The sequence below is a fragment of the Yersinia hibernica genome, from assembly GCF_004124235.1.
GTDB classification, from domain to species: domain Bacteria; phylum Pseudomonadota; class Gammaproteobacteria; order Enterobacterales; family Enterobacteriaceae; genus Yersinia; species Yersinia hibernica.
Genome location: NZ_CP032487.1, coordinates 1,668,857 through 1,784,199 on the forward strand (window position 1 = coordinate 1,668,857; position 115,343 = coordinate 1,784,199).

The window sequence follows — 115,343 nt, forward strand, 5'->3', positions numbered from 1 at the left end:
AACGCACAGGTAATAACCAAACTGCATGAAGATAAACGAAAGTAATGCGGCATAAGCAGCTCTCCATATATTGTTTAATATAATCAATGGATTGCTAGCTTCCTTGGGACTAAATATCAGGTGGCTGGCGGGGTGAATATTGTTGACGGCAACAGCAATGACTAAAAGTTATTTTGTCAGTATGAGTTTCCCGGCTTTGGTTTGGCGCAAATAATAAATCTGGCCTCGGTGATTGATGGCCACCACATCCTGTAACCCCAGCAATTGTTGGCTGTTAATGCATGAAAGTGGCACCGAGGAAAGCGCCGGGTCAGCGGAGTCTTGGGGGCGATATGTGGCTTTGTGCATAAGGTGCTTCTTGCGAGTTCAGATTATTGTAGATTGATAATGATTGTCATCTGCATCTGTGGCTGGTTTCAATCCTAATGTCTATTAGTTGTCATTCCAAAACCTTGTTTTTCATTATTTATTGATATTGTGGATGAACTGGCAGGATGAGAGATAGAAGACGGGAATGGTGGAGATAAATGCATTTGGGTGGGTGATGGAATGGCCGCAAGGAAAAGGCCATGCCATCACAGTATGACGTCACGTTAATCGCAGTTAAAAGCGACTGCTGACCGCATCCGCCAATAAACTTAATAGCTGCTCAGTATCGGCCCAATTCAGACAAGGGTCAGTAATGGATTGCCCGTAAGTCAGAGTTTGGCCCGCCACAATTTTCTGGGTGCCCTCAATCAGGAAGCTTTCCGCCATCACACCGACGATAGCGGTGGAGCCCGCACGGATCTGCTGACCAATATCGGCGGCCACTTCCAGTTGGCGGCGATGCATTTTTTGGCAATTACCGTGGCTGAAATCCACGACCAAATGTTCAGGTAAATCAAATTCACGTAAGCTATCACAAGCCGCGGCGATATCTGAGGCACCATAATTAGGGGTCTTGCCGCCCCGCATAATGATGTGCCCATGTGGATTGCCGCTGGTTTGATAAATGGTCATTTGGCCGGTTTTGTCCGGTGACAAGAACATATGACTGGCTTGGGCGGCCCGGATAGCATCAATGGCAATGCGGGTATTGCCATCAGTGCCATTTTTGAAACCAACCGGGCAGGAGAGGGCCGAGGCCATTTCGCGGTGGATCTGACTTTCGGTGGTTCGTGCGCCAATCGCGCCCCAGCTAATCAAATCGGCAATATATTGGCCCGTCACCATATCAAGGAATTCGGTTGCGGTCGGCAAACCCAACTCATTGACGGCCAACAGCAGCCGACGCGCCATTTCTATCCCTAAATTGACCTGACATGAGCCATCGAGGGCCGGGTCTGAAATCAGCCCTTTCCAGCCGACCACGGTGCGCGGTTTTTCGAAATAAGTGCGCATGACAATTTCGAGACGGTCTTGGTAGCGCACCCGTAATACATTCAGCCGTGTTGCATAATCAATTGCGGCATCCAGGTCGTGAATTGAACAGGGGCCAACCACCACCAGCAGACGGGCATCTTCCCCGGTCAATATTTTTTCAATGCGCTTACGTGACGCGGTCACGTTATCGGCAACAGCTTCAGAAATCGGTAACTTTTCCGCCAATTGTTGTGGCGTGACTAAGCTATCGATGCGCGCTGTCCGCAGTTCATCAGTTTTATGCATGAAAATTCTCTAAATCTGTTCTTCTCTGCGGCAGGAATACCGGGAAGTGATGGCGATCACAATAAACCAAAAACAAATGAATTCAACCGCCAGCATCATGATTCATGGAAATTTTGCTGAAATAAACTGTAAACATATCGCCAGTGAATTATCCAAATCAGAACATCCGGCGGCTGAGACCTAAAATATCCAGAATTTTGGTTGAGATTTCCTCGACCGAATAGTTGGTGGAATTCAGATAGCGAATCTGATTTTTGCGAAACAGCGCCTCGACCTCGCCGACTTCCATCCGGCACTGGCGCAGGGAGGCGTAGCGGCTGTTTTCCCGCCGCTCTTCACGAATGGCGGCCAGGCGCTCGGGGTTTATGGTTAAGCCGAACAATTTATGTTGAAAAGGTTTCAATGCCGCAGGAAGTTGCAAGTTGTCCATATCGTCGGCGATAAAAGGGTAGTTTGCGGCGCGAATACCAAATTGCATGGCCAAATACAGGCTAGTGGGGGTTTTACCGCAGCGGGAAACACCTAATAAAATCACTTGAGCTTGGTCGAGATTGCGCAGAGAAATGCCGTCATCATGCGCCAGTGCATAGTCGATGGCGGCGATGCGCGCGTCATATTTGCTCAGATTACTTTCTGTTAACCCATGGGTGCGGTTGAGGATGGGTTGTGGTGATACCCCCAATTCGCCCTGCAGTGGGGCAACCAGTGCTTGCACGATATCTTGGCAAAATCCTTCACTGTGCTGAATGAGTTCACGAACTTCAGGGCTGATTATCGAATAGAAAACCAGCGGCCTGACCCCGGTTTGGCGATATATTTCATTGATTTTCTCACACACCTCTTGGGCGCGCGCCGCACTTTCAACAAAGGGCAGTGTAAAAGTGGTGGCCTTAACCGGAAACTGCGACAAGACAGCATGGCCGAGAACTTCCGCCGTGATGGCCGTCCCATCTGAAATATAAAATACACTTCTTTCCACACGGACTCCTGAATGATTTGCTAGCTAACTTTGTTGTTGATTATCTGTATCAGTGTGCCTTATTCAGCTTATCGGTAAAGAGTTTGCGGTCAGAATAGCCTGAAAATAACTTTTCTTGTTGGGTTGATCGATTCACCTGTCCATGGGCTATGGATGATTGTGCTAGTCTGAAATCATCCCTTGCGCCATTGGGCTGTGCTGGGCGGCTGTGCTCGATTCTCTGTGAGTCAGTTCATCCCGCAGGCTGGCTGCCCTAATGGCATCGGGTAGAGGCCTGATAACCTCTCACTGTACCCTACTGATCGTCCGTAACTAATGACAATGTAAAAAGGATTGTTTCGATGTCCAACAATGGCCTAAATCTGTGTAATGTGCTTTGGTACAACCAGCTTGGCATGCACGATGTTGACAGGGTTGGCGGCAAAAATGCCTCCTTGGGTGAAATGATAACCAATCTTTCTGAACTGGGTGTTTCGGTACCCAACGGTTTTGCTACCACCGCGCAGGCTTTTAACGATTTTCTGGAGCAAAGCGGCGTGAATAACCGCATCTATCAACTATTGGACCAAACCAATGTTGATGATATTGCGGCGTTAGCTAAAGCTGGCGCACAGATTCGTCAATGGGTGATTGAGACGCCATTCCATCCTGAATTCGAGCAGTCAATTCACGATGCATACCAACAATTAGCAGATGATCCGCACGCCTCATTTGCAGTGCGCTCATCAGCCACTGCGGAAGATATGCCGGATGCCTCTTTTGCCGGACAGCAGGAAACATTCCTCAATGTGCAGGGAATTGATGCGGTGATGATTGCCATCAAGCATGTTTTCGCCTCACTATTTAATGACCGAGCCATTTCTTATCGGGTGCATCAGGGCTATGACCATCGCGGCGTGGCACTGTCTGCCGGTGTCCAACGGATGGTGCGTTCAGACCTTGCCTCTTCCGGGGTGATGTTCACCATTGATACCGAATCGGGTTTTGACCAAGTGGTGTTTATCACCGCCGCTCATGGGCTGGGCGAGATGGTGGTGCAAGGTGCGGTCAATCCTGACGAGTTTTATGTGCATAAACCGACGCTGCGCCTTGGCAAACCCGCCATTGTGCGCCGTAATATGGGGTCGAAAAAGATTCGCATGGTTTATGCCGAAAATCAGGAACATGGCAAACAAGTCCAAATTGAAGATGTACCAGAGGCACAACGCAATCGTTTCGCTCTCAGTGATGCTGAAGTTGAAGCTCTGGCACATCAGGCATTGTTGATTGAAGAGCACTATGGCCGCCCGATGGATATTGAGTGGGCGAAAGATGGCCATACCGGCCAGCTGTTTATCGTGCAGGCGCGCCCGGAAACGGTGCGTTCCAATGAACAGGTCATGGAGCGCTATCAGCTAAATAATCAGAGTAATGTGCTGGTGGAGGGCCGCGCTATTGGCCATCGCATTGGTGCGGGGCCGGTTAAGGTCATTCACGATATCAGCGAGATGGATAGAATTCAGGCCGGTGATGTTCTGGTGACAGACATGACTGATCCGGATTGGGAACCGATCATGAAAAAGGCATCCGCCATCGTCACTAATCGTGGTGGACGCACCTGTCATGCGGCGATTATTGCGCGTGAATTAGGGATCCCGGCGGTGGTGGGCTGCGGTAATGCCACTGACATCTTGAGAGAAGGGCAAAATGTGACGGTTTCCTGTGCTGAGGGGGATACCGGTTATGTTTATCATGAGTTGCTAGACTTCTCTATTCAAAGCTCTCAAGTCACGGAATTACCTGATTTGCCGTTGAAAATCATGATGAACGTTGGTAACCCAGACCGGGCATTCGACTTTGCGCGCTTGCCGAATGAAGGCGTTGGCTTGGCACGGCTGGAATTTATCATCAACCGCATGATTGGCGTGCATCCCAAAGCACTGCTGGAGTTTGACGGCCAATCGCCGGCGATTCAAACCGAAATCAAGGCGCTGATGCATGGTTATGATGATCCGGTTGAGTTTTATGTTGGCCGTTTAACAGAGGGGATTTCAACTCTGGGGGCGGCATTTTGGCCCAAACGGGTGATTGTGCGCTTATCCGATTTCAAATCTAACGAGTATGCCAACTTGGTCGGTGGGGAAGCTTATGAACCACACGAAGAGAATCCGATGTTGGGCTTTCGTGGGGCGGGGCGTTATGTCGCCGACAGCTTCCGCGACTGTTTTGCACTAGAATGTGAGGCCGTTAAGCGGGTGCGCAATGTGATGGGTTTGACCAACGTTGAAGTGATGGTGCCTTTTGTGCGCACCGTGGCGCAGGCGCAGGCGGTGGTGGCTGAACTGGCCCAGCAGGGGCTTAAACGTGGCGAAAATGGTCTGAAAATCATTATGATGTGTGAAATTCCGTCGAATGCTTTACTGGCTGATCAATTCCTTGAACATTTTGATGGTTTCTCCATTGGCTCCAACGATATGACCCAGTTAACACTGGGGTTGGATCGTGACTCGGGTGTGGTGTCAGCCTTGTTTGATGAGCGCAATGAGGCAGTAAAAGCATTGTTATCAATGGCAATTCAGGCCGCCAAACGGCAAGGAAAATATGTCGGTATCTGTGGCCAGGGCCCATCAGATCACGAAGATTTTGCTTTATGGCTGATGGAGCAAGGGATCGACAGTTTGTCTCTTAATCCAGACACGGTGGTACAAACTTGGTTGAGTCTGGCGGAGCATACCAAACATTAATGGGTAGTGGGTTATACCGATAGACAGATATTGAATTATCCGCAGTTGCGGCTGCGGATTTTTTTCAATTATACAAATATATTTATAGTCATTGGTGTTGCCAATAGCCGGCCGGGCAGTGATAAATCGGGCAGAATGGGTGTGAACCAAAATAGGGCATTTTGCGCCAGAATATCAATAAAAAAAAAGCCCGTCTTAGGTGACAGGCAAAGACTACACACAGCAATACGTGTATCGATTACAGATATTTAAATAAGTCATTATGAAATGATTTATTTAAATGTCTTAGGGGGAACTGCTGGTCAATAATACTAAGTAAATTCCGTGAGTTAGTCATTAAGAAATATCCGAATAAAATTGATTTAATATATACTTATTATAAAAGTAATTTCGTCTTGTTATTAATGTCGGCCTTATTTAATATCTATACGATGGGTTGCATAGAATATAAATAGAAATATTAAAATGTCGGTTGTTTATTGTTAATAGCGAATATAGCTAAATAATAGGGGTTAAGCAGCATAACTGCCAAACCCCATGAAATATTAAAGCTCTTCTAAATGTTTGGCGACTTCTTGCATGCTCTCTTCGGGCTCAGGGGCTTCACTGACCCACGCCGATGTCAGGCGATAGGAAATGGCCAACACCACCGGGCCGATAAACAGCCCAATCATACCGAATGACAACAACCCGCCAATAACACCGGAAAGAATTAATATCATTGGCATATCGGCTTCCATTCGGATGAGATAGGGCCGTAATATGTTATCCATTGTTCCGACAATACAGCTCCAGACCAGTAATATCGTGCCCCAGGTTGAATCACCGGTCCAATACAGCCAGATGACTGAGGGGATCAGTATCAGCAGTGGCCCGAGTTGCGCCACACAGCAAATAAACATTAATACCGTGAATAGCATTGCATATTGTATCCCGGCAATGGCCAGACCAATCCCGCCGAGCACGGCTTGCACCAACGCCGTGACCACCACCCCGAGTGCGACCGCCCGGATAGCTTTGGCGGTCAGCACCACCACGGCATCGCCACGTTTATCGGCTGCCCGCACCGCAAAATGGCGAATCCCCAGGCCGACTTGTTCGCCATGGAAATAAAGCAAAGTGCTAAACAGCACCATCAGTGCCAGATGAATTAAGAAGTAGCCGACATGGGCTGCTTGCGCGACTAGCCAGGTTGCAGCGGCCCCAATATAGGGCTGAACTTTGGCAATCAGGACATTGCCGCCGCCGGCAATCAGTGAATGCCAGCCGCTATACAATTTATTGCCCACCATGGGGATGGATTTAAGCCAGGTGACATCCGGCATTTTTAAATTAGATGGGCTGGATGCCCACTGGATAAGCGGGCCACTGTTCTCAACCAAGCTACTGACCAGCAGTGCAATGGGGATAACGAACAGTAACACCAGCAGAAGGGTCATGATAATTGCCGCCAACCAGCGCTTGCCCCATAACAGATTTTGCAATCGGATAAGCAAAGGCCAGGTGGCAATCACGACCATGCCAGCCCAGGCAAAGCCCATGATAAAGGGCTGTACCACCCAAAAACTGGCGATAATCATAATCAAAATGAATATCACCCCAAACATCAGTTTAGGTAAATCGAAATGACGTAGCTGCGGGTAATTCATTAGTGGATTCTCATTTCACAAATCATGGCAAGGTGGCCATCGCACTGTATTCTCGGTACTCATTAGATTGGGTACTAATGCGGTATTTGCACCCATCTTATTAAACTTCAATAGTAATCATGGTGTATTTCCGCTGTTTTTAACAGAGCGCTTAAGTTTTACTGCGGTGATTTTCTCCGAAGAAGGGGAAGGCGCTCGGTATCATACAAATCTGATTGCAGCCCCAGTGCCCGAATAACGCCCTGCGCGCAGGCTTTGGCTATTATTTATGCAATATAAAATTTTGATACTCAATCTTTTATAATGGTATTTGACCTTGGCTGATAGCCATCACTTTTGCATCATTCTGAATTGACATAAATTGTTCGACAAAGGTGATGGCTAGCAGATAATCTTTCAGCGGAACAGTCCTTAAAACAAACACACATTAGATAGGGTCACACTAATGATCCCACAGATTTCTCAAGCACCGGGTGTTATTCAGTTGGTGCTGGATTTTTTGGATGCTTTGAAGCAACACGGATTTACCGGCGATACCGCCACCCATTATGCCGACCGCCTGACCATGGCGACGGACAACAGTATTTATCAACTGCTGCCTGATGCCGTGATTTTTCCGCGCTCGACGGCGGATGTCACATTGATTGGCCGTTTGGCGGGGCAGGAGAATTTTAAATCCTTGGTCTTCACGCCACGCGGTGGAGGAACCGGGACGAATGGCCAAGCACTGAACACCGGCATTGTGGTGGATATGTCGCGTCATATGAACCGGATACTCGAGGTCAATGTAGAGCAAGGTTGGGTGCGGGTTGAGGCGGGCGTCATTAAAGACCAGCTTAATCAATACCTGCAGCCACTGGGGTATTTCTTCGCGCCAGAGCTATCGACCAGTAATCGCGCTACCTTGGGCGGCATGATCAACACCGATGCTTCGGGGCAGGGGTCATTGGTCTATGGCAAAACGTCTGACCATGTGCTTGGGTTGCGCGCCATTTTGCTGGGGGGGGAAATGCTCGACACCCGGGCCATGCCGACGGCGCTGGCGGAAACGATTGCGCAGGAAGACTCTGTCACCGGCCGCATTTATCACACCGTGCTGCATCGCTGTCGTGAGCAGCGGGCGCTGATTGTGGAGAAATTCCCCCAATTAAATCGTTTTCTCACCGGTTATGACTTGCGCCACGTATTCAGTGATGACCTGCAAACCTTTGACTTGACAAGAATTTTAACGGGAGCAGAGGGCACTTTGGCTTTCATTAGCGAAGCCACCTTGGATATTACCCCGCTGCCGAAAGTGCGTCGCTTAGTGAATGTGAAGTATGACTCCTTTGATTCCGCGTTGCGCAATGCCCCTTTTATGGTGGAGGCCAACGCGCTGTCAGTGGAAACTGTGGATTCCAAAGTCCTCAACCTGGCGAAAGAGGATATTGTTTGGCACTCGGTCAAAGCACTGATTACTGATGTGCCCGATAAAGAGATGCTGGGGCTGAATATTGTTGAGTTCGCCGGCGATGATAAGGCGCTGATTGACAGCCAAATGGCGTCTCTGTGTCAGCGGTTGGATGATTTGATGGCGGCCCGTGAGGGCGGGGTTATTGGCTACCAAATTTGCAGTGAATTAGCCGGAATTGAGCGCATTTATGGGATGCGTAAAAAAGCCGTGGGGCTGCTGGGTAACAGTAAAGGGCAAGCTAAACCTATTCCGTTCGCCGAGGACACCTGTGTACCGCCACAACATTTAGCCGATTATATCGTCGAATTCCGGCAATTATTGGACAGCCATCATCTGGCCTACGGTATGTTTGGCCATGTCGATGCCGGCGTGTTGCATGTTCGTCCAGCACTGGATATGTGTGATCCGCAGCAAGAGATGCTGATGAAGCAGATTTCGGACCAAGTGGTGCAGTTGACGGCGCGCTATGGCGGGCTGCTGTGGGGCGAGCATGGTAAAGGTTTCCGGGCAGAATACAGCCCAGAGTTCTTTGGTGATGTGCTTTATCATGAATTGCGGCAGATAAAATCAGCATTTGACCCCGATAATCGGCTCAATCCCGGCAAAATTTGCTCTCCTTTGGCCAGTGATGCGCCGATGATGAAAGTGGATACTTCGGATAAGCGCGGCACCCTGGACCGGCGTATCCCGCTGGCGGTCAGAACATCATTCCGTGGCGCGATGGAGTGCAATGGCAACGGGCTGTGCTTTAACTTTGATGTCCGCAGCCCGATGTGCCCGTCAATGAAAATCACCGGCGACCGAATTCATTCGCCTAAAGGGCGGGCTGCCTTGGTGCGCGAGTGGCTGCGGCTGTTAGCCGAGCAAGGAGTTGACCCGGTGGCGTTGGAGCATGGGCTGGCGACCAAGCGGCCAAGTTTGCGCGGGTTAATTGAAAAAACGCGCAATACTTGGCATGCCCGCCAGGGGGATTATGATTTCTCTCATGAGGTCAAAGAGGCGATGTCCGGCTGTCTGGCATGCAAAGCTTGCTCGACCCAATGCCCGATAAAAATTGATGTGCCGGGGTTCCGTTCCCGTTTCCTGCAGCTGTATCACACCCGTTATCATCGCCCACTGCGTGATTACGTCGTTGCCAGTGTCGAGGGCTACGCCCCGCTGATGGCGAAAGCGCCCAGCGTGTTTAACTTCTTCCTGAAACAGCCGTGGGTCGGCGCGTTAAGCCGCAAAAGCATTGGCATGGTGGACTTGCCGCTGCTGTCCAGCCCCAGCCTGAAGCAGTCCTTATCCGGTCATTATGCCAGCACCATGACCTTGGAACAGTTGGAAAAACTGCCCGATTCCGAGCGCCGCCAGCATGTTTTGATAGTGCAAGACCCTTTTACCAGTTACTACGATGCCCAAGTGGTGGTCGATTTTGTCCGGCTGGTGGAGAAACTGGGGTTTAATCCGGTATTGCTGCCATTCTCACCTAACGGCAAGGCGCAGCATATCAAAGGGTTCTTACAACGGTTTGCTAAAACAGCCCGGAAAACGGCGGATTTCCTGAATCGCATTGCGCTGCTGGGGATGCCAATGGTCGGGGTTGATCCGGCGTTGGTGCTGTGTTATCGCGATGAATATAAAGAGATTTTAGGTGATTCCCGTGGTGACTTCAAAGTGCAATTGGTGCATGAATGGTTGCAGGTGGCGCTAGCTGAACAGCCAGAGCAACACCTGAGCGGTGAATCATGGTATCTATTCGGCCATTGCACTGAAACCACCGCTTTGCCGGCGAGCAGTCAGCATTGGGCTGCCATATTCTCCCGTTACGGTGCCAAGTTGGAAAACGTCAGTGTTGGTTGCTGCGGCATGGCAGGTACTTATGGCCATGAAGTGAAGAACATGGATAATTCCTTAGGTATTTATGCATTATCCTGGCAACAGGCATTGCAAAAGCTGCCGAGTAAACGTTGTTTAGCCACCGGGTACTCGTGTCGCAGTCAAGTTAAGCGCATTGAAGGCAACGGGTTGCGGCATCCATTGCAGGCATTGCTTGAACTGGTCTAATATCTGAAAGCAGCTAATACTGCTGCAATTTCAAATATGAAGGATAAGGAGAGAGCATGCTTTGGAAACGCACGGCGACACTCGAACAGTTAAATCAGCAAAGCCAAGACTGTATGGTCGGGCATTTGAGTATTGAGTTTACTCGATTTTCCGACGACGAACTGGAAGCCACCATGCCGGTTGACCACCGGACAACACAACCCTTTGGCTTGCTGCATGGTGGGGCGTCGGTGGTGTTAGCAGAGTCGCTGGGTTCTATGGCCGGGTATTTATGTACCACACCGGGGCAACAGATAGTGGGGTTGGAGGTCAATGCCAACCATATCAAAGCGGCCCGCTCTGGCAAGGTACGTGGCTGTTGTCGTGCTATTCATGTTGGCCGCCGCCATCAGGTGTGGCAGATTGAGATTTTTGATGAACAAAACCGCCTGTGTTGCACTTCCCGCTTAACCACCGCGGTGTTATCGCCCACGGAATAACCCTCCATAATACTAATTGATATGTTGCTTCGGGCTATGGGTCAGCTTGCAGCAACATACATCGCCATCGCCATCGCCATCCTTCTGTTGCTTTATCCCGGAGTATTTTGTTAATTCGATAAATGTGGTGAATCTCTCTGATAGGTTTCCCCTGAGGGGGTTTTCAGCTAAAATTAATTCAGAAATAGGTATTTTTTATGAATGTTTAAAAATACTGGGGCTAACGACGATTAGCCTCTGATATAGCAAGGGATTCGAGCATCGCTGTCATAATTATTCTTTTATTTCATGGCGATAAAAGTGTACTTGTCTATCCAGACTTCTCCGGCCATCGCAGCATGCTTATTCGTTGCCGCCTCATTTGGGGTCTAAACGGCACTTTTCTTAATATCCCTGCAAAACAAACGGTTGAAGTGATAATTATTATCACTACCATTGTGAACAATCTGTGTTGATTTACCTATAATCAGCCAGCTAATCGATATGTGATTAAAAGATAAGGTAGGGCATATGCAACAGGAATCAGTCGGGACATTTTCCCTCGATGATAATGTTTGGCAGGGCGTGACGATAACCGACAGTGCCGCGGCACAAATTACGCGTCTCATGCAGCAAGACCCTGAAATAAAAGGGTTACAGCTTGGGGTCAAGCAATCTGGTTGTGCTGGGTTTGCTTATGTAATGGATATGGCTAAGGAGCCAGCCAGTGATGTATTGGTGTTCGAGCACGGTAGCGCCAAGCTTTATGTGCCGTTGAAAGCGATGCCGTTTATCGATGGCACCGAGGTGGATTATGTCCGCGAAGGACTCAATCAGATTTTTAAATTTAATAATCCTAAAGCTCAGCATTCCTGCGGGTGTGGCGAGAGTTTTGGCGTTTGAGCGATGTAAACGAAATGACACGAAGCAATGTAGAAGTTCCAGATGATGTGCAGGCTTGGGTCAGCGATGGTCGCTACAAAGAAGGTTTTTTTACACAACTTGCGACTGATGAATTGGCGAAAGGCCTCAATGAGGATGTCATTCGCGCCATTTCAGCGAAGCGTAATGAACCGGAATGGATGTTGGAATTTCGTCTCGGTGCCTATCGCAGCTGGCTGGAAATGGAAGAGCCGCACTGGCTGAAAGCACATTATAACAGCCTGGATTATCAGGATTATAGCTATTACTCCGCGCCGTCATGTGGCAGCTGTGATGATAGCTGTGATTCGCAGCCCGGAGCGGTACAACAATCATCTGCCGACAGTGCAGCGCCACGAGATCTGTCTGAGCAGGCGCTGAATGAGTACCTCACCGCCGAGGTGGAATCTGCTTTTGCCCAGTTAGGGGTTCCGGTGCGTGAAGGGGCTGAGGTGGCCGTTGACGCCATTTTTGACTCCGTTTCGGTGGCGACCACTTACCGGGGCAAACTGGCCGAGCAGGGCATTATTTTTTGCTCTTTCGGCGAAGCCATTCAGGAATACCCAGATTTAGTGCGTAAGTATTTGGGCTCCGTGGTGCCGGCCAAAGATAACTTTTTTGCCGCACTCAATGCCGCGGTGGCCTCTGACGGCACCTTTGTCTATGTCCCCAAAGGTGTGCGTTGCCCGATGGAGCTCTCGACCTACTTTCGCATTAACGCCGCCAAAACCGGGCAGTTTGAGCGCACTATTTTGATTGCCGACGAAGACAGCTATGTCAGTTATATCGAAGGATGCTCTGCACCCGTTCGTGATAGTTATCAGTTACATGCGGCAGTGGTTGAGGTCATTTTGCATAAAAATGCAGAAGTGAAATATTCCACCGTGCAGAACTGGTTTGCTGGGGCTGACAGCACGGGCGGCATTCTCAATTTTGTGACCAAGCGCGCATTGTGTGAAGGGGCCGGGTCGAAAATGTCGTGGACTCAATCAGAGACCGGTTCGGCCATTACTTGGAAATACCCCAGTGTGATTTTGCAGGGCGATAACTCCATCGGTGAGTTTTTCTCTGTCGCCCTAACTAACGGTCATCAGCAGGCGGATACTGGCACCAAAATGATCCACATTGGCAAAAACACCAAATCAACAATTATCGCCAAGGGGATCTCTGCCGGTCATAGCCAAAATACCTATCGTGGTTTGGTGAAAATACTGCCCGGTGCGGATAACGCCCGTAATTTCACGCAATGTGACTCGATGCTAATTGGCCCGGACTCTGGCGCTCACACTTTCCCATATGTGGAAGTGCGCAATAACTCGGCGCAATTGGAGCACGAAGCGACAACCTCAAAAATTGGTGATGACCAACTGTTTTATTGTTTGCAGCGCGGCATCAGCGAAGATGATGCCATCTCAATGATTGTTAATGGTTTTTGTAAGGATGTATTCTCCGAGTTGCCGTTGGAGTTTGCTGTTGAAGCACAAAAATTGTTAGCGATTAGCCTGGAACACAGTGTCGGTTAAGCGTTCGCTGCATATGTCAAGTTTTGCGCTTCTGCGCACCAAGGAACCTTATGTTAAGCATCAAGAATTTAAAAGTGAGTGTGGAAGGTAACGAGATCCTCAAAGGGGTAGATTTAGCGATAAAACCCGGTGAGGTGCATGCCATTATGGGGCCGAATGGCTCAGGTAAAAGTACCTTGTCGGCGGTATTGGCTGGGCGCGAAGAGTATGAGGTCACCGAGGGCAGTGTGACTTTCAAAAACAAAGACTTATTGGTGTTGGATCCCGAAGATCGTGCCGGTGAAGGGGTGTTTCTGGCTTTCCAGTATCCCGTGGAGATTCCTGGGGTAAGCAACCATTTCTTCCTGCAAACAGCCGTTAATGCGGTACGCAAATATCGCCAGCAAGATTCACTGGATCGCTTTGATTTCTCAGACTTTATTGAAGAAAAGATTGAATTACTCAAAATGCCCGCAGACTTGCTGACTCGCTCGGTTAATGTGGGGTTCTCTGGCGGCGAGAAAAAACGCAATGACATTTTGCAGATGGCGGCGCTGGAGCCCTCATTATGCATTCTGGATGAAACTGACTCCGGTCTGGATATCGATGCCCTGAAAATTGTCGCCAATGGGGTGAACTCGCTGCGTAATGAAGAGCGCGCGTTTATCATTGTGACCCACTATCAGCGTATCCTCGATTACGTCAAACCTGATTTTGTCCACGTGTTATATCAGGGGCGTATTATTAAGTCTGGTGATTTCACCTTAGTGAAGCAGTTGGAGGAGCAAGGCTATGGCTGGCTTACCGACCAACAGTAATATCCCAAAGCAACAACGTATTCTGGATGAACAGCGCGTCCATGCTTTGGCTCATTTTGGCCAGTTATTTCAGCAGCATCAAAGTGACAAAGGGGCTGAAGTCACGGCGCATTGGCAACAGGTACTGAAGTTGGGTTTCCCCAACCTCAAGCATGAAGATTGGAAATATACGCCACTGGAGCGCCTATTCGCCCATCGTTTCCGCTTCGCTTGTGCCCCTCGGGTGACAGCGACTCAGCGGGATGAGTTGTCATTGGTGCAAGATGCCCATCGATTGGTTTTCATTGATGGCTGCTATGCTCCAGAATTGAGTGACAGTGAGTGCGGCCCGTACCAACTGGCACCGCTAACTGAAAAATCTCAGTTTCCCGCGGCGATTCAATCGGAAGTGTTTCTACATTTGACCGAAAGTCTGGCGCAGGAAAGTTTATATATCCGCTTGCCCGCCGGGCAACACAGTGATAAACCGCTGTATCTGCTGCATATCAGTTCAGGTAATGACTCTGATATCGTGAATACCAGTCATTATCGTCACCATCTGGCGATTGAAGCTTCAGCACAAGCACAAGTGATTGAGCATTTTGTCAGCCTCAATCAACAACCGCACTATACCGGGGCGCGGCTGACCATGTCAGTGGGCGACAATGCAGAGTTGAACCATTGCAAACTGGCGTTTGAAGCGACTCAAAGTTACCATTTTGCCCATAACGATATCACCCTCAGCCGTGATGCGCGGGTTCGCAGTGACAGTTTCCTGCTCGGTGCCGGGCTAACCCGCCACAATACCAGCGCCCAGTTAAATGGCGAGGGCGCGACTTTATCCATTAATAGTCTGTTATTGCCCATAGGGCGCGAAATTTGCGATACCCGCACTTATCTGGAACATAACAAGGGCTATTGTGAAAGCCGTCAGTTGCACAAAACCATGGTGCGTGAGCGGGGCAAAGCGGTCTTTAATGGCATGATTAAAGTGGCTCAGCACGCACTAAAAACCGACGGCCAGATGACGAACAACAATTTGTTGCTCAGTCAATTGGCTGAAGTGGATACCAAGCCCCAACTGGAAATTTATGCCGATGATGTGAAATGCAGCCATGGGGCCACTGTGGGGCGCATTGACGCCGAGCAACTGTTTTATCTGCAATCGCGTGGTATCCATCAAGCGGATGCACAGCAAATGATTATTTTTGCTTTTGCCGCCGAATTGACCGAGGCCATCCATCACGACACTATCCGTAAAGTGGTGCTGGCCCGTATTGCTGAGCGGCTGGCGAGGGAGACACTATGAGTCTCCCCAATCAACCATTCCCTATTGAACAAGTCCGAGCCGATTTTCCTCTGCTCAGCCGGCAGGTTAATGGCCAGCCGCTGGCGTATCTGGACAGTGCTGCCAGCGCACAGAAGCCACAAGTGGTTATTGACCGGGAACTTAACTTTTATCGCGCAGGTTATGCGGCGGTTCACCGCGGTATCCACACCCTGAGTGGCGAGGCAACCCAACAGATGGAGGCGGTTCGCAGTCAGGTTGCCGAATTTATCCATGCTGCCAGCGCCGAAGAGATTGTGTTCGTCAAAGGAACCACTGAGGCCATTAATTTGGTGGCTAACAGTTATGGTCGCCATCACCTGAAAGCCGGTGACAGCATCATCATTACCGAGATGGAGCACCACGCCAATATTGTCCCTTGGCAGATGCTGGCAAAAGATATTGGCATTGAAATCCGTGTTTGGCCGCTGACAGCAACAGGTGAACTTGAACTCACCGCTTTGGCGAGTTTGATTGACAGCACCACTCGATTGCTGGCTATCACTCAGGTTTCCAATGTGTTGGGGACGGTGAACCCCATCAAAGACATTGTGGCTCAAGCTAAAGCTGCGGGTTTAGTGGTGCTGGTGGACGGCGCGCAGGCCATCATGCATCAACCGGTGGATGTACAAGCGCTGGGCTGTGATTTCTATGTTTTCTCGGGCCACAAGCTGTATGGGCCATCAGGTATTGGCATTTTGTACGGCAGGGGCGAACTGTTACAGCACATGCCACCTTGGGAGGGGGGCGGGGCGATGATTAAAACCGTCAGCCTGACCCAAGGCACCACCTTTGCTGACCCGCCGTGGCGTTTTGAAGCGGGCTCGCCAAATACGGCTGGCATTATGGGCCTTGGTGCGGCCATCAGTTATGTGAATCAGTTGGGCCTAACTCAGATCCAACAGTATGAAGAGTCGCTGATGCAGTATGCATTGGCGCAACTGAGCCAGATTCACAGCCTGAAAATTTATGGCCCGGCCACTCGAGCCGGGGTCATCGCCTTCAATCTTGGGGGGCATCATGCCTATGATGTGGGCAGTTTCCTCGATCAATACGGTATTGCGATTCGTACCGGGCATCATTGTGCCATGCCGCTGATGGAATTTTACCAAGTGCCGAGCATGTGCCGCGCCTCACTGGCACTTTATAATACCCGCGAGGAAGTTGACCGGCTGGTCAGTGGGCTACAGCGCATCGAAAAATTGCTGGGCTGAGTGCAAACAGTGCGCGACAGTGCCCCCTAAGGCCGACTATTATTTTAATTAGTCGGCTTTTATTTTTACTTTAGGATGTGTGTTATGGCGGGTATGCCAGATAGAGATAAATTAATTCGTAACTTTTCCCGTAGCAATAATTGGGAAGAAAAATACCTGTATATCATTGAGTTGGGTGCACAGTTACCCCCGTTGACCGAAGCGCAGCGCCAGCCAGAGAATCTTATTTCTGGTTGTCAAAGCCAAGTGTGGATAGCAATGACGCCCTCCGCTGAGGGAACGGTGATTTTTGCTGGTGATAGCGACGCCGCTATCGTCAAAGGTTTAGTCGCCGTGGTCTTCATCTTGTATCAAGGTTTGACTCCGCAGCAGATAATTGATTTAGACGTTCGGCCTTTTTTTGCCGATTTAGCGCTAAGTCAACATTTAACTCCCTCGCGTTCCCAAGGGCTAGAAGCCATGATCCGCGCTATTCGTGCTAAAGCGGCGGCGCTAAACACGCATTAAGCGCGGCCAACATTTTGTGCTGTATTCATTCGCGACTGAGCATTTTTGCGTCTTGAGTCACAGTATTAAAATGGTGAAATTTCAGCAGCTTAAATCAGTCGTCATGCTGGAAAAAGCCGAATAAATTACATTGTAACACCTTGATTTCTAGAGATATAAATTGCCTTTATAATAAGTGCTGTTACTATATGGTGGCCTTATTATTGGCTGCTAAAATTAACGTAGATATACCCGTCATCTTTCACACTGCTGGTGCGTTGGCTGCTCTGGCTCCCCGAATCACTTACGGATGTAAGCTCATCGGGATCCACTTGTTGGCCGCCATTCCTGCAACTTGAAATCTATTGGGTATAGCCGTGTAAATCGAATTTTAAGAAGTGATGTAGGAACTAAGCATGAAACGTGCATTAACTTTGATTGGTATGTTATTCGCAACTTGTCTGGCGGGAAGTATCACCGTTGCCAATGCGACCGAGTATCCTCTGCCGCCAGCCAATAGTCGTCTGATTGGTGAAAATACTACTTATACCGTTCCAAATGATGGCCGTCCGCTTGAGGCTATTGCTGCCGACTATAAAATCGGTTTGTTGGGGATGCTGGAAGCAAACCCAGGCGCTGACCCGTATTTGCCGTTGCCGGGCTCGGTATTAACTATCCCGACTCAGATGTTGCTGCCTGATACTCCACGTGAGGGTATCGTCATCAACCTGGCTGAACTGCGTCTTTATTATTTCCCTAAAGGCCAGAACAAGGTTGTGGTATATCCTATCGGTATCGGCCAGTTAGGCCGTAATACTCCGACGATGACGACCTCAGTGAGCCAAAAGATCCCGAATCCAACTTGGACGCCAACAGCGAATATCCGTAAGCACTACGCCGCCGACGGTGTTACCTTGCCTGCGGTCGTTCCTGCGGGGCCGGAAAACCCTATGGGGCTGTTCGCAATGCGCTTGGCGGCCGGGAAGGGGGAGTATCTGATCCACGGCACCAACGCTAACTTCGGTATTGGCATGCGTGTTAGCTCCGGCTGTATCCGTTTACGTCCGGATGACATCGAAGCGCTGTTCAAATCAGTACCTAAAGGTACTCGCGTGCAAATCATCAACGAGCCGGTTAAATATTCTGTTGAGCCAGACGGCAAACGTTATGTGGAAGTGCATCAGCCATTGTCTCGTGTAGACAGTGATGACCCACAAACGATGCCAATTGCTATCAGCAGCAGCCTACAGAAGTTTATTAACGACAGCCAGACTGATGAACAAGTGGTGCAGGAAGCGATTGTACGCCGTGCTGGCATGCCGGTTATCGTTACGGTAGGTGAGACTGCCCCTGCGCAAGCTCCGGCGGCTGTAGCGCCGCAGGATGAGCAACAGGCGCAACCGCAGAGTCAAGAACAACCGACTGAACCTGTAATCCCTAACTTGGTTCAACCAGGCCCAGTTTACTCTGCGGCGAACTAAGTCTTAAGCGGTACTCTTTTTGCCACGGCGACCACTGGTGCGTCGTGGCAAAATTTTTTTACCGGGCACTTGTCGCGTGAAATGCATTGAAGATAAGTAGGCAGTCAGGACAGCGAAAGGGTTTCAGGGAAGGTAGCAGTCAACATGGGTTTCAGCGAGGCAAAAAAATGGCGCACAATGTGCGCCATTTTTCATTCAGGAAGTAATATTACTTCTTGTAAGCGTGAGCTTGGTTGTCCAGACGTTGGTTAGCACGTGCTGCATCGTCTTTAGCTGCTTGAACGTCAGAACGGATTGCGTTCACGTCGTTGCTCAGTTGGTCAACTTTAGCGTTCAGAGTTTGAACGTCAGAAGACAGTTGATCGATTTTAGCATTGCTTGAACAACCAGCCAGCATAGTAGAAGCCAGAATTACCGCGCCCAGTACAAGTTTAGTACGATTCATTATTAACACCCTCTAGATTAAGTTAATCTCCATGTAGCGTTACAAGTATTACACAAAGTTTTTTCGAAAGAGAATAAATTTTTAGTATTAGAGGGGTTTATTTTGATCGTTCGCTCAAAGAAGCATCTTGTTTTAAAAAAAAGTTAAAAAAACGAGGCAAAACAGCCGGATTCTTTCAGATAAGTCCTACTCAGAAAAATGGCTTTGATGGGCTTAGGATAAAATGGATTTTTCAAAAAGTTTATTTTGCGGTGTTTAAAAAGGAAACGCCGCTATTGGCAGCGGCGTTTTTAATTAGCGTTTGGTGGTGCGTGACAATTATAAAACGTGCACGGAAGAGGTATTGGTGGTGCCACTTGGCACTAATGCACCAGAAACCATGACGACCACGTCGCCTTTTTGTGCCAAACCGCTCGCCAGCGCGGCTTCTTTACCGATGCGGTAGAAGTCATCTGTTGAGGCAATTTCGTTGACCAGCTGAGTAATCACACCTTTGGTCAGGATTAACTGACGCGCGGTGGTTTCATTAGTGGTCAGCGCCAAAATAGTGGCGGTTGGGAAGTATTTACGCACTGACTTGGCAGATTTACCGCCGCCAGTGGCCACAACAATCACTTTTGCTTCCAGTTTTTCAGCGGTTTCTACTGCACCACGGCAAACGGCTTCAGTAATACGCATTTTGCGGTTGTCGTTCAGTGTTTCGATGCGGCTAGGCATGATACGGTCTGTACGCTCACAGATGGTCGCCATGATGGTGACAGACTCTAATGGGTACTTACCCTTAGCACTTTCACCAGACAGCATCACGGCATCTGTACCGTCTAAAATGGCGTTAGCCACGTCACCAGCTTCTGCACGGGTAGGGCGCGGGTTTTTGATCATGGAATCGAGCATTTGTGTTGCGGTAATGACAACTTTGCGTGCGCGGTTACATTTTTCAATCATCATCTTCTGGGCGAAGATAACTTCTTCAACTGGGATCTCAACACCCAGGTCACCACGGGCAACCATGATACCGTCAGAGGCTTCCAGGATTTCGTCGAAATTATTCAGACCTTCCTGGTTTTCAATTTTAGAGATGATCTGGATGTGCTCGCCACCGTGTGCTTTCAGGTGTTCGCGGATTTCCAGTACGTCTGAACGCTTACGAATAAAGGATGCCGCTACGAAGTCTACGCCTTGCTCACAACCAAAGATAAGGTCAGCTTTATCTTTTTCAGCCAGTGCTGGCAGTTGGATAGAAACGCCTGGCAGGTTAACGCCTTTATTTTCACCCAAATCACCATTGTTCAGCACTTTACATACTACTGTGCTTTCAGTGACTTCCGTCACTTCCATACCAATCAAACCATCGTCAACCAGCACGGTGTTGCCAATTTTCAGGTCAGCAGCAAAACCTGGGTAGGTCACCGCTACAATGCTGTTGTTGCCAATAACACTTTGGTCAGTGGTGAAAGTGAACGTTTGGCCAGCAACCAGAGCGGCATCTTTACCGCCTTCCAGTTTCATGGTGCGAATTTCAGGGCCTTTGGTATCGAGCAAAATACCGGCTTTGAGGCCAGTTTCAGCCATAACAGCACGAATATTCTTGATACGTTGGCCATGTTCTTCATAGTCACCGTGCGAGAAGTTTAAGCGCATAACGTTCATGCCCGCATTCAGCAGTTTCGTCAGCATCTCTTTGGATTCGGTTTTTGGGCCGATAGTACAAACAATTTTAGTCTTTTTCATGACGGATTTTTTCTACAAGTTGTGATGGATAAAAAGCGAAAGTTCCGTTAAATACAGCAACGGAGTGGGATCTGATCAGTGTCTGGTGTAGCGAAACGTTACCAAGAAGCAAAACATTACTAAGAATAGATGACAGTTGCGGAAATTGAGCGGAAAACTTTAGCACGAGGCTAGACGCATGATCGGGCGATGATGGCGTAAATGCGAGTTGTATTTTTTTAGCGTATCTACCGATCAAGATGCTGAAACCATTCAACTGAAACGACGGTTCGTATTATAGGCGGTAAGTTGCGGGAAATGAAATAGAAAACAGAAACTCATTGCCGTTTTTTATAAAAACGGGTCATTAGTCGCGCAAACACTTAGAATAATGCCCGGTTTGTTGCGCAACAAAAAATTTTTTTAACAAATTTAACAAGTAAATAAATGAATTTTTCGCAAAATCGTGTCATGCACTTAAGGGATTCAGACCGGGAGTGATTAAAGGGCGAAAAACAGCGATAACGGAATGGTGCGTTCTAATGGACTCGAACCATCGACCCCCACCATGTCAAGGTGGTGCTCTAACCAACTGAGCTAAGAACGCATAGGGAGACAATTTGATATGACTGGCAAACGCAAGAGTGGTGCGTCCGAATGGACTCGAACCATCGACCCCCACCATGTCAAGGTGGTGCTCTAACCAACTGAGCTACGGACGCGCATGATACTCTTGGTCTTTTAGGTAACATGATAATGTTGGTGCGTCCGAATGGACTCGAACCATCGACCCCCACCATGTCAAGGTGGTGCTCTAACCAACTGAGCTACGGACGCACATCTTATCGGGTTGTTACCCTTTATTTTTACTCTTTTTTACCTGCCATCATTGTCTGACAGCGGGGACGAATATTAACGAGCCGCCCGTCTGCTGGCAAGGGGAAAAACGTAATATTCAGCGCAAACTGACGTAATTGCTGCGCTTTTACTCATTGCGCTGTTTTTTTCTTCATATTTTGTCACTGTCTTGGGTATTAATCGCCAGCATGAACGCCAGCAGTTAATACCCGTAATAATAGGCCGTTAGTGTGCTGCTTTTTGTAGAATATAAACTGCGGGCTGTTTTTGTAACCAACGAATCCGCAGCGCCATTAATATGGCCGCCGAGGTGAGGCCAATAACAAACCCAATCCAGAAACCACTTGGCCCCATCGCGGGCACAATATAATCGGTCAGCCCCAATATATAGCCACTTGGTAGCCCCAGAAGCCAATAGGCGGTAAAAGTAATAAAGAAGATTGAGCGCGTATCTTTATAACCGCGTAATACGCCGCTGCCGATTACCTGAATAGCATCTGATAATTGGTAAAGTGCGGCCAGCAGCATGAGATGCGAGGCCATCACCACCACTTCAGGGGTTTTGTTATACAGCAGGGCAATGTGTTCGCGAAATATCACAGTAAACACCGCGGTGACACAGGCCAGCATTAAACCCACCGCAATACTGGTATAAGCGGCCACTTTGGCATTTTCGACCGCCCCTTGTCCGAGACGGAAACCAACGCGAATGGTGGCGGCGACACTCAGTGACATCGGCAACATAAACATTAATGAGCTGAAGTTAAGTGCAATTTGGTGCCCAGCCACGGCGACAATACCCAGTGGCGAAACCAACAATGCGACAACGGCAAACAAGGTGACTTCGAAAAACAGCGCCAGCGCCACGGGTAACCCCAGCCCTCCGAGCCGTTTCATCACTTGCCAGTCCGGTGCAGCAAACCCTTTTTCCAGTTTGATATCTTGCTGTGAGCGGGCGCGCGTCACATACCACCGCATCATCAGGAACATTACCCAGTAAACGGTTCCGGTTGCCACCCCGCAACCGACGCCTCCTAATGCCGGCGCACCAAATTTACCGTAGATGAAAATATAGTTAATCGGAATATTGACCAGTAAGCCAATAAAACCAATGACCATGCCGGGTTTGGTTTTGGATAATCCTTCACACTGATTACGCAGTACCTGGAAAAATAAGTAGCCGGGCGCACCCCACATAATGGCATGCAAGAAACCCACCGCTTTATCGGCCAGTACCGGGTCAATATTGTGCATCTGCTTAATAACGTGGTCACTGTTATAGAGCACCAGCATAATAAGCAATGAGACACAGAGTGCCAGCCAGAAGCCTTGCCTGACCTGATGAGCAATCTGGCTGCGCCGCCCTGAGCCATTAAGTTGTGCGACGGTGGGGGTCAGCGCTAATAATAATCCGTGGCCGAATAAAATAGCCGGTAGCCAGATGGAGGTGCCCACCGCCACGGCAGCCATATCTGTCGCACTGACAGAACCGGCCATAATGGTATCCACCACGCCCATGGCTGTTTGGGACAATTGCGCGATAACAACAGGAATAGCGAGAGCCAATAAGCTACGCGCTTCGACAATATACTTCTGCACGTATGCACCTTTCTAATTAATACCCTTCATCGCTCAAATTATAGGTGTGTTGGCTGCGCTTACGGACTCGAATCATTCACTTATGTAAATTCAGCGAGAGGTGTTTGCTTGCCGCCTACCTGTACTTTGATATCTATTGGGTATATTGCGACGAATTACCGAGAGATAAATAAAATAGCGGGAAAGCGAAGTAAGATTGTACCGACTCGCCAAGCTTAATCAATGAAATACCACGGAAGTGCCTTTTTCATCTAAGTGGTTTGGTTTTCCTTATCTTCTGAGGCAAAATTGGCGTAATGATATTTTCTTTAGATAACAGATAAGAGGCATGGCGTATGTTTACCGGTATTGTTCAAGGCACCGCGCCAGTGGTTGCCATTGATGAGAAATCTAACTTCCGCACCCATGTGGTAGAAATGCCAAGTGAGATGTTAGCTGAATTAGCCTTGGGTGCTTCTGTTGCCCACAATGGCTGCTGTTTAACAGTGACAGCAGTTGACGGAAATCGCATCAGTTTTGATTTAATGAAGGAAACGCTGCGCATTACCAATTTGGGGGATATTAAAGTTGGTGACGTGGTTAATCTGGAGCGGGCGGCTAAGTTTAGTGATGAAATTGGCGGTCATCTTATGTCCGGTCACATTATTTGTACTGCTGAAATAGCCAAAATATACACATCAGAGAATAACCGCCAGATCTGGTTCCGGATGCCAAATGTTGATTTGATGAAATATGTATTACACAAAGGTTTTATCGGTATTGATGGTATCAGCCTGACCATCGGTGAAGTGGTGGGCAACCGTTTTTGCGTACATTTGATTCCAGAAACACTGGCGCGAACCACCTTGGGGAAAAAGCGTCTGGGGCATCGGGTAAATATCGAAATAGACCCACAAACGCAGGCGGTGGTGGATACCGTTGAGCGCGTCTTGGCGCAACGCGATATTGCTCAAGCAGCAGTGGCTGCTGAAAAAGCGGTGCGGGAATAGAATAATAAAAAGCAGGGGGATATTCCTCCTGCTTTTAATATATTGAGTTTTAACAGATTAACGCGGAACGCGAATTCCACCTTCGACGCCATTTGGGCTGAATAATACTTGCCACAACTGTATATCTCTGGCGCGAAATGCGCCTGCACAGGCATTCAGATAATAGCTAAACATCCGCTCAAATCGCGGCGAGTAATTCTCAGCTAAAGTCGGCCATGCGGCTTGGAAACGTTCGTACCATGCCATCAGTGTTCGGTCATAATCAGCGCCAAAATTATGCCAGTCTTCCATAATGAAATAAGGTTCGCTGGCTTGAGCAATATGTTTCACCGAGGGCAGACAACCATTAGGGAAAATATATTTATCAATCCATGGGTCAACACTCAAATCAGTGCGATTCGCCCCGATGGTATGTAACAAGAATAATCCGTCGGGCTTCAAATTGCGGTTAACCACATCGAAATAGGTGCGATAGTTTTTAGGCCCGACATGTTCGAACATGCCGACTGAGACAATACGATCAAATTGCTCATTTAGATCTCGGTAATCCTGCAATAGAATCGTAACATCCAAGCCTTCACAACGTTTTTGCGCTAATTTTTGCTGTTCAGCTGAAATTGTCACACCGGTGACAGACACCCCGAAATGGCGGGCGGCATAAGCGGCAAGGCCACCCCAGCCACAACCAATATCGAGTAACTTCATACCCGGCGCTAATTGCAGTTTCTCACAGATCATCTGCAATTTGTTTATCTGAGCTTGCTCCAGTGTGGTCGCGTCTTTCCAATAAGCGCAAGAATATTGCATATTCGGGTCAAGTATGAGGCTGAACAGATCATTACCCAGGTCGTAATGTTCTTTACCGACAATCCAGGCTCTTTTCTTGGACTGCAAATTGATAAGGCGGGCCGCGCCAATGCGTAAAGTATCTTTGAGATGGTGGGGCAGTTGATTCTCTAAGCCAGCTCTGAGAACCCGTTGGAAGAAAATATCCAGCCGGTCACATTCCCACCAGCCATCCATATAACTTTCACCTAATGCCAAAGATCCTTCTTGTAATACCCGCTTAAAGAAGTCTGGGTTATTAACTCTAATGTCGAAGGGGCGTGAGCCATTGACTTCAATATCAGCCCGGTTCAGCATTTCTTGAACAATGCGAAACCACGGGTTTTCTTGAATACTCTGGTCTTCTATACAGGATGAACTCATAGCTTCTCCATCACTTTCTTCTGACTTATGACCCGCGTAACTAAATGACACACGCGAATACATACCAATAAAGTTGGTGTCTGGTATCCATTACGGATATACCCTTTGTACTTGACGTCGCAGTGGTGTTTGCGGCTCTCATTCAGAGTGCCAATCTAAGCGCTGAGCAACATGGGTTTAACCCATCTGTCATTCGCTTACTGCCTGGCTGCAACCTCAATAACGTTGAGTAAAAGAGGAAGATTAAGAAGATACCCTAATTACGCTTGGGTTTAGGGTGACTCATCCATAAGTGTAAATGTGACGCAATCCACGCATCCAGAAAGTGCTTAAGATAATGCTTTTTTTTAATGGTATTCTAATCGGTTAAATCGAGTATAGGCTTGCCGGGATGCTTTCTCAATAATAAATCGTACCCGGCATTGATGCGCCTTAGTGACTATTTCTATTGGGAATTATGACTCCGCGCAATTATAGTCATTATTGTTAGTATGGCTTTTTTCTTTCCTTAACGCGTAGCAATGAATGCCATAACCCAATGCCGCCAAAATGACCGTCGAGAGCATGACGGTCACGGTTGCGAGTAAGGGTTGGCTGATATAGGCCGACACCATCATGCTCGCAATAAAACACAAGCCCAGTTGCAGCGTATTTTGCAGTGCTGCGGCTTTGCCTGTATTCGCTGGAAAGGGCATTAATGCATTTGCCACGATAATAGGGTAGCAGGCACCATTCACAAGCGCCATTAAGCAGAAAGGAATAAGTAGGGTAACCAGTGTTGGTGTGGTCAAGGTGGCTATCAGATAAAGCGCAATCATGCTGATAGCATAACCGCTCAGTAGCCACGGCAGCAGTGTATTACCCTTAATCCGGCTCAGCGCACTGCGGCAACCAAATCCACCCAACAGGAAAGCTAATGTCTGCGGGACATAACTCAAACCAATAATATTCGGGCTATAGCCCATATCACCTAAAATAAACGGTGATCCTGTTAGCCAGGCGAAAAATCCTGCGCTGCAGGCCGCGAACATCATCACGTTGCCGCTAAACGCCGGGAATTTCAGCAATTGCCAGAAGCTCATGGCACTTTTGCTTTGGGTCGCAGGGTTTGGCGTGGTTTTTTTCCGTTCTTTCAGCAATGCGGTTGGGATCAGTAATAGCAATGTCGTTATCAATAAAACCACAAAAATTGACCGCCAACTGAAGTGGTTTAATAACCATGCGCCGAGCAATGGGGCCAGCGCAGGGGATAGTGCCACCAACGGCATAATGGTCGCAAATACCCGGTTGGCCTTGCCGTCGCGATAACGGTCTACGACTAATGCTTGCCAACTCACGGCGGCAGAACAGACTCCGATTGCCTGAATAAAGCGCAGGATCAGTAACTGTGTTGCCGTTTCAACCCATAAAATTCCCAGACAACCCAGAGCAAATAAACCCAACCCTGCTAACAACACGGGTTTACGGCCTAATTTGTCCGAGACTGGCCCCCAGATAAGCTGGGCGATAGCAAAACCGGCGAGAAAAATGCTGAGACTGGCACTGATAGAGCCGGCGGAGGTTTGTAACTCTTGTTGCATGGCACCAAAGGCGGGTAAATACATATCGGTCGCCAGGTATCCCAACATGCTTAAACCGGCAAGGTAGAACATGAAACTTGCAGACGTTTTCATTCTTTATTTCTCTTTATCATTTTTTTGCAGGTGATTGACTACTTTTAGCCATTTTATCATTAGGAATTTAGTGCGGGGGGCATTCTAGCCGCAGAGATATTCGGTTGTGAAACGGTAATATTTGCGACATGCTATCAAAAAATTTGATAGTCACTATTGCGTTTCGCTGAGGCAAAAAAACATGTGGTCAGAATATTCATTGGATGTGGTGGATGCGGTCGCTCGCACCGGGAGTTTCAGTGCCGCCGCTCAAGAATTGCACCGGGTGCCGTCCGCGGTCAGTTATACTGTACGACAATTAGAGGAGTGGCTGGCGGTCTCTTTATTTACGCGGCGTCATCGCGACGTAGAATTGACGGAGGCAGGCAGAGTTTTTATCAAAGAAGCCCGCGATGTTATCAAAAAAATGAATGACACACGCCGTCAGTGCCAGCAAGTCGCGAATGGTTGGCGCGGGCAATTAAATATTGTGATTGATAAAATCGTCAAACCACAGCGCAGTCGCCGTTTAGTGCAGGATTTTTATCGTCATTTCCCGGATATCGAATTGCGGGTGCGTTATGAAGTGTTTAACGGCGTCTGGGATGCACTGGTGGATGGGCAAGCTGATATGGCTATTGGGGCAACACGTGCTATCCCGGTGGGTGGGCGGTTTGTGTTTCGTGACATGGGTTTTTTGAGCTGGCATTGTGTGGTCAGTGTCAATCATCCTTTAGCCCAATTAACCGGGCCTATTAATGATGACCAGCTGCGGCCTTATCCCTCTTTGTGCCTGGAGGATACCGCGCGAAATTTACCTAAACGGGATACCTGGACATTGGATAATCAGCAGCGGTTAGTCGCACCGGATTGGGCGACGGGAATAGACTGCTTGTGTGAAGGGTTATGTATCGGAATGGTTCCGGCCCATATGGTGTCACCATTGATTCAACAAGGAAAATTGGCGGCATTAACACTGACAGAGCCCCTGCCGGACAGCCCGTGTTGTTTGACCTGGGAGCAGCATAATCATTCCCCAGCCTTAGCATGGATGCTGGATTATCTGGGTGACAGTGTCACGCTAAATGATGAGTGGCTAAAAGATGATAATGATGGCACGCCGGGAGCGGCAGGATGAGCTGCCGGTAACCTGTGGGGCTACCGGCAGGGGAAGCTTAACGGCGATAATCGCGATAGGGGCCATCAGCAACAGAGCGGCGCTCTATCAGTTTCGGATGGACTTCAATGGTTTGCGGGTCTTCGCGTTTACTGACAATACGGTCGAGTAACATGGCAAAAGCCATTTCACCCAATCTCTCTTTGGGTTGATGAATGGTGGTCAGCGCCGGTGAGAAATAGCGGGCATTGCGCACATTATCATACCCGATCACTGAAATATCTTGTGGCACTCGCAGGCCCAGTTCATCCGCAGCACATATTGCGCCCATTGCCATAATATCGCCACCACAGAACACGGCCGTCGGACGATGTTTTTGTGTCAGAATTTGGTGCATAGCCTTATAACCAGACTCCGGCTCAAAATCGCCTTGCACCACCCACTCATCACGTAATGGAATATTGGCTTCTTCCAGGGCTTTCAAAAAGCCCTGATGGCGGCCCCCCCCGGTATTACGCGATAATTGACCAGGAATAGCGCCAATATCGCGGTGACCGCGCTCGATAAGATAACGACCGGCTAAATAGCCGCCTTCGAAAGCATTATCAATAATCGAGTCGGTAAAATCGCCACGAGCAGTGCCCCAGTCCATCACCACCATAGGGATATTGCGATAATCTTCCAACATTCCCAGTAATTGTTCCGGATATTCAGAACACATCACCAATAATCCATCGACACGTTTTTGTGCCAGCATGGCCAAATAGGCTTTTTGTTTATCCAGATTATTATGTGAGTTACATAAAATGAGGGTGTAACCTTGGCTATAACAGCTATTTTCAACTGCCTCGATCACTTCAGCAAAATAGGGTGCTTCACTGGATGTCGCCAATAAGCCAATGGATTTGGTGTGATTGACTTTCAAGCTACGGGCCACCGCGCTGGGTGAATAATGCAGCTCTTTAATGGCCGCCCACACAGCGGCCTTGGTATTTTCGGCGACGAAACGAGTTTTATTGATAACGTGCGAAACGGTGGTGGTGGACACACCCGCGTGTTTGGCCACATCTTTAATCGTTGCCATAGAAAAAATGACTCCTAAGCTCACCTGTTACAGCAGGTAAGTATTATGTTAATCGTTTGCCTGCATGACTCGAATACCGCTCAGACAGCAACACGATAGTGGGCTGGCGAGCGAAGTCAGATGGTGGTCTGAGCCTATTTATTGGATGTTATTAGTCAGTATGCAGTTATGAACTGCGAATTTTGTCTGATCTGGAGGAAAAGTGGAAGCGCTAATCAATGTTATAAAGTGCGTAATGAGCACAAGATTTTTTTCCCTAACTGTGGGAAAATGATTTGACGCACTCATTGTGTGCCTTTTCCCTACTAAAATTAACCGGCTGAGGAGTTTTTATGGATACCAATCTGAAGATGTCGCTAATTACCACTGTTGGTGCGCTGGCAATGATTATTGTCTTTAGCTTCGTGGCGGTAATGAATTAATTCACCTGCATGCCGGTGATAAGTAGGGCGGTTTACCCGCCCTTAATTATTGCGCCGCGATTAAGCTAAATTCTGCTCAACAAAAGACCAGTTAACCAAAGCCCAGAAGTTCTCCAGGTATTTTGGTCGCGCATTACGATAATCAATATAATAAGCGTGTTCCCATACATCCACCGTCAACAGCGGCTTATCTTGGGTCGTCAGCGGTGTTGCTGCATTTGATGTACTGACAATGGCTAGGGAGCCATCCGCTTTTTTGACCAGCCACGTCCAGCCCGCACCAAAGTTTTTCACTGCGGCATCAGTAAATTGTGCTTTAAATTCAGCGAAAGAACCGAAAGATTGCTGAATGGCAGCGGCAATTTTGCCTGTCGGTTCGCCGCCCCCATTGGGTGACAAACAGTGCCAGTAAAAGGTGTGATTCCAGACTTGGGCCGCATTATTAAAGATGCCACCACTGGAGGTTTTGACTATCTCTTCCAGGGTTTTACCCGCAAATTCGGTATCTTTAATCAGATTATTGAGGTTGACCACATAGGTGTTGTGGTGCTTGCCGTAATGGTATTCCAGCGTTTCAGCAGAAATGTGCGGTTCCAGTGCATTTTGTGCATAAGGTAATGCCGGTAATTCAAAAGACATCGCGCTCTCCTTTCGGGGTTGCTCAGGGTGTTTGCTCCTCAAATTCAATCATTAGCCAGCGCTAAGAAAGGTGAGGGGCGGTTAAAATCGTAATTGTTGTATTTTTGTTGTGGGTATTAATTTTAACAACTTTCGGCAGGAATAACAGGTATAACCACACAGATTAATGGGGAATGGCACCCGATAAGCCTATCGGGTGTGGTGATGCGATTAGCGGATGGTTTTCGGTGTTACGACACGGCGAGCGCCGACATAATGATCTTGCCAATAGTCATTATCCATCATGCTAATGCGAATTTCTTCACCGGTTCGTGGGGACTGAATAAACTTTCCGTTGCCTAAATAAACCCCAACATGGTCAGCAACACCACGGTTGGCAATATTGAAGAACACTAAATCACCACTTTCTAATTCAGCGCGTTTCACCGGTGCTGCATCACGTAAATGATACATTTCATTAGCGGTACGTGGCATTTTTATCCTGATGACATCTTTATAGGCATAATAAATCAGCCCGCTGCAATCAAAACCGGTATTAGGGGAGCTACCGCCCCAGCGATAAGGTTTACCGACTTGCTTCATCAGTTTACTCATTGCAGTCTGTTTGGCGTGTTGGTAGCGTTTTTTATGAGCAGGGCTGAGCTTTATTTTATTATTTAGCGCTAATTCAGTATTGGCTTTACCTTGAGCTTTATTTCGCTGGCGACCATAAGCGACTTTTTCTTTTTTGCTAACGGAGGCTTTTTTATTGGCGGTAGTTTTAATATGAGATGCTTTATTCGCCATTGCTTTATTGCTATTTAATTTCTTATTGGTGGGTTTACTGACCGCTTGTGCTTTCTTCTTTATGGTTTTACTGGCAGTGGCGGCGGTTGTTTTATTTGTGATGTTTTTACTGGTGGCTTTATTGTTATCAACTTTAGTTTTTTTGATATTTTTATCAGCTTTGCGTTTTTTACGCTCATCAGCGCTGGCTTGACTGATTTGACCTTTCTTTTGCTCAGCCGAGACGTGAGCCTGCGGTGACGCGTGCGCGAGGTTTAGAAATAACTGGGTAAACAGCAGCACAAACAGCGTAAGTATTAAACGCATAATAACGCTACCCACCTTGGCCCTGAAATGAATATGAAGAGTCACAGTATTGCTGAAACTTCGGATATAAAAAAGCAGAGAGCGACAGGATTCTAATCGATATTGTGAGAAAACGTTAATGGCGTCGCAATTGTCGCTTTTTTACACGGCTAACGGCCTTAAATCAACCATACGTCAACGGGTTAGCCACTCGATATTTTTGCCATCCCACAATGAAGATAATAATGAAGTGTGGGGATCAAAAATGTTATTCTAAATGCACATATTTGTAGCTGACAGTATAACCATTTGCTGACAGAGTAAAGCCCCTGCAAAAGATGGCGTTTTATTCCAGTCGTGGCAGTCGCTACAATAGGCCGGACGCAATAATAAAATAGCCCTAATGAATAGGTTCTCAGTATTGTAGCCACAAAATGGCTTGAGGAAGCAAGAAATGACGACGATTGATAAAATTCAGCGCCAGATAGCAGAAAACCCCATCCTGCTTTATATGAAGGGTTCACCTAAGCTGCCAAACTGCGGTTTCTCTGCTCAGGCTGTACAGGCGTTATCCGCTTGTGGCGAACGCTTTGCTTATGTTGATATTCTGCAAAACCCAGATATCCGTGCTGAGTTGCCAAAATACGCTAACTGGCCAACATTCCCTCAGTTGTGGGTTGATGGCGAATTGGTTGGCGGTTGCGACATTCTGATGGAAATGTATCAGCGTGGTGAGTTGCAACAGTTGCTGAAAGAAACAGCGGATAAATACCGGACTGAAGAAGAAAAACCGGCAGCAGAGTAATGTGCGGGTAGGTCAGTGCAACCAACAAAAAGGTGGCTAGCAGGCCACCTTTTTTTATCGTGAAATGTCTATTTTTTCTGGTGCTAGATTATTCTGACTCACCCGCAGGTACTGGCCAACCGCCCAGTTTTTTCCAACGATTGACTAACTCACAGAATAATTTTGCTGTTTGCATTGTGTCGTATAAAGCGGAATGCGCTTGGCTACTATCAAACGGAATACCGGCCGTCAGGCAGGCTTTTGCCAACACTGTTTGCCCCAGAACTAGCCCACTGAGGGCCGCAGTGTCAAAAGTGGCGAACGGGTGGAATGGATTGCGTTTCAAGTTGGCGCGCTCGGCCGCCGCCATCACAAAACTGTGATCAAAATGGGCATTATGCGCGACGATAATTGCGCGGTTACAGCCTTTATCTTTCAGTCCTTTGCGAACAGCTTTAAAAATAGCATGTAAAGCATCATGTTCACTGACGGCACCACGTAACGGGTTAGTGGGGTCGATCCCATTAAACGCCAGTGCTTCAGGTTGCAGATTGGCCCCTTCGAACGGTTCTACATGAAAATGCAGTGTTTCATCTGGCAGTAACCAACCCTCTTGGTTCATTTGCAAGGTGACGGCGGCAATTTCTAATAATGCATCGGTTTTAGCATTAAAGCCGGCGGTTTCTACATCAATTACTACTGGGTAATACCCACGAAAACGGCCACTCAGGGCGTTAATGTCACTTTTATCTGCCATCAGTTTCTTATCTTCAGCGAATTCAGCACGTATTATGTCAAATTTTGGCGCGGGATGCAGGGGGATATCGCGATGAGAAAAAGGCACCTTTGTGGTGCCTTGGGGTTAATCAGTTTCCAAGGCCGTGTCCGGCGCTTTTATTTTCGATTAACTCGATTTTGTAGCCGTCGGGATCTTCAACAAAAGCAATAATAGTATTACCGCCTTTGACCGGGCCTGCCTCGCGGGTCACTTTGCCCCCGGCATGACGAATTTGGTCACAAGTGGCGGCAACATCATCAACACCTAGCGCCAGATGACCAAATGCAGTGCCCATTTCGTAGCTATCAACGCCCCAGTTATAGGTCAGCTCAATCACTGAACCTTCACTTTCATCACTGTAACCGACGAATGCCAGCGAGTATTTGTACTCGGTATTTTCGCTGGTACGCAGTAAACGCATCCCTAATACCTTGGTGTAGAAATCGATGGAACGTTGCAGGTCACCGACGCGGATCATGGTATGGAGTAAGCGCTTCATAATACCTCTTTATAATTAATAGTTTAATTTTTAAAAATCATTATAAATCAAAACTAAGTCATCATCATATCGCAATATGGCTTCCCTCACTACCTCGTCATCTTCTATTGCCCAAAAACAAAACAGTCAGTCAGAATTATCTTCTAACTGACTGTTATTTAATGATTTAACCTACTGATAAATCACAATGTCGGGTAGTCGGTGTAGCCCTTAGCCCCACCGCCATAGAAAGTATCGCCGTCGGGGTCATTCAGTGGCGCATTTTGTTGTAAACGTTCAAGCAGGTCCGGGTTGGAAATATAGCTGCGGCCAAAGGCAACGGCATCAATAAATCCTTTTTCAATCAGGTTTTCAGCCTTTTCTGCAGTATAGGCACCCGCACCGACAATCACCCCGTTGAAACGGGCGCGCACGGCATCGCGGAATGCATCTGAGTAAGGTTTACCCCCAGCCCAGTCTGGCTCTGAAATATGCAGATAAGCAATATGACGTTTATTTAACTCTTCGACCAGATATAACGCGGCTTCTTCTTGGTCTTCGCCATTATCCAGGCCATTGAATGGCCCTAAAGGTGAAATTCGAATGCCAATATGCTCAGCGCCCCATTCGGCAGCCGTGGCATCAACCACTTCCAGCGTTAGACGAGTACGGTTTTCAATGCTGCCACCGTATTGGTCGCTACGTTGGTTCGATGCTGGCGACATAAATTGGTGCAATAAATAGCCATGGGCTGCATGCAGTTCAATATAATCAAATCCCGCTTCACGGGCATTGGCTGTTGCCTGGCGGAAATCATTAATGATGCCTGGGATTTCATGCGTTTCCAGTGCGCGTGGGGTAGAGCAGGGAACACGAACCCAAGCACCCGTTTCATCGCGCACGGTAGTGCGGGTGTCTGCGGCAATGGCGGAAGGCGCTACCGGGGCTTGTTGACCCGGCTGTAAACTGTTGTGTGAAATTCGGCCAACATGCCATAACTGCACCGCAATATGGCCGCCTTCATCGTGAACCGCTTGAGTGATTTTTTTCCACGCGGCTAACTGCTCTTGAGTGTGTAACCCCGGAGCCCCGGCATAGCCTTTCGCTTGAAAAGAAATCTGGGTGGCTTCGGTGATAATCAACCCCGCGCTGGCTCGTTGACGATAATATTCAGCCATCAATGGGGTTGGAATATCACCTGGTTCAATACTACGCAGGCGTGTCAGTGGCGCCATAAATACACGGTTCGGCAAAGTGAGCGCGCCAACTTTCACGGGGGAGAACAGTTTAGCAGTCTTCATGGTGCGTCCTATATTAATAGACCAGTCGACTAGAGACTGGGTAAATCCTGAAAATACAAAAGAGTAGCTTCAGGATCATTGGATTATTGAGCGGGTTGTAAAATCAGTTCGATACTTTCTAGCGCACAGGTCAGCGGCGCAACAGACCGTTTCACCTTCGCGCGCAACGATGCACCTAGCCACAAGGCATAGAGCGTCTCTGCGGTGGCAGCAGGGGAAAGCGTGATACGTAATGAGCCTTCTTCAACTCCGGCTTCAATCGCATCTTGCAAACGGCCAATGACGCGAGCAGTGCCGATATCTAGCGCATGGCGCATAGGTTCGGATAAATCACTCACTTCGGCTGATAGTTTAACCGCCAGACAAGCATTGTGGCATTCACTACCACAATAGTTGGCAATAGATTGAGCAAAATAATGCAGCAGGTGTTGGCGTTTATCCCCTTGTGTTCCCGATAACAGGTTTGCCATCCCTGCGTCATAGCGATCAAAATAGCGCTGTAACATCGCCTCACCGAATACTTCCTTTGAACGGAAATAGTGATAAAACGAACCCTTCGGGATACCCGCCGTGGTGAGTAACAAGCTGAGACCCATCCCATTAAAGCCAAGGCGCAGGCTAAGGCTCTCACCGGTGGCTAGCAGGTGTTCACGGGTGTCTACGTGAGTGTGCGGTATTTTGTTCATGTCCAGTAGCGTAATAGACCAATCGGTCTAGGTCAAGAAAAAAATGCCAGCGGAGGGGGCGCTGGCATTAACGTTGTGATCTATTGGTTATTTATGGGCATTTTTTATTCGCTAACCTTAACTTCGACATTTTTGCAGCAAATCCATTCCAGATTGATATTCAGTAGTTTGAATATTCATCATCCCCAAGAGGGTGTGGAAGAGATTATCCTGTGAAATATCATCATGTTGTGCGCTGTCGGATACACATTGACGATTGATGCCATAGTTTTTTGTATATTCAGGAGATAGCCACATTAAAAAAGGAATGTGTGTCTGCTGGCTGGGGGCAAATATGTAGGGTGTTCCATGTAAATACAGGCCATTTTCGCCTAATGACTCGCCGTGATCGGAGAGATAGACCAGGGCGGTGTTAAATCGATTATTGTGCCGTTGCAGTAATTTCACGGTGCTATCCAACATCGCATCAGTGTAAAGAATGGAATTATCATAAGTATTGACCAGTTCCTGAGAGGTGCAATCCTGAATTTGATTGCTATCACAGGTGGGGGAAAACTGGCGTATATCGGGTGTCGAGCGGCGGTAATAAGCCGGGCCATGGCTCCCCATTTGGTGCAGTACAATGACAGTGTCGTCTTGTAATCCATTGATATAATTGTCTAACTTGTCGAGCAGGGCATGGTCTAAGCAGACGCCATTTTCACACTCAGCCGTTAATTGCAGCTGAGTCACATCTTGGTGAGGAATACGATCACAAGCCCCTTTGCAGCCACCGTCATTTTCGCGCCACAATACATTTAATCCGGCATGGGCAAGAATATCCATCAGGCCCTCTTGATGGCTGGCGAGTGTGGCATCATAATTTTTACGCGGCATATTTGAGAACATACAGGGCACCGAAACCGCAGTTTCTGTCCCGCAAGAAGCGGCGTTTTTGAAATAAATAACATTCTGTTTTTGCAAGCGGGGATTAGTTTCCCGCCCATAGCCACCCAAAGAGAAGTTCTCTGCTCGGGCCGTTTCCCCGACCACTAAAATTACCAGTGTTTTCTGTTGTTGCCCGCTAATTAACGGGCCTTTATGGGCATCTTGCCCGATAGTCACGAGTGCCATATTACCGGTGAAGTATTTCTGTTTAGCAAACTGAAAACTACCGCTGACAAAATTGGACGGCGTTAACATCTTAACAATGCTTTTATTATTACGGATAAGCGAGGCGTAATCTTTATAAAATAGTGTTGCGATGAGCATGATAATGACAGTTGATACCAGTATGTTGGTGATACGCAACCCCAACATATACCACCAAGGGCGCGTTGCCTTGATATGGACAAAGCAGATAATAATGGCGGGCAAAATGCCCAATATCAGCAGCCACAGTGCCATGCGCGGGGTGAAAAGGGCGGTGGCTTCGCGGGAATTGGTTTCAAATGCGTTCTGCATCATATTGGCATCGATGACGGCACCATAACTGAACATAAAATAGTTAGCTGCCGCGCCGCCTAACAGAAACATAATAATGAGCGGTTTGCGCAACACCGGCACAGCCAATAGACTGAAAATGATATTGAGGGCGCAGAAAATGACGACCGGAATGGTCGCGGCAAATAAGTAACTGTCACTGCTGTCAAAGTGAATGAGCGACCAAGCTTTAGCAATAAACAGGGCGTTTTGGAAAAGAGTAAAAAATAGCGCCGTGGTTAAAATAAAAATCAATCCGTTACACTGTAACTTGCATCGAGCATTCATTGTGAAAATCAAATCCTACAGTTCACTCATTGATGCAATGCTATTGAATGAAACTTAAGATAACCTTAGCGGTTAGGGTGCAGTGTTGGTCGCGATGAGAAATAGGCACTTGTCAGCAGCGACGAAGCAGTCTTCAATTAAAGCGTCAGCAGTAGGAGGCTATTTGGCTCAGCAACTTGAGTTTTTTGACATCCCCAGCCCGTGCCGTGGTATCTGTCAAACAGATGACCGCGGTTTTTGTCGTGGGTGTATGCGTAGCCGGGATGAGCGCTTTAATTGGATGAAAATGAGTGACCCGCAAAAGCGCGATGTCCTGCGGTTATGCCGTCAACGCCTATTGCGCTTGCAGCGCGCCAACAAACAGGTGGATGACCCACTGCCGGAACAACCCTCATTATTCTGATTCGCCATTATTTTGTCTTACCGTTTAGCCATTATGGCGATTAAGTGGCTCAGCCCCAATTCATTGGTCAGGGAGGATTTAACCTTGCTGTCGGTTGTGTATGCTGATGGGCAGATAAACACATGAGGTAGCGAATAATGGATACACGTAGCCAACTGGCTCCACTTGGGCCGGAGTTTTCTCGCATGATTTGCGGTTATTGGCGGCTGATGGAGTGGGACATGACAGCGCAACAGTTGTTGGCTTTTATCGAGCAACATATTGAGTTGGGTATTACCACCGCTGATCATGCAGATATTTACGGCGGTTATCAATGCGAACAGGCATTTGGCCAAGCATTGCGCCTTAAACCCTCGCTGCGTCAGCAACTGGAGTTAGTCAGTAAATGTGGTATTGCCACCACGGCAAAGCCAGAACATGCTTTGGGGCACTATATTACTGACCGCTCTCATATTATTGAAAGTGCTGAACAATCTTTAACCCATCTGCATACCGACTATCTTGATTTATTGCTGATCCATCGGCCAGATCCCTTGATGGATGCTGATGAAGTTGCCGAGGCATTCACGCAATTACACCAAAGTGGCAAAGTAAAATATTTCGGTGTGTCAAACTTTAGCCCTGCACAATTTAGTTTGTTGCAGTCGCGCCTGCCATTCTCCTTGGTCACCAATCAGGTAGAAATCTCGCCTTTGCACCAACCCGCCATTGTGGATGGAACGCTGGATGCTTGCCAACAGTTACGCATTAAGCCCATGGCGTGGTCTTGTTTGGGCGGTGGCCGCCTGTTTAGTGACCCTGAATTCCAGGCATTACGTCACGAGTTACAGGCCGTTGCTGATGAGATTGGTGCGCAAAGTATCGAACAAGTGGTGTATGCCTGGGTGCTGCGTTTACCTTCGGCCCCGTTACCGATTATTGGCTCAGGCAAGATAGCGCGGGTGAAAACCGCATGGGCGTCACTTTCCCTCACCATGACTCGGCAGCAATGGTTCCGGATTCGTCGTGCTGCTTTGGGCTATGACGTGCCGTAAGCCAGTGTTCTGCGCCAGCGAGCCTCAGGCTGGTGCAACATGCTGTTCCTCGTCAGGCATCGCCATTTGGAGCTGGGTTAGCGAGCAATACAGCCGCCAAATGAGCCCGGCTAGTTCTCGGCCAGAGGCATCCGGATATTGCCCTAAAATAGCGCTCATCCGCTGCAATTCCTGCAATGTGGCGTGTAGTGAACTCGGCTGGACACCTTTCTCGGTCATACATCCTTTTAAGCAATGAATGCAGACATCTCGCACTGCGGCCAGTGGTGCCGAGGGGGTTTGCCAATCGCGTAACTGCCAGACTACATGGCTGCAATTGAGCAGCACCATACCCCAGCGCAGCAGCCACAGGCGCGCAGTTTGATCTTGGCTGAGATTGAGTTGATTGATGCGGTGATATATCAGTGATTCAAATTGATTCTGACTTTGCTGCGGGTGGCCGCTGAGCTGGTCGATAAAATCACGTCGTAGCAGGCGAATAATTCGCCGACTTTTGCGTTTGTCAGAACTGGGGCGCAGCAGCTGAAATGCCACGCCAGCCAACATAACCCCCACCAATTTGCCAATATTATCATTGAGAAACGCTTGATAATCATAGCTGGGTGGGTTGGTGACACTCAGGAATGACCCCATAAAAACAATCAATTGCCCCCACAGGGCCGCATGAGCTGGATGCTGGAGTTTCATCATCTGCATGGTGATTAAAATCGGCAATAATAGGACGGCAAATTGCCAAAAATCATCTATTTGCACCATCACGCCAAATTTTAGAATAAAGCAGCTTATCGAGAGTAAAACAATGGCTTTCAATAGGGTGGCAATGCTATCAGTGGGGGATGGGGTGGCCGAGTAGAGCACACAACTGACCGCCGCCAATGCCAGTGCCGCACTGCCCGAACTCCATTGTGTATGAATCCAAAATGCGCAGCCAACCACAATACAAACGAAGGTTCTCAGGCCATTATAGGCCGCTTCGTAAGTGTCGGTGTGGCGGGCGAGTGCGGTGACGGGCGGCGGGAGCAACACGCCATTGTCAGATTCTTTATCCAGCTGTGCTAACCAGCGATTGACTTGCAAATATAACCAACAGAAATGCCGTAGGCGCAACCAGAAGGCTTTATGCCGATAATCAAACTCATCATGGGGAGCAATGTGTTGCAGGATTTTGGCAACTTGATATTTATCACAATCGGCTTGCTGTAAGGCGGTGAGTAATTGTGCCAAGACGCTGGGCAGGTTTTCTGGTTGGGATGGCCAGTTGAGCAACATACGGCGTAAACTGGTAATCACGCTGGTGATGCGTAACTGGCGATGCAGAATAAAATTCAATACATTGTTTTGCCGACGTAAGCGGTAATGGCTCCAAAATGCCTGAATGCGGAGCAAATTCATGGTGAGGATTTGGCCAATCAGCCCCTCGTGCGAGGTGCGAATCTGCGGGTTTTGTTCGGTTTGCCATAACAATTGCGCATGTTCTAGTAAGCGAGCTTGCATCCGGCGCAATGAGGTCAGTAGCGCTTCGCCATCTGAGGTGCTGGGCAGCAGCATCATCATCAGGCCGCCACAGAGAATGCCGGTAATCACTTCACAGACTCGAGCCTGGGCAATATCAAATATTTGCTGGGGGTCAGTGGTGTTGACCGTCGAGAAAGCAATGATAGCGGTGGTATAGCCCGCCAACGCAAAAGCATAAGAAACATTATTCTGGTAGTGATTTGAGACAAAAGTACATGCGCCAATCCAAGTGGCAATGGCGAAGGTGAACAGCCATGGGTCATTCAGACAATGCCCAGCAATCATCAGTGATGCCGCAGCGCCAATCAGACTGCCAATCACCCGGCCAATACTTTTGCTTATCACACCGCCGACGGTGGGGAAACTGACCACCGCGGCGGACGTCATTGCCCAGTAGGGTTCGTCTAAATTGAGGGCAAACGCAATCCACAGTGATAAACACATCGCCAGTGAATTGCGCAGTGCATAACGCCATTGGCTCGCATTAGCCTTACCCCAAGGGGTGTGTTGCCACGAGGGGAACGTCAGGCGCATGATTTATTGCACCAAGGAGATGGTGCAGGTGGTGCCGGCAATCAAGGTGACATCGGCGGGGACATCGAGCAATTTAATTCTCACCGGCACCCGCTGTGCTAGGCGCACCCACGGCACATTAGGTTTTACATCCAACAACAAATTACCGCTGGTATCGACACTTTGGTCATAAATTGCCCGACCAATACTTTCGACCACCCCACGTAAAGGAATGTTGCCATTATACAAAACAATCTTGGCTTCATTACCCTCGCTAATGTGTCTTAGCTTGGTTTCTTCGAAATACCCCATCACATAGAATGAGTCAGTATCTATTAGCGCGACTAATGGAGTTCCTGCGGTTGCATAGTCACCCACGCGAGTCTGTAAATTAGTGATATAGCCATTGGCAGGGGCATAAATACGCGTTTTACTGAGATTCCATTTTGCTTGTTCAAGGTGTGCCAGAGCCCCTTGATATGCCGCTTTCATACTGTCTGCGGTTAAGTTGGCGATATCGAGGTCCTCACCAGAAATGATATTTTTGGGTAAGTTTCGCCGACGTGCGGCCTCATGATTAGCTTTGGCCAGATCAGCCTGCGCCCGCACCACGGCAGCTTGGGCATTATCCAGCGCTAATTGATAGGGTTGTGGGTCAATCACAAATAATAGGCTGCCAGAGCTTACCAACTGGTTATCATGAACTACTATTTTAACCAACCGCCCAGAGACTTCAGGCGTGATACTGACTAATTCCGCCCGGACTTTACCATCACGAGTCCAAGGCGATTGCATATAATAATTCCACATCCACCAACCCGCACAGAGTGCTAGGGCGAACACGATGACTGACGAGAAGTATTTAAGAGACTGATGATTCATATCAATTTACCAACTGGCTAATATCCACAAAGAAACGCTGACCGCAATGACAAAAATGGACAGATCCATTAATATTGGATGCCAGATATCACCAGAGTAGATCCAATTCCGCAGCACATGATGGATCAGTAGCCATAACACCAAACCTAGCATAACCGCCTTAAACATCGGCGGGAAATAGATAGAGGCACCTAAAATCAAGTCTGGCAAGGGTGCATTTATGGATAATATAGATACATACATAAGGTTAATCCTTAAGAGGTAATTTTAGTAAATACATAATTTTTACTAAAGGATTCCCCATATTTATTGCTATTGTCCTAGCATCGACGGTATATATACATTTGTGTTTTTAATGTTAATTACCCAAAATAGACGGGACTCTGGTAGTTATGCTAGCACGCTAAATAAAAGGAGGGGCAATTGGAATCGACATTAGGATCTGATTTAGCACGATTAGTTCGCGTTTGGCGCGCGCTTATCGACCATCGGTTGAAACCGCTGGAGTTGACCCAAACGCATTGGGTTACCTTGCATAACATTAATCGTTTACCACCTGAGCAATCACAGATTCAACTGGCAAAAGCGATTGGTATCGAACAACCATCATTGGTTAGAACCTTAGATCAACTGGAGGAGAAAGGGCTAATCACACGCCATACTTGTGTTAATGACCGGCGTGCAAAGAGGATAAAACTGACGGAACAGTCTTCACCGATAATAGAGCAGGTTGATGGCGTTATATGTTCCACCCGTAAAGAAATTCTGGGGGGAATTTCGTCAGATGAAATTGAATTGTTATCTGGTTTGATTGATAAGCTCGAGAGAAATATTATCCAATTACAAAGTAAGTAAAATAAATCTTACATATCTATTCACGGCAGAAATAAATTTTTAGTGGTAAAAAATAAGCCAGAGATTGTTATGATCTCTGGCTTTCATCGGTTGTATCAATCAATCTGTGTCCAGATAGCTGATTAGCGCGGGCTAACTGTCACCGTGCTGCCACTGGTGGCGAGCATAACGCGCTGACCAACGCTAAAGCGGGTTGGGCCTTGTTTCTGTACCACCAGAATAGTGGTGCCATCATCTTTACGGACTTCAAGTTGCACGCCGTCAGTACGGTTTATTGCACCCTGAACCCCTTGTCCTGCCATACCGCCCGCCACTGCACCGGCTGCTGTCGCCAGGCTACGGCCCGTGCCGCCACCGACAGTATTCCCAAGGAAACCACCCAAGACAGCACCACCGATAGCACCTATGATATTGTTGTCATCACCGCCTTGAATAGTGACTGGACGAACTGAAAGTAAGGTACCGTAAGTCACTGTTTGTACTTGCTTCGCTTGTGAGGCCGTAAAAACATCACCCGATAAGGTATTGTTGTTGGCACAACCGGTCAGAGTCACCGCAGCAATAGCAACGACGATTAATGGCTTGATCATAAAAACTCCTATTAATATGCATAACCGTATGACGGTTCAGTCTGCCTGGTATATCCAAATCCAGTCCATTGACGGCCTAGTATTTGCATAAAGTATGGCTTACTCAAATATTTATTTCACTACTTAACGTATGTTGACTGTGTGTTTGATTGTTTGACCACTCTAATAGGAACGCAGCTTAGCGGTTTATCCTTCAACCAATATTAAACGGCGGTTTAACTTTCTGAAAGTAAGAAATATCGCTGCCATAACTCATACTGTCAGGATGAGTGACTTTTATGTGAGCCTTCTTGCAAATAAAAATCATTCTTTAAGACATGGCCCTATAGCGGTATACACTTAAAAAAGTATATCTTTTCATGATGTTAATTTTATTATTCTGACTTGGCGTCTGCCAAGTCTCATGGTTATTTTGCCCCTCAGTGGGAAATAAGGTCATTGCTATGAAATCAGGCCGTTTTATTGGAGTGATGTCAGGAACCAGTTTAGATGGCGTCGATGTTGTGCTGGCCGCCATTGATGAGCGCATGGTGGCTCAGCAAGCCAGCCATTGCCACCCGATGCCGTTATCGCTGAAAAATGACATTCTCGGTATGTGCCAAGGGCAGTCGACCACGTTATCAGCCGTGGGGAAACTCGATGCTCAACTCGGGATATTATTTGCCGAGGCGGTGCTGGCGCTATTGGACAAACAGGGGCTGACAACCCAAGACATCACGGCGATTGGTTGTCATGGGCAAACGGTGTGGCATGAACCGTTGGGCGAGCCTGGCTTTACCATACAGTTAGGTGACAATAATCGCATTGCAGCCATGACAAAGATTGCCACCGTTGGGGATTTTCGCCGCCGCGATATGGCCTATGGTGGGCAGGGTGCGCCTCTGGTGCCCGCTTTCCATCATGCATTACTGGCCCATGCGACTGAGCGACGCATGGTTTTGAACATCGGTGGCATTGCGAATTTATCGCTGCTGTTACCTGATTTACCGGTGCGCGGTTTTGACACTGGCCCCGGGAATATGTTGATGGACGCCTGGATTTGGCGCAACCGCGCATTACCTTATGATAAAGATGCTGCCTGGGCGCTGTCAGGGCGGGTTAATCAACCGCTACTGGAGCTGTTGTTCAGTGACCCATACTTTGCCAAACCGGCCCCGAAAAGCACCGGGCGTGAGTATTTCAATGCTGGGTGGCTGGATAAGCAATTGACTCAATTTCCGGGCCTAAAATCTGAAGATATTCAGGCGACACTTGCGGAGCTGACCGCGCTTTCCATTGCTGAACAAGTCCAGTTGGCTGGGGGCTGTGAGCGGTTGCTGGTTTGTGGTGGTGGGGCCAGAAACCCCTTGGTCATGTCGCGGATGTCAACATTATTGCCCGGCACCGAAGTGTGTGTCACGGATGATTTTGGCGTCAGTGGCGATGATATGGAGGCGCTGGCATTCGCCTGGCTCGCATTTCGCACCTTATCCGGTAAACCGGGTAATTTGCCCTCAGTGACCGGGGCTAGTTGCGAGACCATTTTAGGAGCAGTCTATCCTGTATCGTTACGATGACGGTGCTAAGCTATCTGAGATGATGGTGGCTTATTGATGCAATAAGGACGGCAAAGTGAAATATTTATTGACAGTGGGCGCAGTGCTGGGCGTGAGCGCCGTATTTATGTTGTCGGGCTGCAGTTTGGTGCAACCGAAGAGTGAAACGTTGCATTACCAATGTGGCACCACCAAACTGAAAGTCATGCAGGATAATAAACAAGACAAAGTCAGCTTGATTTTAGATGGTAAACAGCTGAATTTGCCACAAGTGCGCGCGGCATCTGGGGCTAAATACAGTGATGGGCGTTATACTTTCTGGTCAAAAGGAAATACCGCTTTTGTTGAACGTGACGAAAAAGTCATTATCAATGACTGTGTTTTGATCAAGTAATCAGGCGGTTGTCGGCTCAGGGTGATTGTGATTCTGCGGCTGCAAGGGCAGAATGATAATCACTGCTTTCCAGTGCGTAACAGAGCTTATATGACTGACAATAATGAATTTGATGTTGCAGATTTGCGCCGTGAATATGTTCGTGGCGGCCTGCGCCGCAGTGATTTAACCGAAAATCCATTGGAATTGTTTGAGCGCTGGCTAAAGCAAGCTTGTGATGCGCGCTTGCCTGATCCGACGGCCATGTGTGTGGCCACCGTTGATGCGAGTGGCCAGCCATATCAGCGCATTGTGCTGCTAAAACACTATGATGATCAGGGTTTGGTGTTCTACACCAACTTGGGCAGTCGTAAAGCGCAGCAATTAGCTGAAAACCCGCATATTAGCTTGCTATTCCCCTGGCACATGCTCGACCGACAGGTCATTTTTCTGGGGCAAGCTGAGCGCCTGTCCACCCTCGAAGTGCTGAAATACTTCAGCTCCCGCCCCAAAGATAGCCAGATTGGCGCGTGGGTATCCCAGCAATCTTCACGGATCTCCGCGCGTGGCGTGCTGGAAAGTAAATTTCTTGAGTTGAAGCAAAAATTCCAGCAAGGTGAGGTTCCGTTGCCCAGCTTCTGGGGTGGGTTCCGGGTTAAATTCGACTCGGTCGAGTTTTGGCAAGGGGGCGAACACCGTTTGCATGACCGTTTTATCTATCAACGGGATGCCAAAGCATGGAAAATTGACCGTTTAGCCCCGTGAAGATGATGAAATAATTGTGGTTAAACCTAGCGCTCGCGGGACGGGCGCTTTATTCTATACCTTCCTTGAGCACCCCTCGTAAAATACAAATTTTGTACCAGACAATGTTTGGTAAAAGACAATGGAGTCGTTGATGACCAGCAGCAACCTGATTAAACAATTGCAAGAGCGGGGCCTCGTTGCCCAGGTGACGGATGAAGACGCGTTAGCAGAGAGACTGGCGCAAGGGCCAATTTCACTGTATTGCGGGTTTGATCCGACCGCAGACAGCTTGCATTTGGGCCATTTGGTTCCGTTGTTGTGCCTAAAGCGTTTCCAACTGGCAGGGCATCGCCCGGTTGCTTTAGTCGGTGGTGCGACCGGTATGATAGGTGACCCCAGCTTCAAAGCCAGCGAGCGTAAGCTGAATACGGAAGATACCGTGAATGAGTGGGTGGAGAAAATCCGCCGTCAGGTGTCCCCATTCCTGGATTTTGATTGTGGTGAAAACAGCGCGATTGCCGCTAACAACTACGACTGGTTTGGTGGCATGAATGTGCTGACTTTCCTGCGCGATATCGGCAAGCACTTCTCTGTTAATCAGATGATTAATAAAGAGGCGGTAAAACAGCGCCTGAATCGTGACGATAGCGGTATTTCATTTACTGAGTTTTCCTACAACCTGTTGCAGGCTTATGATTTTGCTTGCCTGAATAAAGCACATGGCGTGGCATTGCAAATTGGCGGTTCTGACCAATGGGGCAATATTACCTCCGGTATTGATTTGACTCGCCGTCTTCACCAGCAGCAGGTTTATGGCTTGACTGTTCCACTGATAACCAAAGCCGATGGCACCAAGTTTGGTAAAACCGAAGGTGGTGCTGTGTGGCTTGACCCGCAGAAAACCAGCCCTTACAAATTCTACCAATTCTGGATTAACACCGCGGATGCTGATGTTTATCGCTTCCTGAAATTCTTTACTTTCATGAGCTTGGAAGAGATAAACGCGCTGGAAGACGAAGATAAAAACAGTGGCAAAGCACCACGTGCGCAGTATGTGTTGGCAGAAAATGTCACCGGCATGGTGCATGGGGCGGAGGGGCTGGCGGCAGCTAAGCGCATCACTGCCAGCTTGTTCTCGGGTGATTTACATGAGATGACCGAAGCTGACTTTGCTCAGTTAGCCCAAGACGGGATGCCCACTATCGAATTGAGCCGTGAGGCAGATTTGCAACAGGCTTTGGTTAATGCCGAACTGGTTCCCTCCCGTGGTCAGGCGCGCACCATGATTAGCTCCAATGCGGTGGCTATCAATGGCGAGAAGCAATCAGATCCGGAATACACTTTCACTGAGAGTGACCGGTTATTTGGGCGCTATACCTTATTGCGTCGTGGCAAAAAACATTATTGCCTGATTAGCTGGCGATAAGAGTAAAAGAAATAAGGGGCGAAAATGTCCCTTATTTTTTTGCTGATGGGTTATTCACTTTAGGCCGTGTCAATGAAAAATATACTTTCAATTCAGTCACATGTTGTTTTTGGCCATGCAGGTAATAGTGCGGCTGAGTTTCCTATGCGCCGGATGGGGGTGAATGTCTGGCCGCTAAATACCGTGCAGTTTTCGAATCATACTCAATATGGACACTGGACGGGGTGCGTCATGCCTGCCAACCATCTGACTGAAATTGTACAAGGTATTGCCGATATTGGTCGGCTGAAAGATTGTGATGCAGTATTAAGTGGTTATATTGGCTCCCCTGAACAAGGCGGCCATATTTTGGCGGCTGTCGCGCGAGTCAAACAGGCCAATCCCAGTGCTTGGTATTTTTGTGACCCGGTCATGGGGCATCCTGAAAAAGGCTGTATCGTGGCCCCCGGGGTGGCGGAATTTTTCTGTAAAGAGGCTTTGCCGGCCAGCGATATCATTGCACCGAACTTGCTTGAGCTGGAGCAACTCAGTGGTGTGCGGGTAGAAAATGTTGAGCAAGCCGTTAAGGTGGCCCGTGACTTGTGTGCTAAAGGGCCAAAAGTGGTGTTGGTTAAACACTTAAGCCGCGCCGGTTATAACCCAGACTGTTTTGAAATGTTGTTGGTGACAGCGCAGGATGCTTGGCATATCAGCCGCCCGCTGGTGGATTTCGGCGCGCGCCAGCCGGTGGGGGTAGGTGATTTGACCAGTGGCTTATTATTGGTGAATTTACTCAAAGGTGAACCATTAGATAAAGCGCTCGCCCATGTGACTGCCGCAGTATATGAAGTCATGCTGAAAACTCAGGAGATGGGTGAGTATGAACTTCAGGTGGTTGCAGCACAGGACGCGATTGTTCATCCTGCCTGTCAATTTACGGCGACGAAATTATAATCTATCGCTCAAGTGCCCCGCAAGCAGGGGCACGGTCAGTAAGCTAATCCATTATTTCTTGGCATCTTCTGCGGCGAGGGCGGCTTTGACTGCCGGGCGCTCAGCCACACGCGCCATAAATTTATCTAAATGGCTACGTTGTTTAATATCAAGTTTCAGCGCATTTGCCCAGCGGGTCACGGTAAATAAATAGGCGTCAGCCACACTGAATCTTGAGCCTAACAGATAATCATGTTTTGCTAATTCGCCATCAACATAGCTAAATTGTTTATCCAGGCGCTCACGGGCCATGGTTTTATATTCATCGGGTGTTTTAGGATTAAACAGTGGGCTGAAACCTTTATGTAATTCAGTCGCCACGAAGTTTAACCATTCAATAGCATGATAGCGAGACAGAGTTCCTGGTGGGGCAATTAGGTGGCGATCAGGGACTTTATCGGCCAGATATTGCACAACAGCCACCCCCTCAGTGAGTAGGCTGCCGTCATCGAGCAACAGCGCAGGGACTTGTCCTTTTGGGTTGATGCTTAAATAGTCTTCACCCGTTTCCGTTTTTTTCGTCGCCAGATCGACGCTTTCAATACTGAAATCTAACCCCGACTCACGTAATACAATATGTGGGGATAAAGAGCAGGCACCGGGTTTATAGAACAATTTCATCACAAACTCCTTAATCAAGCACTGAAAGAAAAAAGCTTCCTTAATCCTAAGGCGGGCAGACAAAAAATGCAGCCAGAGCAATGTAATATCATTATGCACTATATAAGCTGTTGGCCTACAGTGGCAAATTGTCCCACTGTAGACCATCCATGACAGTTATTTTAGTCAATGGATATCAATTATTACCGTGGTGGACGTGTGCTGATAGAGGAAGACCAGCTAAAGGTGGTGGTGCTTGGGGCGGTTTTTTTGGTTTTTTTGTCTACGCGGGTTAATTTGGCGACTTGTGCGCGGGCGCTCATGATTTTTTCTATTGCTTCGTCTTTCACTTTATTTTGTTCTGAGTTAGTTAATGCCCTTCCTAAATTGATTCTGGCCCTATCGAGTTGCGTTTTGACGTCGCGTTGCTCACTTTCGGTCATTTCTTTTAATGTCAGCTTTTTCATTTTTTTTGCCTTGTTTGCATCAGTCTTACACAGTGTACAACCTTATTCTGTGCGGCGATGTAAGAGATTGCGATCTAGGCGACATTAATCACGATAAAAGCCTGTTACTGCTGCCGTCAAGCACAATAGGCCCGCTCTGCGCGCACTGACACAGAGCGGATGCAGTAGTATGTGACGGTGTCACAATAATCGTGAGCCATACCCCCATAGTAAAACGGTCAGGCCAAGCAGTAATTCTAACACCAGGACGCCAATGGCAAAGGTGGAGCCGGAGAAGATAAAACCCTCTTGCCGGTCAATATTCAAGAAGGTGGGGATGGCCAAATACATCAAGTAACCGGCATAGCACAGTGCGATAACGCCGACCAATAAACATAACCAGATAATCGGGTAGAGGGCGACAACCCCGGCCAAAAACATCGGGGTGGCAGCATAACCGGCAAATAGTGTACAACTTTGCCAGCTCGGGCGGCTTTCATAGCGGCGGGCCATCCAGTAAATCACCCGGCCCATCAGGGCGACGGCGGCCAGAATCAAAACATAGAAAATCACCGCGGAATAGAGCGCGGTAACGGGCGTCAGTTTTATGGTCTGACCATCACCAAAATTCCAACCCACTTGAGTGGTGCCGATAAAGGCACAAATCACCGGAATGGCCGCCATCAGAAGAATGTGATGCGCATACATATGGCGTACGCTTTCGCCCTCACGTTTGATCTGTTGCAGCTCTCGGCCGGGGTGGGTCATCAGGCCCCAAACATGGTTTATCATACATCACCTCCTGTCAGTTATCGGCCACCAATAACTGATTAATATCATCCTGATATGCCCTCAGGATAAGGGTTAGCACTGTGCGGCCTAAGAAAAGTATAGTTTATTTTTTGCGCACTAATAATGTGAAGCAGTTCGCATTAATAAGGCGGGCTATATGTATAGCTTCAGCAAATGTTTAAGATAAATGAGTGACTTAATAACGTTACTTTTAATAGGAGCTGGCTATGGGTATTCAGGGAAATGATAGTCGAATCGACAACATAGAGTTTGCTGTGAGTGATATTGCTCGCACGAAGGATTTCTATGGCAAGGTTTTCAACTGGCGCTTTACTGACTATGGGCCGCAATATTGCGAGTTTACCGATGGCCGGCTGACCGGCGGTTTCACCACCCAGAGTGTGGTTCAGCCCAATGGCGGGCCGCTAGTCATTCTGTATGCCGATGATTTGCAACAGATGCAACAGCGGTTAGAGGAGGCCGGAGCCGCCATTGTGGTGCCTATCTTTGCTTTTCCGGGCGGACGACGTTTTCACTTTACCGATCCCGATGGGTATCAGTTGGCCGTTTGGTCTGATAATTGACGGTGTGAATCAGAAACAAAAAAGCGCTCCCGAAAGAGCGCTTTTGGTGAACGGATGATTAAATCGCGGCGGCAGATGAGGTTTTTTTGCTCTCCGCTGGCGCTAAGGTCATACGATACAGTTTAGGGGCGGTTAACATCATCAGCACGGCGATGATGGCGGTCACAATACCAATTTGCATAAACACATGGCTGTAGATAGCCAGTGATGCATGGGCGTCAGTGATATCACTCGGGACGGCGGTTAAGGCGGCCACTTTACCGGCAATCAGGGCGGCGGCGGCGGTGGTCAGGAACCATGAGCCCATGATGAAGCCCATCAAGCGCTGCGGCACTAACTGCGCAACCATCGCCAGACCCAAGCCAGAAATCATCAATTCCCCAATACTTTGCAGTGCATAGCTCAGAATCAGCCAGTTGACAGAGACAATCCCGTGTTCGTTAGCGAAGCTTGCGCCCCATGGCAAGACCAAGAATGCTGCAGAGCAAAGCACCATGCCGAAAGCAAATTTGTGCGGCATTGGCAGCCGGTCGCCCATTTTGTTATAGATAGCGGCCAATATTGGGCTGGCAACCATGATCCAGAATGGGTTCAGCGCCTGATACTGTTCTGGTTCGAAAGCAATACCAAAGATTGAATGCTCAACGTTGTGAATAGCAAAGAAGTTCAGCGAGGTGGGCATTTGGCTATACAGCACAAAGAACACCACGGCTTCCAGCATCAATAGGAACGCCACAATCATTCTGCGGCGGGCGGTGCCGTGCAGAGAAAATGTCTCTTTGGCAAAGATAAAGATAATGCCCAGAGAAACCAGCGCCAGCGCCCAGCGCGCAACAACTTGGTTGTGCAGCAACCAGCTCGACAGGGTGACCAGAGCAACCACACCAACCAGCACCAGCAGTAATTTTTTAATCTGCAATGGCGCGAAGTCAGGTTTAGAACCCTGGCTTTTCACCCACTTACGGCAGAACCAGAAGTTCACCAGAGTGATGAGCATCCCCACCACACTCAGAGAAAATGCCACACTCCAACCATACTTAGCGGCTAACCATGGTGTCGCCAGCATAGAGAAGAACGAACCGATATTGACGGACATATAGTACATGGTGAATGCACCGTCCAAACGCGGGTCGTCTTTGTTATAGCAAGTCGACAGCAGGGAGGACGGGTTAGCTTTAAACAAGCCATTACCCACAGCAATGGTCGCCATGCCCAGATAAACCCAGAAAATATCATGGCCGGAGTAGGCAATCATCGAATAACCGACTGCCAGTGTCAGTGCACCCAGCACGATAACGCGCTTCGCGCCAAGAACTTTATCCCCTAACCAGCCACCAATGGCGACAAAACCATAGACCAGGGCGCTGAAAGAGGAGAATAAGGTTATCGAATCGGCTTCGCTCATCCCAAGCATTTTTACCAGATAGACGGCCATGATCCCTTGCAGGCCGTAATAACCAAAACGCTCCCAAAGCTCGATTGAGAAAATCAGGTAAAACGCTTTTGGTTGCTTGAAAGCATTCAGGCTGATTTCGGGTTGACTGTTATTGGGTGGTTGTTGATTGTTGTTTGCTGTTGACACGGAAACCTCTGTTTTCACTACCTGACATAAATGACAGAAAAGACAAAAGTGAATGCACGAAATGGCATCCTTTTGCGTTGTTATAAGATGTTTAGCGGCGGTTAATGTTCACTATCTTTGTCAATGAGACAAGTCTTTTGTAATGTTCTATTACATATATCTCTATCAGCGCGATAAAACTATGTTGCAAATGTTATGCAGTATTAACGCTTATGTTTTTGCTATTTGGCGAATTTTTGTTTTGCTTAAAAGCTGAGCTGATTTTGTTTAGTGATATATTCTGCTATTTGGCTGTTGAGTGGTTAATATTGTTATCTGTAGATGAATAACCAAACCAATATTGTGCTTATTGCGAAAAGCCTGAAATTATCCAAAATGCGCTCAAATGTTAATCAATCGCAGGGCGGAGTTTAACCATAAACTGCAGGAGGTTCACAACGTTGTGTAAATTTTTAGCCGCAAAAAGGCCCATAGCGCAAAACATTGCATAAGGGCACAGTGGTATACTGGTTATCATCATGAAAACCTGAGATTGTGTATGGATATCAAGCAACTTATCTATCTCTGTAATTTAGAGCGCGAGCGGCACTTTGGCCGAGCGGCTGAAGCCAGCTTTGTGAGTCAGCCGACATTGTCGATGCGCTTGAAGAATCTGGAGCGGGAGCTGGGGGTTGCACTGATAAACCGTGGCAATAATTTTGAAGGATTTACTGCGGAAGGTGAACGGGTTTTAGCCTGGGCAAGGGAAATTGTCTCTGTTTATCAAGGGTTGAAACTGGAAATCGAATCGCTAAAAAATGGTTTGAATGGCACCTTGCGTATTGGCGTGGTGCCGCAATGCAGTATCTCATTGGCACCGCTGCTAAAAAATGCCAGCGAGCGCTATCCCCAGTTGGACTATCAGGTATCGGTGTTAAGTGCGGATCAGTTGCTGGAGGCGCTGACTGGCCATTCAGTTGATGTGGGCATGGGCTTTTTTGAATTAGCCACATTGAATGGGCTACATTTTCAAACGCAATCCCTGCTTGATCGCGGGGTTGATGTCATCTTCCACCCGCAACATTTCCCCCAATTGATGGGCACTGAAGCATTAACATTGGCTCAAATTGCCCCATTGCCACTTTGTCTGGCAGAACCTAGCCGCTATTTTCGCCGCTATCTGGATAATAGTTTTCGTGATGCGGGTCTGTCATTGCATGCCCGGCTGGAAAGCGCGTCTATATTTCAGTTACTGCAAGGGGTTTTTGTCGGGCTGGGTTGCGGCCTGTTTCCACAGGGCAGTTTGCTGGCGGAGATGTCGCCGGCGCTACAGCGCAGGCCCGTGAATATCCCCAAGATGAGCCGGCATGCTGCGGTGGTGGTGGCTGAACCAGGGCGGGTGACGCCGCTGGCCCAGCACTTCTTTGATGTCACCCAGGCGTGGCTGACTGCCCACGAGGCCTAAAGAGCGGCGGTCATCAAACCGTTCGCCCTAAAGTGTGGCGCAGGCGGTTGACCCAGCCTGCCGAGGCGACATGGAAGATAATACTGAGTAGCTGCCTATCACTGAGGCCCAGAGCCTGTAGCGGCGCAATATGTTGCTGGCTAAAGCGCTCTGGAGCACGGGTCAGTTCGGCGGTGAGCTGAATAAGTGGGTGGAACATGTGGTTCTGGGGCGGTATTGCCAGCGCATTATCAATCCCTGACTGCAGCGCGGCTAAGAACGCGGTATTTGCTGTCAGTTGCCGCCAATGATGTTGATGTTTGGCTTGGCAGTAGCGGCTGCCATTGATGCGCGCACTGGCCAGCGACACTAACTCCAGCCAATCAGAGGGCATGTGCTGCGGGCGAGATAGCCGGGTGGTTATCGCGCGATAGGCTTGGAAACTCGCTTGATGATGTGCCAGTAACTGATTGAGTGTGATCTCGCTCTGCGCCGGGGAATCTGGCCCGGCCACCGGCTTGTTTTCCTGCCGTGAGGGCAGCCAACCTTGCCAGTGCGGCTGACTTTGCGACACCGGGTCTGATGGTGCATCTTCCATCCGCGGGAAGCCGGGTAGTATGACGGTCGGATAGCCAGCTTGAGCAGAAAAGCCCGCGACCACGCGGGCCTGGAATCCGACAAAACCAATTATCTGCGATAAAACAATAATATCGCTATCCGTGAGCCCCACATCGGCCAATTGCTGGAGTGCATGCCGGTCAATTAATGTCGGTTGGCTGGCGAGTTGGCGAGCATATTGCGTGATTTGGGTGAGCCGGATATTGCTTTCCCGCGAGGCATCGGGGCTGGAAAGTGGTGTGAGGCGGGCAGCATAGTGGCTACATAAGCGCTGAATGCCGGTCACTTGGGCGACGGTTAGGGCGCTGCTCAATCTGTCATACAGCGAAAATGTATTTTCACGATTTAGGTCAACAACCGGAGGGAACAGCGCCTGATACATGGCATCTGCCGCAGATAATATCGCGGTGTGGTGGTGCAAGGTGTCATCTAATACAGTGGGAATATTATTAGCTAAGCCCAGCAGAAAAATACCCTGTTCGATAATATTTCCCTCCTGATAGGTATTATCGATATCACCGCTATTTCCTGTGTTATTTTCGCCCGCCCCGCATGTTGCCAAAGCCCGGCCACTGCGCTGAGTCTCATGATACCAATGCGCATTATCTTGCCGTCTAAATTGCACCATAGTGACCTCCGTTAGGGGCAGCAACACGCCAAAGTTAAAGGTGGATGAGTCACCACCGCGCTAGGTGATTGGTGTGGATAAATGAGCAAGAGGGTGGATATTGTGGTATCTGGCAGGCAGTTATGCAGAGTGTGAGGGGTCAACATCAGCGAGATATCCTGTTGTTTTATGGAGTGAACACAGTGGATATCATTGCTGATCGAGTTGGCGAGATAAAATAATGTTAAACCATAATTCATAACTAAAAGTAATAACATATTATTATATATAACAAAAATGTCGTTACGTTAGTTGATAACTGGCTAAAGGGCGCGGGTAAGAATAAAAAATCTGCCAGTAGACTTAGATAGCAAATGCAAAGTTAATGGTTGTTGAACCATCAATCTGAGTATCTTCAGTGACCGGGCCATTCATGGTGGCAGCCCCTGCTAATACAGTATGGACAGCAATATCAATACTAAAGGTTTTGCCCGCCTTTAATGAATTGTCTGCATTAGACCAACCCTGTGTGTAATTTTTGTACATTCGTGATGTGGTAGTACAATTAGGTTCTGCACCAGACTCTGGCGGGCCATCACAGCGAATATTTGCAGAGACGTTATCGACCTTGGGGTTTGTCATCAGGAACGTGTAGTAGCCAATTTTGCCTGTACCATTAACAAAACCCAAACCATAATTACCGCCTCCGGTAGCACTTTCAGACCCACTGCGATTATCCTGTACTGTATAGGTGAGATAAGTCTCGGTATCACAGGTCGTGACCCACGTTTTTGTCACTGTCGGCAAGGCGGTGGTGGTCGTGCCGGATTTTATATTGGTGGCTGAAATTTTGCCTAAATCATAAACACCATTATCAGGCGCGATGACCGTACAAGTAGGGACACCCAGTTTTCCTTTGACCTTTAAGTCAGCTGTCGGCGTGGCCGCCTGTGTTGCAAAAGATAAAACTACCGGTGCAAGCAGCATTAATTTGGCGATATATGCTTTCATATAATAATGTCGAATATGGCAATAATCCGACAGCTCCCCAATAAGGTTAAAACTAAAGTTAAGGGCCAAAATATTCTTTTAGCCCTTATGCCGTAAATTGATATTGGTGCGGATTAGATCCCGAAAGCGAAATTCATGGTCATTGAACCATCCAGTTCAGCATCTTCCGTGATTGGACCGCCCATCGTGGTGGTGCCAGCCAACATTGGGCTCACTGTGATATCAGCCACAAACACTTTACCGGTGCTCTGGGTGTTAGCCGCAGATGACCAACCGGTGCGCAGACCAGTGGTCAGACTGGCTGTTGTTGCTGCTGCAAACGTTGATGATGCAGAAGAGAACAAGTTAGACGCTTTGCCGTCTACAGTGCCGTTCTTAATCAGTGCAGTGTAGTAACCGATTTTGCCGGTCGTGTTCACATTACCCAGGCCAAAGTTAGTGGTGGCAACAGCACTGGCAGATGCTGCGCGGTTATCGACGGGCATGAAGTTCAGATAAGTATCAGCATCACAGGTCACCGTCCAAGTTTTCGTCATTGGGGTCAGCGCAGTCGTGGCTGTGCCTGATTTCACTAAAGATGAAGACAATTTACCGAAATCATAAACACCTTCATCTGGAGAAGCGACGGTGCAGCTTGGAACAGTCAGTGTACCGATAACTTTCAATTCAGCTGTCGGAGGAGCGGCATGTGCTGCAGTCATACCCAGAACCAGAGAAGATAAAACAGTCAGACCAATCAGTTGCTTTTTCATGTGTAAGATATCCAAATTCATAATGTAGGGTAAATGAAGATTTGTCTGTCAGCATGTGGATGTAAGCTCTATTTTGAGTTTCATCAAAACATGATCTAGATCAATTTATTTCGTTGGAGTGATTAAACAATAAACAGGCGTGGGCGTATATCGGAATGGAAGTGGACTTGATGTAAGAATATTCCTACGAAATTTTTATCTTATTAAATCCATTATTATCAATGTGTTAATTGTGAAATTAATGCTCAGAAATAATCATTTTTGATGGATCCGAGTGACGAAAAAAGCGGGAGATGGGTATCTGTTTGCTCTACCGCCATCGTGAGTCAGTTATCCTCGATATGAGGGAGAAAATACACGCTTATTAGCATTGGTGTATTCTCTTTTATTTGTGAAAAAATACTGTTATCAATAAAACCAAAACAAAAAATAAGGGCCGAAATAATATTCCGGCCCTTATTCACTATTAATTTGTCTTCGCGGTAATTAGATCCCGAAAGCGAAACTCATGGTCATTGAACCATCCAGTTCAGCATCTTCCGTGATTGGACCGCCCATCGTGGTGGTGCCAGCCAACATTGGGCTCACTGTGATATCAGCCACAAACACTTTACCGGTGCTCTGGGTATTGGCCGCAGATGACCAACCGGTGCGCAGACCAGTGGTCAGACTGGCTGTTGTTGCTGCTGCAAACGTTGATGATGCAGAAGAGAACAAGTTAGACGCTTTTCCGTCTACAGTGCCGTTCTTAATCAGTGCAGTGTAGTAACCGATTTTGCCGGTCGTGTTCACATTACCCAGGCCAAAGTTAGTGGTGGCAACAGCACTGGCAGATGCTGCGCGGTTATCGACGGGCATGAAGTTCAGATAAGTATCAGCATCACAGGTCACCGTCCAAGTTTTCGTCATTGGGGTCAGCGCAGTCGTGGCTGTGCCTGATTTCACTAAAGATGAAGACAATTTACCGAAATCATAAACACCTTCATCTGGAGAAGCGACGGTGCAGCTTGGAACAGTCAGTGTACCGATAACTTTCAATTCAGCTGTCGGAGGAGCGGCATGTGCTGCAGTCATACCCAGAACCAGAGAAGATAAAACAGTCAGACCAATCAGTTGCTTTTTCATGTGTAAGATATCCAAATTCATAATGTAGGGTAAATGAAGATTTGTCTGTCAGCATGTGGATGTAAGCTCTATTTTGAGTTTCATCAAAACATGATCTAGATCAATTTATTTCGTTGGAGTGATTAAACAATAAACAGGCGTGGGCGTATATCGGAATGGAAGTGGACTTGATGTAAGAATATTCCTACGAAATTTTTATCTTATTAAATCCATTATTATCAATGTGTTAATTGTGAAATTAATGCTCAGAAATAATCATTTTTGATGGATCCGAGTGACGAAAAAAGCGGGAGATGGGTATCTGTTTGCTCTACCGCCATCGTGAGTCAGTTATCCTCGATATGAGGGAGAAAATACACGCTTATTAGCATTGGTGTATTCTCTTTTATTTGTGAAAAAATACTGTTATCAATAAAACCAAAACAAAAAATAAGGGCCGAAATAATATTCCGGCCCTTATTCACTATTAATTTGTCTTCGCGGTAATTAGATCCCGAAAGCGAAACTCATGGTCATTGAACCATCCAGTTCAGCATCTTCCGTGATTGGACCGCCCATCGTGGTGGTGCCAGCCAACATTGGGCTCACTGTGATATCAGCCACAAACACTTTACCGGTGCTCTGGGTATTGGCCGCAGATGACCAACCGGTGCGCAGACCAGTGGTCAGACTGGCTGTTGTTGCTGCTGCAAACGTTGATGATGCAGAAGAGAACAAGTTAGACGCTTTTCCGTCTACAGTGCCGTTCTTAATCAGTGCAGTGTAGTAACCGATTTTGCCGGTCGTGTTCACATTACCCAGGCCAAAGTTAGTGGTGGCAACAGCACTGGCAGATGCTGCGCGGTTATCGACGGGCATGAAGTTCAGATAAGTATCAGCATCACAGGTCACCGTCCAAGTTTTCGTCATTGGGGTCAGCGCAGTCGTGGCTGTGCCTGATTTCACTAAAGATGAAGACAATTTACCGAAATCATAAACACCTTCATCTGGAGAAGCGACGGTGCAGCTTGGAACAGTCAGTGTACCGATAACTTTCAATTCAGCTGTCGGAGGAGCGGCATGTGCTGCAGTCATACCCAGAACCAGAGAAGATAAAACAGTCAGACCAATCAGTTGCTTTTTCATGTGTAAGATATCCAAATTCATAATGTAGGGTAAATGAAGATTTGTCTGTCAGCATGTGGATGTAAGCTCTATTTTGAGTTTCATCAAAACATGATCTAGATCAATTTATTTCGTTGGAGTGATTAAACAATAAACAGGCGTGGGCGTATATCGGAATGGAAGTGGACTTGATGTAAGAATATTCCTACGAAATTTTTATCTTATTAAATCCATTATTATCAATGTGTTAATTGTGAAATTAATGCTCAGAAATAATCATTTTTGATGGATCCGAGTGACGAAAAAAGCGGGAGATGGGTATCTGTTTGCTCTACCGCCATCGTGAGTCAGTTATCCTCGATATGAGGGAGAAAATACACGCTTATTAGCATTGGTGTATTCTCTTTTATTTGTGAAAAAATACTGTTATCAATAAAACCAAAACAAAAAATAAGGGCCGAAATAATATTCCGGCCCTTATTCACTATTAATTTGTCTTCGCGGTAATTAGATCCCGAAAGCGAAACTCATGGTCATTGAACCATCCAGTTCAGCATCTTCCGTGATTGGACCGCCCATCGTGGTGGTGCCAGCCAACATTGGGCTCACTGTGATATCAGCCACAAACACTTTACCGGTGCTCTGGGTATTGGCCGCAGATGACCAACCGGTGCGCAGACCAGTGGTCAGACTGGCTGTTGTTGCTGCTGCAAACGTTGATGATGCAGAAGAGAACAAGTTAGACGCTTTTCCGTCTACAGTGCCGTTCTTAATCAGTGCAGTGTAGTAACCGATTTTGCCGGTCGTGTTCACATTACCCAGGCCAAAGTTAGTGGTGGCAACAGCACTGGCAGATGCTGCGCGGTTATCGACGGGCATGAAGTTCAGATAAGTATCAGCATCACAGGTCACCGTCCAAGTTTTCGTCATTGGGGTCAGCGCAGTCGTGGCTGTGCCTGATTTCACTAAAGATGAAGACAATTTACCGAAATCATAAACACCTTCATCTGGAGAAGCGACGGTGCAGCTTGGAACAGTCAGTGTACCGATAACTTTCAATTCAGCTGTCGGAGGAGCGGCATGTGCTGCAGTCATACCCAGAACCAGAGAAGATAAAACAGTCAGACCAATCAGTTGCTTTTTCATGTGTAAGATATCCAAATTCATAATGTAGGGTAAATGAAGATTTGTCTGTCAGCATGTGGATGTAAGCTCTATTTTGAGTTTCATCAAAACATGATCTAGATCAATTTATTTCGTTGGAGTGATTAAACAATAAACAGGCGTGGGCGTATATCGGAATGGAAGTGGACTTGATGTCAGAATATTCTTACTAGACTATTTTTCTAGCGGCTTAATGTATTGGGAATAACCTTTAGTGATTTAAAACTCAAGGGCACCATTCTCTGGCGGCCCCTGAGCATTAGACGAGTATTAACGTGTGACAGGAAGAACAACTTCCGCTTGCACAAAACCGTAGCGGCTCAGTGGGGTGACTTTCACTGAAGTGGGTGAAGACTTAATCGGGAATTGTTTGCTGGTGCCCGGCATAATATACGGGTTACCCAGTGGCACCACTTCATTACTCGGGACTAAAACCACCTGCGGGCCGAGGCGAACAACATGTTTACCCGGGTTTTTAATGGTCAGATTATTGCCGGATGCGGAGAAAACCAGCTCCTCCCAAGGATTTTTAATCTGGGGGACGGCATTGGGTTGGATCAAAAAGCCGATTTCCTGGCGGATAGGCATCACAGTCGCATTGCCCGGCACTTGTTCAACCCCTTCAAATGCAGCTTTGAGCAATACTTCGCTGTCCAGCACGGTGCCTTTTTTCAGCACAAAGTTAACTTGCTGACTTTGGCCGGCATCAATGCGTGTCACTGGTGGTGAAATCAAAATCTGCTTACTGAAATCTTTGCCATCAATATCAATCAGTTTTGTCACCAGCAAAATAGGGTTGGCCGAGGTATTATCAATGGTAAAACTCGCGCGCCCCTCGCTTTCTTTTAATATGACGGTGGTACTTTCTAATTTGAATGATGCATAAGATGCCACACTCCAGCAGCTCATCAGCACCAGTAAATTGAAAACAAGAAATGCTTTAACACGGTTAAATACTGTGCTGCTTGCCACCGTATTTAATCGGCGCTGACTGACAATCATATTTTTCATAATTCATCCTGTATCTGGAATATCGGCTGACTTTCTCTTTGCTGACCCTGACTCATATTAATGGCAAACCGCATCAGCAACTTCATACAATGTATCCGGGTCAAATTTCTCCGGCTCCACGTAACTCACAATACACTCCCCACTGTTCGCGGCCTTAACCCGCAGCGTGGCACCAATTGTATTGTTTTCCAACATAAAATTACCATCCCCAATCAGGGTGCCCAAGAAATTACCTTTGGCATCCAACACATTGGCCCCGACAGGCATCGGTTCGCCGCGACTGTTACGGATGGTCAACAGCAACTGGCGCATTTCTGTCGCCTCAAAATTGCGAGTCGCGACCGAGCCACGGCTCATCATCAAATCGGCACTGGTACTGTTGAGCCGCACATTCAGGGGCAATGTTTTGGTGCTGATTTGGGCCTTGGATGCACTATAAGGCATTACTGATGGCAACAGCGCTGTGCCAGCATAATCGGTTATGGACATCCCACTACTCGGTGATGATACCCGTAAATTTGACTGACTCGGCACGTTCACTATTGCAAAGGTGTCACCAATGGCCGATGCCGAAGTCGCAAAGGTATTGTTCGCGTAAGCCATTGAACCACTAGATGCCAGATACGCAGAACGACTATTGTTATTGGCCTGAGAAATCCCACCCGCTAGTTGTGAATAGGCTGTTTTCACATTCATTGCGCCATTAACCCGTTGCTGATTATTACCGCCCGTTACCCCCACGGAATACCCTTTGTTATCACCCCAAGCCCCTTGATAAGTGCTGCCCAGCGTCGTATTACCATTATTACGTTGCATCCGGCCAGTGAGAGATCCATTACCCAGTGGCATACTAAGTCCCAAATAGACAGCATTGCGCCCCTGTGAACTTGACTGAACACTCAACGTGGTGGTCACTCGGCCAAATTGTTCACTGGCGGAAAACGTATGGGAGACACTGTTCTCTGCCTGATAATACATATTATTAGACAAAACATAGGAAAATGCGCCCCAGCGAGGATGGGCCCAGGTCACGGCTGCTGATGTGGCATTTTTCAGTTTGCCAACGGACAGGTCAGCCAAATTATTACCGCCACTTAGGGCATTATCAGGTGACCAGTAATTGCTTGATTCGTAAACCGTCGATAAAGACGCACTCAGGTTGCCGTTAATAGACACCTGATTTTGTAATCCGAGTTGGTAACCTTGTCCGGCACCTTGGGTATTGGTATAGCTAGCGGTGGCTGAAATCCAAGCACTCTCAAACCCGCTGTATAGATTTTGCGCACTGATATTTTGATAATCTGCAGAAAGCAGCCCAGCGGTAGTGACCTGAAATGCATTCGCCGGACTAAATGCCATCTCGCCAGTTGCCAGTAAGGGAGACTTGCTTTCACTGCCACTGAGATTGTCGCGATAGCGACCCAGTGCGAGCTGGTAGGTTGTCGCTTGTTGTTCAAAATTGGGATCAAGGGCGTTCGCTACGGTAAAATGTTGCTGGGTGCCGTCTTCTTCAATCACATCAACATCCGTAGGGACACCGCTGGAGAAATTGCTGATATTGGATAATGAGAATGGGCCCGGTGCCACCACGGTGCGGTAAATAACCCGCCCACGCTGGCGAATTTCGATAGTGGCGTTGGTGTTGGCAATCCCTTCAATGGGCACAACCAGTTGGGTGTTATTGAGTTGGGCATTATCGGAATAAAGCTGGGCACCCATCACTGGCAGACCAGAGTATGTATTGGCGACTAGGCCAAATTCCCCCAGCTGCACCACCGATTTTAAGGATTCGACGGCACGTAATGCGTAGGTTTCTTGATTATCATAATGACCCACGCCCTGATTATAATTATAAGAGCCCCGGTTACGTACCACCCAGTTATAAAGGTTGATACCCGGCTCGAATTGCCCTTGAAATAAATTCAGATTGTCGTTGCTGTTCTCAATACGCTGGCCGAAAATATTATAATTAAGCAACAGGGCGTGACCGCCTTGTTGATATTCACTGCCCTCCAATTCAGGGTCAAAGGCTTCCTGCGGTAAGGTCATTTCCACGCGAAACTGGCCGGGAAACAGCTTTACCACGACACCGGGCCACAGAGTTTCAATATTTTCACAACTATCGTCGTCACTGTCTTTATGACGTAATTTCAGTGTCATCAATAATTTTCGGTCGGCACATAACTGACCTTCATTGCCAAATGTGGCTTCCGTGCGATAGGTTTTGCTGGCATTAATAATAATGGTGACGTCATGCTGACCGGGCAAAAATTTATCCTGCCCGCTGAAAAAATCGGCTAATTCTGCTGAGTAGCCCAGCCCCTCTAGCGTTTTTATATCAAATGCTACCGCGCCCTCTTTTGTCGCGGACATAGCCGTGACAGGGAGGAGGGGAAGCAGGCACGCGGTATAAAAAAGTGGGAGCTTACGGCTGAACACAAGGATATCCTAAATATAATGAGCCAATCATTTATCGATAGTAGTGCATTTGGTGATTTAATTTAAAATATAATTAAACCCAATTTGAAATGGGAGTAATTATTAATGATTGAACTCATGGCTGAGATAATTAATCACTCCAGCCGTTGCTAACAACAGGCTAATTAAACCGCAAAGGTAAGCTCAGCGTGAGCGAGCCGTCAATCTGAGCATCATCAGTGATAACGCCCTTCATCCCAGTAAAGCCTGCTAATGTTGGTGTGATACCCAAATCAGCACTGAAGATTTTAGCCGAGTTATCGGCCCCATAGTGATATTCCACCCATGAGGATAATTACGATGCATAGTCATTTGAGCATTTGCCACGGAACCGGCATAGAAGAGTTTTGTATCTTGGCCATCAACTCTGACCATCAATTACATGATAAAAATCATTATGTTTCATTAGAATGATTAAACAATAATTTAGGCGGGAGGTACATCAGAATGGAAGTGAACTTGCTGTAAGAATATTCTTACTAAATGCTCTAGTCATTAAAATAAGACTTATTGCTAGATGACCACCGTAATGAAGACTCTGAGGTATTATGCTGGCGCAGCATGACTGCACCACTAAGTTATGCGGGGGCCAACAGTCTATCAAACCCGTATTTGCCAGCCCCTAACCACCACGCTAATGCCGCCGCTGATACTTTACTGTGCCGAGTTGCTAGAAGTTGGCACTGTCCCGACGCCAAGCATCTGCAGTCAATGCCTCACCAAAGTGACTGGAAATCAATCGCTTGGTCAGTTCATGCAGCGGGGAGGCAAGCACTTCGGCGGTACTGCCGCGCTCCACAACCTCACCCTCATGCATCACCATCACCTGGTCACTGATATGCTTCATCATCCCTAAATGCTGGGTAACATAAATATAGGATATGCCGTGCTTTTCCTGTAATTCCAGCATCAGATTGATTATCTGTGAGCGCATGGACATATCCAGCGAGGCCAAAGCTTCATCAGCAACAATGACTTTCGGTTGCAGAATTAACGCCCTGGCCAGCGCAATACGCTGCTTCTGGCCGGAGGCCAACATATGAGGATAATAATTCGCGTGGTCGGGCAACAACCCCACTTGTCGTAAAGTCTGGTAGATCCGCTGTTCACGCGCGGCGGCATCCAAATCGGTGTTCAGTTTTAGCGGTGCATCCAGCAGTTGACCGATACGCTGGCGCGGGTTGAGCGACGTGCTGGGATCTTGGAAAATCATCCGAATACGTTGGCTGCGATAGGCATAATCACCATACACCAGCCGATGGTCATCAATGAGCAACTCTCCGTCGGTGGGCTCAATCATGCCCGACAACATTTTGGCCAAGGTGGATTTACCTGAGCCATTCTCGCCAATAACCGCCAGTGTTTGTCCCTCCCGTAGGGTGAAACTAACGGATTTAACCGCCTCCACATGTTGACGACGAAATAAGCCGGTGCGATAGCGGAAAGTTTTGCTGAGATTACGGACTTCGAGCAGCGTCTCGGCCATTATTGCTCCTCCAGATTTAAGGGGAAATGGCAGGCAAAGGCGTGGTTTTTCACCAATCGCAAGCGCGGTGTTTCAATACAGGTTTTTTGTGCATAGGGACAGCGCGGGCCCAGACGGCAGCCAATGGGCAAGTGTTCCAGTGATGGAATAGCCCCCGGCAAGGTATTTAGCCGACTTTTATGCGGTAACGAGCGGCCAAAATCGGGCATCGCCCGGATCAGCGCCTGAGTATAAGGGTGGTGTGGGGCGGCCAGTAGGTCTTCACAAACGGCACTTTCCACTGTTTGGCCGCAATACAGCACATTAACCCGGTCGGCCCACTTACTCATCATCTGCAAGTCATGGCTGATTAACAAAATAGTGGTGTTGTTATTCTGATTAAGCCGTGCCAGTAAGCGGAAAATTTGTGCTTGAGTAGTCGGCTCCATCGCATTGGTGGGTTCATCGGCAATCAATAACCGGGGTTGATTTGCCAGCGCGATAGCAATCATGACTTTTTGGCATTCGCCCTCGGTTAGCTCATAGGGGTAGCTGCGCATAATGTCTTTGTGGTCTTTAATTCCCACCCGATGCAGCAGCTCGATGGCCCGACGTTTGCGCCAATGAAAGCGCTGCCACCAGCGGCCTTTGTAAGTCCAGCCGGGGATGGCTTGCACCAGTTGCTGGCCAATATTTTCTGATGGATCCAGACAAGATTGCGGTTCCTGAAAAATCATCGAAATATTGTGGCCGATCACCTTACGCCGCTCGCGCGGGGTCAATTGCAATAAATCAATATCGTCAAAGCGAAAACGGTCTGCGGTAATACGCCAATTGTCTTTACTTACCCCGCAGATTGCTTTGGCAATCAAACTTTTACCCGAGCCGGACTCACCTACTAGCCCACGAATTTCGCCCTCTGTCAGGGTAATACTGATGCGGTCAACGGCTTTGACCATTCCTTCCGCGCTCATAAATTCAATGGTGAGGTTACGAATATCAAGCAACGGCATTATTCCACCCCCGCATTAATCGCCCGGCGCATACCATCACCTAGCAGGTTAACCAGCAACACACTGACCAAAATTGCACCTCCGGGCAGCATCACGGTCCATGGCGCGACATACACTAAATCCAGTGAATCTCCGAGCATCGCGCCCCATTCTGGTGAGGGCAATTGCGCGCCTAAATCAAGAAAACCCAATGCGGCGATATCTAAAATGGCCATCGATAGCGCGCGGGTGAACTCAGTGACTAACACCGCCGCAATATTAGGAAAAATAGCATAGGCCAAGATATGAGGGGTGGAAGCCCCATCCAGACGGGCGGCAATCACATATTCTTTATCTAACTCATCATGCACGGCACTGTAAATGGTGCGTACCATGCGCGGCAACAATGCCAGCCAGACGGCGAACATGGCGTGTTCTAAACTGGGGCCGACAAAGGCCACCACAATGATGGCCAGCAGCAGAGATGGGATTGAGAGTAATGTATCGAGCACATGATTAAGAATGGCGGAACGAAAACCATGGGTGATGCCGGCAAACACCCCCAGAATCACGCCACACAGTGCGGCGGCCAGCGTGACCAGTAATGCCGAGCCGTAAGTGGATGCGGTGCCGGCCAATAAGCGGCTTAAAATATCGCGCCCTAAGTCATCCGTGCCCAGAAAGAAAGAGACATTGCCGTAACGCGACCACGAGGGCGGTAATAATTGATAGCCCAAAAATTGTTGGTCGAGGGCATAGGGGGCCAGTGTGCTGCCCAGCACACACAGCACCAATAACCCGAGGACGCCATAAAACCCCACCATCGCCAGGCCATCAGCATAGAAAAGCTGCCAGGTATACAGCAATGGGCTGGGCATTTTCTTCTCGCGGTAGACATTATCGAAGGGCATACCATTCCTTATGCTTTAACGGCGTCATCATCGCGCCCAAAATATCTGACAGTACGTTAATCACGATAACCAATGAACCGACCACCATCACGCCCGCTGAGATAGCGGCATAATCTTGCTGGCGAATGGCGTTGATTAGCCAGCGGCCTAACCCCGGCCAGTTAAAGACCACCTCGGTTATCATCGCCAATGTCAGCATGGTTGAGAACTGCAACCCCAATTTAGGAATGATGGGGGGTAAAGCATTGTGTAGAACATGGCGGCGAATAATGGTCAATCGGGATAAGCCTCGGGTTGCCGCGGCTTTAATATAGTTTTGCCCCATCACATCATCGGTGCTGGTGCGCATCAGGCGGATAACTTCAGTGGTGGGGGCCACCGCCAACGCGGTGATAGGTAAAATCATGTGTTGCAGTGCACTGAGCATCATCTCTTGGCGATAGGGTGACGGCGACAGCCATGCATCAACCAAAGCCAGCCCAGTGACGGGTTTGACCTGATATAACAGATCAAAACGCCCTGAGACCGGCAGCCAGCCCAAGTGCAATGAAAAGAACAACATTAATAGCAGCGCCAGCCAAAATACCGGGACGGAGAAGCCGAGCAGCGCCATTGAGCTGATGGTGATATCCGCCAATTTGCCGCGCATCACCCCGGCAATAATCCCCAGCGGGATACCGACAAACAGGGCCAGGGTAAAGGCCAGCACACAGAGTTCCATTGTCGCCGGAAATGCTTCGCGCAATTGCTCACTGATAGGCTGACCATTAATGCTGGAAACGCCAAAATCCCACTGGAGCAGGCTACTGAAGTAGAAACGGTAAGCATCGAACAGTGAGGCTCCGCTTAAGGGGGCATGCGGGGTGAAATAGCTCAGGCTAAAACTGACCAATGACAACATAAACAGAGTTATTACCAACAGTAATAAACGCCGTAAGGTGAAGATTATCATGGCTTTTTGCCCTCATCATGCGGACTTTCGCGAAACACACCCGCAAAAGAAGAATTACCAAATGGGCTTAAAACTAAACCTTTAATATCATAACGGTAGGCTTGCAACCTGAGGGATGATGCCAAAGGTAACAGCGGCAGTTGTTGCTCCAAAATTCGTTGCGCTTGCTGATAATATTCAATACGTGCCGATAATTGCTGGGAACGTAAAGCTTTTTGCAGCAACTCATCAAATTCAGGGTCACACCAGTGAGCATAGTTTGTTTGCGAACGAATTGCTGCACAGCTTAAGAGTGGGCGGAAGAAACTGTCCGGGTCATTACTGTCTGTCGACCAGCCAGACAGTGTTAAGTCGTGGTTCATCTCCATCAAACGGGCTTCCTGAAAACGGCCTTCGACCGGCACGATATTCACCGTAATGCCGACTTGGGCTAAGTCCGCCTGTATTAACTCGGCCGTCTTTAATGGGCTGGGGTTATAAGACTGTGACGCCGTTGGTACCCATAAGTTGAGTTGCAGTTTAGTGATCCCCAGCGCTTTGAGGATCTCTTTGGCTTTTTCAGGATTATATTCAGTAACTTGAGCTTGATTATCATAAGCCCATGATGCCCGAGGTAAGATTGATGCCGCGGTTTCAGCGGTACCGTAATAGATTGATTGCATCAATCGTTGGTTGTTAATAGATAAAGCAATGGCTTGCCGCACACGTTGGTCATTCAGTGGCGGTTTGCGGGTATTGAAAGCCAAATAGGCCACATTCATCCCCGGGCGCAGTGTCAACCGCAGCCGCGGGTCATCACGCAAGATAGAGAGCTGACTTGCGGCTGGATAAGCCAACACATCACATTCACCGGTCAATAACTTGGATAAACGCCCGGTGCCACCCGCGCCCAAATCAATGACCACCTGAGGCATGCGCGGCAAACCTTTCCAATAGTCACTGTTGCGGAATAAACGGATATATTGACCAGACCGATATTCGTTTAGCAAGAAAGGGCCAGTGCCGACGGGCTCGCGATCGATTTGTTCTTGTCGGCCCTTGCGGGTTAAGACATCGGCATATTCAGCAGAAAGCACTGGCGCATAATGGGTCGCCAGATGCCAAAGAAATGATGCATCGGGAGCTTTCAGTTTAAATTCAACGGTATAGTCATCAAGTTTTTTGACGCTTTGCACCGCATCTGCAAATTGTAAGCTATCAAAATAGGGATATTCGCCGCCGTTGACATCATGATAAGGATGCTGTGAATCCAATACCCGCTGAAAACTGAATACCACGTCATCCGCCGTCATCTTCCGCGTCGGGGTAAACCAATCGGTGGTCTGGAAGGGAACATCTTTACGTAAATGAAAACGGTAGGTCGCGCCGTTATCCAGCACCTGCCAACTTTCCGCTAATTCAGGGATGAGCCGGTAAGTATAAGGGTCGACATCAAGCAAACGGTCATAGAGCTGTGCTGCCAGGGTATCAATAGTCAGTCCACTGCTGGCCATCTGCGGATTGAAAGTATTGAGTATCCCACTGACACAATAAACAAAGCCGCGCTGGCGGATATCCGCCAGTGGCTGAGTGGGGTCGGCGGCTGGGGCAGGTTGCGCCAGCGCTGAGGTCGCAAGGCAAGCCAGCGACAGCATCCAAATAAATAACGCACGCATAAACGCTTTCGCAGTCAGTAAGCAATGCTCTTAGTGTACCGTAATCTGGCACGCCTCCCAATCCATTGAGCAAAACAACTGTGCGGTCTGCGGTTTGTTGCCGCAATAGTGGGCAATAAATCGCAAGTTAGGGGTTATTCAGCAGCAAGTGGCGGGTAAAGATGAGAAATCCCCCCTCGCAAGCTGCCTATAATTCCATCAATATTAGTATGGTAATGAGAAAAATTCTCAACAAAGTGCTTGCAAGTGCTATTGATAACCATTACGATTATCTTGCTCTTCGGAACAAAGCCTAAATTTTCAGGTTTTTGTTAGAAAAGCACGACATTGCTCACATTGCTTCCAGTGTTTTTTAGGCCAGCCCGGGTGCTGGCTTTTTTTTTGCCGATGGTTTTGTGGCAGCAGGAAATCAGCATAATGTTGCTGATTACCGCGCTGGGAAAGGTGCTGGCGTAAAAGATAACTATTGATGTGACTTAGCAACAATAAATTGATTTTTATTATTGCCCATCGTCATCACTGGCGAGAATGGCATGTTTTTTCAGCATGCCGCGTAATTGATGGTAAGTTAACCCTAACAGGCTGGCGGCCTTGCGTTGATTAAACCGAGCTTGCTCCAAAGCCTGTTTGAGCAGCTGATTTTCGCTATTGTGTAACCAATTTTTTAGATTAAGGGGCAGGGACGGTAATTCGCCAATCTCAGGCTGGGCATCCTGGCGCTCGCTATTGTGGTTTTCTGCTGCGTTCAGTCGATGAGCAAACGGGTTAATAATAATATTATCCAGTGCTTCGCTACTGTCACCATGGCGATACACTGAACGCTCGACCACATTTTTCAGCTCTCGGACATTGCCCGGCCAGCGATATTCCAGTAATTGCTGTTCGGCTCGCGGAGTAAAACCGGGGAACAGTGGCAATCCTAATTCCCGACACATCTGAATCGCAAAATGCTGGGCAAGTAACATGATGTCTTGTCGGCGCTCACGCAATGGCGGCAGTTGCACAACATCAAAGGCCAACCGGTCGAGCAAATCAGCGCGGAATTTCCCTGCGGCTGCCAGTGCCGGTAAATTATCATTGGTCGCACAAACTAAACGAACATCCACTCGCAAAGGTTGGCTCCCACCGACGCGCTCCAGATGACCATATTCAATCACCCGTAAAAGTTTTTCCTGTACCAGCATCGGGGCGGTTGCCAGTTCATCTAAAAATAATGTGCCGCCGTCGGCGCGCTCAAAGCGGCCAAGGTGGCGCTTCTGCGCGCCGGTAAAGGCGCCAGCCTCATGTCCGAATAACTCTGAATCAAGTAGGTTCTCATTCAGTGCGGCACAATTAAGTGAAATAAACGGCCCTTGCCAACGGTCTGATAAATAATGCAAACGATGGGCGATTAATTCTTTACCGGTTCCCCGCTCACCGGTGACCAATACCGGCTTATTCAGTTTCGCCAACCCTGAAACTTGCTCCAGCACCTCAACAAAAGAGTTCGCTTCACCTAACAGGTTTTCTAGTTGCTCGCTCATGATGAAATTCGCCAATAGTTGGTTAAAGTAATCACTTTACCTGTTATCTAAAAACAGTCAAAAATATTTTTTTGTTATTTTTCAAAGTATTATTTTTAATGAAAAGTTGGCATGACTTTTGATTGTCTCTAGTTAAGATTATCGTTATTGCAAGATAATAATGTAAACCAGCGCCACTTGGCGTCACTATTTCAATGCGCCAATAAGTTCAAAGAGGATGTAAATTATGGGTATTTTTTCTCGTTTTGCCGATATTGTGAATGCCAATATCAATACATTACTGGATAAAGCTGAGGATCCTCAGAAGTTAGTGCGGCTGATGATTCAGGAAATGGAAGATACACTGGTTGAAATCCGCTCCACATCAGCCCGTGCTCTGGCAGAGAAAAAGCAACTGCTGCGCCGCATTGACCACTGTGAAAGCCAGCTGCAAGAGTGGCAGGATAAAGCCGAATTGGCTTTACGCAAAGATAAAGAAGATTTGGCGCGCGCAGCACTGATTGAAAAGCAAAAAATGGCGTCATTAATTGAGACGCTAACTCGTGAAGTGGCGACGGTTGAAGAAACGCTCAATCGTATGAAGCACGAAATCACTGAGTTGGAAAGCAAATTGACCGAAACGCGTGCCAGACAGCAGGCGCTGACTTTACGCCACCAAGCCGCGGCATCATCTCGTGATGTTCGCCGTCAGCTAGACAGTGGTAAGTTGGATGAGGCGATGGCCCGTTTTGAGCAGTTTGAACGCCGTATTGATCATATGGAAGCTGAGGCTGAAACGGTGGGGGTCGGTAAGCAAAAATCGCTGGAAAGCCAGTTTGCTGAACTGAAAGCTGATGACGAGATCAGTAGCCAACTCGCTGCTTTGAAAGCAAAAATGAAGTCAGTTGAATAAGCCATGGTATAAATTTCAGGCCGATATTTCGCCCGGCCGTCGGGGTATGACCGGCGGCCAGTCATGATTACCATGCGCATAGTCGCAAATATATTATTAAGGGGAACGAATGAGCATCCTGTTTCTTGCCATACCGCTGACAATTTTTGTGTTATTTGTCGCACCGATTTGGTTATGGCTACATTACAGCAATCGCCAACAAAGCGGTGCTCAACTCAGCCATCAGGATATGCAACGTCTCTCGCAGTTAACTGACGATGCCCGCCGGATGCGGGAGCGTATTCAGGCTTTGGAAGAAATTCTTGATGCCGAGCATCCAAACTGGAGGCAGTCATAATGGGCGATGTGTTTAACAATAATGTGCTGAGCCGCAAAAAACTGTACCGGGTCCCAGAAGAGGGCATGATCAAGGGCGTGTGTGCGGGATTGGCACACTATTTTGATATTCCGGTACGATTGATTCGCGTGATGGTGGTGTTGTCATTATTCTTTGGTCTGTTTGTTTTCACCATCGCGGCGTATATCGTGCTGACTTTTATGCTTGAACCGGCCCCAGCATCGCGTTTCAGCGAACATCATGAAGCGACCCCGCGCCAACTCCTTGATCAATTAGAATATGAGTTGGGCGCGGGAGAGCAACATCTGCGCCAAGTGGAACGCTATGTCACGTCGGAAACCTTTGGTGTGCAGAGCCGTTTTCGCCAGCTGTAATGCAGCCTGTTAGCCATCAAACCTGCCGGAGAGCAAAAAGATGAACAATAACCTCGCCCGAACCCGTGCAGGTGTAGTATTTAGCACACTGGTTAAGATTGTTTTTAATATTGCATTGGCCTATGGCCCGGCAGGCGCAGCTGGTTTTATTGTCAGAAATGTCAGCCGCAAGCCCCTACGCTGGCTGCTGCTGATGATGCTCGAACCCATGCTAAAACGGGCTATGGGAGCAGCCACGGGTCAATTTGCTAAGGAGAAGCATGAAACGACTGCAAAATGAGATTACATCCTTGGTCAATCGCGGGCTGGATAGGCATCTGCGCTTGGCCGTAACTGGCCTGAGCCGCAGCGGGAAAACCGCTTTTATCACCTCGCTTGTGAATCAACTTCTTCATGTCCACAGCGGTGCCCGTTTGCCGCTGTTTTCTGCTGTGCGCGAAGAGCGGTTACTCGGTGTGAAACGGGTGCCACAGCGTGATCTGGGTATTCAACGTTTTACCTACGATGAAGGTCTGGCTTCGTTATATGGCACGCCGCCAAATTGGCCAACACCGACCCGTGGTGTGAGTGAAATTCGTTTGGCACTGCGTTTTCGCTCCGATGATGCGCTTTTGCGCCATTTTAAAGAGACATCGACCCTGTATCTGGAAATTGTTGATTATCCTGGTGAATGGCTGCTGGATTTGCCTATGCTGGAACAAGATTATTTAAGTTGGTCGCGGCAAATGGCGGGCTTGTTACAAGGCGATCGCGCTGAGTGGGCTAAACCTTGGCTAACACTGTGTCAGCAATGTGATCCACTCGCGCCTGCCGATGAAAATCTGCTGGCGGCCATGGCTCAGGCTTATACCGATTATCTGATTCGTTGCAAAAATGAAGGGCTACATTTTATTCAGCCAGGGCGATTTGTGTTGCCGGGTGATATGGCGGGTGCCCCTGCATTGCAGTTTTTCCCGTGGCCGGATGTCAGTGATGTGGCTGAGTCACGGCTAGCTCAGGCCGATAAACATTCAAATTTGGGGATGTTACGTACCCGCTTTAATTATTACTGCAATTCGGTGGTGAAAGGTTTTTACAAAGAGCATTTTGTTCGTTTTGATCGGCAAATCGTGCTGGTGGATTGCCTGCAACCATTGAATAGTGGCCCACAGGCGTTTAACGATATGCGCCTGGCATTAACGCAATTGATGCAGAGTTTTCATTATGGCAAGCGCACATTATTCCGCCGCTTATTCTCTCCGTGTATCGATAAACTGATGTTTGCGGCCACCAAAGCTGACCATGTGACGGCAGACCAACATGCTAACTTAGTCTCCTTACTGCAACAATTAGTGCAGGAAGCTTGGCAAAATGCCGCATTTGAAGGGATCAGTATGGATTGTGTCGGGCTGGCCTCGGTACAGGCAACGGAAAGTGGCATTGTCGAACATCAGGGGCAAAAAATCCCCGCGCTACGTGGCAATCGGCTGGCCGATGGTATGCCACTGACCGTCTTCCCCGGTGAGGTTCCTGCGCGTTTACCCGGCCCGGTATTTTGGCAGCAGCAAGGGTTTCATTTTGATGAGTTCCGCCCACAAGCTGTGCATGTTGACAGCCCATTGCCCCATATTCGCCTTGACGCGGTGATGGAATTTTTATTGGGAGATAAATTGCGATGAGCGAGCCTTTAAAACCCCGCATCGATTTTGAGCAGCCCCTACAACCCTTGGATGAGCCGGTATTGAAAGCTGCGCAGGCTTTTGACCAACAGGTCGCTGAGAATTTCTATCCTGCGGCCCCGGAACTGGACGCAGAAAATGAAGACGGGCGGGTCGAGGGGCTGGTTAATGCGGCGTTGAAACCCAAACGCAGTCTGTGGCGCAAAATGGTCACTGCGGGGGGGGTATTATTTGGTGTTAGCGTGATTGCCCAGTCAGTGCAGTGGCTCAATCAGGCCTGGCAACAACAGGATTGGATTGCTTTGGGAGCAACTGCGGCGGGGGGCTTGATTGTGTTGGCCGGGGTTGGCTCGCTAGTAACAGAGTGGCGGCGCTTGTACCGCCTGCGGCAACGGGCCGAAGAGCGAGATACCGCCCGCGAACTGCTGTTGAGCCACGGTATCGGGCAAGGGCGCGCATTTTGTGAAAAACTGGCGCGCCAAGCTGGGTTGGATAGAGGGCACCCCGCACTCCAGCGCTGGCAAGCCTCACTGCATGAAACTCATAATGACCGTGAAGTCGTTGAATTGTATGCCAAACTGGTACAACCTGCACTGGATAATCTGGCGCGAGCTGAAATCAGCCGCTATGCCGCTGAGTCAGCATTGATGATTGCTGTCAGCCCGCTGGCGTTGGTGGATATGGCATTTATTGCCTGGCGGAATATTCGTCTGATCAATCGTATTGCCGCTTTATATGGCATTGAGTTGGGATATTTCAGTCGCCTGCGTTTGTTCCGCTTGGTGCTGCTTAATATCGCCTTTGCCGGGGCATCTGAATTGGTGCGCGAAGTGGGGATGGATTGGCTGTCGCAGGATTTAGCTGCGCGTCTGTCAGCCCGCGCCGCACAAGGTATTGGGGCCGGATTGTTGACGGCCCGCTTAGGCATCAAAGCCATGGAATTGTGCCGGCCGTTGCCGTGGTTAGGTGATGACAAACCTAAGTTGGGCGATTTCCGTCGGCAGTTGATTAGCCAGTTGAAGAATACCTTGCCCAAGAAAGATAAACCGCCGCAGCCATGAGGGCTATTTCAGCCGCGCGTCAAAGGCAAAAGAGAGTGGTTTGACACTGTGTAAGCTAGTTTGGAAATCTTTATGTCGCGGGTTGAGTAGTAGATTATTTTCTGATGGCACCAGCGTGGATGGAACCAGCAATCCAAGTGATGATTCTGATTCCAGCCATTCGGTGCCGATATCCATTGTCGTCGCAGGTGCCGGGTCATTGCGCCAGTCCGTCGGCCAATCCAGCGGCTGAAGCAGCATAATATTGCTATCTTCAATTTCAATCTGGAATAACTCGAATTCACTCAGCGTGGAGCTGTCCTGAATATGTACCAATGTCTCTAACATCGCCAACGATATACTGCTGGCTAAGTAAATGGCAGCATGCCCCTTATGATTCCACCGGCCGCCATAGATTTCAGCGCCATAACCAGTCCAGGTTGATGCAAGATAGCGGCGCATCACGATGCGATAGAGCATCATAACTGTCGGCCTATCTGGATTATTACCATAACCTGCTGATCCCTATCATATATTCATCCATGCTGCTGAATTGCGTATGATTCACCGTTATGAAAATACACCGTGCTCCAAGCGCCCAATTAAATCGCAGACTTCTAATGCACCGGTTTCAGTCTCCAGTAAGGAGTCCGGCCTGCGGTGACCAAGGCCTTTAATCGGGGTCGACATCCAAGTAATCGCCTTGCCTTTATCACCGCCAAACAGATCAACTGCCGCATCCATTACCCGGACGAAACGCGCAATTCGCTCACTTTCTTCAGGGGTGAAACGGCCGTCATGGGTGCGCCGACGTGTCAAACTGCGGCTGGGAATACCGGTCGCCCGTAAGATTTCAGCTTTAGGGATAGATGCCCATAGATGGATACCGTCAATGACATCAACAGAAAAGCCCATTTTGATGCTATCGACTAATACCGTACCGCGGCTGGCTGGCAAACCGATTTCTCGCCATAGCGCCCCTGTTTTACTGGCTGGGGTGGGGTGATATGTTCTCATGTAACCTCCTCGGTCAACTGGCTACATCTACTATAGCCAATTGGCCGATATAAAGCAAAGTGTCACTGGTTCTTGACGAGGATATCTGACGCTATTCAGCATTATATTATTCTGACTTATTAGTATAAAAAATAATAATTCGCTGCCTATGTTAGGACAGGGCGCTGATAATCTTATCTTAATGTGTTCAATAGGGTGGAAAAAATAGTAAAAAGCCGATTCCTGTCAACTTTTGCTGACAGACTGCTTCATCAGCAAGGGGGGACAGGGTATTATCATAGGCAGATATTCCGCACCTGCCCTATATAAGGTCGATACTGATGTGCTTGGAAGTTTTTTGCGAAGACCGAATCGGTCTTACCAGAGAGTTACTTGATCTCTTGGTGTTACGTGGCATTGATTTACGGGGGATTGAAATTGATCCTATTGGCCGTATCTATCTGAATTTCTCGCAACTGGATTTCAGTGTATTTAGTGCATTGATGATGGATATTCGGCGTATTGATGGGGTGACAGATGTTCGCACCGTTTCCTTTATGCCGTCGGAGCGCGAACATCGTGCACTAAGGGCGTTGCTTGAATCTATGCCTGAGCCCGTCTTCTCTATTGATTTAAAAGGGAATCTTGAGCTGGCAAACCCTGCGGCCCGTCAGCTTTTTTCCCTTAATGAGGAGAAAATTCACCACAAAACAGCGGGTAACTTACTGGGGGGATACAATTTTGCGCGCTGGTTTGATGGCGGGGAGAGCGCTCCTCATACCGAGCGAGTATTGATCAATAATCAGGATTACCTGATGGAGATCACACCGATTCAGCTAGAAGATGAAAACCAACAAAATCAGACTGTTGGGGCTGTGGTCATGTTGAAATCTACCGCCCGTATGGGGAAACAGCTGCAAATCTTGTCGGTAAATGATGATACCGAATTTAAACAAATTGTTGCCACCAGTGTTAAGATGCGCCAAGTGCTTGAACAAGCACGTAAATTAGCGATGTTAGATGCGCCTTTACTGCTGGTTGGTGATACCGGAACCGGTAAAGACCTGCTGGCACGAGCTTGTCACTTGCGCAGCCCGCGCGGAAAAATGCCGTTCCTCGGCCTTAATTGTGCATCTCTCCCAGATGATGTCGTGGAAAGTGAGCTGTTTGGTTACGCCGCAGGTGCTTACCCGAATGCAGTAGAAGGCAAAAAAGGCTTTTTTGAGCAAGCAAATGGCGGCTCGGTGCTGCTAGATGAAATTGGCGAGATGTCGCCTCGTATGCAAATCAAGCTGTTGCGCTTTCTCAATGACGGAACTTTCCGCCGGGTTGGGGAAGAGCATGAGGTGCATGTTGATGTGCGGGTTATTTGTGCCACCCAAAAGAATTTGGTGGAATTAGTGCAACGCGGCGAATTCCGCGAGGATTTATATTACCGCCTCAATGTGCTGACCATCACTTTGCCGCCATTACGTGAGCGTCAAGCCGATATCATGCCGCTGACGGCACTGTTTGTTGCTCGTTTCTCTGACGAACAAGGGGTGCCTCGGCCGAAGTTGGCGCCTGAACTGAGTAGTTTCCTAACAAATTATGGTTGGCCGGGTAATGTGCGCCAACTGAAAAATGCGATTTATCGCGCATTGACGCAATTGGACGGGGCAGAGTTACGGCCGCAGGATATCGTGTTACCGGAATTTGAAGTTGAGGCGGCACTGGGGGATGAAGTCTTGGATGGTTCGCTTGACGATATCAGTAAACGTTTCGAACGTTCTGTTTTGACTCGCCTTTATCGCAACTACCCAAGTACGCGTAAACTGGCCAAACGACTGGGTGTTTCTCACACCGCGATTGCCAATAAATTGCGTGAATATGGTTTAAGCAGCAAACGCCCCGCCAGTGATGAAAGCGAAGAAGAATAAGACGAAAAAAATATAGATTGTCATAAAAAACGGCTGCACCTAATGGGTCAGCCGTTTGTATTAAAACGTTGCTTTATTGAAACCGGAACTGCGAGTGTTATTTCAGTGCTGCCAGTGCGGCATCATAGTCAGGTTCGGTGGTGATTTCGTTAACCAACTCACTGTAGATAACATTGTCCTGACCATCCAGCACCACGACGGCACGAGCAGTCAAACCAGCTAATGGGCCTTCAGTAATCGCCACACCATAGGCTTGCTTAAAATCTGCGCCACGCAAAGTTGACAGTGTAGTGACGTTGCTCAGGCCTTCAGCACCACAAAAACGTGATTGGGCAAATGGCAGGTCAGAGGAGATACAAAGAACCACGGTGTTCTCAAGTTCGCCAGCCAATTGATTGAATTTGCGTACAGATGCGGCACAAACACCGGTATCAATACTTGGGAAGATATTCAGGACTTTACGTTTACCTGCAAAGCTGCTCAGAGCAACATCAGATAAATCTTTTGCGACCAAAGTAAAATCTTTAGCTTTATCGCCCGGTTGCGGGAGTTGGCCTGCAACGGTCACTGGATTGCCTTGGAAATGTACTGTCTGTGTCATTATTTGATCCCTTTTACAGATGTGTAACACGAAGGTTAGTTTAAGGTAACAATGGCAACTTGGATATGAGAAATTTGCTAAATAATTCAGATTCTACTGACGTTAGGTACTCATGCCTACTGTCAACGCCTGAATTTTTCTAAGGAGCGATTAATGAGAACCCTGCGTTGCTACCCAGAGGCCTGGCCTCTACATTCTGCGTTTGTTATTTCTCGCGGAAGCCGTACTGAGGCAAAAGTTGTGGTTGTCGAGATTGAAGAGGCAGGGATTCATGCTGTTGGGGAGTGTACCCCCTATCCGCATTATGGTGAAAGTGAATCTTCTGTGATGGCGCAGTTGGCATTGGTGGCCAGCGCCATAGAGCAGGGCGCTTCGCGTGAAGCACTACAACAGCTATTACCCGCAGGTGCGGCGCGCAATGCGGTGGATTGTGCTCTGTGGCAGTTGGCATGTTTGCAGCATCAGCAAAGTTTATGGCAACTGACTCAGACGACGCCAGTGGCTAATATTTCCATGGCTCAGACGGTCAGTATTGGGACGCCAGAGGCGATGGCGCACAGTGCAAGTGCCTTGGCGCACCTCGGTGCCAACTTACTGAAAATAAAACTCGATGACCATTTTATCGCCGAGCGCTTGGTGGCTGTCCGTAGCGCGGCACCGGCAGTGACATTGATTGTCGATGCCAATGAGTCCTGGCAACCTGAGGGGCTGGCTGCTCGTTGCCAGTTGCTGGCAGATTTAGGGGTGGCGATGCTAGAGCAGCCGCTGCCTGCGGGGCAGGATGATGCATTGCAGAATTTTATTCACCCATTGCCTATTTGTGCCGATGAAAGTTGCCATACTCGCGCGGATTTGGCGGGCTTGGTTGGCCGCTATGATATGGTCAACATTAAACTGGATAAAAGCGGGGGGCTAACCGAAGCATTGCTGTTGGCCGAACAGGCAAAATCGCTCGGATTTGCCATTATGCTCGGCTGTATGCTGTGTACATCGCGCGCGATACGTGCTGCATTACCACTGGCCTCTAGTGCTCGTTTTGTTGATTTGGATGGCCCGACGTGGCTGCAACACGATGTTGATAACGGGCTGCATTTCTCAGCCGGTGCTATTGATTTATCGGCTTAATCTGCCAAGGTCAATAAATCAATCATGGCAGCCAGATAACATTCACTGGCGGCATCGGCGGATATGGGCGGTAACTCCGCAGTAATGCAGGGTAAGTTGATATCCGCACACCAACTGCCGAAAGATCCCGGTGTGGTGTAACCGACACTGGTGGTTAGCGGCAGTGCAAAATTTGCGGCCAGCCGCTCGCCCAGTGCCGAACTGCCTGGGTCTTCGATGCAGGCTAAGGGCTCGTGCAAGGAAACCACCCAATGCGGGGACAGCTGTGTCATCAATATACACAAAGCCTGGGTTTCGGGTTCAGATCCAGCATATTCTCCGGTGGACAGCACGACATCTCGCGCCTGCGCGGCACTATTCCAGCGATACACTGTTTCACCGGCTTGCCAATTTTTCGCCGGGAAATTGCGATTAAGATCGACCCCATTGGCATTCGCCCGTAGCCCCAGTTGGCAGCCATCGGGGTTTACCGCCAATATCACATGGTGACGCTGCTGCTCTGGCGTGATAGTGCGCAGTGCGCAGGAGAGGGCAACAATGGCAGCGCTTTCATCACCATGAGTTCCGGCGATAATCAGCCCAGTGCGGGGCGAGGGATTGGCCGCTGGGAAATACAGCAGTGGCGCGCCCAAGAGGGAGGTTCCGTATTGTTGCCCTAACGTGAGCAGATTTCCCCGTGCGCAGCGGGGACGATATTGGCTCATCATATTCTCTGTTATTCCGGATAGGTACGTATTGCATTCACCATAGCATTTAATATTATTACTTTGAATCAATAAGATAAGTTATTTTTCAATCAGTAACCGGGCCATTTAATCAAAGGTGAACATGGCATTCGGTTGCAGATTGCTGTGCTGCACTTTCCAGATTAGCGCGTGCAGTATTTTTATTTTACCGTCGTCATGATGGCCTTTGATCTGCTAGTTTATGTTTATTCAAGTTTGTTACTACTTTCGCTGCAATGGAACGACAACGAAAAGGTTATTAATTATGCGCTATTTCCGTTATGCATTGTGTGCCGCATTAGTTGGCACAGCGCTGGGCGCGGCAAATGCTGCTGATGTCCCTGCGGGCACCGTATTGGCTGAAAAACAAGAACTGGTCCGTCATATTAAAGATGAGCCGGCCTCACTGGACCCGATGAAAGCCGTTGGGTTAATTGAAGCCCAGGTTGCTCGGGATTTGTTTGAAGGGCTGGTTAATCAGGATGCCCATGGCCAGATAATTCCGGGGGTTGCAACCAATTGGAAAACGACAGATAACCAAACCTATATTTTTACGTTGCGCAAAGATGCTAAATGGTCGAATGGTGATCCGGTCACGGCAAAAGATTTTGTATATAGCTGGCGGCGCTTGGTTGACCCTAAAAGTTTATCGCCTTTTGCCTGGTTTGCAGAACTGGCTGGAATGGAAAACGCGCAACAAATTATCGCCGGAAAAATGCCGCCTGAGACGCTAGGGGTTAGCGCTGTCGATAATTACACCCTCAAAGTTAAACTCAGCAAGCCAGTACCTTATTTCCCCAGCCTGACAGCCAATTTTAGTTTATTCCCAGTGCCAGCAAGTGTCATTGAAAAATATGGGAGTGACTGGACTAAAGTTGGCAATTTGGTGGGCAATGGCGCATTTAAATTACAAGATAGAGTCGTGAATGAGAAATTAGTCTTGGTCCCAAATGACTATTATTGGAACCATGCTCATACTGTTCTCACGAAAGTGACTTTTATCCCCATCAATCAGGAAGCCAATGCCACTAAACGCTATCAAGCGGGGGATATTGATATTACAGAGTCATTCCCCAAAAATTTATATCAAAAATTATTAAAAGATATTCCTGATCAAGTTTATACCCCAGACCAGCTAGGAACTTATTATTACGCCTTTAATACGCAGCGTGCGCCAACAAATGATGTGCGGGTGCGCAAAGCATTATCCTATGCCATAGACCGCAAGATTATCGCGGAAAAAGTATTGGGAACAGGTGAAAAACCAGCCTATCACTTTACTCCTGATGTGACTGCTGGCTATCATCCGGTGGCGAATTTATTACAACAGCAAGATCAAGAAGAACTGAATGCCCAAGCCAAGGCGCTGTTGCATGCCGCCGGTTATGGCCCGGATAAACCACTGAAATTATCATTACTGTATAACACATCGGATAATAATCAGAAGTTAGCCATTGCCATTGCTTCAATGTGGAAGAAGACATTAGGTGTGGATGTTCAAATGATTAACCAAGAGTGGAAAACCTATATTGATAGCCGTAATACCGGTAACTTTGATGTAGTTCGTGCATCATGGGTTGGCGATTACAATGAGCCCTCTACATTCTTGTCATTACTGACTTCCGCCCACAGTGGCAATATCGCGAAGTTTGCGAGTGCAGATTATGACCGTTTATTGAGTGAAGCCGGTAAACAGACTAACCCCAAAGCGCTGAGTGATGATTACAATAAAGCTGAGCAGATTATTGCCGAGCAAGTGCCGATAGCACCTATATATCAATTTACCAATGGGCGCTTAATTAAACCTTGGGTGAAAGGTTATCCGATCACAAACCCTGAGGATGTGGCATACAGTCAAATGATTTATATTATCAAACATTAATGACTGTTACTTGAGAGTTAATTTGGATGGGAAATATAATCCGCCAGCATCAGTGGCGGGTTATTTTTATGATGATAATATATAAACTCAGTGGCTATTTATGACCGCGGCGTTTAGGAACAATTGCTGATATAGATATCATTAACCCAGTCAATGATGCGACTATTAGTGGGAATATAAAAGCATCTGATGTTCTTAGTGGATTGTTGATATCTAAAATCATCACAAAAAAGAATATACTTGTGGCAAATGTTGATGATGAATATAACTCATTAAGCTTGTATTGTAGGTTTTCCAATGAAAATGGCGGTGTTTTTTTGGAAATACAATCCCATGCTATATGCACCAACATGTAAGAAACACAGATAATGCAGTAAAATTTCGTTAATTCATCAGTCGTCTGTGGTGAGTACCAGTGGGGAGATAGTGACTGCAATTTAGCTCACCAAACTTTGCTGAGATAAATACCGGCAATTAATACGCTCCCAATTGCAGAAAATGTAAATGCCAGCGATGTTGTCACCGTCAATGCGGGAACTAAAAACGACAAGCCACCGGTAAATGCAAATCCTGCGCCTGCGCCACCAATCAGAGCTTTCATTAACGTCATGAGGTTGGTTTTCATAATCAATATCCCTTGAATATATAATGTTGATAACTCGCAAAAATTGTACCCCAAAGCTTTAATGCACCTTGTGCTTTTATCATTATTTATCCTTAACTCCACGGCTAAAGTTATAAGCCTTACTGTTCTAAAGCTTGCAGTGAATGTATCTGGCATGACTCTTTCTCACCTTTAAAGATTGAGTGGTGGGCGCTACACTAAGCTAATTGCATAATAAATAATAAAATAGAGGATGTTGCCGTGGATCTCGTTGAAGGAAAAGCACTCCAAGTCTCTGATGCCGTTTATGCTTATCAACTTGATGGCAAAGGGGGGGTAACAGCAATCAGTGCCGATACCATCGCAACTGCGGAGCAACCTTGCTGGCTGCATCTGGATTACACTCACCCGGAAAGTGCCGCCTGGATACAGAATACCTCATTGCTGCCCGAGGCTGTTCGGGATGGCCTTGCAGGGGAAAGTGTGCGCCCGAAAGTGAGCCGCTTGGGTGAAGGCACGATGATAACGCTGCGAGGTATCAATTTTAATAATGATTCCCGCCCTGACCAGCTAGTTACCATCCGGGTTTATATGACGGATAAGCTCATTATCTCAACCCGACACCGCAAAGTGTATTCTATCGATGCGGTATTGAACGATTTACAAACTGGCACGGGCCCAACTAACAGCGGCAGTTGGCTGGTGGAGATAGTTGATGGTTTGACTGACCATACCAATGAATTTATTGAAGATCTGCATGATAAAATTATCGATCTTGAAGATGATTTACTGGAGCAGAAAATTCCACAACGTGGCCAGATGGCATTGCTGCGTAAACAGTTGATTGTGTTGCGGCGATATATGGCCCCACAGCGGGATGTTTTCTCGCGTCTGGCCAGTGAGCGCCTGCCGTGGATGAATGATGATGACCGGCGTCGTATGCAGGAAATCTCTGAGCGTCTGGGGCGTGGCTTAGAGGATTTAGACGCCAGTATTGCTCGCACCGCGGTGCTGTCTGATGAGATTAGCTCGCTAATGGCTGATGCCATGAACCGGCGCACCTATACTATGTCACTGTTGGCGATGGTGTTTTTACCCACTACTTTTTTGACCGGCCTATTTGGTGTTAACCTCGGTGGGATTCCTGGGAATACCTATTCTTTTGGTTTTACAGCATTTTGTTTAATGTTAGTGGTGTTGATATTAGCGGTTGCGTGGTGGTTAAAACACAGTAAATGGCTGTAGTGAGTGGCCGCCCACTGAGTAAAAGAGTGTGCCAGATATTGGGCTAATCACTGCAAAATTGAGCGATATCAAGAATTGATGGTGATGACTCAGGCATTATCACTTTGCAGGTGAATGCAACGTCAAGCGATGGGCGTTGCGCTCCATATTTGTAATACTTTTATTTTGAATTACTGCATAGCACATAATTGTTACGATGCCGATGTTATCTCAACATCGGCATTTTTTTTTGGATTTTTTGAGTGAAAACGCCGGATAGGGCACCACGGAATATCGCCTCTAAACCCTGATGGTAAGAGGCGACACTGGGCGTGGTTTATTTGATTTCCAGCACATCAAGGCGAACCAGCGCTGGCTTTTCAAGGTCTTCATCATCTTCTGGTTGCCAGCCAACAGGTTGCAGTGGCAGTTCTTCACGATCAAAAGCCAAGTCTCCCCCGTCCACAATTTCACTGTTATGAGTGATACTTTTGAAATCAAATAACCTGTGGTCATTTAAATGTGACGGCACCACATTTTGCATGGCGCTAAACATGGTTTCGATTCGCCCCGGATACTGTTTATCCCAATCGCGCAGCATATCTTTAATCACCTGCCGCTGCAGATTGGGCTGTGAACCGCATAAGTTACAAGGAATGATGGGGTACTCTCTGGCAACAGCGAAACGTTCAATGTCTTTTTCACGACAGTAAGCCAGTGGGCGGATAACCACATGTTTGCCATCATCGCTCATCAATTTTGGCGGCATACCTTTCAGTTTCCCACCATAGAACATATTGAGGAACAGGGTTTGCAAAATATCATCACGGTGGTGACCGAGCGCAATTTTGGTCGCCCCTAACTCTGTTGCGGTGCGGTATAAAATCCCCCGGCGCAGGCGTGAGCAAAGTGAGCAGGTGGTTTTCCCCTCGGGAATAATATCTTTGACAATCCCATAGGTATTTTCTTCAACAATCTGGTATTCAACACCTTGTTTCTCTAGATAAGCCGGCAGGATATCCTCGGGGAAGCCAGGCTGTTTTTGATCCAGATTAACCGCAATAAGGGTAAAATTAATCGGCGCACTTTTTTGCAGGTTTTGCAAAATATCCAACATGGTATAGCTGTCTTTGCCGCCTGAGAGGCAGACCATCACGCGGTCACCTTCTTCAATCATATTAAAATCAGCAATCGCCTGACCCACATTGCGGCGCAGGCGTTTCTGTAATTTGTTCAAATTGTATTGTTCTTTTTGGTTAACCACTTGTTTCTCTTGCATTTCTTCGTGACTCATATTCAATTGGGGGCATGACGGAGCTATGTTGCTATCGAGCAAGTTTATCATTCAATAAGCGTATATATTAGTGTTTTAATCTATGAATTAGCCTTTTTTAATGCCGGTCAAGATAATGGCTTATATAAAGTTATTTGAATTTACTACGGTTTTAATAATTGCCCCATCCTCAATATCAACAAAATCGGCGACGATAATGCCCATTTTTTGCTTTTCGCGGTATTGTTTGCAAAACCAAATGTTCATTCCATCTATTAAATGATGGCCTCTGGCACCGCTATACGGTGTCAACATCCCAGATACACTGATAAAATTAATATACATATCATTGGGGCGATTTTTTTTCGCATCGTTAAGTAAACTCGCAACAAACTTTCTTTTAAAATTGATACTGAGTGCGGTATAACCATCGTAATCATCTTGGATATAGATATTAAAATCACCATTTTTAATTCTAAAGGTTGTATCATCCATCCAATGAGAGACATCAATGCCGATGTTGTCACCGGAATAACGTCGTAATAAGACTATCTTTCCTCTGATATCCAAAATGTTAGGGTTGTTATTTCCTAAATAAAATATTTCACTATGCGGTTCAATATATTTATTGCGCATAACGCGGTGAAAACTTTTAGTGCTATTTTCCGTGGTATGTTCCTGTTTAACTGATAACAAAATAAATTCAGAGGGGTTTTTATTTAGGAAGTCAATACACGTATTGAGCACATCACCAAACTGCTGCTTGAGAAAAACGGCACCGTGGTGCATGGTAAATACATCATTAATAAGGCGACACCTGGCATCTAAAAATCTGACACCATTTTCAAGTTGTTCTCTTATATTCCATGATTGTGTTTTTGTAAATCCAGCACCAAATACATTTGATCGAAACGAAGCAGAATCATGAGTGCCGAGAATAGAAAGTTGGCTTAATAACTGTGTATCACTAATATGGGACATCCAATTTTTCATATTCATCATATCTTCCTTGTCATTGAGCATTGAAAATAACGCAGGGAGTGACTCTATAGATATTCTAAATTTAGATACATGGGTAATGAATATCACTCTTTATCGCGGGTTAGCGTATTGCGCAGCTAAAAAGGCAAACCGTTGGCAGTCTTTACGCTTGAATTCGCGCGCCCGGTGGAGTAGGTTTACAAGGTAACACTCAATTACCAAATTCCAATCGTCAAATTCACTTTATGTTGGTAATAACAAAATAGGGAGGCAGAGTTGATCATGGATGAAAAAAAACAAAATCCCCCGGTAGAAGCAAAAAATGTCATTGTGGAGTCGTTGGATTCACTCCCACTGATTTCCGTCATGGAATACAGTCATGAACCTTGGGTGGTGAGAGATTGCCAGTCGCGCTATGTGTATGTTAATCAAGCGGGTTTAGACTTTTTAAATCTTCCCGCTGACTTTGATATTGAGGGCCGATTAGATAACGAATGCCCGGCGGATTGGGCGGAATTTGCTGAACAATATCAGGCTAATGATCGAAAAGCGGAAAAAAGTGGCAAGCGCGTGGCTATTATTTCCACCCACTTTTATGGCCGAGATAGAATATTAGAGCCCTACTATTTACCTAGGTTTCCTATTTACAATAAGATTGGTGAATGTATAGGAACATTAACAAACGCCAGCAAATTAAATTTTATTTCTCTTTCCCAATATGTAGACCACCGCAGCCCCTCAGTATTAACACTGACCCCGCCAACAGACCTGTTCAATGAAAAAGAACTTGAGATAATCTTTTTTATACTACAACCCATGACCGCTAAAATGGTAGCCGAAAGGCTTTTTTTATCCCCCAGGACAATAGAAAATAAATTAAGAATGATCTACGAAAAGGCGGGCGTTAACAGTTTAAATATGTTTAGAGAGTATTGTGGTAACTTAGGTTTGGATTTGTATATTCCGCCTCAGTTTGTCAAGCCCCACATCCGAAATCATAATTAGTGCCATAATAAAAATATCCAATTCTCAATTAACCATCATAAACAGCAGCGACTAAAATTTTATTAAGTAATAAATTATTCATCCACTATTCACGCCAAGCCAGTCAATTGACTGGCTTGGCGGCCTTGTATAGTAATTTAAGCGGTTACTCCGCAGGGGCTTTTTCCGTTTTACCCGCCAATAAGCTCAGGAAGTCATAGCGTTTTTTGAGATCTTTCTCCGCCGCCGCATACAACTGTGCCGCCACTTCGGGCTCTTGGGTGTTAAGCCGTCTAAAGCGCTGTTCATTGAGTAATGTGGTGGTCAAATCACTGCTTGGTGGGCGCGAATCCAGTGCTAAAGCCACTTTGCCCTCATCGCTACGACGCGGGTCGAAACGATACAGCGGCCAGAAACCGGTGGCGGTTAATTGTTTCATTTGGTCATGACTGTAGGCCAAATCATAGCCGTGCTCTTCACAAGGGCTGTAAGCGATAATCAGCGATGGGCCAGGGTAGGCTTCCGCTTCCTGAATGGCTTTCACCGTTTGGTTGAGTTGCGCGCCCAGTGAAATTTGCGCGACATATACATGGCCGTACATCATCATACTGACGCCTAAATCTTTGCGTGCCTTACGTTTGCCGTGTTCGCCAAACTTGGTCACGGCCCCGAGTGGCGTCGCTTTGGATTGCTGCCCCCCGGTGTTGGAGTAGCATTGGGTATCGAGCACCAGGACATTGACGTTTTCGGTCAAGCTAAGCACATGGTCTAAGCCGCCGAATCCGATGTCATAGGCCCAACCGTCACCGCCAATCAACCAAATGGATTTATCCACCAGATAATCCGCATCGGTGGCTAATTGTTGAGCATCATTCCCCGCCATCCCTGCCAGCAACTGGCGCAGCTGCTTGACTTGTTCACGGCGGACTTCAGGTGTCGCATCCTCATTAAGTAATTGCTCAACCAGCTCCGGTGGCAGCTGTGGTGCCAGTTGATTGATTAAGCGAGTGACACGTTGGCGATGTTGGTCAACGGTCAAGCGGAAACCTAAACCAAACTCGGCATTATCTTCGAACAGTGAATTTGCCCAGGCTGGGCCACGGCCATCCGCGTTGGTGGTATAAGGGGTGGTGGGCAGATTGCCGCCATAGATTGAAGAGCACCCGGTGGCATTGGCTATTAATAAGCGGTCGCCATACAACTGAGTGAGCAATTTTATATACGGCGTTTCACCACAACCGGAGCAAGCCCCAGAATACTCAAACAGCGGTGAAATCAACTGTGAAGTGCGGATGTCGATGCGCTCCATCTGGGTTTTGTCGATTTCTGGCAAGCTGAGGAAGAAATCATAGTGGGCTTTTTCTTCCACCAGATGTTCCAACCGCGGCTTCATATTAATGGCTTTGATTTCAGGAGCCTGTCGGTCTTTCGCCGGGCAAACTTCATAGCAAAGGTTGCATCCGGTGCAATCTTCAGGTGCGACTTGCAAGACATACTTTTGACCTCGCATATCGCGGGCTTTCACATCCAGCGATTGTAAGCTGTCTGGCGCACTGGACATGGCGTCAGGTTGGACAACTTTCGCCCGTATGGCGGAGTGCGGGCAGGCTGCTACACAGTGATTACACTGAGTACATAAGTCCGGCTGCCAGATAGGAATATCTTCAGCAATATTCCGTTTTTCCCATTGTGTGGTGCCCACCGGCCAGGTGCCATCCGGCGGAAATGCCGAGACCGGCAGTGCATCACCCAACCCTGCTAGCATGGTGGCCGTGACCGTTTTGACGAAATCAGGCGCTTGATCTGAGACAATCGGCGGGCGCATGGGGCTGTTTTCATCAATAGGTTGCAGCGGGATCTCGACCAATGCATCTAGCGTGGCAGCAAGAGCTTGCCAGTTGCGGGTCACAATTTCCGGCCCTTTATTACTGTAGCTGCGCTCAATCGCCGCGCGTAATTGTTCTTGCGCCATGGCAGTTGGCAATATTTGCGTCAGATGGAAGAAGGCCATTTGCATCACGGTATTGATGCGCGCACCTAACTTACATTCACGCGCAATTTTTGCCGCATTAATCACAAACAGGCGGGCATGGCGCTGATGCAGAACCGCCTGAACCTCTTGTGGCAGGCGCTGCCACATATCGTCTGCACTGAATGGGGTATTAATCAGGAAAATACCACCCGGTTTTAGGCGCTCCGCCATTTGGTAGGTATCAATAAACTGCAACTGGTGGCAGCCGACAAAATCAGCCTGACTCACCAAATAAGCCGAATTAATGGGTGTTTTGCTGACCCGTAAATGGGATACGGTCAGGCCACCGGCTTTTTTCGAGTCGTAGACAAAATAGCCCTGAGCATACAGTGAGGTACTATTGCCGATAATCTTGATGTTATTTTTGGTCGCCGAGACCGAACCGTCACTGCCCAGGCCATAAAACAGCGCTTCCAAGGTGGCGCGTTGGGCGATCTTTTCATCCGTCAAGGGTAACGACAGCCCGGTGACGTCATCGAAAATGCCCACTGTAAAGCGCGGGCGAGGCAGCTCAAGCGACAATTCCTTGAACACCGCCAGAGCACAGTCGGGGCCAAACTCTTTAGAAGAGAGGCCATAGCGGCCTCCGATGACTTTCGGCAGTGTTGCCCGCTCGCCACGACTGTAGGCCTCCGCCAGCGCTGTCATGACATCAAGATAAAGTGGCTCGGCCAGTGCGCCCGGCTCTTTGGTGCGGTCCAACACGGCAATTTTGCTGACTGATTGCGGCAAGACACTTAGCAGATGTTCAGCAGAGAAAGGGCGGAATAATCGCACTTTCAGCACGCCGACTTTCTCCCCGCGAGTGAGCAGGCTATCAATCACTTCCTCACAGGTGCCAATGGCTGACCCCATCAGAATGATAACGCGCTCGGCCTGCGGGTGACCGTAATATTCAAACGGCTTATATTCCCGCCCGGTGGCTGCAGCAAACGCCTGCATGGCATCGGCAACATGTTGGTAGGTGTGGTCATACCAAGGGTTAGTCGCTTCCCGCGATTGGAAATAAGTGTCTGGGTTGGCTGAGGTGCCGCGCACCACCGGATGATCCGGTGAAAGGGCGCGGCTGCGGTGGCCATCGATTCCCTGTTGCGGCAGTAACTGGCGCAGTGTGTCATCACTGAGCGGCACGATTTTATTGATTTCATGTGAGGTGCGGAAACCATCAAAGAAATGAATAAATGGAATACGGCTATTGAGTGTTGCCACTTGAGAAATTAGGGCGAAATCTTGCGCTTCTTGCACACTGCTGGCACACAGCATCGCACAGCCCGTTTGGCGCACCGCCATGACATCAGAGTGGTCACCAAAGATAGAGAGCGCATGGGTGGCGATAGTGCGGGCCGCGACATGGAGGACAAACGGTGTCAGCTCGCCCGCCAGCTTGTACAGTGTTGGGATCATCAACAGCAATCCCTGCGAGGAGGTGAATGAGGTCGATAGCGCCCCAGTTTGCAGCGCGCCATGCACAGTGGCAATGGCTCCCCCCTCAGACTGCATTTCAACCACGCGGGGAACATCACCCCAGATATTGACTTTACCATCACCTGACCAGGCATCGGCTTGTTCAGCCATGGTGGAGCTGGGTGTAATAGGGTAGATAGCAATCACTTCACTGGCACGATAAGCCACAGAAGCGACTGCACTGTTACCATCAGTTGTTATCATTAATTTATACCTTCACATTGCTGGTCATGCGGAGAACAAAAGAGTTAATTGGGGTGTCTCTGACGACTATCTGACTATTTGAACTAATAGGTAAACTCTAGCAGAGAGTCATTTTGTCAGTTATCGCATTTGTGTGGCGCTCACTTTAGCTGTGAGGTGATGAATAAGATAAAGCGCGGGGCAAAAGGTATCGTAGGTTTCGGATAATAATTATTACAATTAGAAAACTATTTATTACTTTTTGGCGATATTGCTCAGCACCCCAGCGCGCAATTATTGCGCTGGAATTAAGTTTGTTTGTGAAATAATTGTGAAGTGTAAATAGATTTAATGACCATTTAATCGCGGGCAAGCATAATATCGACCTCAATACTGAAATGAGAGAGTGATAATGAGTGGTTTCATGTATTTAATGATGGCGATTGTTGCCGAAGTGGTGGCAACCACGATGTTAAAAGCCTCCGATGGCTTTACCCGCCTGATGCCCTCTATCGTGGTGGTGATTGGCTACGGCATCGCTTTTTGGGGGCTATCACAGGTGGTGAAAACCATGCCATTGGGTATTGCTTATGCCATTTGGTCTGGATTGGGGATTGTGTTGGTGTCCGTGGCGGCGACATTCATGTATCAACAAAAATTAGATTGGGCGGCGATTGCCGGTATGACATTGATTATTGCTGGTGTATTGGTGATTAACCTGCTGTCAAAAACACCGATGCATTAATTATCTCAATTTCCGCGTTATCATAAGTTAAGCGATAACGCGGAAAGGGGATAAACGAAATGTTAATCCGTCGTGCATATTATCTGGCTATTTAATATCGACCTGCTGTATTCCCTCGACGGCCAATAATTTCTCATATAATTGATCAAGGCTTTTTTTAGGTGGCAACATGACCTCCATCGTGAGTTCACAATCGTGTTCACCTTTTTCAGGTTTATGGGTGACTGACAGATTGGTGGGTTGCAATTGCCATTTTTGCATGGCGAGCAAAATCCGTGGCACGCTGTCTGCGAGCAGTTTAATCGAGATAAAATGATGCTCGCCGATAAAACGATTGCTGAACTGGCGGAAGATCTCTAGCACGACTAACGTCACTATCGTGCCATAAATACCAATCTCATACAGGCCGCACCCGCTAGGGTAATTCTGAGTAGTAAATCAGTGATCATAATTATTCCCATTTTATTTTGTACCGACGGTAGGTGTTTGATTCTTTTCCCTGATTGATATATCCACGCCAATCCACACTAAATTAAATTAGCGTATTTTGTTTATTTGTGTTGTGTTTTAATTATAACAGTTATTATATGAACCCATCATAGAGCGATATATTCCTCATGCCGGAGCAAAAGAATGAAAGCATTATCTTGGTTTGTGGGCGGCGCTGTGCTCTTTTTAGCCGCTTGCAGCAGCAATAACCCGACAGATACCGCTTTAAATAATAATGATGCTGACGAGCCGGTGCAACAAGCTACCAGTGCTAATGTCCATCATCGTATTGATATGTCTAATCCAGCAGCGGTTAATTGTGCTAATGCGGGCGGAGTGTTGACGGTGGCCAAACAGCTCAACGGCACTAGCGTAGGGATGTGCCAGTTATCGGATGGCAAACGTTGCGAAGAATCGGCGTTAATGCGTGGCGCGTGCCCGGCTCGTTGACTGACGGCAGTATACGAAAATTCAATACCGCCACTTGATAATAAGCCGCTGGGATCAATTAACCCAAATTCTTAGCTGCTAAATGAAAGTGTGCTATTTCACACGCCACTAAACTCAGTATGTTATTTCCCGCCAAATACAGAGGGTGCGGTAAAAACACCCTCTGGTTGGCACATTCATGGCTCATTAAGCGGTGATGATATTCGGGCAATGTTCGCCTTTTTTCAACTGGGTAATATTCTGCATGGTGGTAGCCGAAATACTGGTCAGCGCCTCTTCGGTCAGGAATGCCTGATGGCCGGTAAATAACACGTTGTGGCATGAAGATAGACGGCGGAAAACATCATCTTGAATCACGTCATTGGATTTATCTTCAAAGAATAAATCACGTTCATTTTCATACACATCCATGCCGAGAGAGCCAATTTTTTGCTGTTTTAGCGCATCAATTGCGGCGGTAGAGTCAATTAAACCACCGCGGCTAGTGTTGATTATCATCACACCGTCTTTCATTTGTTCAAAAGATTGTTGATTGAGCAAATGATGATTTTCCGGGGTCATCGGGCAATGCAGTGAGATAACATCGGATTCAGCATACAGGGTTTTAAGGTCAACATATTCGGCACCCAGTTCCAGTGCCGCCTGGCTTGGGTACGGGTCATAGGCCAACAAGCGCATACCAAAGCCTTTTAAAATGCGCATGGTGGCGACACCAATTTTACCGGTGCCAATAATCCCCGCGGTGCGGCCGTGCATATTGAAACCAATCAGCCCCTCGAGAGAGAAATTGGCATCGCGGGTGCGTTGATAAGCACGGTGAATACGGCGATTGAGGCTCATCATCATACCGACGGTATGTTCAGCCACGGCTTCAGGTGAATAGGCCGGTACACGCACCACTTGAATCCCCAGTTCTTTGGCTGCAATCAAGTCCACATTATTAAAACCCGCACAGCGCAGTGCCAGAATCTTAACACCCGCGGCGGCTAATTCTTCCAATGTGGCGCGACAACCATCATCGTTGACGAAAATACACACCGCATCACAGCCCGCCGCCATCTTTGCTGTTTTGGGGGTTAACAGAAAATCGAAAAACTCTAATTCAAAGCCAAAATCTTTGTTGACCAATTCGAGGTATTTACGGTCATACTGTTTAGTACTGTAAACGGCTAATTTCATCATGATTTCTCCGCCAAAATATTGTGATCAATTTAACAGATTTGAATAAATCATACAATTTGTCACAATAATACGTTAAATAGCGCGCTTGTCTCTTTCCTATGCCAATGAAGTGAGGTCTGTATTGCTGTTTTCAATGGCGGAAGTTCAGTGTGAGTTACAAGAGCTCGGTTATTTATTATGGTATCTTGCAGCAGTTTAGCGTGTTGAGATTGCAGTTTAGACTAGCGTGATTAAAGCACACAGGATGTCGGGTTGGTGATAATACAAGGTAAGTCATGAAGCAATGCGCAAAAAGAGTGGGTTGGTGGCTATTAATTAGCGCAATTTCTCTGACAGTATTATGGAAAACACTGCCGCAGTGGTTACCAAAGATCGCCCAATACTGGCTGCCCGTAGGGAGCCAACTCGTCTTGTCCAGCCCCCCGGTTTGGCACGATGGCGCATTGCGGCTGCCACAATTAGGCTATCGGGTACAAAACTGTACGCTGACCAATATTGATCAATTGAGTGTGGGTTATCGCCATGGGCGGTGGCAGTTAGGCGCGAATAGTGTCGCGGTGGACACGGCTTGTTTGAGTCAATTATCTGGCAGTGGGGAAAGTGCGCCGCAAGATTTAGCTTATTGGCAGCAGCAACTGTCTGGGATTGACCTGAGCATTGGCAATGTGCAGATTACGCCGTGGCAGCAATACGCCGGTAAACTCACCCTCACATCACCTGACCCTAAAAAGCTCAGCCAAACCTTGCGTTATCAGGGGCAGCAATTGAGTTTTACTGCCACACTTGATGAACAACAGCAACTTAGCTTGCATCAATTCTCTATTGCGGTTCCCGGCACGCCGCAACCTTTCGAACTCAGTGGTAAGATTAAAATTCCGCTGTCGTTGGATGATTGGCCCGAACAAGGTGCGCTCGACGGTGTGTTGACGACCGGCTATCTGGCAAAACCCCTATTACTGAATTTGAGTTGGCAACAGCGCCACGGCGTTTTAACGCTGACAGAGCGCGGTGATGACTCGCCGCTGGCGCGCCTGCCTTGGCGTATCGCGCCCAACAAAATCCAGATAACCAACGGCCAATGGCAATGGCCCTATGCCCAGCAGCCCTTAAGTGGCGGGATTAATCTGGCTTTGTATGATTGGGATCAAGGGTTGGATCAAACCGCGATTGAGGCGCGAATGAATGTCATTACCTCGGGGAAAAATGGCAAAGGGAATGCCGTCCTGACCCTGGGGCCGGGCAATCTAAGCTTGATAAACAGCGAGTTAAAATTCCAGCTCAGTGGGCAAGCTAATCTGGAAAACATAATACTGAATGCCACTATTCCCGGCTTGCTCAGTGGCTCGATATTGAATCCGACCTGGCTGTTACATCCCGGTGCTTTACTGCGCGCGCATGGTAACCTGACCCCGGAGCTGCACATAAAAGATGCGCGTTGGCCGCTAGCGGGGGTGAAGGTGACCGCCGCCGGTGTCACCGGCCGTTTACAGGCCATTGTTGATGCGCAGGATAGCTATTGGGGGAATTTCAATCTGCATCTTGATGGCCAGGCACAAGAGTTTTGGCCCGATAAAGGTGACTGGCAATGGCGCTACTGGGGCAATGGCCGCCTGCCACCTTTGGCCGCCCGTTGGGATATGGCGGGGGAAGGGCGCTGGCAAGGAACACTCATCACCGTTGATAAACTCTCGAGCGGTTTTGACCGGCTGCAATATGGGTTGGTGAAGGTCGAAGCGCCACGGCTGACCTTAGTTAAACCCCTGACCTGGCAGCGAGATAATCATCATCCGGCCTTTATTGCTGGGTTCGAATTGGGGGCGAAAAGAGTGGCCTTCAGTGATGGTGGCGGCTACTTACCGCCTGCGGTGCTGTCGCTGCAACTCAATGGCCGGGATCCCGACAGCTTCTTGTGGCAAGGTAGTTTACAAGCACAAGCCATTGGGCCGATTGCCCTACGTGGCCGCTGGGATGGCGAGCGCTTACGCGGTGATGGTTGGTGGCCAAAACAGTCGCTGACAGTATTCCAACCGCTGATTTCTGAAGAGTTGGGAATAAAGCTGCGCGATGGTGAGCTTTATGCGCAAGCGGCATTTTCCGCTGCTCGTGAGCAAGGTTTTACCGCTGGCGGCCATTGGGTGGTGAACAACGGAGGTATGTGGCTGAAAGACGGCGAACTGAGCGGGCTGGATTTTGTGATGTCTTATCGGTTGAAAAATCATCACTGGCAGTTGGGGCCGAAAGATCCGGTGATGCTGCGAATTGCCTCAATAACTAATTTGTTTGAAATGCAAAATATCACGGCGGACTTACAGGGAACTTATCCCTATTCAGAGCAAACCCCATTGACCTTAAGCAATGTTGGCATGGATATTCTGAAAGGGCATTTGAGTTTATCTGCTTTGCGTTTGCCACAGCATGATGCGGCAGTGCTAAAATTAAAAGCCATTGATCTCAGTGAGCTATTTACTGTTCTTCAACCAAAGCAACTGGCGATGTCGGGTAAAGTGAATGGCGAGCTGCCACTGTATCTCAATAATCCGCAGTGGTTGGTGCGCAATGGTTGGATAGCTAATGATGGTATAGTGACACTGCGCTTGGATCCGGACCTGACCCAGTCAATCAGTGAGAGTAATTTTGTGGCCGGTGCGGCGATTGATTGGTTGCGCTATATGGAGATTTACCAGTCTTATGCCACGGTCAGCCTCGATAACTTGGGTCAATTGACTTTGCGTTCAAAGATTCATGGTATTAATACACAAAAAAGTTCAAAACGAGAGATAGTGCTGCACTACAAGCATGAGGAAAATGTCTTCCAGCTCTGGCGCAGCCTACGTTTTGGTGACAATTTACAAGAATGGTTACAGCAAACTATTTCGTTACGACCAACATCTATACCGGCGAGGGCGAAGGAATGAAGATCTTGACATGGGAACCTGTAGCAATAGTGCTGGGCATTTTTATGCTTAGCGGCTGTCTACGCCTTGAAGTTGCCACCCCAGAAAAACCTATCACTATCAATATGAACGTCAAGATTGAGCATGAAATCCAGATTAGAGTGGACAAGGATGTGGAAAATTTGCTTAGAAATCAATCCAATCTATTTTAAGGGGCCACAATGAACAAGCAAACTGCAGGCTGGATTGGTGATACACAAAAGTTGATGCGCGTGATGCTGGGCTGCTTGGTGTTGAGCGGCAGTTTGTTGTTTAGTGTTGCCGCTTTTGCCCTGACCTTAGAGCAGGCAAAACAGCAAGGTCGGGTGGGGGAAACGCTGAGCGGTTATTTGGCACCGGTGAAAAAAGATGCGGAAACATTGGCGCTGGTGGAGCAAATCAATATTGCCAGAGCTGAGAAATATCAGGAAGTGGCGCAGAAAAATCATATTTCAACTGACGATGTCGCCAAACTGGCGGGGCAGAAACTTGTTAACCGGGCCGGTGCGGGGGAATATGTCCGCGGGATTAACGGCCAGTGGATGCAGCGCTGACAGGATTGCTACAACACTATAAATATAAACAGCACGATCAATAAAAAACGCCCGTAGATATCGGGCGTTTTTTATGCAAAGTATTGCTACTAATGGAGAAAATAATAGTTTAGCGCTCAGGCTGCAAACTCGTCGCCACGGGATGGCCATGAAGACTGTTTAGCGACTCTTTGCGGTAATAAGTATCCGTATGACCCGGTTGCTCGACTTTAACAATTAAGGTCAGCACCGCGGCAATCAGATATAGCGCGGTATAAACCCATACCACGCCGACAATATCGAAGAATGGCAGCACCAGCGATGCGATGGCCGGGGCAACAAAATTACTTAAACCCGCTGACAGGTTATAAATCGAAATCGCCGCGCCTTTGTGTTCAGGTTCTAATACTGGGAAGACGGCGGTCATCGGAACAAAGGCCGCTACGGTTATTCCTAACATTATTGCCGGTATCAGCGCTGCCCAGAAGTTATGGCCGAAATAAACCGGAATATAGTAAAACGCCAAGCTGGAAAGCGCGCAACCGATGCAACCAAACCAGCGTACCTGCCGCATCCAACCAATTTTCTCGCCCAAAATACCCCACATGATGTTGGTGAAAATGGTGACGAAGAAGAACACCGCCCAGATTTGCAACCACTCGGACATGGTAAAACCGAGCCGCCCAACAAACAGAATCGGCATGATCACGGCAAAACCAAACAGGGATAATGTGTTGATAATGCGAATCAGGCAGGATAAGAAAATATTTTTATTGGTAAATAGAATGGTGACCGCACGTGATAACTCTTTGAATTTCTCTTTATTAGAGAGCGAGGCTTTCGGGCTGGCGGTGCCAACATTACGTAGCAGAATCAATGCCATCAGGCCACCGACCATGACCCAAACAATGGCAAACCACAAGGTTCCGGTTTCGCCAATCATCGGAATAGTAAAACTTGGCAAATAACTGCCTACCACGCCGATACCGACGGAGTACATTGCCCAGAACCAGCCCATCGCCGACGAAAGCTGTTGTTTAGGCACGTTTTGCACAATAAGCATGACAAACGAATAGATAAACAATGGATAAGCCAGGCCGCGGATGCCGTAGAACACCAGCATCAATGGGTAACTTTTTATGCCCAAGCCAAACACCATAAACAGGCAATGCATCACCACCCACAGGATGAAACCTATGCGCATGGCGCGTTGCGGCGTGATAATTTCAGCCACCACCCCTGAACTCCAGGCGGCAATGGCGGCGGCTAACCCATATAGGGTAAATACAAACGCCGATTGCGCCGGGGTGAACCCCATATCGGTAATGTGTTTGGATAAGAAGGCCATTTCAAAGCCGTCGCCACTCATAAAAATGGCAATGGCAATGTAGCCCCAGAATAAATTCATCGGCAAGCCAAACCAATGAGTCGATTTTTTTTGCATGTTCTGTTCCTCTAGCGTCTGAGCGCTGGCTGCTGGTTTGTAGGGTCAGCTTGTTTGTAAAGACCGCGAGTGAAAGGGCGACTTACTAGCCCGGCGATATGCGTTTTGGGTTTATCGCGACAATTGCTGACGGAGTTGTCGCTGTTGTTGATAAAGCTCTCGGTAGCACTCAAGGCGAGAAAATAAGGCATCTTGCCGGTTAACATCAGGAATAAAACGTTGGTCGATGGGCGGCTTAGTGCAGACTAATTGCTCATCGCCGCCGCTCGCCAACCAACCTAAGCGCGCGGCACCTAATGCGCCGCCGGCTTCGCCACCACTGTGAGTGATGATGGGCAGATTGAGCGTGTCTGCCATCAGTTGCCCCCACCAGGCACTGCGCGCTCCGCCGCCGATGAGTGACGATTGGCTCAATTGAGTTCCGGCCGCTGCTAATACCGCCAAACCATCGGCGATACCAAAACTAACCCCCTCCAACACCGCATAACCCAATGCCGCGCGATCGGTTGCATGGGTCATACCATGGAAAGCTCCGGTCGCGAGCGGATCGTTATGGGGGGTGCGCTCACCAGAGAGATAGGGCAGGAAAATCGGGGCCAGGCGTTGTTCAGCTCGGCTGAGCTGAGCCACTTCAGATAACAATGTTGTTTCATTGCTGCCCAGCAGTTGGCATAACCAGCGCAAAGCACTGGCTGCGGTTAGCATCACACTCATTTGGTGCCAGCGATGTGGCAAAGCATGACAAAAGGCATGTACAGCCGATTGTGGATTTGGGCGATAGCAATCATTGACCGCGAACAATACGCCAGATGTGCCAAGGGAGATAAAACCATCACCGGGATTGATGGCTCCAATGCCCACTGCGCTGGCGGCATTGTCCCCGCCACCACCGGCAATCACCACTTTATGCGACAAGCCCCATTCGCGAGCAATATCGGCTTTTAAATAGCCGCTGGGGGCATTGCCTTCTATCAACCGTGGCATCATATCGCGCGATAATCCACACGCGGCTAGCAGGGAGTCGGACCAATCGCGCTGCGCGACATCCAGCCACAGAGTGCCGGCAGAGTCAGACATATCGCTGACCTTATCGCCACTCATCATCCAGCGCAGATAATCTTTGGGCAGCAGCACCATGGCCAATTGCGCGAAGATTTCCGGCTCATGGCGAGCAACCCACAGCAGTTTTGGTGCAGTAAAACCGGGCATCGCTAGATTACCGGCAATTTGCTGCAGTTGTGGGGCGTTGCGCGTGAGTTCTGCACACTCTTCAGCACAGCGCGCATCATTCCACAAAATGGCTGGGCGCAGGATGCGGTCTTCGCGGTTTAGCAACACTGCGCCATGCATCTGACCTGACAGGCCGATGGCGGCAATCTCCCCCCAGCGCTGCGGTATTTTGTGGCGTAGGCGGCCGATAACACGCTGTGTCGCTTGCCACCAATCAGCAGGGTTTTGCTCTGACCATAAGGGGTGTGGGCGCTGCACGGTGAGCGGCTCGCCCTCACTGGCCAAAATCTGCCCGCGCTCATCAATCACCATGGCTTTAATTTCTGAGGTGCCTAAATCGAGTCCAAGATACATAGCCATTCCTTGTTGATGATTAACGGTTCGCCATGACCCAGGCATTTACCCGGTCAATGGATTGACGTAATAACTGTTCAAACTGACGGTCACTGGCCAGTGGGCCAAACAGTTTATTGTCACGAGCAAACAGGCCGACGGGGTCAGCGGAGTGGAACATGGCGTGGACGGCGCTGGCATCCAGAATTCCGTCTTGGTATTCATATGGCAGGCTGCCTTGGTGCCAACTGGCCATAAAGACAAAGAATAGCGCGGGCAACATGGCGGTCGCGGTCGGTGTGCGACCACGCTGATAGCACTCCATCAGTGTTGGGGTAATAAATCCGGGGATTTTCGAGAAACCATCGGCGGCGACCCGCTGGTTGGTATCACGGATATACGGGTTACTGAAACGCTCCAAAACCACATCACGATAATGCGCTAAATCTAACGGGCTGGGTGACAGTGAGGGGATAACATCCTGAGTGACATAGTCATAGGCCATCTGGCGAATAGCCGCTGTTTGGGTGCTTTCGTGAATATAGTTTTGCCCAATCAAGGTTCCTGCCCAGGCGATACAACTGTGGCTGGCATTGAGGATACGAATCTTTGCCTCTTCATACGGCAGTACAGATTCGACCATTTCTACGCCGACATTCTCCAGCGCTGGCCGCCCGGCAATGAAGTCATCCTCAATAACCCATTGAATAAATGATTCGCCCATCACTGGTACCTTGTCAGCAACTCCCGTCTGTTCGAATACGCGCGGGGCAATATCATCAGATGGGCGCGGGGTAATGCGGTCAACCATGGTATTTGGGCTGCGCGTTTGGCGGGTGACCCAGCTCAATAAACTTTGCTGGTCACGTAAAGCCAGAAACTCCAACAGACAATGGCGAAAGCGCTCGCCGTTATGGCGCAGATTATCGCAGTTCAGTAACGTCACTGGGCCACTGTTCATCTGCTGGCGTTGCAGCAAAATACGGCTGATTGCGCCGTAAATAGTGCGGCAATCCCCATTGAGGTCGGCCTGAATGTCCGCGTTATCTTGTTGCAGATTAAATTGATTATCCAGATAGTAGCCGCCCTCGGTCACGGTAAAGGAAATAACGCGAGTCTCTGGCCGGCGACCTTGCGCCACCAAATGGTGCAATTCTTTATCCCACGGGATGATGTTGCGCAGTGAAGTGATTTTTTCATACTGACGCTCGCCTGCGGGCGTCACCGTTTCCAGCATGTATTCCCCATTCTGGGCGGCCAAAGTAGCCAGTAGTGGGGCCGCGTCATCACGAATATTTGCCAGCGCAATTGACCAAGTGTTATCACCGGCGGCCCGTAAACGGTGCAGATACCAAGCCTGATGGGCGCGGTGGAAAGAGCCAGCACCAATATGTAGCCATATCGCCGGGGTGGAATTCAGCTCAGTATTCATCATGTTCTCCGTAATCAAGTCTGCATTAAGATAATTCTTGGGCATAAGCCCTTTTTTGGGGCATTTGCTCGATTGTGTTAGGTTAATGTAACTTTTGCCCTTTAGTTGGGCTTTGGCTCACATAAACGACAGCGGAGATAAAAATCTACCCAAGAGCGGCGTAACATGTTTAACATGACTTTTTCACCCCCATCGCGTAGCAAACTTATGCATAAGAGTGACAAGAAATTAGATCAAGCGGCCCGAGCGGCCTGGATGTATTACGTTGCTGGGCAGACGCAACATGAAATCGCGGATGCGCTGGGGGTTTCCCGCCAGGTCGCCCAACGGCTGGTGGCCTGTGCTATCGATAACGGATTGGTCAGTGTCAATATTGCTCATCCGGTGGGCCGCTGTATGGCGCTGGCTGATAAGTTACAAAAACACTATGGATTACATCAATGCCAGGTGGTACCCAGCTTAGGCATGGATAGTGCAGGGGTGCAGCGCGCCATTGCCGTGGTGGGCGCTGAGGTGATGGCGCAGTTTTTGCGGCAAGAACAACCGCTGGTCATTGGGGTCGGGTCAGGGCGCAGTTTAAAGGCGGCTATTGATGAGTTACCTGATTTTGACCGCCCCCAACACAGCTGTGTTTCTCTCATTGGGGCCATCGCCGCAGACGGGTCTTGTACTCGCTATGACGTGCCATTATGGATGGCCGAGAAAACCCAAGGGCGCTACTTTATTTTGCCCGCACCGCTGTTTGCCGATAGCGCAGCTGACCGAGAACTATGGTGCAATCACCGTATTTATCGCACGGTGACAGAGAAAGCAGCCCAGGCGGATGTGACTTTTATGGGGATTGGCTCGATGGGTTATCACTGCCCGCTGCACAAAGATGGTTTTATTTCAGAGCATGATGTGGCTGCCCTGACCGCGGCCAATGTGGTAGCTGAAATGCTAGGTAACTTCATTGATATCAATGGCCAGCGGGTAAGCTATGTGCTGGACCAACGTTTAACCAGTGCCAGTTTGCATATCCAGCCGAAAAAACCAGTTATTGCTATAGCTGGTGGCGCGGAAAAACATCAAGCTATCAAAGCAGCTCTCAGAGGTCATTGGGTGAATGGGTTGGTGACGGACGAAGAGAGTGCCATTGCGCTGCTCGCACCTGAGTTGAGTGTCTGAGCATAAAAAAGCGCGCCTAAGGCGCGCAATGATGAAATCGACTACTGGGTAATACGAGGGTAATACGAGGTTACTTCAGTTGCGCATCAGCAGAGACACCCGCGGTGCGCAAAAGTTATTCATTAAGCGCTAACAACCTGAGTCAGTAACTGTTTAGCATCAGCTTGGGCTTTGGTCGCCACTTCAGGGCCGTAAGCAATACCTTCGGCAAATACGAACTCGACATCGGTAATCCCGATAAAGCCGAGGAACAGACGCAGGTAAGGAACAACCAGGTCAGTTGGGGTGTCTTTGTGGATGCCACCGCGACTGGTCAGAATAATAGCGCGTTTGCCTGTCACCAAGCCTTCTGGGCCTTTTTCGGTATAGCGGAAAGTCACGCCAGCACGAGCAATCAGGTCAAAGTAGTTCTTCAACTGAGTGGGAATGTTGAAGTTGTACATTGGTGCTGCCATCACTATCACATCATTAGCTTGTAATTCGGCAATCAGTTCATCAGAAAGTGCCAGTGCTTCTTGTTGGCGTGGTGTTAGCGCCGCATCGGAAGGGCGTAAAGCACCTACCAGTTCGCCATCTAATACCGGGATCGGTTGAGCTGCCAAGTCACGTACTGTGATTTCATCACCCGCGTGAGCTGCTTGCCATTGCTCAACAAAAAAGTCAGCTAATTGGTTAGATTGTGAATAGGTTGCCAGAATGCTTGATTTCAGAACCAGAACTTTGCTCATCGTAATTCCTTAACAGGTAACAGAGACTTAGGCGATACGCCCTTGTAATGAGATACACTTTATTCAACTTTTTCTATTAGTGATAGCGCAATATTTTGCGTTCTTTGTTCGATTTTATTGAATGAAATAAGGCGCAAGCTTTTGTTGCCGCTTCTGACACGTTTGTTACCCATCGCACTGGCAACACACCAATAGTCAGCCCATAGGAGACATCGGCTGAATATAGGGTGAAAAAGTTGATTGTGTTACCATATTGCGCAAGACACGCTATTAATATAGCTAAAGAAATCTGGCCTCCGCAGTTTGGCGGGGCTGGCGCAACAAGGAATACTGAACGTGAAATCTTCACTCGCAGCATTATCTTCCCAACTCGGTGAGTTGATGCTCCGTGACCAACAGCGCATGCGGCGTCGGTTGCAAGGCACCCGAAAAGTTAATAATCCCGATGCAATAGAAGCGATTACCCGTGATATCGCCGCTGAAATTGCGACCGCGATGCAGCGGGTTATCAGCCGCCGGGCAGCTTGCCCGGCTATCACTTATCCTGAAAATTTACCCGTCAGCCAGAAGAAACAGGATATTTATGATGCTATCCGCGACCATCAGGTGGTCATCGTTGCGGGTGAAACCGGCTCGGGTAAAACCACGCAAATACCGAAAATTTGTCTGGAGTTAGGGCGCGGTATCAAGGGGGTGATTGGTCATACCCAGCCACGCCGCCTTGCCGCTCGTACTGTGGCAAATCGTATTGCTGATGAGCTAGACACATCCCTGGGCGGCTGTGTCGGTTATAAAGTTCGCTTTAATGATCACGTAGGCGAGAATACGTTGGTGAAGTTAATGACCGACGGTATTTTGCTGGCTGAAATTCAGCAAGACCGCTTGCTGATGCAATATGACACCTTGATTATTGATGAAGCTCATGAACGCAGCTTAAATATTGATTTCATCTTGGGCTATTTGCGCGAGTTATTGCCCAAACGCCCTGATTTGAAAGTGATAATCACCTCAGCGACAATTGATCCGCAGCGCTTTTCTCGCCATTTCAATAATGCCCCCATTATTGAAGTCTCGGGGCGCACCTATCCGGTAGAAGTGCGCTATCGGCCTATTGTGGATGATGCCGACGATGTTGAGCGCGATCAGCTACAGGCTATTTTTGATGCGGTAGATGAACTGGGCCGGGAAAGTCCTGGCGATATTCTGATCTTTATGAGTGGCGAGCGTGAAATCCGTGACACTGCTGATGCGCTAATGAAACAGAATTTGCCGCATACCGAAGTGCTGCCATTATATGCCCGTTTATCTAATAGCGAGCAAAATAGGGTGTTTCAGTCACACCACGGGCGGCGCATTGTTCTGGCGACCAACGTGGCGGAAACCTCGCTGACTGTGCCTGGCATCAAGTATGTTATTGACCCCGGCACCGCGCGCATCAGCCGCTACAGCTTTAGAACCAAAGTACAGCGGTTGCCCATTGAGCCGATTTCGCAAGCTTCAGCTAACCAGCGCAAAGGCCGCTGTGGTCGTGTGTCGGACGGCATCTGTATTCGGCTCTATTCGGAGCCAGATTTCCTTTCACGCCCTGAATTTACTGATCCGGAAATTCTGCGCACTAATTTGGCCTCGGTTATTTTGCAAATGACCGCCCTGGGGTTAGGCGATATCGCCGCCTTTCCCTTTGTCGAAGCCCCGGATAAGCGCAATATTCAAGATGGTGTTCGGCTACTGGAAGAGCTGGGCGCGATACAAACGGCCAGTAATGGCCATCAGCAATTAACACCGTTAGGCCGCCAACTGGCGCAACTGCCGGTCGATCCGCGCTTGGCGCGCATGGTGCTGGAAGCACAAAAAAGTGGCAGTGTGCGGGAGTTGATGATTATTACCTCCGCCTTGTCTATCCAAGACCCCCGGGAGCGCCCGACAGATAAACAACAAGCCTCGGATGAAAAACACCGGCGTTTTGCAGATAAAGACTCTGATTTCCTGGCATTTGTTAATTTATGGGATTATCTGAAAGAGCAGCAAAAAGAGCTGTCATCGGCGCAGTTTCGCAAACTTTGTCGCAGCGACTTCCTGAATTATCTGCGGGTGCGGGAATGGCAAGATATCTATACCCAGCTCCGGCAGGTGGTAAAAGAACTGGGCATTCCGGTCAATAGCGTTGCGGCGGATTATCGCAGCATTCACACGGCCATTTTGACGGGGTTATTGTCACATATCGGTCAAAAAGACGTTGAAAAGCAAGAGTATACCGGTGCGCGTAATGCGCGTTTTGCTATCTTCCCTGGCTCTGGTTTATTCAAAAAGCCACCGAAATGGTGCATGGTTGCCGAGCTAGTCGAAACCAGCCGCTTATGGGGGCGCATTGCTGCTCGTATTGAGCCGGAATGGATAGAACCCGTGGCGCAGCATCTGGTTAAACACCACTATAGCGACCCGCATTGGGAGAAAGCGCAGGGGGCGGTGATGGCCAGCGAGAAAGTGACGTTATTTGGCTTGCCTATCGTCACGGAGCGCAAAATCAATTATGGCCCAATTGACCCGCCACTGTGCCGTGAGCTGTTCATCCGCCATGGTTTGGTTGAGGGCGACTGGCAGACGCGCCATGCCTTTTTCCGGGCTAATTTAAAGTTACTGGCCGAAGTTGAAGAGTTGGAGCATAAATCCCGACGGCGCGACATTCTGGTTGATGATGAGACACTGTTTAATTTCTATGACCAGCGGATTGGCCGCGATGTTATTTCCGCACGCCATTTTGATAGTTGGTGGAAAAAAGTCAGCCAAACGCAACCAGAGCTACTCAACTTTGAAAAAACCATGCTTATCAAGGATGGCGCGAACAAAGTTAACCCGCTGGATTACCCGAATTTTTGGTACCAAGGGGCACTTAAATTACGGCTTTCTTATCAATTTGAGCCGGGTGCCGATGCCGATGGGGTCACAGTACATATTCCGCTGCCAATCCTAAATCAGGTGCAGGAACAAGGTTTTGATTGGCAAATCCCAGGCATTCGCCGTGAACTGGTCGTGGCGCTCATCAAATCGCTACCTAAACCGGTTCGGCGTAATTTTGTCCCCGCACCGAACTATGCAGAGGCTTTTTTGGCCCGAGTGACGCCGCTGGAAACCAGTCTGCTGGATGCATTAGAACGTGAGTTACGCCGCATGACTGGCGTGACGGTGTCACGTGAAAGCTGGCAGTGGGAGCAAGTGCCCGACCATCTAAAAATGACCTTCCGGGTAGTCGATGATAAGAACCGCACCCTGCGCGAGGGCAAGGATCTTGCCGCCTTGCAGTTACAACTGCAAGAGAAGGTACAAGAGACGCTTTCTGCTGTGGCCGATGATGGTATTGAGCAAAATAACTTACATATCTGGAGCTTCGGCTCACTGCCTGTGTGTTACGAACAACGCCGGGGTGGATACGAAGTCAAAGCATACCCGGCACTGGTTGATGAAAAAGACAGTGTTGCCATCCGCTTGTTTGATACGCAATCTCAGCAACAACAAGCAATGTGGCAGGGCACGCGGCGTTTGTTATTGCTCAATATTCCCTCACCCATTAAGTACTTACATGAAAAACTGCCGAACAAATCCAAACTCGGCCTCTATTTCAATACTTATGGCAAAGTGATGGATCTGATTGATGATTGCATTGCTTGTGGGGTAGATAAACTGGTCGCGCAATACGGTGGGCCGGTGTGGCAAGAGGCTGATTTTGCTCGGTTACAAGAAAAAGTCCGCGCAGAGTTAAATGAAACGGTGGTGGAGGTAGCCAAGCAAGTTGAACAAATTCTCACCACCGTATTCAGTATTAATAAGCGCTTAAAAGGCCGGGTTGATATCTCGCAGGCCCTGGCACTTTCAGATATCAAAGCACAGCTTAGTGGCCTGATTTATCGCGGTTTTGTCACGAATAATGGCTGGAAACGTTTACCGGATACTTTACGCTATCTGCACGCCATCGAGCGCCGGATGGAGAAGTTAGCCGTCGACCCTCATCGTGATCGCGCTCAAATGCAACGAGTAGAACATGTGCAGCAGATGTGGCAGCAATGGCTGAATAAACTGCCGCCTAAACGTCAACAAGATGAAGATGTTAAAGAAGTTCGTTGGATGATTGAAGAGCTGCGGGTGAGCTTATTTGCCCAACAATTGGGGACACCTTACCCGATTTCCGACAAACGTATTTTACAAACTATCGAACAACTCTCTGCTTGAGAGAAAATGCCTATCTTTGCGCCTGAATTCAAGAGACTCAGGCGCGAGATTTTTATTGGTCAATCCCCGCGCCCTACCTCTAAATTCAGCATTCATATGATTAATCTATCCAGTTTTGCATCCTAGATGTGTCATTGATGAATGCTGCTCATTTTCATGCGAAGCTCCTCGTAAAAGACCAATTAACTTGCTCATTCAGCGGCGGTGTTATTGCCCCAGCCCTTCAATTATGGGTATATCTGCCGTGGCAATAGGCGGCTTGTTCAAAGTTTGTCTGATTGTGGGTCACCATGTTTGATTGCTTTTGGTGGGTTTGATAGAGTTTTTTGGGAGCAGGGATTGCTTATGTATGTGATTAGTTTGTTGAGGTTGGCTCAGAGAGAGTTGGTTAGGTTACCGCCAGGAATACAGGCGGCTTTGATTAAGGCTCTTGATGAGTTAGAGGCTTATGGTCATGAGTTGCGAGAGCCCGTCGTGCGGGAGTTAGGTAAAGGCCTGAAAGAGTTACGGGTTAGTGCTAAGGAGGGCGCCGGGCGTGGTTTTTTCTTTTACCAGCCTAGTCGGCAGATTTATATCATTCATGTTTTACAAAAGAAGACGCAAAAGACGCCAAGAAGGACATTAATGTTGGCCTATCAGCGTATGAAGGAACTCAAACGGAGATTGCAGCCATGAAGAAACAAGATGATTTTGACGTGATACCCTTTGCTGAGGTTAAAGCGGATGCTTTAAATCATCCTCATGTATATGAAGCCTATTCTGACTTGCAGATTAGGCAAGCTCTGATGACAGAGCTTAAAGCCGCCCGCCAGCAATGTAATTTGACCCAAGAAGAAGTTGCCCAGAGGGTGGGGCTGAAGAAACAAAATATCAGCCGGATGGAAAAAGGCATTATTTCGCCAAATCTGACAACCTTGAGTCGATATGCCGCGGCATTAGGTGGGACTTTTGTTTTTAAGTTTAATCAAAAACCCCACTGTAGCCGTAAAGAATAATCTGCGCTTAGCGTTGAGTAGAATCGCTATTTGCTGGTTTTGGCCGTTTTATTAGCAAGCATTTTCAACCGGTCTTTTATGGCTGTAACTGCCAAAGCCCGGTTATCAGCAAGATAACGGTCTTTGGCGGCGGGAGCGGAACTCTGGATGGCAATCAAAGACCACTTTTCGCCATTTTTTAGCAACAAAGGCGAGCCGCTATCACCGGGTAAAGTATCACATTGATGGGATAGCACACCTTGCTGGGCCCAACCCGTAATCAGGCAATTCTCATGACTGTAAAGTGTGTCGAGATGATCGAGTGGGTAGCCTGCTTGCGTTATTTTACGATCTACGCGTTTAAGTGCTTGGGTCAATTCGTCAGCAGTTCCATCCCATAATGGCAATGGCTTGATTGGAATCGGTTTTTTATTGGTTAAGCGGATAAGCGCATAATCGTAAGCTGCCGCGGCGGGTGGCACTATCCAGCCGTCGCCGTCAGGCTTAAGTTTTTTGCCTAATTTGGTATCAACCAAAGTTTCCAAACGAGTAATCTGATATTTCCAATGACCATTGTGTGAAATAAACCGTAAAGCAACGGCTCGGTCAATTTTACCCGGCGGTGTCAACACACAGTGGCCTGCTGTTAAGGCGAGGCGAGGCGAGATTAATGTCGCAGTGCAAAGGTTGCCACTGGCCGTTTCAACTTGACCAATGGCTTGCCATGGCCATTCCTGAGTATTAGCGATGGCGGTACGGTCATCTTCACCAAAAAACAGTGTTTTTTGATCGGCAATACTGGCGTCATCATTTGGCGTTTCAGTCGGGGGGAGGGCAAGAGCTGCGGAAAGAGGCAACAGACTCAATAATAACAATGAAGATAAACGCATAAAGAATTAGCCTGCCTTATTTCTAAGAGGGTTATCTATTCACAAATCTGTGACCTGCTCATTAAGCTGTTAACTACAAGCTTTCTTATCGCTAACTATAGACACAATTAGCCATATGGTATGTTGTCAGTATTTGATTTTTCAATAATTTTAGAGCGGCATAAGCCGCTGACACTATAAATAAAAAAATAATGCGATCAGTCCGCAAATAATTAATGTAGTCAGCGTGATTTCAAATAAATAACGGCGCAGCATTATCAGCACTCCCGATAAAAAACACCCGGAGAACCGGGTGTTGAGTGAATTCAGCTGTTACAAGTCAATCTTGAAGTGCTGTATTTCGCTTTCTCGATTTATTTTGCGACCGGTGTGACTGCTGGAGTAGATTTGCTATGTGTTGCTTTCTTATGCTGCTTTTTAGCCGCTTGTGCTTTTTGCACTGGCGCAACCTTATCCGCTTTCTTCATCGATTTTGTCGCTTTCTTGTGATGCATGGTTTTGGCCGGCGCACTATGCGCCACTGGGGCTGTAGCCATTGGAGCTGCTGCTGGGGCAACCGCATCTGCGGCAAATGCGATAGAAGACATACCCAAGGTTGCAGCAACAATCATAGCTAATACTGTTTTCATGATTAATTCCTCAGTGTTCTGTTTGCATATCGGCCCCGTTGGGTCGTTGTAATGAGAATAGAATAAATGGTTAGTGGCTTCCGTGAGTCATTGGTTTCGGCTTGTAACCGATTGTACAGCGCTGATTGCTATGGCTAATGGGCAATTAGATATTGAGCTTATCACCAGCGTTTGCCCAAGTTTCATTGAGCAATAGTTGAGCCGGAGGCGAATGAACATATGATATGCAACTGCGCTACAGTTGCATATTAGTTACAACATACATATGAGTATTGTACCCAACAGCGTATTCTGCAGCTATGTGCCAATTTGAAACTAAAGTGACATTTATGCTGGGGAGAACAATACTGCCACTCATTAAGAGGGCAGTATAGAAAGGCTCAATCTCATAGCGGCTGGTAATTATAAGTAACGTCGCTCTAAGTGTTCGCGGAAAAAACGGGGGTTAAGTGGTTCACCTGTCGCTTTTGTTATCAGTTCTGTCGTTGAATAACGGCTACCGTGCTGCCAAATATTGTTCTTTAACCAATTGAATAAACCGGCTAAATCGCCATTGGCAATGTCTTGATCTAATCTTGGGATAGCCTCACGTGCTGTTTGGAATAGTTGGGCTGCATACATTGCACCCAGTGTATAAGTCGGGAAATAGCCAAATGCACCGTCGGTCCAATGGATATCCTGCATACAGCCATTTCGGTAGTTGCTTTCAGTGTCAACACCAAGATATTGCTGCATTTTCTCATTCCATAGTGCCGGAATATCCTCTACTTCGATTTCTGCGCTAATCAATGCTTTTTCGATTTCGTAACGTAAAATCACATGAGCAGGGTAGCTGACCTCATCAGCATCAACTCGGATTAGGCCGGTTTTGACGCGTTGGTTCAATGCCGTAAAATTGTGCTCATTAAATGCAGCTTGTTCACCAAATTGATGGATGACCAATGGGCGGATCACTTGCAGGAATTCTTTGCTGCGCGCCAATTGCATTTCAAACAGCAGGCTTTGAGATTCATGAATCGCGGTGGAACGTGCGTGTGATATTGGCTGGCCCAACCATTCACGTGGCAGATTTTGCTCATAACGCGCGTGACCGGTCTCATGGACAATCCCCATTAATGCACTGAGAAATTCTTGTTCATTATAACGGGTGGTGATGCGTACATCCTGCGGCACGCCACCACAGAATGGATGCACACTGACATCAACTCGCCCGCCATCAAAGTCAAAACCGAGTATTTTCATCACATTGAGGCCGAGTTGCCGCTGTTTTTCCAGCTCGAATGGCCCTTGGGGTAGCAAACAAGGTTCACTGGCTTGCTTGCTGGTGACTTTTTGCAATAGCGCCGGTAACCATTGTTTAAGGTCACCAAATATGCGGTCTAAATCTGCACTGTTGGTTCCCGGCTCATACAGGTTTAGTAATGCGTCATAGCGTGATACCCCAGCAGCCTGAGCCCGAATTGCGGCTTCTTCTCGGCTCAACTTAACCACTTCACGCAGATTTTCTGCAAAACCATGCCAGTCATTAGCAATACGCTGTTGTCGCCATGCATGCTCGCAGCGAGCACCGGCGAGTGATTTTGCCTCAACCAGTGCTTCTGGCAGCAACACCGCATTATTGTAGTGCCGGCGCATCTCGCGCAAATTAGCTTGCTCAATATCATCCTGCGTTTCTTGTTGTGCTTGTTGCAACCATTCGCCAACCTGCTTGGCCGTAATGATTTGATGTTGCAGTACATTTAACTCGGCCATGGCCTCTGAGCGGGCAAGGTTGCCTTTGGGGGGCATCATGGTTTGCATATCCCAGCCAGCGATGGCAGATAAGTGCTCAAAACGGGCCAGGCGGGTGAATGTGGTGCGCAGGTGCTGGTAAGCCGTGGTCATGAAATGCTCCATAAATTTAATCTGCTAATTTTTTCTTAGCACTGATTGGTTTGGCTATTGTTGCTGACTTTCAGGGGCAATAGACGGTGAGTAAGGGTTTTTCACTGGCCAACAAAATCGGAAACTAGCCCCGCCTAAGGAACTGGCATCCACCGAAATCGTCCCCTGATAAGCTTGTGCGATGGAGTGAACAATCGCTAGGCCCAATCCACATCCGCCGGTGGCACGGTCGCGGCTCGGGTCTAGGCGAACAAAGGGTTCAAAAACCCGCGCGCGTTCTTCCAGTGGGATACCTGGCCCGTCATCTTCCACTTGCAAGCAGGCGTTGTCGCCATCAAACCACAGCCCAACCCGCAGTCGTTCAGTCGAGTAACGCAGCGCATTATTCACCAAATTATCCAATACTCGCTCCATCAGGCGTAAATCGACCGCGCCAAAGTCGCCGCGGTGGGGGATATCAAGCTCGATTTCTCGCTCGCGATGAATCAGGCGAATATCCTTGACCTTGGTGGTAAGCCAGGCCGGTAAGTCGATAGGTTCTAGATTGAGCGAAACTTGTGGGCGATCCAGTCGCGCATAAGTGAGCAATTCGTCAATTAATGCTTCCAACTGACCAATATCATGATTCAGCGCCAATTGTTCACTTTCAGTCAGGTTATCACTCATGGCTAACCGATAACGCAAGCGCACCAGTGGGGTGCGTAGCTCGTGAGCAATCCCATCGATAAGCAGTTTCTTACTCACAATCAAGGTGTTGATGTTGTCGGCCATCTGGTTAAATGCGACACCTAAACGGCTTAAACTGGAGGTCGGGTCAAAATGTGTCCGCTCGTCTAAATAACCCGCCCCTAGCCGCTGGGCGGCATTCTCCAGTTTCAGTAAATCTTTCCAGTGAGGGCGCATCCACAGAAATACCGGCAGGGCTAAAGACAGGCCGATCAGGATGAGTAGCATTAAATCGAGTATCCGCATTTGGTGCAGATAAAACAAATAGGGGACCGGGCCAACCGCCAGCACATAGTGACTGCGGGGAATGCGTTGCAGGAAGGTATATTCATCATCCAAAGCAATAATTTCACCCGCACGTAGGCGTTTATTTAATCTCTCCCCCAGATCCCGCTTGTCGAGAGGTTCAATATGTAATTGAAAGGAAAGATTTAAATCCAACGTGGCAATGGTTTTATTCCAGTCTTTGAGTGGAATTTCCCGTAACTCACTGCGCATCAATGACAGTGAGCTTTTCATCAGGTCATCTAATGACTGGCGACCCGCGCGTTCAGCGGTGACTTTATAGACCAGCCCAACCAACATCGCCATCACCATAAAGCAGACGAATAACAATAAGAAAAACTGTATGAATAGTTTCCTCATTGCTGCACCGACTCCCAAGCATTGGGAGCAAACAGATAACCTTTATTTCGCACTGTTTTGATTCTAAACGGCTCCAGAGCATTGTCGTAGAGTTTACGGCGCAAGCGCGATATCGCCACATCAATACTGCGGTCCATGCCGTCATAACTGACGCCACGTAAATTCTTCAATAATGCTTCCCGGGCCATGATGATTCCCGCATGGGTGGCCAACTCCCACAGCAAATCAAAATCGGATGTCGATAAGGTAATTTCTTCATCACTGAGATTAACTTGACGATTGACGGGGTCGATACAGAGTAAACCAAAGTGAATGGCATTATGCCCGGTCAGCGGCGGGCTAATGGTTTCTTTGGTTTGTTGCTGATTATGCTGGCGTAAATGTAAGCGCAACCGGGCCAATAACACCGCTGGGGGGGTGGTTTTCAGAATATAATCATTCGCGCCCATTTCAAGGGAGAGGATATGATTCATATCACTGTCCAGTGAGGTCAGCAGCACGATAGGGCCTTCATAACTTGGCCGCAGATCGCGGCACAGCGTCATCCCGTCTTTGCCGGGTAGCATGATATCAAGCAGCACTAAATCTGGCTGTTGCTGTTCAATAACGGCTTGCGCGGTATCCCCTCGCGGCTCGACCAATACATCAATATCATGCTTACCAAGATAGGCAGCAATCAGTTTTCCGACCTCAGGGTCGTCTTCGACAAAAACTATTTTGGTCATGTTTTTCAGTTTATAAAAGTGTCGGAATTCAGCATAGCGCGCAGTGGGTAGCAATACTATGCTTGTTACTTTATTAATGCCAATGACGGATGGGTAGACAACGGGCAAATCATTTCATTATATTAATGAAAGTGATCCTATCGTCATCTCTATAGAGTTGTGCCCATCGTTTATATATCAATATCAATATTAATGATTAATGAATAGCTGTATCGATCAGCTAAGGACTGAGGGATGAGTGGCGAACACATTGGTGTGTCAACGCACAGTGAAAAAGTCTGCTTCGATTACACGGAATTTCTAGCTGCGTCATGCAAAAAGCGTTGGGGCTTTATTGATGCTATTTATGGGGTTATGCCGATTTTCGGCATGGTCGTCAAATCCCAAACCGAACTGGAGAAAACCCCGCAGGAGCGACTTACCGCGCTGGCGCTGCAGGTTTTATCAACCCAACTGAGTGATGAAACTAATATCATTCGATTGATTCGTTTAGCGCAGCAGCAAGGAATCAAACAGTTGGATATTCAATTGCCTTATCCGCTCGAAACCGCACAATTGGGGGAGATTAAGCAAAAATTCCCACAATCGATGAAGCTAAGCCAGCAGGGTGAGTGTTTATCGGTGGATATATCGGCCGCAGAAAATAATTAGTTACCCGCCCATACCAAACTCATCGGACAGCCAGTTTAACTGGCTTATCCTTTGATTTAGCAAGGTTCTTTGGTGGGAAATCCTTTAGTGCATAACCAGCCAAGTTGCCGGAATAGTGGCCATCAAGACCAGACC

At 48.1% G+C, this 115,343-nt stretch carries 105 protein-coding genes, 3 tRNA genes, 1 other RNA gene and 1 pseudogene (2 of these 110 running past the window's edge); 45 read left to right on the forward strand and 65 right to left on the reverse strand.

All coding sequences use genetic code 11. From position 1 onward, the window contains the following. The 4 genes from D5F51_RS07885 to ppsR form a co-directional block, all read right to left on the reverse strand. Positions 1-53, reverse strand: the start of a protein-coding gene (locus D5F51_RS07885) for a TonB-dependent hemoglobin/transferrin/lactoferrin family receptor (RefSeq protein ID WP_129196076.1). Its footprint begins 1,945 nt before the window's first position; only the first 53 of its 1,998 coding nucleotides appear in the window; it begins with the start codon at positions 51-53; its stop codon lies beyond the left edge, outside the window. 115 nt (positions 54-168) lie between these two features. Then, the gene (gene hemP, locus D5F51_RS07890; RefSeq protein ID WP_129196077.1) at positions 169-348 is read right to left on the reverse strand and encodes a hemin uptake protein HemP; all 180 of its coding nucleotides are present in this window, start codon (positions 346-348) and stop codon (positions 169-171) included. 255 nt (positions 349-603) lie between these two features. Then, positions 604-1,650, reverse strand: a complete 1,047-nt coding sequence (locus tag D5F51_RS07895; RefSeq protein WP_025378396.1) for a 3-deoxy-7-phosphoheptulonate synthase — start codon at positions 1,648-1,650, stop codon at positions 604-606. 157 nt (positions 1,651-1,807) lie between these two features. Beyond that, entirely contained in the window at positions 1,808-2,629 is an 822-nt protein-coding gene (gene ppsR / locus D5F51_RS07900; RefSeq protein WP_025378395.1) for a posphoenolpyruvate synthetase regulatory kinase/phosphorylase PpsR, read from the reverse strand. 341 nt (positions 2,630-2,970) lie between these two features. Between ppsR and ppsA the strand changes: the two genes are divergently transcribed. Beyond that, entirely contained in the window at positions 2,971-5,352 is a 2,382-nt protein-coding gene (gene ppsA / locus D5F51_RS07905; RefSeq protein WP_129196078.1) for a phosphoenolpyruvate synthase, read from the forward strand. A gap of 178 nt (positions 5,353-5,530) precedes the next feature. Here ppsA and rprA read toward each other — a convergent pair. Together rprA and ydiK are read right to left on the reverse strand one after the other, a co-directional pair. After that, positions 5,531-5,638, reverse strand: an RNA gene (gene rprA, locus D5F51_RS07910) — antisense sRNA RprA. 259 nt (positions 5,639-5,897) lie between these two features. Next, positions 5,898-7,001: an AI-2E family transporter YdiK gene (gene ydiK / locus D5F51_RS07915; RefSeq protein WP_129196079.1), complete on the reverse strand. Its 1,104-nt coding sequence runs from the start codon at positions 6,999-7,001 to the stop codon at positions 5,898-5,900. Between the two features lie 445 nt (positions 7,002-7,446). On the opposite strand from ydiK, the gene ydiJ reads away from it, so the two are divergent. The 9 genes from ydiJ to D5F51_RS07965 all read left to right on the forward strand — a co-directional run bounded on the left by ydiJ (position 7,447) and on the right by D5F51_RS07965 (position 18,689). Further along, complete coding sequence (gene ydiJ / locus D5F51_RS07920; RefSeq protein ID WP_129196080.1) at positions 7,447-10,503, forward strand: D-2-hydroxyglutarate dehydrogenase YdiJ; 3,057 nt, start codon at positions 7,447-7,449, stop codon at positions 10,501-10,503. Positions 10,504-10,559: 56 nt separating this feature from the next. After that, entirely contained in the window at positions 10,560-10,982 is a 423-nt protein-coding gene (locus D5F51_RS07925) for a hotdog fold thioesterase (protein ID WP_129196081.1), read from the forward strand. 510 nt (positions 10,983-11,492) lie between these two features. After that, the gene (gene sufA, locus D5F51_RS07935) at positions 11,493-11,864 is read left to right on the forward strand and encodes a Fe-S cluster assembly scaffold SufA (protein WP_129196082.1); all 372 of its coding nucleotides are present in this window, start codon (positions 11,493-11,495) and stop codon (positions 11,862-11,864) included. A gap of 14 nt (positions 11,865-11,878) precedes the next feature. Then, positions 11,879-13,405 carry a Fe-S cluster assembly protein SufB gene (gene sufB / locus D5F51_RS07940; RefSeq protein ID WP_100273921.1) on the forward strand — a complete coding sequence of 509 codons (1,527 nt, stop codon included), beginning with the start codon at positions 11,879-11,881 and terminating at the stop codon, positions 13,403-13,405. Positions 13,406-13,455: 50 nt separating this feature from the next. Then, a complete protein-coding gene (gene sufC, locus D5F51_RS07945; RefSeq protein ID WP_129196083.1) occupies positions 13,456-14,202 on the forward strand; it encodes a Fe-S cluster assembly ATPase SufC in 747 nt (248 codons plus the stop codon). Continuing rightward, a complete protein-coding gene (sufD, locus tag D5F51_RS07950) occupies positions 14,177-15,490 on the forward strand; it encodes a Fe-S cluster assembly protein SufD (RefSeq protein ID WP_129196084.1) in 1,314 nt (437 codons plus the stop codon). The genes sufC and sufD overlap by 26 nt, the downstream gene beginning before the upstream one ends. After that, the gene (gene sufS / locus D5F51_RS07955) at positions 15,487-16,722 is read left to right on the forward strand and encodes a cysteine desulfurase SufS (protein ID WP_129196085.1); all 1,236 of its coding nucleotides are present in this window, start codon (positions 15,487-15,489) and stop codon (positions 16,720-16,722) included. The genes sufD and sufS overlap by 4 nt, the downstream gene beginning before the upstream one ends. A gap of 84 nt (positions 16,723-16,806) precedes the next feature. Further along, positions 16,807-17,229: a cysteine desulfuration protein SufE gene (gene sufE / locus D5F51_RS07960; RefSeq protein ID WP_025378386.1), complete on the forward strand. Its 423-nt coding sequence runs from the start codon at positions 16,807-16,809 to the stop codon at positions 17,227-17,229. Between the two features lie 395 nt (positions 17,230-17,624). Then, complete coding sequence (locus tag D5F51_RS07965; RefSeq protein ID WP_129196086.1) at positions 17,625-18,689, forward strand: L,D-transpeptidase family protein; 1,065 nt, start codon at positions 17,625-17,627, stop codon at positions 18,687-18,689. Positions 18,690-18,897: 208 nt separating this feature from the next. Here the strand turns inward: D5F51_RS07965 and D5F51_RS07970 are convergent, their stop codons facing one another. The 6 genes from D5F51_RS07970 to D5F51_RS07995 form a co-directional block, all read right to left on the reverse strand. After that, on the reverse strand, positions 18,898-19,134 hold the full coding sequence (locus D5F51_RS07970; RefSeq protein ID WP_005165631.1) for a major outer membrane lipoprotein: 237 nt from the start codon (positions 19,132-19,134) through the stop codon (positions 18,898-18,900). Between the two features lie 318 nt (positions 19,135-19,452). Continuing rightward, positions 19,453-20,865, reverse strand: a complete 1,413-nt coding sequence (pykF, locus tag D5F51_RS07975) for a pyruvate kinase PykF (protein ID WP_025378384.1) — start codon at positions 20,863-20,865, stop codon at positions 19,453-19,455. A gap of 509 nt (positions 20,866-21,374) precedes the next feature. Beyond that, a tRNA-Val gene (locus D5F51_RS07980) sits at positions 21,375-21,451 on the reverse strand. Positions 21,452-21,489: 38 nt separating this feature from the next. Further along, positions 21,490-21,566: transfer RNA gene (locus D5F51_RS07985), tRNA-Val, on the reverse strand. A gap of 38 nt (positions 21,567-21,604) precedes the next feature. Continuing rightward, a tRNA-Val gene (locus tag D5F51_RS07990) sits at positions 21,605-21,681 on the reverse strand. A gap of 246 nt (positions 21,682-21,927) precedes the next feature. Continuing rightward, the gene (locus D5F51_RS07995; protein ID WP_129196087.1) at positions 21,928-23,301 is read right to left on the reverse strand and encodes an MATE family efflux transporter; all 1,374 of its coding nucleotides are present in this window, start codon (positions 23,299-23,301) and stop codon (positions 21,928-21,930) included. 335 nt (positions 23,302-23,636) lie between these two features. On the opposite strand from D5F51_RS07995, the gene D5F51_RS08000 reads away from it, so the two are divergent. Beyond that, entirely contained in the window at positions 23,637-24,290 is a 654-nt protein-coding gene (locus D5F51_RS08000) for a riboflavin synthase subunit alpha (RefSeq protein ID WP_129196088.1), read from the forward strand. A 57-nt stretch (positions 24,291-24,347) separates the two neighbouring features. Here D5F51_RS08000 and cfa read toward each other — a convergent pair whose 3' ends face one another. Together cfa and punC are read right to left on the reverse strand one after the other, a co-directional pair. Beyond that, on the reverse strand, positions 24,348-25,499 hold the full coding sequence (gene cfa / locus D5F51_RS08005) for a cyclopropane fatty acyl phospholipid synthase (RefSeq protein WP_129196089.1): 1,152 nt from the start codon (positions 25,497-25,499) through the stop codon (positions 24,348-24,350). 455 nt (positions 25,500-25,954) lie between these two features. Further along, the gene (gene punC, locus D5F51_RS08010) at positions 25,955-27,172 is read right to left on the reverse strand and encodes a purine nucleoside transporter PunC (protein ID WP_129196090.1); all 1,218 of its coding nucleotides are present in this window, start codon (positions 27,170-27,172) and stop codon (positions 25,955-25,957) included. Between the two features lie 181 nt (positions 27,173-27,353). On the opposite strand from punC, the gene punR reads away from it, so the two are divergent. Further along, positions 27,354-28,289 (forward strand): DNA-binding transcriptional activator PunR, encoded by a 936-nt coding sequence (punR, locus tag D5F51_RS08015; protein WP_129196091.1) that lies wholly within the window; start codon positions 27,354-27,356, stop codon positions 28,287-28,289. Positions 28,290-28,326: 37 nt separating this feature from the next. Here punR and purR read toward each other — a convergent pair whose 3' ends face one another. After that, positions 28,327-29,352 (reverse strand): HTH-type transcriptional repressor PurR, encoded by a 1,026-nt coding sequence (gene purR / locus D5F51_RS08020; RefSeq protein ID WP_087769606.1) that lies wholly within the window; start codon positions 29,350-29,352, stop codon positions 28,327-28,329. Positions 29,353-29,684: 332 nt separating this feature from the next. Here purR and cydH point away from each other — a divergent pair, with 332 nt between their 5' ends. Continuing rightward, positions 29,685-29,774 carry a cytochrome bd-I oxidase subunit CydH gene (gene cydH / locus D5F51_RS08025; RefSeq protein ID WP_019079325.1) on the forward strand — a complete coding sequence of 30 codons (90 nt, stop codon included), beginning with the start codon at positions 29,685-29,687 and terminating at the stop codon, positions 29,772-29,774. Positions 29,775-29,834: 60 nt separating this feature from the next. Here the strand turns inward: cydH and sodB are convergent, their stop codons facing one another. Together sodB and D5F51_RS08035 are read right to left on the reverse strand one after the other, a co-directional pair. Next, positions 29,835-30,413: a superoxide dismutase [Fe] gene (gene sodB / locus D5F51_RS08030; RefSeq protein WP_129196092.1), complete on the reverse strand. Its 579-nt coding sequence runs from the start codon at positions 30,411-30,413 to the stop codon at positions 29,835-29,837. A 210-nt stretch (positions 30,414-30,623) separates the two neighbouring features. Further along, a complete protein-coding gene (locus tag D5F51_RS08035; RefSeq protein ID WP_129196093.1) occupies positions 30,624-31,505 on the reverse strand; it encodes a C40 family peptidase in 882 nt (293 codons plus the stop codon). 433 nt (positions 31,506-31,938) lie between these two features. On the opposite strand from D5F51_RS08035, the gene D5F51_RS08040 reads away from it, so the two are divergent. Further along, a complete protein-coding gene (locus D5F51_RS08040; RefSeq protein ID WP_004390185.1) occupies positions 31,939-32,289 on the forward strand; it encodes a Grx4 family monothiol glutaredoxin in 351 nt (116 codons plus the stop codon). A gap of 88 nt (positions 32,290-32,377) precedes the next feature. Here D5F51_RS08040 and rnt read toward each other — a convergent pair whose 3' ends face one another. The 5 genes from rnt to eptA form a co-directional block, all read right to left on the reverse strand. Beyond that, positions 32,378-33,025, reverse strand: coding sequence for a ribonuclease T (gene rnt, locus D5F51_RS08045; protein ID WP_087769610.1), 648 nt, complete (start codon positions 33,023-33,025; stop codon positions 32,378-32,380). A gap of 109 nt (positions 33,026-33,134) precedes the next feature. Next, positions 33,135-33,545, reverse strand: a complete 411-nt coding sequence (gene gloA, locus D5F51_RS08050; RefSeq protein ID WP_004390187.1) for a lactoylglutathione lyase — start codon at positions 33,543-33,545, stop codon at positions 33,135-33,137. Positions 33,546-33,727: 182 nt separating this feature from the next. Beyond that, a complete protein-coding gene (gene nemA, locus D5F51_RS08055) occupies positions 33,728-34,825 on the reverse strand; it encodes an alkene reductase (protein WP_129196094.1) in 1,098 nt (365 codons plus the stop codon). An 83-nt stretch (positions 34,826-34,908) separates the two neighbouring features. Then, positions 34,909-35,511: a TetR/AcrR family transcriptional regulator gene (locus D5F51_RS08060; RefSeq protein ID WP_129196095.1), complete on the reverse strand. Its 603-nt coding sequence runs from the start codon at positions 35,509-35,511 to the stop codon at positions 34,909-34,911. A gap of 117 nt (positions 35,512-35,628) precedes the next feature. Further along, positions 35,629-37,260, reverse strand: coding sequence for a phosphoethanolamine transferase EptA (eptA, locus tag D5F51_RS08065; protein WP_129196096.1), 1,632 nt, complete (start codon positions 37,258-37,260; stop codon positions 35,629-35,631). A gap of 163 nt (positions 37,261-37,423) precedes the next feature. Here eptA and D5F51_RS08070 point away from each other — a divergent pair, with 163 nt between their 5' ends. Together D5F51_RS08070 and D5F51_RS08075 are read left to right on the forward strand one after the other, a co-directional pair. Then, positions 37,424-37,663 (forward strand): DUF1289 domain-containing protein, encoded by a 240-nt coding sequence (locus tag D5F51_RS08070; RefSeq protein WP_129196097.1) that lies wholly within the window; start codon positions 37,424-37,426, stop codon positions 37,661-37,663. Positions 37,664-37,800: 137 nt separating this feature from the next. Then, positions 37,801-38,697, forward strand: coding sequence for an aldo/keto reductase (locus D5F51_RS08075; protein ID WP_129196098.1), 897 nt, complete (start codon positions 37,801-37,803; stop codon positions 38,695-38,697). A gap of 24 nt (positions 38,698-38,721) precedes the next feature. On the opposite strand, the gene D5F51_RS08080 is transcribed toward D5F51_RS08075, so the two are convergent. From D5F51_RS08080 to D5F51_RS08090, 3 genes are read right to left on the reverse strand one after another with little or no spacing between them, the layout of a single operon-like run. Continuing rightward, on the reverse strand, positions 38,722-40,746 hold the full coding sequence (locus D5F51_RS08080) for an FUSC family protein (protein ID WP_129196099.1): 2,025 nt from the start codon (positions 40,744-40,746) through the stop codon (positions 38,722-38,724). 3 nt (positions 40,747-40,749) lie between these two features. Continuing rightward, positions 40,750-41,607, reverse strand: coding sequence for an efflux RND transporter periplasmic adaptor subunit (locus tag D5F51_RS08085; RefSeq protein WP_129196100.1), 858 nt, complete (start codon positions 41,605-41,607; stop codon positions 40,750-40,752). A 6-nt stretch (positions 41,608-41,613) separates the two neighbouring features. Further along, a complete protein-coding gene (locus tag D5F51_RS08090) occupies positions 41,614-41,850 on the reverse strand; it encodes a DUF1656 domain-containing protein (protein WP_025378369.1) in 237 nt (78 codons plus the stop codon). Between the two features lie 180 nt (positions 41,851-42,030). Here D5F51_RS08090 and rovA point away from each other — a divergent pair, with 180 nt between their 5' ends. Continuing rightward, on the forward strand, positions 42,031-42,462 hold the full coding sequence (gene rovA / locus D5F51_RS08095; protein WP_025378368.1) for a virulence master transcriptional regulator RovA: 432 nt from the start codon (positions 42,031-42,033) through the stop codon (positions 42,460-42,462). A gap of 122 nt (positions 42,463-42,584) precedes the next feature. On the opposite strand, the gene D5F51_RS08100 is transcribed toward rovA, so the two are convergent. After that, positions 42,585-43,052 (reverse strand): outer membrane lipoprotein, encoded by a 468-nt coding sequence (locus D5F51_RS08100; RefSeq protein WP_025378367.1) that lies wholly within the window; start codon positions 43,050-43,052, stop codon positions 42,585-42,587. Positions 43,053-43,495: 443 nt separating this feature from the next. Here D5F51_RS08100 and anmK point away from each other — a divergent pair, with 443 nt between their 5' ends. From anmK to pdxY, 5 genes are all read left to right on the forward strand, one after another. Continuing rightward, positions 43,496-44,608 carry an anhydro-N-acetylmuramic acid kinase gene (gene anmK, locus D5F51_RS08105; protein WP_087769604.1) on the forward strand — a complete coding sequence of 371 codons (1,113 nt, stop codon included), beginning with the start codon at positions 43,496-43,498 and terminating at the stop codon, positions 44,606-44,608. A gap of 106 nt (positions 44,609-44,714) precedes the next feature. Further along, positions 44,715-44,981: an MliC family protein gene (locus D5F51_RS08110; protein WP_186368147.1), complete on the forward strand. Its 267-nt coding sequence runs from the start codon at positions 44,715-44,717 to the stop codon at positions 44,979-44,981. 90 nt (positions 44,982-45,071) lie between these two features. Further along, positions 45,072-45,725 (forward strand): pyridoxamine 5'-phosphate oxidase, encoded by a 654-nt coding sequence (gene pdxH, locus D5F51_RS08115; protein WP_025378364.1) that lies wholly within the window; start codon positions 45,072-45,074, stop codon positions 45,723-45,725. A 133-nt stretch (positions 45,726-45,858) separates the two neighbouring features. After that, positions 45,859-47,133: a tyrosine--tRNA ligase gene (gene tyrS, locus D5F51_RS08120; RefSeq protein WP_129196101.1), complete on the forward strand. Its 1,275-nt coding sequence runs from the start codon at positions 45,859-45,861 to the stop codon at positions 47,131-47,133. A 72-nt stretch (positions 47,134-47,205) separates the two neighbouring features. Further along, positions 47,206-48,066 (forward strand): pyridoxal kinase PdxY, encoded by an 861-nt coding sequence (gene pdxY, locus D5F51_RS08125; protein WP_129196102.1) that lies wholly within the window; start codon positions 47,206-47,208, stop codon positions 48,064-48,066. Positions 48,067-48,117: 51 nt separating this feature from the next. On the opposite strand, the gene gstA is transcribed toward pdxY, so the two are convergent. The 3 genes from gstA to D5F51_RS08140 all read right to left on the reverse strand — a co-directional run bounded on the left by gstA (position 48,118) and on the right by D5F51_RS08140 (position 49,943). Continuing rightward, positions 48,118-48,726, reverse strand: coding sequence for a glutathione transferase GstA (gene gstA / locus D5F51_RS08130; protein ID WP_025378361.1), 609 nt, complete (start codon positions 48,724-48,726; stop codon positions 48,118-48,120). A 182-nt stretch (positions 48,727-48,908) separates the two neighbouring features. Next, positions 48,909-49,172, reverse strand: a complete 264-nt coding sequence (yjbD, locus tag D5F51_RS08135; RefSeq protein ID WP_087769602.1) for a DUF3811 domain-containing protein — start codon at positions 49,170-49,172, stop codon at positions 48,909-48,911. Between the two features lie 180 nt (positions 49,173-49,352). Further along, a complete protein-coding gene (locus D5F51_RS08140; protein WP_087769601.1) occupies positions 49,353-49,943 on the reverse strand; it encodes a Yip1 family protein in 591 nt (196 codons plus the stop codon). Positions 49,944-50,170: 227 nt separating this feature from the next. On the opposite strand from D5F51_RS08140, the gene D5F51_RS08145 reads away from it, so the two are divergent. Beyond that, positions 50,171-50,527, forward strand: a complete 357-nt coding sequence (locus D5F51_RS08145; RefSeq protein WP_129196103.1) for a VOC family protein — start codon at positions 50,171-50,173, stop codon at positions 50,525-50,527. A 58-nt stretch (positions 50,528-50,585) separates the two neighbouring features. On the opposite strand, the gene dtpA is transcribed toward D5F51_RS08145, so the two are convergent. Further along, positions 50,586-52,109 (reverse strand): dipeptide/tripeptide permease DtpA, encoded by a 1,524-nt coding sequence (gene dtpA / locus D5F51_RS08150; RefSeq protein ID WP_162301709.1) that lies wholly within the window; start codon positions 52,107-52,109, stop codon positions 50,586-50,588. Positions 52,110-52,647: 538 nt separating this feature from the next. On the opposite strand from dtpA, the gene D5F51_RS08155 reads away from it, so the two are divergent. Next, positions 52,648-53,553, forward strand: a complete 906-nt coding sequence (locus D5F51_RS08155; RefSeq protein ID WP_100273920.1) for a LysR family transcriptional regulator — start codon at positions 52,648-52,650, stop codon at positions 53,551-53,553. A gap of 13 nt (positions 53,554-53,566) precedes the next feature. Here the strand turns inward: D5F51_RS08155 and D5F51_RS08160 are convergent, their stop codons facing one another. From D5F51_RS08160 to pspF, 14 genes are all read right to left on the reverse strand, one after another. Continuing rightward, positions 53,567-54,778, reverse strand: coding sequence for a CMD domain-containing protein (locus D5F51_RS08160; RefSeq protein ID WP_129196104.1), 1,212 nt, complete (start codon positions 54,776-54,778; stop codon positions 53,567-53,569). A 342-nt stretch (positions 54,779-55,120) separates the two neighbouring features. Then, positions 55,121-55,768 (reverse strand): DUF1120 domain-containing protein, encoded by a 648-nt coding sequence (locus tag D5F51_RS08170; protein ID WP_129196106.1) that lies wholly within the window; start codon positions 55,766-55,768, stop codon positions 55,121-55,123. A 113-nt stretch (positions 55,769-55,881) separates the two neighbouring features. Further along, entirely contained in the window at positions 55,882-56,520 is a 639-nt protein-coding gene (locus D5F51_RS08175) for a DUF1120 domain-containing protein (protein WP_129196107.1), read from the reverse strand. Positions 56,521-57,006: 486 nt separating this feature from the next. Further along, a complete protein-coding gene (locus D5F51_RS08180) occupies positions 57,007-57,645 on the reverse strand; it encodes a DUF1120 domain-containing protein (protein WP_129196108.1) in 639 nt (212 codons plus the stop codon). A 486-nt stretch (positions 57,646-58,131) separates the two neighbouring features. Next, on the reverse strand, positions 58,132-58,770 hold the full coding sequence (locus D5F51_RS08185) for a DUF1120 domain-containing protein (protein ID WP_129196108.1): 639 nt from the start codon (positions 58,768-58,770) through the stop codon (positions 58,132-58,134). A 486-nt stretch (positions 58,771-59,256) separates the two neighbouring features. After that, positions 59,257-59,895, reverse strand: coding sequence for a DUF1120 domain-containing protein (locus tag D5F51_RS08190; RefSeq protein ID WP_129196108.1), 639 nt, complete (start codon positions 59,893-59,895; stop codon positions 59,257-59,259). Between the two features lie 288 nt (positions 59,896-60,183). Further along, positions 60,184-60,924 carry a fimbria/pilus chaperone family protein gene (locus tag D5F51_RS08195; RefSeq protein ID WP_129196109.1) on the reverse strand — a complete coding sequence of 247 codons (741 nt, stop codon included), beginning with the start codon at positions 60,922-60,924 and terminating at the stop codon, positions 60,184-60,186. A gap of 57 nt (positions 60,925-60,981) precedes the next feature. Then, positions 60,982-63,297, reverse strand: coding sequence for a fimbria/pilus outer membrane usher protein (locus D5F51_RS08200; RefSeq protein WP_206197190.1), 2,316 nt, complete (start codon positions 63,295-63,297; stop codon positions 60,982-60,984). Between the two features lie 775 nt (positions 63,298-64,072). Beyond that, positions 64,073-64,888, reverse strand: a complete 816-nt coding sequence (gene sapF, locus D5F51_RS08205; RefSeq protein WP_025378351.1) for a putrescine export ABC transporter ATP-binding protein SapF — start codon at positions 64,886-64,888, stop codon at positions 64,073-64,075. Beyond that, a complete protein-coding gene (gene sapD, locus D5F51_RS08210) occupies positions 64,888-65,880 on the reverse strand; it encodes a putrescine export ABC transporter ATP-binding protein SapD (protein ID WP_129196111.1) in 993 nt (330 codons plus the stop codon). The genes sapF and sapD overlap by 1 nt, the downstream gene beginning before the upstream one ends. Next, on the reverse strand, positions 65,880-66,770 hold the full coding sequence (gene sapC, locus D5F51_RS08215) for a putrescine export ABC transporter permease SapC (protein ID WP_129196112.1): 891 nt from the start codon (positions 66,768-66,770) through the stop codon (positions 65,880-65,882). Before sapC ends, sapD begins: the two co-directional genes overlap by 1 nt. Continuing rightward, positions 66,757-67,722, reverse strand: a complete 966-nt coding sequence (gene sapB, locus D5F51_RS08220; RefSeq protein WP_129196113.1) for a putrescine export ABC transporter permease SapB — start codon at positions 67,720-67,722, stop codon at positions 66,757-66,759. The genes sapC and sapB overlap by 14 nt, the downstream gene beginning before the upstream one ends. Then, positions 67,719-69,377: an ABC transporter substrate-binding protein SapA gene (gene sapA / locus D5F51_RS08225; protein WP_025378347.1), complete on the reverse strand. Its 1,659-nt coding sequence runs from the start codon at positions 69,375-69,377 to the stop codon at positions 67,719-67,721. Before sapA ends, sapB begins: the two co-directional genes overlap by 4 nt. A gap of 500 nt (positions 69,378-69,877) precedes the next feature. Continuing rightward, positions 69,878-70,900: a phage shock protein operon transcriptional activator gene (gene pspF / locus D5F51_RS08235; protein ID WP_129196114.1), complete on the reverse strand. Its 1,023-nt coding sequence runs from the start codon at positions 70,898-70,900 to the stop codon at positions 69,878-69,880. 226 nt (positions 70,901-71,126) lie between these two features. Between pspF and pspA the strand changes: the two genes are divergently transcribed. From pspA to D5F51_RS08265, 6 genes are all read left to right on the forward strand, one after another. Then, positions 71,127-71,792, forward strand: coding sequence for a phage shock protein PspA (pspA, locus tag D5F51_RS08240; protein ID WP_129196115.1), 666 nt, complete (start codon positions 71,127-71,129; stop codon positions 71,790-71,792). Positions 71,793-71,901: 109 nt separating this feature from the next. After that, positions 71,902-72,129, forward strand: coding sequence for an envelope stress response membrane protein PspB (gene pspB / locus D5F51_RS08245; RefSeq protein WP_005161022.1), 228 nt, complete (start codon positions 71,902-71,904; stop codon positions 72,127-72,129). Further along, complete coding sequence (gene pspC, locus D5F51_RS08250; protein ID WP_162301710.1) at positions 72,129-72,503, forward strand: envelope stress response membrane protein PspC; 375 nt, start codon at positions 72,129-72,131, stop codon at positions 72,501-72,503. The genes pspB and pspC overlap by 1 nt, the downstream gene beginning before the upstream one ends. A gap of 40 nt (positions 72,504-72,543) precedes the next feature. Continuing rightward, complete coding sequence (pspD, locus tag D5F51_RS08255; RefSeq protein ID WP_025378343.1) at positions 72,544-72,783, forward strand: phage shock protein PspD; 240 nt, start codon at positions 72,544-72,546, stop codon at positions 72,781-72,783. Beyond that, complete coding sequence (locus tag D5F51_RS08260) at positions 72,764-74,161, forward strand: YcjX family GTP-binding protein (RefSeq protein ID WP_129196116.1); 1,398 nt, start codon at positions 72,764-72,766, stop codon at positions 74,159-74,161. Before pspD ends, D5F51_RS08260 begins: the two co-directional genes overlap by 20 nt. After that, a complete protein-coding gene (locus D5F51_RS08265) occupies positions 74,158-75,222 on the forward strand; it encodes a YcjF family protein (RefSeq protein ID WP_129196117.1) in 1,065 nt (354 codons plus the stop codon). The genes D5F51_RS08260 and D5F51_RS08265 overlap by 4 nt, the downstream gene beginning before the upstream one ends. 3 nt (positions 75,223-75,225) lie before the next feature. On the opposite strand, the gene D5F51_RS08270 is transcribed toward D5F51_RS08265, so the two are convergent. Together D5F51_RS08270 and xre are read right to left on the reverse strand one after the other, a co-directional pair. Then, complete coding sequence (locus tag D5F51_RS08270; protein ID WP_129196118.1) at positions 75,226-75,684, reverse strand: RES family NAD+ phosphorylase; 459 nt, start codon at positions 75,682-75,684, stop codon at positions 75,226-75,228. 87 nt (positions 75,685-75,771) lie between these two features. Then, entirely contained in the window at positions 75,772-76,218 is a 447-nt protein-coding gene (gene xre / locus D5F51_RS08275) for a type II toxin-antitoxin system antitoxin Xre (protein ID WP_025378340.1), read from the reverse strand. A gap of 320 nt (positions 76,219-76,538) precedes the next feature. Here xre and tyrR point away from each other — a divergent pair, with 320 nt between their 5' ends. Next, a complete protein-coding gene (gene tyrR, locus D5F51_RS08280; protein WP_129196119.1) occupies positions 76,539-78,116 on the forward strand; it encodes a transcriptional regulator TyrR in 1,578 nt (525 codons plus the stop codon). Between the two features lie 97 nt (positions 78,117-78,213). Here tyrR and tpx read toward each other — a convergent pair whose 3' ends face one another. Then, positions 78,214-78,717, reverse strand: a complete 504-nt coding sequence (gene tpx, locus D5F51_RS08285) for a thiol peroxidase (RefSeq protein WP_025378338.1) — start codon at positions 78,715-78,717, stop codon at positions 78,214-78,216. Between the two features lie 153 nt (positions 78,718-78,870). Here tpx and ycjG point away from each other — a divergent pair, with 153 nt between their 5' ends. Continuing rightward, complete coding sequence (gene ycjG / locus D5F51_RS08290) at positions 78,871-79,842, forward strand: L-Ala-D/L-Glu epimerase (RefSeq protein WP_129196120.1); 972 nt, start codon at positions 78,871-78,873, stop codon at positions 79,840-79,842. Here ycjG and mpaA read toward each other — a convergent pair. Next, a complete protein-coding gene (gene mpaA, locus D5F51_RS08295) occupies positions 79,839-80,546 on the reverse strand; it encodes a murein tripeptide amidase MpaA (RefSeq protein WP_129199268.1) in 708 nt (235 codons plus the stop codon). The two genes, ycjG and mpaA, sit on opposite strands and share 4 nt — an antisense overlap. Positions 80,547-80,832: 286 nt before the next feature. Here mpaA and D5F51_RS08300 point away from each other — a divergent pair, with 286 nt between their 5' ends. Continuing rightward, positions 80,833-82,449, forward strand: coding sequence for a peptide ABC transporter substrate-binding protein (locus D5F51_RS08300; RefSeq protein ID WP_129196121.1), 1,617 nt, complete (start codon positions 80,833-80,835; stop codon positions 82,447-82,449). 442 nt (positions 82,450-82,891) lie between these two features. On the opposite strand, the gene D5F51_RS08310 is transcribed toward D5F51_RS08300, so the two are convergent. Beyond that, positions 82,892-83,074, reverse strand: coding sequence for a hypothetical protein (locus tag D5F51_RS08310; RefSeq protein ID WP_025378334.1), 183 nt, complete (start codon positions 83,072-83,074; stop codon positions 82,892-82,894). Between the two features lie 240 nt (positions 83,075-83,314). Between D5F51_RS08310 and zntB the strand changes: the two genes are divergently transcribed. After that, entirely contained in the window at positions 83,315-84,298 is a 984-nt protein-coding gene (gene zntB / locus D5F51_RS08315; RefSeq protein WP_129196122.1) for a zinc transporter ZntB, read from the forward strand. A gap of 316 nt (positions 84,299-84,614) precedes the next feature. Here zntB and ttcA read toward each other — a convergent pair whose 3' ends face one another. Then, entirely contained in the window at positions 84,615-85,556 is a 942-nt protein-coding gene (gene ttcA, locus D5F51_RS08320; RefSeq protein ID WP_025378333.1) for a tRNA 2-thiocytidine(32) synthetase TtcA, read from the reverse strand. A 135-nt stretch (positions 85,557-85,691) separates the two neighbouring features. Next, a complete protein-coding gene (locus D5F51_RS08325; protein ID WP_245994915.1) occupies positions 85,692-86,552 on the reverse strand; it encodes a phosphatidylinositol-specific phospholipase C in 861 nt (286 codons plus the stop codon). Between the two features lie 261 nt (positions 86,553-86,813). Here D5F51_RS08325 and D5F51_RS08330 point away from each other — a divergent pair, with 261 nt between their 5' ends. Continuing rightward, a complete protein-coding gene (locus D5F51_RS08330) occupies positions 86,814-87,536 on the forward strand; it encodes a helix-turn-helix transcriptional regulator (protein WP_129196123.1) in 723 nt (240 codons plus the stop codon). A gap of 145 nt (positions 87,537-87,681) precedes the next feature. Here D5F51_RS08330 and nifJ read toward each other — a convergent pair whose 3' ends face one another. Beyond that, on the reverse strand, positions 87,682-91,215 hold the full coding sequence (gene nifJ / locus D5F51_RS08335; RefSeq protein ID WP_129196124.1) for a pyruvate:ferredoxin (flavodoxin) oxidoreductase: 3,534 nt from the start codon (positions 91,213-91,215) through the stop codon (positions 87,682-87,684). Between the two features lie 391 nt (positions 91,216-91,606). Between nifJ and D5F51_RS08340 the strand changes: the two genes are divergently transcribed. Next, positions 91,607-91,939, forward strand: coding sequence for a DMT family transporter (locus D5F51_RS08340; RefSeq protein ID WP_025378329.1), 333 nt, complete (start codon positions 91,607-91,609; stop codon positions 91,937-91,939). An 87-nt stretch (positions 91,940-92,026) separates the two neighbouring features. On the opposite strand, the pseudogene D5F51_RS08345 reads toward D5F51_RS08340, so the two are convergent. After that, positions 92,027-92,353: pseudogene (locus D5F51_RS08345) on the reverse strand (MgtC/SapB family protein); the annotation flags it as partial. Positions 92,354-92,572: 219 nt separating this feature from the next. Between D5F51_RS08345 and D5F51_RS08350 the strand changes: the two are divergent. Next, on the forward strand, positions 92,573-92,878 hold the full coding sequence (locus D5F51_RS08350; RefSeq protein WP_025378327.1) for a putative hemolysin: 306 nt from the start codon (positions 92,573-92,575) through the stop codon (positions 92,876-92,878). A gap of 186 nt (positions 92,879-93,064) precedes the next feature. Here D5F51_RS08350 and D5F51_RS08355 read toward each other — a convergent pair whose 3' ends face one another. Next, positions 93,065-94,057 (reverse strand): 2-hydroxyacid dehydrogenase, encoded by a 993-nt coding sequence (locus D5F51_RS08355; RefSeq protein WP_025378326.1) that lies wholly within the window; start codon positions 94,055-94,057, stop codon positions 93,065-93,067. 278 nt (positions 94,058-94,335) lie between these two features. Between D5F51_RS08355 and D5F51_RS08360 the strand changes: the two genes are divergently transcribed. The 3 genes from D5F51_RS08360 to D5F51_RS08370 are packed head-to-tail and all read left to right on the forward strand — an operon-like array spanning position 94,336 to position 97,547. Further along, complete coding sequence (locus D5F51_RS08360; RefSeq protein WP_129196125.1) at positions 94,336-96,975, forward strand: YdbH family protein; 2,640 nt, start codon at positions 94,336-94,338, stop codon at positions 96,973-96,975. Continuing rightward, positions 96,972-97,166 carry a YnbE family lipoprotein gene (locus D5F51_RS08365; RefSeq protein WP_025378324.1) on the forward strand — a complete coding sequence of 65 codons (195 nt, stop codon included), beginning with the start codon at positions 96,972-96,974 and terminating at the stop codon, positions 97,164-97,166. Before D5F51_RS08360 ends, D5F51_RS08365 begins: the two co-directional genes overlap by 4 nt. Positions 97,167-97,175: 9 nt before the next feature. Then, positions 97,176-97,547, forward strand: a complete 372-nt coding sequence (locus D5F51_RS08370) for a YdbL family probable chaperone protein (protein WP_129196126.1) — start codon at positions 97,176-97,178, stop codon at positions 97,545-97,547. 109 nt (positions 97,548-97,656) lie between these two features. On the opposite strand, the gene D5F51_RS08375 is transcribed toward D5F51_RS08370, so the two are convergent. From D5F51_RS08375 to dalD, 3 genes are all read right to left on the reverse strand, one after another. Next, on the reverse strand, positions 97,657-98,970 hold the full coding sequence (locus D5F51_RS08375; RefSeq protein ID WP_129196127.1) for an MFS transporter: 1,314 nt from the start codon (positions 98,968-98,970) through the stop codon (positions 97,657-97,659). 111 nt (positions 98,971-99,081) lie between these two features. Then, positions 99,082-100,554 carry a xylulokinase gene (gene xylB, locus D5F51_RS08380; protein WP_129196128.1) on the reverse strand — a complete coding sequence of 491 codons (1,473 nt, stop codon included), beginning with the start codon at positions 100,552-100,554 and terminating at the stop codon, positions 99,082-99,084. Between the two features lie 19 nt (positions 100,555-100,573). Beyond that, the gene (gene dalD / locus D5F51_RS08385; RefSeq protein ID WP_129199272.1) at positions 100,574-101,965 is read right to left on the reverse strand and encodes a D-arabinitol 4-dehydrogenase; all 1,392 of its coding nucleotides are present in this window, start codon (positions 101,963-101,965) and stop codon (positions 100,574-100,576) included. A 207-nt stretch (positions 101,966-102,172) separates the two neighbouring features. Here dalD and D5F51_RS08390 point away from each other — a divergent pair, with 207 nt between their 5' ends. Next, a complete protein-coding gene (locus D5F51_RS08390; RefSeq protein WP_025378321.1) occupies positions 102,173-103,132 on the forward strand; it encodes a sugar-binding transcriptional regulator in 960 nt (319 codons plus the stop codon). A gap of 122 nt (positions 103,133-103,254) precedes the next feature. Here D5F51_RS08390 and azoR read toward each other — a convergent pair whose 3' ends face one another. Continuing rightward, positions 103,255-103,860: an FMN-dependent NADH-azoreductase gene (gene azoR, locus D5F51_RS08395; RefSeq protein ID WP_025378320.1), complete on the reverse strand. Its 606-nt coding sequence runs from the start codon at positions 103,858-103,860 to the stop codon at positions 103,255-103,257. A 336-nt stretch (positions 103,861-104,196) separates the two neighbouring features. Here azoR and hrpA point away from each other — a divergent pair, with 336 nt between their 5' ends. The 3 genes from hrpA to D5F51_RS08410 all read left to right on the forward strand — a co-directional run bounded on the left by hrpA (position 104,197) and on the right by D5F51_RS08410 (position 109,079). Beyond that, entirely contained in the window at positions 104,197-108,084 is a 3,888-nt protein-coding gene (gene hrpA / locus D5F51_RS08400; protein ID WP_129196129.1) for an ATP-dependent RNA helicase HrpA, read from the forward strand. Between the two features lie 345 nt (positions 108,085-108,429). Then, the gene (locus D5F51_RS08405; RefSeq protein ID WP_025378319.1) at positions 108,430-108,759 is read left to right on the forward strand and encodes a type II toxin-antitoxin system RelE/ParE family toxin; all 330 of its coding nucleotides are present in this window, start codon (positions 108,430-108,432) and stop codon (positions 108,757-108,759) included. Then, positions 108,756-109,079, forward strand: a complete 324-nt coding sequence (locus D5F51_RS08410) for a helix-turn-helix domain-containing protein (RefSeq protein WP_087768232.1) — start codon at positions 108,756-108,758, stop codon at positions 109,077-109,079. The genes D5F51_RS08405 and D5F51_RS08410 overlap by 4 nt, the downstream gene beginning before the upstream one ends. A gap of 26 nt (positions 109,080-109,105) precedes the next feature. On the opposite strand, the gene D5F51_RS08415 is transcribed toward D5F51_RS08410, so the two are convergent. The 6 genes from D5F51_RS08415 to rstA form a co-directional block, all read right to left on the reverse strand. Continuing rightward, complete coding sequence (locus D5F51_RS08415) at positions 109,106-109,948, reverse strand: trypsin-like serine peptidase (RefSeq protein ID WP_129196130.1); 843 nt, start codon at positions 109,946-109,948, stop codon at positions 109,106-109,108. A 174-nt stretch (positions 109,949-110,122) separates the two neighbouring features. Further along, positions 110,123-110,203 (reverse strand): small membrane protein YdgU, encoded by an 81-nt coding sequence (gene ydgU / locus D5F51_RS23040; protein ID WP_458379674.1) that lies wholly within the window; start codon positions 110,201-110,203, stop codon positions 110,123-110,125. Positions 110,204-110,301: 98 nt separating this feature from the next. Beyond that, on the reverse strand, positions 110,302-110,577 hold the full coding sequence (asr, locus tag D5F51_RS08420; protein WP_129196131.1) for an acid resistance repetitive basic protein Asr: 276 nt from the start codon (positions 110,575-110,577) through the stop codon (positions 110,302-110,304). Between the two features lie 402 nt (positions 110,578-110,979). Then, a complete protein-coding gene (locus D5F51_RS08425) occupies positions 110,980-112,461 on the reverse strand; it encodes a carboxypeptidase M32 (RefSeq protein WP_162301711.1) in 1,482 nt (493 codons plus the stop codon). 54 nt (positions 112,462-112,515) lie between these two features. Continuing rightward, positions 112,516-113,832, reverse strand: coding sequence for a two-component system sensor histidine kinase RstB (rstB, locus tag D5F51_RS08430; protein ID WP_129196133.1), 1,317 nt, complete (start codon positions 113,830-113,832; stop codon positions 112,516-112,518). Continuing rightward, a complete protein-coding gene (gene rstA / locus D5F51_RS08435; RefSeq protein WP_025378314.1) occupies positions 113,829-114,557 on the reverse strand; it encodes a two-component system response regulator RstA in 729 nt (242 codons plus the stop codon). The genes rstB and rstA overlap by 4 nt, the downstream gene beginning before the upstream one ends. A 234-nt stretch (positions 114,558-114,791) precedes the next feature. On the opposite strand from rstA, the gene D5F51_RS08440 reads away from it, so the two are divergent. Continuing rightward, positions 114,792-115,208 carry a hypothetical protein gene (locus tag D5F51_RS08440; RefSeq protein ID WP_025378313.1) on the forward strand — a complete coding sequence of 139 codons (417 nt, stop codon included), beginning with the start codon at positions 114,792-114,794 and terminating at the stop codon, positions 115,206-115,208. An 84-nt stretch (positions 115,209-115,292) separates the two neighbouring features. Here the strand turns inward: D5F51_RS08440 and D5F51_RS08445 are convergent, their stop codons facing one another. Beyond that, on the reverse strand, positions 115,293-115,343 hold the 3' portion of the coding sequence (locus D5F51_RS08445) for an amino acid permease (RefSeq protein WP_087768235.1). Its footprint extends 1,341 nt past the window's final position; only the last 51 of its 1,392 coding nucleotides appear in the window; its start codon lies beyond the right edge, outside the window; its stop codon occupies positions 115,293-115,295.

Bases quoted from the DNA above. Each gene is read 5' to 3' on its own strand.
- sufB (WP_100273921.1), top strand. From the start codon at position 11,879: ATGACACGAAGCAATGTAGAAGTTCCAGATGATGTGCAGGCTTGGGTC.
- tpx (WP_025378338.1), bottom strand. From the start codon at position 78,717: ATGACACAGACAGTACATTTCCAAGGCAATCCAGTGACCGTTGCAGGC.
- mpaA (WP_129199268.1), bottom strand. From the start codon at position 80,546: ATGAGCCAATATCGTCCCCGCTGCGCACGGGGAAATCTGCTCACGTTA.
- D5F51_RS08080 (WP_129196099.1), bottom strand. From the start codon at position 40,746: ATGCGCCTGACGTTCCCCTCGTGGCAACACACCCCTTGGGGTAAGGCT.
- sodB (WP_129196092.1), bottom strand. From the start codon at position 30,413: ATGTCTTTTGAATTACCGGCATTACCTTATGCACAAAATGCACTGGAA.
- sufD (WP_129196084.1), top strand. From the start codon at position 14,177: ATGGCTGGCTTACCGACCAACAGTAATATCCCAAAGCAACAACGTATT.
- sufC (WP_129196083.1), top strand. From the start codon at position 13,456: ATGTTAAGCATCAAGAATTTAAAAGTGAGTGTGGAAGGTAACGAGATC.
- D5F51_RS08200 (WP_206197190.1), bottom strand. From the start codon at position 63,297: ATGTCCGCGACAAAAGAGGGCGCGGTAGCATTTGATATAAAAACGCTA.
- pspA (WP_129196115.1), top strand. From the start codon at position 71,127: ATGGGTATTTTTTCTCGTTTTGCCGATATTGTGAATGCCAATATCAAT.
- sapB (WP_129196113.1), bottom strand. From the start codon at position 67,722: ATGATAATCTTCACCTTACGGCGTTTATTACTGTTGGTAATAACTCTG.
- pspC (WP_162301710.1), top strand. From the start codon at position 72,129: ATGGGCGATGTGTTTAACAATAATGTGCTGAGCCGCAAAAAACTGTAC.
- ycjG (WP_129196120.1), top strand. From the start codon at position 78,871: ATGAGAACCCTGCGTTGCTACCCAGAGGCCTGGCCTCTACATTCTGCG.
- D5F51_RS07925 (WP_129196081.1), top strand. From the start codon at position 10,560: ATGCTTTGGAAACGCACGGCGACACTCGAACAGTTAAATCAGCAAAGC.
- pspB (WP_005161022.1), top strand. From the start codon at position 71,902: ATGAGCATCCTGTTTCTTGCCATACCGCTGACAATTTTTGTGTTATTT.
- D5F51_RS08000 (WP_129196088.1), top strand. From the start codon at position 23,637: ATGTTTACCGGTATTGTTCAAGGCACCGCGCCAGTGGTTGCCATTGAT.
- D5F51_RS08145 (WP_129196103.1), top strand. From the start codon at position 50,171: ATGGGTATTCAGGGAAATGATAGTCGAATCGACAACATAGAGTTTGCT.
- xre (WP_025378340.1), bottom strand. From the start codon at position 76,218: ATGAGAACATATCACCCCACCCCAGCCAGTAAAACAGGGGCGCTATGG.
- pdxH (WP_025378364.1), top strand. From the start codon at position 45,072: ATGACTGACAATAATGAATTTGATGTTGCAGATTTGCGCCGTGAATAT.
- D5F51_RS08060 (WP_129196095.1), bottom strand. From the start codon at position 35,511: ATGAACAAAATACCGCACACTCACGTAGACACCCGTGAACACCTGCTA.
- pykF (WP_025378384.1), bottom strand. From the start codon at position 20,865: ATGAAAAAGACTAAAATTGTTTGTACTATCGGCCCAAAAACCGAATCC.
- D5F51_RS08440 (WP_025378313.1), top strand. From the start codon at position 114,792: ATGAGTGGCGAACACATTGGTGTGTCAACGCACAGTGAAAAAGTCTGC.
- D5F51_RS08370 (WP_129196126.1), top strand. From the start codon at position 97,176: ATGAACAAGCAAACTGCAGGCTGGATTGGTGATACACAAAAGTTGATG.
- D5F51_RS08075 (WP_129196098.1), top strand. From the start codon at position 37,801: ATGGATACACGTAGCCAACTGGCTCCACTTGGGCCGGAGTTTTCTCGC.
- anmK (WP_087769604.1), top strand. From the start codon at position 43,496: ATGAAATCAGGCCGTTTTATTGGAGTGATGTCAGGAACCAGTTTAGAT.
- D5F51_RS08180 (WP_129196108.1), bottom strand. From the start codon at position 57,645: ATGAAAAAGCAACTGATTGGTCTGACTGTTTTATCTTCTCTGGTTCTG.
- D5F51_RS08185 (WP_129196108.1), bottom strand. From the start codon at position 58,770: ATGAAAAAGCAACTGATTGGTCTGACTGTTTTATCTTCTCTGGTTCTG.
- D5F51_RS08390 (WP_025378321.1), top strand. From the start codon at position 102,173: ATGCATAAGAGTGACAAGAAATTAGATCAAGCGGCCCGAGCGGCCTGG.
- D5F51_RS08330 (WP_129196123.1), top strand. From the start codon at position 86,814: ATGGATGAAAAAAAACAAAATCCCCCGGTAGAAGCAAAAAATGTCATT.
- D5F51_RS08100 (WP_025378367.1), bottom strand. From the start codon at position 43,052: ATGATCAAGCCATTAATCGTCGTTGCTATTGCTGCGGTGACTCTGACC.
- asr (WP_129196131.1), bottom strand. From the start codon at position 110,577: ATGAAAACAGTATTAGCTATGATTGTTGCTGCAACCTTGGGTATGTCT.
- pspF (WP_129196114.1), bottom strand. From the start codon at position 70,900: ATGAGCGAGCAACTAGAAAACCTGTTAGGTGAAGCGAACTCTTTTGTT.
- rstB (WP_129196133.1), bottom strand. From the start codon at position 113,832: ATGAGGAAACTATTCATACAGTTTTTCTTATTGTTATTCGTCTGCTTT.
- D5F51_RS08110 (WP_186368147.1), top strand. From the start codon at position 44,715: ATGTTGTCGGGCTGCAGTTTGGTGCAACCGAAGAGTGAAACGTTGCAT.
- eptA (WP_129196096.1), bottom strand. From the start codon at position 37,260: ATGAATGCTCGATGCAAGTTACAGTGTAACGGATTGATTTTTATTTTA.
- nemA (WP_129196094.1), bottom strand. From the start codon at position 34,825: ATGAAGACTGCTAAACTGTTCTCCCCCGTGAAAGTTGGCGCGCTCACT.
- D5F51_RS08160 (WP_129196104.1), bottom strand. From the start codon at position 54,778: ATGGTGCAATTTAGACGGCAAGATAATGCGCATTGGTATCATGAGACT.
- cfa (WP_129196089.1), bottom strand. From the start codon at position 25,499: ATGAGTTCATCCTGTATAGAAGACCAGAGTATTCAAGAAAACCCGTGG.
- punR (WP_129196091.1), top strand. From the start codon at position 27,354: ATGTGGTCAGAATATTCATTGGATGTGGTGGATGCGGTCGCTCGCACC.
- D5F51_RS08355 (WP_025378326.1), bottom strand. From the start codon at position 94,057: ATGAAATTAGCCGTTTACAGTACTAAACAGTATGACCGTAAATACCTC.
- D5F51_RS08040 (WP_004390185.1), top strand. From the start codon at position 31,939: ATGACGACGATTGATAAAATTCAGCGCCAGATAGCAGAAAACCCCATC.
- purR (WP_087769606.1), bottom strand. From the start codon at position 29,352: ATGGCAACGATTAAAGATGTGGCCAAACACGCGGGTGTGTCCACCACC.
- sapA (WP_025378347.1), bottom strand. From the start codon at position 69,377: ATGCGTGCGTTATTTATTTGGATGCTGTCGCTGGCTTGCCTTGCGACC.
- D5F51_RS08090 (WP_025378369.1), bottom strand. From the start codon at position 41,850: ATGTATGTATCTATATTATCCATAAATGCACCCTTGCCAGACTTGATT.
- tyrS (WP_129196101.1), top strand. From the start codon at position 45,859: ATGACCAGCAGCAACCTGATTAAACAATTGCAAGAGCGGGGCCTCGTT.
- pspD (WP_025378343.1), top strand. From the start codon at position 72,544: ATGAACAATAACCTCGCCCGAACCCGTGCAGGTGTAGTATTTAGCACA.
- tyrR (WP_129196119.1), top strand. From the start codon at position 76,539: ATGTGCTTGGAAGTTTTTTGCGAAGACCGAATCGGTCTTACCAGAGAG.
- D5F51_RS08350 (WP_025378327.1), top strand. From the start codon at position 92,573: ATGAAAGCATTATCTTGGTTTGTGGGCGGCGCTGTGCTCTTTTTAGCC.
- yjbD (WP_087769602.1), bottom strand. From the start codon at position 49,172: ATGAAAAAGCTGACATTAAAAGAAATGACCGAAAGTGAGCAACGCGAC.
- D5F51_RS08195 (WP_129196109.1), bottom strand. From the start codon at position 60,924: ATGAAAAATATGATTGTCAGTCAGCGCCGATTAAATACGGTGGCAAGC.
- gstA (WP_025378361.1), bottom strand. From the start codon at position 48,726: ATGAAATTGTTCTATAAACCCGGTGCCTGCTCTTTATCCCCACATATT.
- ydiK (WP_129196079.1), bottom strand. From the start codon at position 7,001: ATGAATTACCCGCAGCTACGTCATTTCGATTTACCTAAACTGATGTTT.
- cydH (WP_019079325.1), top strand. From the start codon at position 29,685: ATGGATACCAATCTGAAGATGTCGCTAATTACCACTGTTGGTGCGCTG.
- D5F51_RS08375 (WP_129196127.1), bottom strand. From the start codon at position 98,970: ATGCAAAAAAAATCGACTCATTGGTTTGGCTTGCCGATGAATTTATTC.
- D5F51_RS08415 (WP_129196130.1), bottom strand. From the start codon at position 109,948: ATGCGTTTATCTTCATTGTTATTATTGAGTCTGTTGCCTCTTTCCGCA.
- ydiJ (WP_129196080.1), top strand. From the start codon at position 7,447: ATGATCCCACAGATTTCTCAAGCACCGGGTGTTATTCAGTTGGTGCTG.
- D5F51_RS07895 (WP_025378396.1), bottom strand. From the start codon at position 1,650: ATGCATAAAACTGATGAACTGCGGACAGCGCGCATCGATAGCTTAGTC.
- rnt (WP_087769610.1), bottom strand. From the start codon at position 33,025: ATGGCAGATAAAAGTGACATTAACGCCCTGAGTGGCCGTTTTCGTGGG.
- sufA (WP_129196082.1), top strand. From the start codon at position 11,493: ATGCAACAGGAATCAGTCGGGACATTTTCCCTCGATGATAATGTTTGG.
- sapD (WP_129196111.1), bottom strand. From the start codon at position 65,880: ATGCCGTTGCTTGATATTCGTAACCTCACCATTGAATTTATGAGCGCG.
- D5F51_RS08190 (WP_129196108.1), bottom strand. From the start codon at position 59,895: ATGAAAAAGCAACTGATTGGTCTGACTGTTTTATCTTCTCTGGTTCTG.
- D5F51_RS08365 (WP_025378324.1), top strand. From the start codon at position 96,972: ATGAAGATCTTGACATGGGAACCTGTAGCAATAGTGCTGGGCATTTTT.
- D5F51_RS08170 (WP_129196106.1), bottom strand. From the start codon at position 55,768: ATGAAAGCATATATCGCCAAATTAATGCTGCTTGCACCGGTAGTTTTA.
- D5F51_RS08155 (WP_100273920.1), top strand. From the start codon at position 52,648: ATGGATATCAAGCAACTTATCTATCTCTGTAATTTAGAGCGCGAGCGG.
- D5F51_RS08300 (WP_129196121.1), top strand. From the start codon at position 80,833: ATGCGCTATTTCCGTTATGCATTGTGTGCCGCATTAGTTGGCACAGCG.
- D5F51_RS08260 (WP_129196116.1), top strand. From the start codon at position 72,764: ATGAAACGACTGCAAAATGAGATTACATCCTTGGTCAATCGCGGGCTG.
- D5F51_RS08085 (WP_129196100.1), bottom strand. From the start codon at position 41,607: ATGAATCATCAGTCTCTTAAATACTTCTCGTCAGTCATCGTGTTCGCC.
- D5F51_RS07965 (WP_129196086.1), top strand. From the start codon at position 17,625: ATGAAACGTGCATTAACTTTGATTGGTATGTTATTCGCAACTTGTCTG.
- pdxY (WP_129196102.1), top strand. From the start codon at position 47,206: ATGAAAAATATACTTTCAATTCAGTCACATGTTGTTTTTGGCCATGCA.
- D5F51_RS08270 (WP_129196118.1), bottom strand. From the start codon at position 75,684: ATGATGCTCTATCGCATCGTGATGCGCCGCTATCTTGCATCAACCTGG.
- rstA (WP_025378314.1), bottom strand. From the start codon at position 114,557: ATGACCAAAATAGTTTTTGTCGAAGACGACCCTGAGGTCGGAAAACTG.
- D5F51_RS08325 (WP_245994915.1), bottom strand. From the start codon at position 86,552: ATGATGAATATGAAAAATTGGATGTCCCATATTAGTGATACACAGTTA.
- sapF (WP_025378351.1), bottom strand. From the start codon at position 64,888: ATGGCCGAGACGCTGCTCGAAGTCCGTAATCTCAGCAAAACTTTCCGC.
- D5F51_RS08425 (WP_162301711.1), bottom strand. From the start codon at position 112,461: ATGACCACGGCTTACCAGCACCTGCGCACCACATTCACCCGCCTGGCC.
- sufS (WP_129196085.1), top strand. From the start codon at position 15,487: ATGAGTCTCCCCAATCAACCATTCCCTATTGAACAAGTCCGAGCCGAT.
- D5F51_RS08310 (WP_025378334.1), bottom strand. From the start codon at position 83,074: ATGAAAACCAACCTCATGACGTTAATGAAAGCTCTGATTGGTGGCGCA.
- xylB (WP_129196128.1), bottom strand. From the start codon at position 100,554: ATGTATCTTGGACTCGATTTAGGCACCTCAGAAATTAAAGCCATGGTG.
- nifJ (WP_129196124.1), bottom strand. From the start codon at position 91,215: ATGATAACAACTGATGGTAACAGTGCAGTCGCTTCTGTGGCTTATCGT.
- D5F51_RS08410 (WP_087768232.1), top strand. From the start codon at position 108,756: ATGAAGAAACAAGATGATTTTGACGTGATACCCTTTGCTGAGGTTAAA.
- azoR (WP_025378320.1), bottom strand. From the start codon at position 103,860: ATGAGCAAAGTTCTGGTTCTGAAATCAAGCATTCTGGCAACCTATTCA.
- D5F51_RS08405 (WP_025378319.1), top strand. From the start codon at position 108,430: ATGTATGTGATTAGTTTGTTGAGGTTGGCTCAGAGAGAGTTGGTTAGG.
- D5F51_RS08175 (WP_129196107.1), bottom strand. From the start codon at position 56,520: ATGAAAAAGCAACTGATTGGTCTGACTGTTTTATCTTCTCTGGTTCTG.
- ydgU (WP_458379674.1), bottom strand. From the start codon at position 110,203: ATGCTGCGCCGTTATTTATTTGAAATCACGCTGACTACATTAATTATT.
- sapC (WP_129196112.1), bottom strand. From the start codon at position 66,770: ATGCCCTTCGATAATGTCTACCGCGAGAAGAAAATGCCCAGCCCATTG.
- D5F51_RS08360 (WP_129196125.1), top strand. From the start codon at position 94,336: ATGAAGCAATGCGCAAAAAGAGTGGGTTGGTGGCTATTAATTAGCGCA.
- hemP (WP_129196077.1), bottom strand. From the start codon at position 348: ATGCACAAAGCCACATATCGCCCCCAAGACTCCGCTGACCCGGCGCTT.
- punC (WP_129196090.1), bottom strand. From the start codon at position 27,172: ATGAAAACGTCTGCAAGTTTCATGTTCTACCTTGCCGGTTTAAGCATG.
- D5F51_RS08340 (WP_025378329.1), top strand. From the start codon at position 91,607: ATGAGTGGTTTCATGTATTTAATGATGGCGATTGTTGCCGAAGTGGTG.
- dalD (WP_129199272.1), bottom strand. From the start codon at position 101,965: ATGAATACTGAGCTGAATTCCACCCCGGCGATATGGCTACATATTGGT.
- sufE (WP_025378386.1), top strand. From the start codon at position 16,807: ATGGCGGGTATGCCAGATAGAGATAAATTAATTCGTAACTTTTCCCGT.
- D5F51_RS08265 (WP_129196117.1), top strand. From the start codon at position 74,158: ATGAGCGAGCCTTTAAAACCCCGCATCGATTTTGAGCAGCCCCTACAA.
- D5F51_RS08140 (WP_087769601.1), bottom strand. From the start codon at position 49,943: ATGATAAACCATGTTTGGGGCCTGATGACCCACCCCGGCCGAGAGCTG.
- D5F51_RS08035 (WP_129196093.1), bottom strand. From the start codon at position 31,505: ATGCGTTTAATACTTACGCTGTTTGTGCTGCTGTTTACCCAGTTATTT.
- ttcA (WP_025378333.1), bottom strand. From the start codon at position 85,556: ATGCAAGAGAAACAAGTGGTTAACCAAAAAGAACAATACAATTTGAAC.
- gloA (WP_004390187.1), bottom strand. From the start codon at position 33,545: ATGAAGCGCTTACTCCATACCATGATCCGCGTCGGTGACCTGCAACGT.
- D5F51_RS07970 (WP_005165631.1), bottom strand. From the start codon at position 19,134: ATGAATCGTACTAAACTTGTACTGGGCGCGGTAATTCTGGCTTCTACT.
- ppsA (WP_129196078.1), top strand. From the start codon at position 2,971: ATGTCCAACAATGGCCTAAATCTGTGTAATGTGCTTTGGTACAACCAG.